92 protein-coding genes (1 of these 92 running past the window's edge) are annotated in these 115,343 nt (G+C 70.3%); 64 read left to right on the top strand and 28 right to left on the bottom strand.

The features are described 5' to 3' along the window. Positions 1–800: the 3' portion of an FAD-dependent oxidoreductase gene (locus ABZ098_RS23010; protein ID WP_356593966.1), read on the top strand. It extends 619 nt beyond the left edge of the window; 800 of the gene's 1,419 nt are visible here — the last part of the coding sequence; the start codon falls outside the window, past its left edge; it ends in the stop codon at positions 798–800. A gap of 119 nt (positions 801–919) precedes the next feature. Continuing rightward, positions 920–1,375 (top strand): hypothetical protein, encoded by a 456-nt coding sequence (locus ABZ098_RS23005; protein WP_356593964.1) that lies wholly within the window; start codon positions 920–922, stop codon positions 1,373–1,375. Between the two features lie 134 nt (positions 1,376–1,509). Here the strand turns inward: ABZ098_RS23005 and ABZ098_RS23000 are convergent, their stop codons facing one another. Together ABZ098_RS23000 and gabT are read right to left on the bottom strand one after the other, a co-directional pair. Beyond that, positions 1,510–2,301, bottom strand: coding sequence for a phosphatase PAP2 family protein (locus tag ABZ098_RS23000; RefSeq protein ID WP_356593963.1), 792 nt, complete (start codon positions 2,299–2,301; stop codon positions 1,510–1,512). Positions 2,302–2,534: 233 nt separating this feature from the next. Next, positions 2,535–3,869 carry a 4-aminobutyrate--2-oxoglutarate transaminase gene (gene gabT, locus ABZ098_RS22995; protein ID WP_356593961.1) on the bottom strand — a complete coding sequence of 445 codons (1,335 nt, stop codon included), beginning with the start codon at positions 3,867–3,869 and terminating at the stop codon, positions 2,535–2,537. A gap of 253 nt (positions 3,870–4,122) precedes the next feature. Between gabT and ABZ098_RS22990 the strand changes: the two genes are divergently transcribed. The 3 genes from ABZ098_RS22990 to ABZ098_RS22980 all read left to right on the top strand — a co-directional run bounded on the left by ABZ098_RS22990 (position 4,123) and on the right by ABZ098_RS22980 (position 9,552). Next, positions 4,123–6,246 carry an ATP-binding protein gene (locus tag ABZ098_RS22990; RefSeq protein ID WP_356593959.1) on the top strand — a complete coding sequence of 708 codons (2,124 nt, stop codon included), beginning with the start codon at positions 4,123–4,125 and terminating at the stop codon, positions 6,244–6,246. A 94-nt stretch (positions 6,247–6,340) separates the two neighbouring features. After that, positions 6,341–7,996: a PucR family transcriptional regulator gene (locus ABZ098_RS22985; protein ID WP_356593957.1), complete on the top strand. Its 1,656-nt coding sequence runs from the start codon at positions 6,341–6,343 to the stop codon at positions 7,994–7,996. 110 nt (positions 7,997–8,106) lie between these two features. Next, positions 8,107–9,552, top strand: coding sequence for an aldehyde dehydrogenase family protein (locus tag ABZ098_RS22980; RefSeq protein ID WP_356593955.1), 1,446 nt, complete (start codon positions 8,107–8,109; stop codon positions 9,550–9,552). A gap of 161 nt (positions 9,553–9,713) precedes the next feature. On the opposite strand, the gene ABZ098_RS22975 is transcribed toward ABZ098_RS22980, so the two are convergent. After that, the gene (locus ABZ098_RS22975) at positions 9,714–12,569 is read right to left on the bottom strand and encodes a glycoside hydrolase family 3 C-terminal domain-containing protein (RefSeq protein ID WP_356593953.1); all 2,856 of its coding nucleotides are present in this window, start codon (positions 12,567–12,569) and stop codon (positions 9,714–9,716) included. A gap of 327 nt (positions 12,570–12,896) precedes the next feature. On the opposite strand from ABZ098_RS22975, the gene ABZ098_RS22970 reads away from it, so the two are divergent. The 8 genes from ABZ098_RS22970 (at position 12,897) to ABZ098_RS22935 (ending at position 24,490) form a co-directional block, all read left to right on the top strand. After that, complete coding sequence (locus ABZ098_RS22970; RefSeq protein ID WP_356593951.1) at positions 12,897–14,576, top strand: extracellular solute-binding protein; 1,680 nt, start codon at positions 12,897–12,899, stop codon at positions 14,574–14,576. Next, a complete protein-coding gene (locus ABZ098_RS22965) occupies positions 14,576–15,628 on the top strand; it encodes an ABC transporter permease subunit (protein WP_356593949.1) in 1,053 nt (350 codons plus the stop codon). Before ABZ098_RS22970 ends, ABZ098_RS22965 begins: the two co-directional genes overlap by 1 nt. Beyond that, complete coding sequence (locus tag ABZ098_RS22960; protein WP_356593947.1) at positions 15,625–16,551, top strand: carbohydrate ABC transporter permease; 927 nt, start codon at positions 15,625–15,627, stop codon at positions 16,549–16,551. The genes ABZ098_RS22965 and ABZ098_RS22960 overlap by 4 nt, the downstream gene beginning before the upstream one ends. A 127-nt stretch (positions 16,552–16,678) precedes the next feature. After that, complete coding sequence (locus tag ABZ098_RS22955; RefSeq protein WP_356593945.1) at positions 16,679–18,889, top strand: 1,4-beta-glucanase; 2,211 nt, start codon at positions 16,679–16,681, stop codon at positions 18,887–18,889. Further along, positions 18,886–20,868: a beta-galactosidase gene (locus ABZ098_RS22950; protein ID WP_356593943.1), complete on the top strand. Its 1,983-nt coding sequence runs from the start codon at positions 18,886–18,888 to the stop codon at positions 20,866–20,868. Before ABZ098_RS22955 ends, ABZ098_RS22950 begins: the two co-directional genes overlap by 4 nt. Continuing rightward, positions 20,865–23,081: a glycoside hydrolase N-terminal domain-containing protein gene (locus tag ABZ098_RS22945; protein ID WP_356593941.1), complete on the top strand. Its 2,217-nt coding sequence runs from the start codon at positions 20,865–20,867 to the stop codon at positions 23,079–23,081. The genes ABZ098_RS22950 and ABZ098_RS22945 overlap by 4 nt, the downstream gene beginning before the upstream one ends. A 39-nt stretch (positions 23,082–23,120) precedes the next feature. Then, a complete protein-coding gene (locus tag ABZ098_RS22940) occupies positions 23,121–23,834 on the top strand; it encodes a hypothetical protein (RefSeq protein ID WP_356593939.1) in 714 nt (237 codons plus the stop codon). Between the two features lie 35 nt (positions 23,835–23,869). Continuing rightward, on the top strand, positions 23,870–24,490 hold the full coding sequence (locus ABZ098_RS22935) for a chorismate mutase (protein WP_356593937.1): 621 nt from the start codon (positions 23,870–23,872) through the stop codon (positions 24,488–24,490). A gap of 185 nt (positions 24,491–24,675) precedes the next feature. On the opposite strand, the gene ABZ098_RS22930 is transcribed toward ABZ098_RS22935, so the two are convergent. Together ABZ098_RS22930 and ABZ098_RS22925 are read right to left on the bottom strand one after the other, a co-directional pair. Further along, positions 24,676–26,724: a TIM-barrel domain-containing protein gene (locus tag ABZ098_RS22930; protein WP_356593935.1), complete on the bottom strand. Its 2,049-nt coding sequence runs from the start codon at positions 26,722–26,724 to the stop codon at positions 24,676–24,678. Between the two features lie 119 nt (positions 26,725–26,843). Further along, positions 26,844–27,857, bottom strand: a complete 1,014-nt coding sequence (locus ABZ098_RS22925; RefSeq protein WP_356593933.1) for a LacI family DNA-binding transcriptional regulator — start codon at positions 27,855–27,857, stop codon at positions 26,844–26,846. A gap of 644 nt (positions 27,858–28,501) precedes the next feature. On the opposite strand from ABZ098_RS22925, the gene ABZ098_RS22920 reads away from it, so the two are divergent. From ABZ098_RS22920 to ABZ098_RS22885, 8 genes are all read left to right on the top strand, one after another. After that, positions 28,502–30,433: an acyl-CoA dehydrogenase family protein gene (locus ABZ098_RS22920; protein ID WP_356593931.1), complete on the top strand. Its 1,932-nt coding sequence runs from the start codon at positions 28,502–28,504 to the stop codon at positions 30,431–30,433. A 75-nt stretch (positions 30,434–30,508) separates the two neighbouring features. Continuing rightward, complete coding sequence (gene dxr, locus ABZ098_RS22915) at positions 30,509–31,765, top strand: 1-deoxy-D-xylulose-5-phosphate reductoisomerase (protein ID WP_356593929.1); 1,257 nt, start codon at positions 30,509–30,511, stop codon at positions 31,763–31,765. Between the two features lie 8 nt (positions 31,766–31,773). Next, the gene (locus ABZ098_RS22910) at positions 31,774–33,066 is read left to right on the top strand and encodes a site-2 protease family protein (protein ID WP_356594398.1); all 1,293 of its coding nucleotides are present in this window, start codon (positions 31,774–31,776) and stop codon (positions 33,064–33,066) included. A gap of 25 nt (positions 33,067–33,091) precedes the next feature. Next, positions 33,092–35,200 carry a recombinase family protein gene (locus ABZ098_RS22905; RefSeq protein WP_356593927.1) on the top strand — a complete coding sequence of 703 codons (2,109 nt, stop codon included), beginning with the start codon at positions 33,092–33,094 and terminating at the stop codon, positions 35,198–35,200. A 170-nt stretch (positions 35,201–35,370) separates the two neighbouring features. After that, the gene (ispG, locus tag ABZ098_RS22900; RefSeq protein WP_356593925.1) at positions 35,371–36,528 is read left to right on the top strand and encodes a flavodoxin-dependent (E)-4-hydroxy-3-methylbut-2-enyl-diphosphate synthase; all 1,158 of its coding nucleotides are present in this window, start codon (positions 35,371–35,373) and stop codon (positions 36,526–36,528) included. Positions 36,529–36,761: 233 nt separating this feature from the next. Further along, on the top strand, positions 36,762–37,610 hold the full coding sequence (locus tag ABZ098_RS22895; protein ID WP_356593923.1) for a GNAT family N-acetyltransferase: 849 nt from the start codon (positions 36,762–36,764) through the stop codon (positions 37,608–37,610). A gap of 25 nt (positions 37,611–37,635) precedes the next feature. Further along, a complete protein-coding gene (locus ABZ098_RS22890) occupies positions 37,636–38,166 on the top strand; it encodes a GNAT family N-acetyltransferase (RefSeq protein WP_356593921.1) in 531 nt (176 codons plus the stop codon). A gap of 74 nt (positions 38,167–38,240) precedes the next feature. Continuing rightward, positions 38,241–39,944, top strand: coding sequence for a proline--tRNA ligase (locus ABZ098_RS22885; protein WP_356593919.1), 1,704 nt, complete (start codon positions 38,241–38,243; stop codon positions 39,942–39,944). A gap of 42 nt (positions 39,945–39,986) precedes the next feature. Here ABZ098_RS22885 and ABZ098_RS22880 read toward each other — a convergent pair whose 3' ends face one another. The 3 genes from ABZ098_RS22880 to ABZ098_RS22870 are packed head-to-tail and all read right to left on the bottom strand — an operon-like array spanning position 39,987 to position 41,915. Continuing rightward, the gene (locus ABZ098_RS22880; RefSeq protein WP_356593917.1) at positions 39,987–40,883 is read right to left on the bottom strand and encodes an aminoglycoside phosphotransferase family protein; all 897 of its coding nucleotides are present in this window, start codon (positions 40,881–40,883) and stop codon (positions 39,987–39,989) included. Between the two features lie 28 nt (positions 40,884–40,911). Then, complete coding sequence (locus tag ABZ098_RS22875; RefSeq protein ID WP_356593915.1) at positions 40,912–41,391, bottom strand: ferritin-like domain-containing protein; 480 nt, start codon at positions 41,389–41,391, stop codon at positions 40,912–40,914. Further along, entirely contained in the window at positions 41,388–41,915 is a 528-nt protein-coding gene (locus ABZ098_RS22870) for a hypothetical protein (protein ID WP_356593913.1), read from the bottom strand. The genes ABZ098_RS22875 and ABZ098_RS22870 overlap by 4 nt, the downstream gene beginning before the upstream one ends. 173 nt (positions 41,916–42,088) lie before the next feature. Here ABZ098_RS22870 and rimP point away from each other — a divergent pair, with 173 nt between their 5' ends. From rimP to ABZ098_RS22825, 9 genes are all read left to right on the top strand, one after another. Further along, on the top strand, positions 42,089–42,586 hold the full coding sequence (rimP, locus tag ABZ098_RS22865) for a ribosome maturation factor RimP (RefSeq protein WP_356593911.1): 498 nt from the start codon (positions 42,089–42,091) through the stop codon (positions 42,584–42,586). Positions 42,587–42,588: 2 nt separating this feature from the next. Next, complete coding sequence (gene nusA, locus ABZ098_RS22860; RefSeq protein WP_356593909.1) at positions 42,589–43,587, top strand: transcription termination factor NusA; 999 nt, start codon at positions 42,589–42,591, stop codon at positions 43,585–43,587. Between the two features lie 90 nt (positions 43,588–43,677). Beyond that, positions 43,678–43,959, top strand: coding sequence for a YlxR family protein (locus tag ABZ098_RS22855; RefSeq protein WP_356593907.1), 282 nt, complete (start codon positions 43,678–43,680; stop codon positions 43,957–43,959). Positions 43,960–44,122: 163 nt separating this feature from the next. After that, entirely contained in the window at positions 44,123–47,272 is a 3,150-nt protein-coding gene (gene infB, locus ABZ098_RS22850; RefSeq protein WP_356593905.1) for a translation initiation factor IF-2, read from the top strand. A 146-nt stretch (positions 47,273–47,418) separates the two neighbouring features. After that, the gene (locus tag ABZ098_RS22845) at positions 47,419–47,712 is read left to right on the top strand and encodes a DUF503 domain-containing protein (RefSeq protein WP_031052658.1); all 294 of its coding nucleotides are present in this window, start codon (positions 47,419–47,421) and stop codon (positions 47,710–47,712) included. A gap of 32 nt (positions 47,713–47,744) precedes the next feature. Continuing rightward, complete coding sequence (gene rbfA / locus ABZ098_RS22840) at positions 47,745–48,197, top strand: 30S ribosome-binding factor RbfA (protein ID WP_356593903.1); 453 nt, start codon at positions 47,745–47,747, stop codon at positions 48,195–48,197. Further along, entirely contained in the window at positions 48,194–49,099 is a 906-nt protein-coding gene (gene truB / locus ABZ098_RS22835; RefSeq protein WP_356593901.1) for a tRNA pseudouridine(55) synthase TruB, read from the top strand. The genes rbfA and truB overlap by 4 nt, the downstream gene beginning before the upstream one ends. A 504-nt stretch (positions 49,100–49,603) precedes the next feature. Next, a complete protein-coding gene (locus tag ABZ098_RS22830; protein WP_356594396.1) occupies positions 49,604–52,954 on the top strand; it encodes a trypsin-like peptidase domain-containing protein in 3,351 nt (1,116 codons plus the stop codon). Positions 52,955–53,099: 145 nt separating this feature from the next. Further along, the gene (locus ABZ098_RS22825) at positions 53,100–54,050 is read left to right on the top strand and encodes a bifunctional riboflavin kinase/FAD synthetase (protein ID WP_356593899.1); all 951 of its coding nucleotides are present in this window, start codon (positions 53,100–53,102) and stop codon (positions 54,048–54,050) included. A 57-nt stretch (positions 54,051–54,107) separates the two neighbouring features. On the opposite strand, the gene ABZ098_RS22820 is transcribed toward ABZ098_RS22825, so the two are convergent. The 4 genes from ABZ098_RS22820 to eccE form a co-directional block, all read right to left on the bottom strand. Beyond that, entirely contained in the window at positions 54,108–57,074 is a 2,967-nt protein-coding gene (locus ABZ098_RS22820; protein ID WP_356593897.1) for an SCO5717 family growth-regulating ATPase, read from the bottom strand. Between the two features lie 310 nt (positions 57,075–57,384). Then, entirely contained in the window at positions 57,385–57,729 is a 345-nt protein-coding gene (locus ABZ098_RS22815) for a DUF397 domain-containing protein (protein WP_356593895.1), read from the bottom strand. Between the two features lie 137 nt (positions 57,730–57,866). Beyond that, a complete protein-coding gene (locus tag ABZ098_RS22810; protein WP_356593893.1) occupies positions 57,867–58,697 on the bottom strand; it encodes a hypothetical protein in 831 nt (276 codons plus the stop codon). Next, positions 58,697–60,037 carry a type VII secretion protein EccE gene (eccE, locus tag ABZ098_RS22805; protein ID WP_356593891.1) on the bottom strand — a complete coding sequence of 447 codons (1,341 nt, stop codon included), beginning with the start codon at positions 60,035–60,037 and terminating at the stop codon, positions 58,697–58,699. Before eccE ends, ABZ098_RS22810 begins: the two co-directional genes overlap by 1 nt. A 195-nt stretch (positions 60,038–60,232) precedes the next feature. On the opposite strand from eccE, the gene eccB reads away from it, so the two are divergent. The 7 genes from eccB to ABZ098_RS22770 all read left to right on the top strand — a co-directional run bounded on the left by eccB (position 60,233) and on the right by ABZ098_RS22770 (position 67,505). Then, positions 60,233–61,798, top strand: coding sequence for a type VII secretion protein EccB (gene eccB, locus ABZ098_RS22800; protein ID WP_356593889.1), 1,566 nt, complete (start codon positions 60,233–60,235; stop codon positions 61,796–61,798). Positions 61,799–62,077: 279 nt separating this feature from the next. Further along, positions 62,078–62,398: a WXG100 family type VII secretion target gene (locus tag ABZ098_RS22795; protein ID WP_007385064.1), complete on the top strand. Its 321-nt coding sequence runs from the start codon at positions 62,078–62,080 to the stop codon at positions 62,396–62,398. 67 nt (positions 62,399–62,465) lie between these two features. Then, the gene (locus tag ABZ098_RS22790) at positions 62,466–62,759 is read left to right on the top strand and encodes a WXG100 family type VII secretion target (RefSeq protein ID WP_007385065.1); all 294 of its coding nucleotides are present in this window, start codon (positions 62,466–62,468) and stop codon (positions 62,757–62,759) included. Between the two features lie 264 nt (positions 62,760–63,023). Beyond that, positions 63,024–64,322, top strand: a complete 1,299-nt coding sequence (mycP, locus tag ABZ098_RS22785) for a type VII secretion-associated serine protease mycosin (RefSeq protein WP_356593886.1) — start codon at positions 63,024–63,026, stop codon at positions 64,320–64,322. A gap of 5 nt (positions 64,323–64,327) precedes the next feature. Next, the gene (locus ABZ098_RS22780) at positions 64,328–64,642 is read left to right on the top strand and encodes a hypothetical protein (RefSeq protein WP_007385067.1); all 315 of its coding nucleotides are present in this window, start codon (positions 64,328–64,330) and stop codon (positions 64,640–64,642) included. Positions 64,643–64,681: 39 nt separating this feature from the next. Next, the gene (locus ABZ098_RS22775) at positions 64,682–66,085 is read left to right on the top strand and encodes a hypothetical protein (RefSeq protein ID WP_356593884.1); all 1,404 of its coding nucleotides are present in this window, start codon (positions 64,682–64,684) and stop codon (positions 66,083–66,085) included. A 94-nt stretch (positions 66,086–66,179) separates the two neighbouring features. Further along, positions 66,180–67,505, top strand: a complete 1,326-nt coding sequence (locus ABZ098_RS22770) for a S8 family serine peptidase (protein ID WP_356593882.1) — start codon at positions 66,180–66,182, stop codon at positions 67,503–67,505. A gap of 119 nt (positions 67,506–67,624) precedes the next feature. Here the strand turns inward: ABZ098_RS22770 and ABZ098_RS22765 are convergent, their stop codons facing one another. Continuing rightward, positions 67,625–68,137 (bottom strand): hypothetical protein, encoded by a 513-nt coding sequence (locus tag ABZ098_RS22765; protein ID WP_356593880.1) that lies wholly within the window; start codon positions 68,135–68,137, stop codon positions 67,625–67,627. Positions 68,138–68,570: 433 nt separating this feature from the next. Here ABZ098_RS22765 and ABZ098_RS22760 point away from each other — a divergent pair, with 433 nt between their 5' ends. The 5 genes from ABZ098_RS22760 (at position 68,571) to ABZ098_RS22740 (ending at position 74,054) form a co-directional block, all read left to right on the top strand. Continuing rightward, positions 68,571–69,272: a hypothetical protein gene (locus ABZ098_RS22760; protein WP_356593878.1), complete on the top strand. Its 702-nt coding sequence runs from the start codon at positions 68,571–68,573 to the stop codon at positions 69,270–69,272. Between the two features lie 320 nt (positions 69,273–69,592). Then, entirely contained in the window at positions 69,593–70,033 is a 441-nt protein-coding gene (locus ABZ098_RS22755; protein ID WP_356593877.1) for a hypothetical protein, read from the top strand. 87 nt (positions 70,034–70,120) lie between these two features. Next, positions 70,121–72,319, top strand: a complete 2,199-nt coding sequence (locus tag ABZ098_RS22750; protein ID WP_356593875.1) for a DUF6571 family protein — start codon at positions 70,121–70,123, stop codon at positions 72,317–72,319. Positions 72,320–72,324: 5 nt separating this feature from the next. After that, complete coding sequence (locus ABZ098_RS22745) at positions 72,325–72,978, top strand: hypothetical protein (protein ID WP_356593873.1); 654 nt, start codon at positions 72,325–72,327, stop codon at positions 72,976–72,978. Between the two features lie 71 nt (positions 72,979–73,049). After that, complete coding sequence (locus ABZ098_RS22740; protein ID WP_356593871.1) at positions 73,050–74,054, top strand: hypothetical protein; 1,005 nt, start codon at positions 73,050–73,052, stop codon at positions 74,052–74,054. A 192-nt stretch (positions 74,055–74,246) separates the two neighbouring features. Here the strand turns inward: ABZ098_RS22740 and ABZ098_RS22735 are convergent, their stop codons facing one another. Further along, complete coding sequence (locus ABZ098_RS22735) at positions 74,247–74,474, bottom strand: hypothetical protein (RefSeq protein ID WP_356593869.1); 228 nt, start codon at positions 74,472–74,474, stop codon at positions 74,247–74,249. A 193-nt stretch (positions 74,475–74,667) separates the two neighbouring features. Here ABZ098_RS22735 and ABZ098_RS22730 point away from each other — a divergent pair, with 193 nt between their 5' ends. Genes ABZ098_RS22730 through ABZ098_RS22720 form a run of 3 tightly spaced genes read left to right on the top strand, consistent with a single transcriptional unit; the run spans position 74,668 to position 77,566 of the window. Continuing rightward, positions 74,668–74,991, top strand: coding sequence for a hypothetical protein (locus ABZ098_RS22730; RefSeq protein WP_356593867.1), 324 nt, complete (start codon positions 74,668–74,670; stop codon positions 74,989–74,991). Continuing rightward, on the top strand, positions 74,988–76,118 hold the full coding sequence (locus ABZ098_RS22725; RefSeq protein ID WP_356593865.1) for a WXG100 family type VII secretion target: 1,131 nt from the start codon (positions 74,988–74,990) through the stop codon (positions 76,116–76,118). The genes ABZ098_RS22730 and ABZ098_RS22725 overlap by 4 nt, the downstream gene beginning before the upstream one ends. Beyond that, on the top strand, positions 76,115–77,566 hold the full coding sequence (locus ABZ098_RS22720) for a hypothetical protein (protein WP_356593863.1): 1,452 nt from the start codon (positions 76,115–76,117) through the stop codon (positions 77,564–77,566). The genes ABZ098_RS22725 and ABZ098_RS22720 overlap by 4 nt, the downstream gene beginning before the upstream one ends. Before the next feature lie 128 nt (positions 77,567–77,694). Here ABZ098_RS22720 and ABZ098_RS22715 read toward each other — a convergent pair whose 3' ends face one another. Together ABZ098_RS22715 and ABZ098_RS22710 are read right to left on the bottom strand one after the other, a co-directional pair. After that, positions 77,695–79,263: a PQQ-binding-like beta-propeller repeat protein gene (locus tag ABZ098_RS22715; RefSeq protein ID WP_356593861.1), complete on the bottom strand. Its 1,569-nt coding sequence runs from the start codon at positions 79,261–79,263 to the stop codon at positions 77,695–77,697. Between the two features lie 170 nt (positions 79,264–79,433). Beyond that, entirely contained in the window at positions 79,434–81,023 is a 1,590-nt protein-coding gene (locus ABZ098_RS22710) for a hypothetical protein (RefSeq protein WP_356593859.1), read from the bottom strand. 538 nt (positions 81,024–81,561) lie between these two features. On the opposite strand from ABZ098_RS22710, the gene ABZ098_RS22705 reads away from it, so the two are divergent. Genes ABZ098_RS22705 through ABZ098_RS22690 form a run of 4 tightly spaced genes read left to right on the top strand, consistent with a single transcriptional unit; the run spans position 81,562 to position 84,265 of the window. Further along, on the top strand, positions 81,562–81,906 hold the full coding sequence (locus ABZ098_RS22705; protein ID WP_356593857.1) for a hypothetical protein: 345 nt from the start codon (positions 81,562–81,564) through the stop codon (positions 81,904–81,906). A gap of 30 nt (positions 81,907–81,936) precedes the next feature. Continuing rightward, a complete protein-coding gene (locus ABZ098_RS22700; protein ID WP_356593855.1) occupies positions 81,937–82,287 on the top strand; it encodes a hypothetical protein in 351 nt (116 codons plus the stop codon). Then, positions 82,284–83,585, top strand: a complete 1,302-nt coding sequence (locus tag ABZ098_RS22695) for a hypothetical protein (RefSeq protein WP_356593853.1) — start codon at positions 82,284–82,286, stop codon at positions 83,583–83,585. The genes ABZ098_RS22700 and ABZ098_RS22695 overlap by 4 nt, the downstream gene beginning before the upstream one ends. After that, positions 83,582–84,265: a hypothetical protein gene (locus ABZ098_RS22690; protein WP_356593851.1), complete on the top strand. Its 684-nt coding sequence runs from the start codon at positions 83,582–83,584 to the stop codon at positions 84,263–84,265. The genes ABZ098_RS22695 and ABZ098_RS22690 overlap by 4 nt, the downstream gene beginning before the upstream one ends. A 42-nt stretch (positions 84,266–84,307) precedes the next feature. Here the strand turns inward: ABZ098_RS22690 and ABZ098_RS22685 are convergent, their stop codons facing one another. The 5 genes from ABZ098_RS22685 to ABZ098_RS22665 all read right to left on the bottom strand — a co-directional run bounded on the left by ABZ098_RS22685 (position 84,308) and on the right by ABZ098_RS22665 (position 90,080). After that, positions 84,308–86,077 carry an AAA family ATPase gene (locus ABZ098_RS22685; RefSeq protein WP_356593849.1) on the bottom strand — a complete coding sequence of 590 codons (1,770 nt, stop codon included), beginning with the start codon at positions 86,075–86,077 and terminating at the stop codon, positions 84,308–84,310. Between the two features lie 105 nt (positions 86,078–86,182). Continuing rightward, complete coding sequence (locus ABZ098_RS22680; RefSeq protein ID WP_356593847.1) at positions 86,183–87,019, bottom strand: nucleic acid/nucleotide deaminase domain-containing protein; 837 nt, start codon at positions 87,017–87,019, stop codon at positions 86,183–86,185. A gap of 13 nt (positions 87,020–87,032) precedes the next feature. Next, positions 87,033–87,605: an SUKH-4 family immunity protein gene (locus ABZ098_RS22675; protein WP_356593846.1), complete on the bottom strand. Its 573-nt coding sequence runs from the start codon at positions 87,603–87,605 to the stop codon at positions 87,033–87,035. A gap of 47 nt (positions 87,606–87,652) precedes the next feature. Further along, positions 87,653–88,282 (bottom strand): SUKH-4 family immunity protein, encoded by a 630-nt coding sequence (locus ABZ098_RS22670; protein ID WP_356593845.1) that lies wholly within the window; start codon positions 88,280–88,282, stop codon positions 87,653–87,655. 79 nt (positions 88,283–88,361) lie between these two features. Then, positions 88,362–90,080 carry a nucleic acid/nucleotide deaminase domain-containing protein gene (locus ABZ098_RS22665; RefSeq protein WP_356593843.1) on the bottom strand — a complete coding sequence of 573 codons (1,719 nt, stop codon included), beginning with the start codon at positions 90,078–90,080 and terminating at the stop codon, positions 88,362–88,364. 196 nt (positions 90,081–90,276) lie between these two features. On the opposite strand from ABZ098_RS22665, the gene ABZ098_RS22660 reads away from it, so the two are divergent. From ABZ098_RS22660 to ABZ098_RS22635, 6 genes are all read left to right on the top strand, one after another. Further along, complete coding sequence (locus ABZ098_RS22660) at positions 90,277–90,999, top strand: DinB family protein (protein WP_356593841.1); 723 nt, start codon at positions 90,277–90,279, stop codon at positions 90,997–90,999. Positions 91,000–91,233: 234 nt separating this feature from the next. Next, positions 91,234–92,010, top strand: a complete 777-nt coding sequence (locus ABZ098_RS22655) for a hypothetical protein (RefSeq protein WP_356593839.1) — start codon at positions 91,234–91,236, stop codon at positions 92,008–92,010. Between the two features lie 111 nt (positions 92,011–92,121). Continuing rightward, the gene (locus tag ABZ098_RS22650; protein ID WP_037708726.1) at positions 92,122–92,409 is read left to right on the top strand and encodes a hypothetical protein; all 288 of its coding nucleotides are present in this window, start codon (positions 92,122–92,124) and stop codon (positions 92,407–92,409) included. A 54-nt stretch (positions 92,410–92,463) separates the two neighbouring features. Next, positions 92,464–93,717 carry a putative T7SS-secreted protein gene (locus ABZ098_RS22645; RefSeq protein WP_356593836.1) on the top strand — a complete coding sequence of 418 codons (1,254 nt, stop codon included), beginning with the start codon at positions 92,464–92,466 and terminating at the stop codon, positions 93,715–93,717. Between the two features lie 5 nt (positions 93,718–93,722). Further along, positions 93,723–94,844 (top strand): hypothetical protein, encoded by a 1,122-nt coding sequence (locus tag ABZ098_RS22640; RefSeq protein ID WP_356593834.1) that lies wholly within the window; start codon positions 93,723–93,725, stop codon positions 94,842–94,844. Between the two features lie 27 nt (positions 94,845–94,871). Continuing rightward, positions 94,872–95,741 carry a hypothetical protein gene (locus tag ABZ098_RS22635; RefSeq protein ID WP_356593832.1) on the top strand — a complete coding sequence of 290 codons (870 nt, stop codon included), beginning with the start codon at positions 94,872–94,874 and terminating at the stop codon, positions 95,739–95,741. A 75-nt stretch (positions 95,742–95,816) separates the two neighbouring features. Here ABZ098_RS22635 and ABZ098_RS22630 read toward each other — a convergent pair whose 3' ends face one another. From ABZ098_RS22630 to eccCa, 5 genes are all read right to left on the bottom strand, one after another. After that, on the bottom strand, positions 95,817–96,434 hold the full coding sequence (locus tag ABZ098_RS22630; protein WP_356593830.1) for a hypothetical protein: 618 nt from the start codon (positions 96,432–96,434) through the stop codon (positions 95,817–95,819). Positions 96,435–96,439: 5 nt separating this feature from the next. After that, on the bottom strand, positions 96,440–97,156 hold the full coding sequence (locus ABZ098_RS22625; protein ID WP_356593828.1) for a hypothetical protein: 717 nt from the start codon (positions 97,154–97,156) through the stop codon (positions 96,440–96,442). Between the two features lie 13 nt (positions 97,157–97,169). Then, positions 97,170–98,468 (bottom strand): hypothetical protein, encoded by a 1,299-nt coding sequence (locus tag ABZ098_RS22620; RefSeq protein WP_356593826.1) that lies wholly within the window; start codon positions 98,466–98,468, stop codon positions 97,170–97,172. Beyond that, positions 98,465–98,776 (bottom strand): hypothetical protein, encoded by a 312-nt coding sequence (locus ABZ098_RS22615; RefSeq protein WP_356593824.1) that lies wholly within the window; start codon positions 98,774–98,776, stop codon positions 98,465–98,467. The genes ABZ098_RS22620 and ABZ098_RS22615 overlap by 4 nt, the downstream gene beginning before the upstream one ends. A gap of 85 nt (positions 98,777–98,861) precedes the next feature. Beyond that, on the bottom strand, positions 98,862–102,809 hold the full coding sequence (gene eccCa / locus ABZ098_RS22610) for a type VII secretion protein EccCa (protein ID WP_356593822.1): 3,948 nt from the start codon (positions 102,807–102,809) through the stop codon (positions 98,862–98,864). Between the two features lie 260 nt (positions 102,810–103,069). On the opposite strand from eccCa, the gene eccD reads away from it, so the two are divergent. The 6 genes from eccD (at position 103,070) to ABZ098_RS22580 (ending at position 110,224) form a co-directional block, all read left to right on the top strand. Continuing rightward, positions 103,070–104,533 (top strand): type VII secretion integral membrane protein EccD, encoded by a 1,464-nt coding sequence (eccD, locus tag ABZ098_RS22605; RefSeq protein ID WP_356593820.1) that lies wholly within the window; start codon positions 103,070–103,072, stop codon positions 104,531–104,533. Positions 104,534–104,791: 258 nt separating this feature from the next. Next, the gene (rpsO, locus tag ABZ098_RS22600) at positions 104,792–105,079 is read left to right on the top strand and encodes a 30S ribosomal protein S15 (protein ID WP_005479656.1); all 288 of its coding nucleotides are present in this window, start codon (positions 104,792–104,794) and stop codon (positions 105,077–105,079) included. Between the two features lie 312 nt (positions 105,080–105,391). Beyond that, complete coding sequence (locus ABZ098_RS22595) at positions 105,392–107,614, top strand: polyribonucleotide nucleotidyltransferase (RefSeq protein ID WP_356593818.1); 2,223 nt, start codon at positions 105,392–105,394, stop codon at positions 107,612–107,614. Further along, positions 107,611–108,990, top strand: coding sequence for a pitrilysin family protein (locus tag ABZ098_RS22590; protein WP_356593816.1), 1,380 nt, complete (start codon positions 107,611–107,613; stop codon positions 108,988–108,990). Before ABZ098_RS22595 ends, ABZ098_RS22590 begins: the two co-directional genes overlap by 4 nt. Before the next feature lie 26 nt (positions 108,991–109,016). Beyond that, on the top strand, positions 109,017–109,769 hold the full coding sequence (gene dapB, locus ABZ098_RS22585; protein ID WP_356593814.1) for a 4-hydroxy-tetrahydrodipicolinate reductase: 753 nt from the start codon (positions 109,017–109,019) through the stop codon (positions 109,767–109,769). Beyond that, on the top strand, positions 109,769–110,224 hold the full coding sequence (locus ABZ098_RS22580; protein ID WP_356593812.1) for a hypothetical protein: 456 nt from the start codon (positions 109,769–109,771) through the stop codon (positions 110,222–110,224). The genes dapB and ABZ098_RS22580 overlap by 1 nt, the downstream gene beginning before the upstream one ends. A gap of 70 nt (positions 110,225–110,294) precedes the next feature. On the opposite strand, the gene ABZ098_RS22575 is transcribed toward ABZ098_RS22580, so the two are convergent. Together ABZ098_RS22575 and ABZ098_RS22570 are read right to left on the bottom strand one after the other, a co-directional pair. Beyond that, on the bottom strand, positions 110,295–110,852 hold the full coding sequence (locus ABZ098_RS22575) for a phage holin family protein (RefSeq protein ID WP_356593810.1): 558 nt from the start codon (positions 110,850–110,852) through the stop codon (positions 110,295–110,297). A gap of 91 nt (positions 110,853–110,943) precedes the next feature. Next, on the bottom strand, positions 110,944–111,183 hold the full coding sequence (locus ABZ098_RS22570; RefSeq protein ID WP_356594394.1) for a hypothetical protein: 240 nt from the start codon (positions 111,181–111,183) through the stop codon (positions 110,944–110,946). A 205-nt stretch (positions 111,184–111,388) separates the two neighbouring features. Here ABZ098_RS22570 and thyX point away from each other — a divergent pair, with 205 nt between their 5' ends. From thyX to ABZ098_RS22555, 3 genes are all read left to right on the top strand, one after another. Continuing rightward, the gene (gene thyX / locus ABZ098_RS22565) at positions 111,389–112,129 is read left to right on the top strand and encodes an FAD-dependent thymidylate synthase (protein ID WP_356593808.1); all 741 of its coding nucleotides are present in this window, start codon (positions 111,389–111,391) and stop codon (positions 112,127–112,129) included. A gap of 211 nt (positions 112,130–112,340) precedes the next feature. After that, positions 112,341–113,240: a 4-hydroxy-tetrahydrodipicolinate synthase gene (dapA, locus tag ABZ098_RS22560; RefSeq protein WP_356593806.1), complete on the top strand. Its 900-nt coding sequence runs from the start codon at positions 112,341–112,343 to the stop codon at positions 113,238–113,240. A gap of 153 nt (positions 113,241–113,393) precedes the next feature. Continuing rightward, a complete protein-coding gene (locus ABZ098_RS22555) occupies positions 113,394–115,079 on the top strand; it encodes a ribonuclease J (protein WP_356593804.1) in 1,686 nt (561 codons plus the stop codon). The last annotated feature ends 264 nt before the right edge of the window (positions 115,080–115,343 follow it).

The raw sequence follows: 115,343 nt of genomic DNA, 5'->3' as shown, positions 1-115,343 counted from the left end.
TGAAGCGGGCGTGCCTGGGACTCGGGGTCCGGATCTACGAGCACACCCCCGCGCTCACCCTCAAGCCGTACGGCGCCGGCATGGCCGTACGCACGCCGTACGGTTCCGTCCGCGCCCGGCGGATCGCGCTCGGCACGAACATCTTCCCGAACCTGGTCAAGCGGGTGCGGGCGTACACCGTGCCGGTCTACGACTACGCGCTGATGACCGAGCCGTTGAGTGGGGAACAGCTCGCGTCGATCGGCTGGAAGAACCGCCAGGGGCTCGGGGACTCGGCGAACCAGTTCCACTACTTCCGGCTGTCCGCCGACAACCGCATCCTGTGGGGCGGTTACGACGCGGTCTACCCGTACGGCGGCCGGGTGCGGGCCGAGTACGACGACCGGCCGGAGACGTATGCCAAGCTCGCCGGGCACTTCTTCACCTGCTTCCCGCAGTTGGAGGGGGTGCGCTTCACGCACGCGTGGGGCGGGGCGATCGACACCTGCTCGCGGTTCTCCGCGTTCTACGGCACCGCCCACCAGGGCAAGGTGGCGTACGCGGCCGGCTACACGGGGCTCGGCGTCGGGGCGACCCGGTTCGGCGCGGACGTGATGCTGGACCTGCTGGCGGGGCAGGACACGGAACGGACGCGGCTCGAGATGGTGCGCAAGAAGCCGCTGCCCTTCCCGCCGGAACCCTTCGCCTGGACCGGCATCGCCCTCACCAAGTGGTCGCTGGCGCGCGCCGACTCGCACGGCGGGCGGCGCAACCTGTGGCTGCGGACCATGGACAAGCTCGGTCTGGGATTCGACAGCTGAACGATCGTAGGTGATCTGATTCACTCCAACGGGTGGTCAGAACCCGCGTAATGCTCGCCGGGAAACCTTCTCTCCCTTGTGACGCGAACAGCGTCGACGAGAGAGAAGGAGGTCTTCTCATGACTGGGGCGAAGACGGCGGTCGAGTGGCTGGCATCCGTCGCACCGGATCCCGAGGCCTGCCGCTGGGAGTGGGAGCGCAACCCCCTCGGGGTGGCGCTGCTTCCGGCGGGCAAGGCCTGGGACGTACTGATCCTGCCGGGCGACCTCGGCTATCCGACGCTCGACGTGCTCACCCGCATCCTCGACCGGCTCGGCCCGGTGCTCGTCGACTTCGGCGACGCGCGGATGGGCTTCTTCGTACCGCCGGGCACCGCGGCCCGCTGGCTCGGCACCGGCATCCGTACGGCCGGCGCCGGCACCTGGATCGTCGTGCCGTACCCGGGCCGGGTGGCCGGGGGAGGGGTGCGCTGGCTGATCCCGCCGGACGGCTCCGGCGTCCTCATCGACCCGGCGCTGCTCGAACTGGCGATGCACGAGGCGGCGGCGGGCCTGGCGACGGAGGACGACGGCTGACCTGACGGTTCCGCCACGCTCTCGTCGGCCGCCCGTGCGGCCGACGCGGACCTGGACGGTTCCTGTACGCAGGGGGAGCACGGCACTGCGGGCGTCCCCCGCCGGCAGCGACGGCGCTCAGTGTGGTCAGGGGGTCAGTGGCGGGTGAGGTGTGCCAGGAAAGACCAGAACGCGAGCAGCAGGACCGTGCACAGGCACCAACTGCCCACCACGTCCAGGGGCCAGTGCCAGCCGCGGCGGACCAGGCCGAAGGAGACGCCGAGGACGAGGAGGGTGTAGCCGACGACGAGCGCGCGGCGCGTCCGGGTGGAACGGAGCCAGGGCAGGACGAGGAGGGTGGCGGCGCCGTACGCGACGGCGGCCGTGGCGGTGTGGCCGGAGGGGTAGTAGCCGGTCCCGGGTGAGACGGGGGTGCCCGGGCGGTCGGTGAGTTCCTTGAGGGGCACGACCAGGGCGGGGACGAGGGCCATCAGGACGGCGGCGGCGGTGGACGGCAGCCACCATCGGTCTGTACCAGTGCGGCGGGCCTGCCAGGCCGCGTAGAGGAGGGCCACGACGAGGACGGGCACCGCGGCCTCGACATTGCCCAGGTCGGCGAGGCCCGCCGAGACGAGGTCCGGGTGGATCAGTGCGCGGCTGATCCGTTCGTCGACACGCAGAAGTGGCCCGTCCTCGACGACCTGCCAGGTGATCAGGGCGAAGAGGAAGGCCGGGATGCCGAGAAGGAGGGTGAGGAAGGCCGGCCGCCCCGGAACAGGGGGGGTGGTTCCGGGGCGGCCGATCAGATCGGTTCGTCGGCCGCCCCGGGGGGTTTGGGGCGGGCGACTGTCCGATCGGTGAGGAGATCCGGAGCCAGAGGCTCCATTTGTGTGCGCGAGGGCACGACCAGGTCGAAGCTGGGGAGGCCCCGGCCTGATGTCGCCCACAGTCCCCTGTGGGCGGGGTGTATCTCTCATCTGGGTAGAACCTACGGCAGGGCGACGGCGTACGACAGGCAGAATCCCATCCTCACAAGCACCTCGCACACCTTCTTCACACCCTCTGCCGCTCGCCACCGCAGCCCCCGAATCCCAAGGGACGTCAGGGCTGTGACGGCTGAGTCGGAAGGTGTGGATCCGCTTGCGACCTGCCGCGTCGTCCCTGTGACGTCAGATGCACGTCAGATGCGGGTGAAGGCCTGCTCGATGATGTCGAGGCCCTCGTTGAGCAGTTCCTCGCCGATGACGAGCGGGGGCAGGAAGCGCAGGACGTTGCCGTAGGTGCCACAGGTCAGGACCAGCAGGCCCTCCTGGTGGCAGGCCTTGGCGAGCGCGGCGGTCGCCTCCGGGTTCGGCTCCTTGGTCGTACGGTCCTTGACGAGCTCGATGGCGATCATGGCGCCGCGGCCCCGGACGTCGCCGATGATGTCGAACTTGTCCTGCATGGCCGTCAGACGGGCCTTCATCGTGGCCTCGATCGCCTTCGCCCGCGCGTTGAGGTCGAGCTCCTTCATGGTCTCGATGGCGCCGAGCGCGCCCGCGCAGGCGACCGGGTTGCCGCCGTACGTGCCGCCGAGGCCGCCCGCGTGCGCCGCGTCCATGATCTCCGCGCGGCCGGTGACAGCGGCCAGCGGAAGGCCGCCGGCGATGCCCTTGGCGGTGGTGATCAGGTCGGGGACGATGCCCTCGTCCTCGCACGCGAACCACTGGCCGGTGCGGCAGAAGCCGGACTGGATCTCGTCGGCGACGAAGACGATGCCGTTGTCCTTGGCGAACCGGCTGATCGCGGGCAGGAAGCCCTTCGCCGGCTCGATGAAGCCGCCCTCGCCGAGGACGGGCTCGATGATGATCGCGGCGACGTTCTCCGGGCCGACCTGCTTGCTGATCTGGTCGATGGCCTGGGCGGCGGCCTCGGGACCGGCGTTCTCGGGGCCGGTGGGCCAGCGGTAGCCGTAGGCGACCGGGACGCGGTAGACCTCGGGGGCGAAGGGTCCGAAGCCGTGCTTGTACGGCATGTTCTTCGCGGTCAGCGCCATGGTGAGGTTGGTGCGGCCGTGGTAGCCGTGGTCGAACACGACGACGGCCTGGCGCTTCGTGTACGCCCGCGCGATCTTCACGGCGTTCTCGACGGCCTCGGCGCCGGAGTTGAACAGGGCGCTCTTCTTCGCGTGGTCACCCGGGGTGAGCTCGGCGAGGGCCTCGGCGACCTCCACGTAGCCCTCGTACGGGGTGACCATGAAACAGGTGTGGGTGAAGTCGGCGAGCTGGGCGGAGGCCCGGCGTACGACGGCCTCGGCGGAGGCGCCGACGGAGGTCACGGCGATGCCCGAACCGAAGTCGATCAGCCGGTTCCCGTCGACGTCCTCGATGATCCCGCCGCCCGCGCGCGCCGTGAAGACGGGCAGCACGGACCCCACGCCCTGCGCGACCGCGGCGACCCGGCGGGCCTGCAGCTCCTGCGACTTGGGTCCGGGGATGGCGGTGACGAGGCGGCGCTCCTGCGGAAGTGCGGTCATGAGGGGCTCCTGGGGGTGTTGCGGGCGGAGATGTCGCGGACTCTGTCCAGTCTTTTCTCGCAGGCTAGGGCGGGGGACGAGGGGTGGGCATGCTCCATGTGGGCGTTGTCGTGGGGACGGGTTGTCCGTGGTGGACATAGCCGGTTTCCGGGACGGTGTGACGGCTCGGCCCCGCAATCGGTGAACTCCCTTTGCGGGCGCGTTAGATTGGCCGCTGACGGTGGACGGAACGGCTGGTCAGGGAGCAGGGGCGATGGACAGCGACGGGACGCAGGACGCGCGGGGTACGCATGCGAATCCTGTGCCGCGGGCACGGGGGGCGATGCCGCCGATGCCGTCCCATGCGCCCGGGGTGCCGCCTCAGCCGCCCGGCTCGGCGTTCCTGAGCTGGCTGCGGACGCCACGCCCCGAGGCCGCGCCCGGTGTCTGGCGCTTCGGCCATCAGGTCCGGCCGGAGAAGGAGCCGGAGCAGATCCCGACGCGGCAACTGCTCAGCGGCGCCGTGATCGGGTTCCTCTGCGGGTGGCTGCTCTGCTCCCTGCTGTACAACGGCTACCTGGGCGGTTTCTGGCTGTGGCCCTGGTTCGTGATGGCTCCGGACTCATGGACGATGGGGCGCGCGGGGTGGCTCAGCTCCCTTTCGTATGTCTATGAAGGGCTCTTCTTCGCGGGGATCTTCATGGTCTTCGGGAAGATCAGTCGCTGGGGCGAGGTCTGGCGCCGATTCGGCCCCCCTGCCTGGCGCCGAGCCGTTCCCGCCCACGAGGTCCCGCCCGCCCCCGAAGAAGACCCCGCCGAGTACCCCGACCTGCGGGCCGCCGGGGCCGTGGACGCCGCGGAGCGGCTTGCTGCCGAGGCCAGGGCCGGGTTGATGCGGGACGTGGACCATGCCCGGATCGCGCGGGCCTGGCAGGGCGTGCGCAGTGGCCGGTTCAGCCTCGCCACGTTCACCGGTGCCGTGCTCCAGGAGGGCGCCGCCGCCTGTGTGCACCCCTCCGGGGAGCGGGACCTGCCCGCGCGGCTCGCCCGGCACGATCTCCTCACGGGCCAGGTACGGCTCGGGACCACCGCCGACGACGCCCGCAACCCGTACGCCTACCGGGGGACCGGGCTCGGGCTCGGACCCGAGCTGCTGGGAACCTCGCTGCTCGCCGTCGGTCCGGCCGGGTCCGGGAAGACCGGGACCGTCGTCAGGCCGATCGCCGAGTCGCTGTGTCTGCACGCGCTCGCCGGGCGGGCCGCCGTCGTGGTGGTCGGTGCCGCGGGCGCGGGGCTCGGACCGGCCGACGCCTACGACGTCGTCGTACAGATCGGGAATCCGGAGTCGGTGTACGACCTCGACCTGTACGGGGGGACGACCGATCCGGACGAAGCCGCCGCCGTGCTCGCCGAGGCGCTCGTCGGGGACCTCGCCGAGCCGCATCAGGGAGGCGACACCCGGCGGTCCACCACTGTGCTCGCCCAGCTCCTCGGGCCGTTCCGGGCGGTCCACGGCCGCTTCCCCTCCGTACCGGAGCTGCGGCAGCTGCTCGACGGCGCGTCCGGGCCGCTGGCCGCGCTGCGGAAGGGCCTGGAGGACTCCGGGCAGGAGTCGCTGCTGCGTGAACTCGACGCGCGGGAGCGGCAGATGGGGCATCCGGGGGACGTGGGGGGCATCCTCGCGGACCGGGTCGCGCTGCTCGACCGGCCCGCTTTCGCCACGTTCTTCCAGAGCGCGGACCTCGACGCGTCCGGGCAGTCGCGGCCGTTCTCGCTGAAGGCCCTCGACCATCCCGTGCGGGTCCGGATCGACCTGCCCCAGCGCGGGCACGCCGACGCCTCCCGGATCCTGGCGCGGCTGGTGCTCGCGCAGTTCACGGCGAGCGTCGCGGTGCGCGAGGACCGGTCGCTGTTCGCCTGTCTGGTCGTCGACGACGCCACCGGGGTCGTCACACCGGAGGCCGTGCGGGGCGTGCAGCGGCTGCGGTCCGGCAACGCCGGTGTCGTGCTGACGCTGCGCACGCTGGACGACGTGCCGCGGCCGCTGCGCGGGCCCCTGCTCGGCGCCATCGGGTGCCGGATGGCGCTGTCCGGGCTCACCCCGTGGGACGGGCAGGACTTCGCCGAGGTGTGGGGCAAGGAGTGGATCGAGGCGCGGGACGTCACCGACCGGCAGATCATCGCCGAGACGCCGGCCGGCAAGGCGCTGCACGCGGTGCGCCGGGTCATCACCGGCAAGGCGCCGACCGCGCGGGCGGTGACCGTACGGCAGGTCGAGCGGGAGCGGTGGTCCGCGTCCGAGCTGGCGCACGCGGTGCCGCCCGGGCACGCGGTGCTGTCGCTGACCACGGTGACGGGTGAGCACGCGCCGCCGCTGCTGGTGGATCTGCGGGCATGACGTGACCTGAGGACCGTACGGTGAGGCAGAATCGTCACGGGTCGTTCATACACCGCGGCCAAAAGATCACACCTCTCCGAAGGTCCCAGGCCTCATGCCCCCCACCCTCGCCTCGCTCGTCCACCACTCCGCGCTCAAGCTGACCGTGCGCGCGGGCGAGGACCGGCTGGACGTGCCCGTCCGCTGGGCGCACGTCAGTGAGCTCGCCGACCCCGTCCCCTACATGGAGGGCGGGGAACTGCTGCTGATCACCGCGCTCAAGCTGGACGCGGAGGATCCGGAGGCGATGCGGCGGTACGTGAAGCGGCTGGCCGGGGCGGGGGTGGTGGGGCTCGGGTTCGCGGTCGGGGTCAACTACGACGAGATTCCCGGCGCCCTGGTCGACGCCGCCCGCGACGAGGGGCTCCCGCTGCTCGAAGTGCCGCGCCGCACCCCCTTCCTCGCCATCAGCAAGGCGGTGTCCGCGGCGATCGCGGCCGACCAGTACCGGTCCGTCACCGCGGGCTTCGCCGCCCAGCGCGAACTGACCAGACAGGCCCTGACCGACGGCCCGGAGGGGCTGCTCGCCGCGCTCGCCTCCCAGGTGAAGGGCTGGGCGGCCCTCTACGACGCCTCGGGCGCCGTCGTCGCCGCGGCGCCGGAGTGGGCCGGCCGCCGGGCCGCGCGCATCACCGCCGACGTGGAACGCCTGCGGGAGCGACCCGCGCCCGCCTCCTCCGTGGTCGGAGGCACCGGCACCCCCGACGACGAGGACCGCGTCGAGCTGCACTCCCTGGGCACCGGGCGGCGCCCGCGGGCCGCGCTGGCGGTGGGGACGGCTGCCGCGCTCGGTACGGCGGAGCGGTACGCGGTGCACTCGGCGATCGCGCTGCTGACGCTCACCACCGAGCGCTCCCGTTCCCTGCACGCGGCGGAGCAGCGGATCGGGGCGGCCGTCCTGCGGATGCTGCTCGCGGGGGAGCCCGAGCACGCGCGCACGGTCGCGGGCGACCTGTACGGGGGGCTCCTGGACGCGCCCTTCCGGCTGGTCGTGGCGGAGACGGTCGCCGTGTCGTCGGTGCGGATCGGCGCCGACGCCCCCGCCCGGGTGCCGTCCGCCGCCGCGCTCGCCGCGGCCGCCGGCGCCGTAGGTGATCCGCTCGGGGCGCTGACCGAGATCGTGGAGTCGGCGGCGGCCCGCTCCGGGGAGAGCGTGCTCGTGGTGCCGGAGGGGGAGCGGCTGGTGGTGCTGGCCGCGGACGGCGGGGCCGCCGTCACCGCCTGCGCGGAGTACGCGGTGGCGTTGGAGGCGGCGCGCACGCGCGAGCAGGCGGGCGCCGGGGACGCGGACGAACTGGTCGTCGGTGTCTCGGCTCCCGCGGGACCGATCGCCGCCGCGGTCGCCTACAAGCAGGCCGAGCAGGCACTCTCGGTGGCCCGGCGGCGGGGCCGGGTGTACGTGGCGCACGAGCAGCTGGCCTCCGGATCGGTGCTGCCGCTGCTCGCGGACGAGGCGGTGCGGGCCTTCGCGGACGGCCTGCTGCGGCCGTTGTGCGAGCACGACGCGACCGGCCGGGGCGACCTGGTCGCCTCGCTGCGGGCCTGGCTCTCCCGGCACGGCCAGTGGGACGCGGCCGCCGCCGACCTGGGCGTCCACCGGCACACCCTGCGGTACCGGATGCGCAGGGTCGAGGAGATCCTGGGCCGCTCCCTGGACGATCCGGACGTACGCATGGAGCTGTGGCTGGCGCTGAAGGCGACGGCGGAGTAGCGGAAGGCGACGGCGGAGTAGCGGTCGTTGGCCGGGCTGGAGTGCCCGGCCGCCCCACTGCTACACCCAGGACAAATTCCCTCGCGAGCTCGCGGCCCTACCGTGGGGGCATGACTTCCACCACCGCCTTCTGGCTCGCCGGCCGCCAGGTCACCGGCGAGGACACCTTCGACGTCACCTCCCCCTGGGACGGCCGGCTGGTCGGCACGGTGAGTGTGCCGAGCGACACGCAGATCGAGGAGGCCGTGGCCGCCGCGTACGCCGTACGGGACGAGTTCGCCGCCACCCCCGCCCACGTCCGCGCCGCCGCCCTCGACCACGTCAGCCGCCGGCTCGTCGAGCGCACCGAGGAGATCGCCCAGCTGATCTCCGCCGAGAACGGCAAGCCGGTCAAGTGGGCCCGGGGCGAGGTCGGCCGGGCCGTCTCCGTGTTCCGGTTCGCCGCGGAGGAGGCCCGCCGGTTCAACGGCGGTGAGGCCCAGCGCCTCGACACCGACCTCGGCGGCCAGGGCCGTCTCGCGCTGACCCGGCGCTTCCCCAAGGGGGTCGTGCTCGGGATCGCGCCCTTCAACTTCCCGCTCAACCTCTGTGCGCACAAGATCGCCCCGGCGATCGCGGCCGGCGCCCCGATCATCCTGAAGCCGGCCCCGGCGACCCCGCTCTCCGGGCTGATCATCGGTGACCTGCTGGCCGAGACCGAGCTGCCCGCCGGCGCGTGGAGCATCCTGCCCGTCCCGAACGACCGGATGCCCGCCCTCGTCCAGGACGAGCGGCTGCCCGTGATCTCCTTCACCGGCTCGGAGAAGGTCGGCTACGCGATCATGGACTCGGTGCCCCGCAAGCACTGCACCCTGGAGCTCGGCGGCAACGGCGCCGCGGTCGTGCTCGGCGACTACGCGAGCGACGAGGACCTCGACTGGGCCGCGAGCCGCATCGCGACCTTCTCCAACTACCAGGGCGGCCAGTCCTGCATCTCGGTGCAGCGGGTGATCGCCGACGCGTCGGTGTACGACCGGCTGCTCCCGCGGATCGTCGCCGCCGTCGAGGCCCAGGTCACCGGCGACCCGGCCGACGCCAAGACCGACGTCGGCCCGCTGGTCAGCGAGGACGCGGCCGTGCGCGTCGAGGCGTGGGTGAAGGAGGCCGTCGAGGCGGGCGCCACCCTGCTCACCGGCGGCGACCGCGACGGCGCCACCTACGCGCCGACCGTCCTCACCGACGTCCCGGCCGACACGACGATCTCCTGCGAGGAGGTCTTCGGACCGGTCCTCACCGTGCAGAAGGTCGACGGCGAGGCCGAGGCCTTCGCCGCCGTCAACGACTCCAAGTACGGCCTCCAGGCGGGCGTGTTCACCCACGACCTCCAGGCCGCCTTCCGCGCCCACCGCGCCCTCGAGGTCGGCGGCGTGGTCGTCGGTGACGTGCCCTCCTACCGTGCCGACCAGATGCCGTACGGCGGCGTCAAGCAGTCCGGTGTGGGCCGCGAGGGCGTGAGGTTCGCGATGGACGACTACACGTACGAGCGCGTGCTGGTGCTGACCGGGCTCGCCCTCTAAGAGAGCCCCTCCAGGGAAACCCTCCGGGGAAGCCCTCTAGTAAATGGGAACCATTTTCATGTAGTGTTGCGGCAGCGACGCTGACCCGCCGCCCCGAAGGGGCCCGGCACCGATGCCTTCCGGTGCCGGGCCCCTTCTTGTGTGTCGGCTTCTCCGGCCCCTCAGCCGGAGAAGCCGACATGCGCGAGCCGCAGCGGGCCGCGCAGCCTGAGGTGCACGTCGTGCACGCCCTCGGCGACGATTCCGGCGCCGAGCGTGGTGTAGTCGTACGGTCCGGAGTCGGACTCCGCCACCTCGATGGAGGCGAGCACCGCGCCGCCGTCCAGGGACAGTTCGACCGCGCCCTCGCCGGACACCGTCACCGTCACCTCGGTGACGCCGTCGCCGAAGTCGCAGTCCCGGTAGACCAGTTCACCGGTACGGCCCTCGGCGGCCGTCACGGCGTCGCCCGCGGTCCTCGTCCGGTCGACGATCTCGACACCGCTGTGCTCGTCGAAGTCCGCGCCTTCCAGGCCCCGTCGGAGCACGGGACGCGGTGCGCCGGGCTCGCCGTCGAGCAGTACGGTCGTCCGCAGCCGGACGTCCTCGCTGGAGGCGCCGGCCAGGAGCTCGTACGGGCCCGGCTCCAGACGCCACCGGCCCCGCGCCACGTCCCAGAACTCGAAGGCGCGCAGCGGTACTTCGAACGACAGCTCCTCCTTGGCCCCCGGCGCGAGCGTCACCCGCCGGTGGGCCAGCAGTTCGCGGCGCGGGCGGGGGAGCGCCGGGTCGATCGCGCGGGTGTAGAGCTGGGCGACCTCGTCGGCGGTGACGTCACCGGTGTTCGTGATCGTGAACGAGACGTGCAGGGTCCCCTCGGTCGCACGGGAGGTGAGGTCGTCGTACGAGAAGGAGGTGTACGACAGCCCGTGGCCGAACGGGAACAGGGGTGTGCCCTCGAAGTACAGATAGGTCTGGCGGCTGCCGATCACGTCGTAGTCGAAGAGGCCGGGCAGGTCGGCGTCGCTCTCGTACCAGGTCTGCGGGAGGCGGCCGGCGGGGGAGACGTCACCGGCCAGGACGCGGGCCAGGGCGGTGCCGGCCGCCTGGCCGCCGTGGGCCGTCCACAGGGCCGCTGCCAGGCGGGACGTGTCGACCGCGTAGGGGTAGGCCGAGACCAGGGCCAGTACGGTCCGGGGGTTCGCGGCGCGCGCCGCGCGCAGCAGGCGCTCCTGGTGGGCGGGGAGCCGCAGGGAGGCGCGGTCCTCGGTCTCACGGCCGTTGATGTGCGGGTCGTTGCCCGCGACGACCAGGACGACGTCCGCCTCGGAGGTGACCCTGGTCACTGCGTCCTCGCCGCGTTCGACGATGATCAGCGTGAAGGTCTCCGGCTCCGCCTCGCGTTCGGTGTTCTCGTCGGCAACCTTCACTCCGTCCGCGGCGACAGTGACGTGGCGGCCCGTACCGATGTGCCTGAGGAGGTGACCGCTGCCGTGCTGCTCCAGGCGGAAGGTCTCCTGCACGACCCAGCCTCCGGGCTGGTCGGCGGAGGCGCGCAGGTAGCCGTCCTCGGCGACGGACACATAGCGGCCGTCGGGGGCGCGCAGTGTGAGGACGCCCTCGTCCCAGTCGATCAGCGCGAACTCGGTGCCGGTCGCGTCGGTCGTCAGCGGGGGCAGGTCCGTGCGGCCCGCGAGGAGCGCCGGGTCCAGGGCGCCCTCGGCGCCGCGCACCTCGTCCTCGGCGGCCTCGGATGCAGGGACGTGCAGAAACGTCCCGACGGAGGTCTGGAGCCGGACCCGGTCCACCCCCTCCGCGAACTCCACCCGCTCGGCGCCGAACCGCTCGTACAGCCCCTCCAGCGGGGTGGAGCGGTGGATGAGCGTGCCGCTGTACCAGTCGAGCTTGCACTCGTCGGCGAGCAGACCGACCACCGCGAGCCGGGTGTCGGCGGCGAGCGGGAGCACGCCGTCGTTCCTGAGCAGCACGATCGCCTGCTCCGCGGCTTCCTGGGCGAGCGCGCGGTGCTCCGGGGTGTCGAAGTCCCGGACGTCGGCGTACGGGTCGTGCTCCGGGTCGAACTCGCCGAGCCGGAAGCGGACCGAGAGCTGCCGGCGGACCGCGGTGTCGATCTCGGCCTCGGTCAACAGGCCCTGGTCGAGGGCCCCTTGGATGCGCGCGATCATCTGCGAGCTGTCCGTGCCGTGGTCGGTGAAGCTGTCGACACCGGCCCTGAGGGAGGCCGCGGTGGCCTCCTCGTGGGTGTCGAAGTAGTGCTCCTGGTCGACCAGGTTGGAGGGCGCGCCCGCGTCCGAGCAGACCAGCAGCTCCTGGTCGGTCCAGGCGCGCAGGTGCTCGCGCAGATACGGCGAGACGTGGTTGGGGCGGCCGTTGACCAGGTTGTACGCCGGCATCACCCCGGCCACCGCGCCCGCCTCGACCGCCTCGCGGAAGGCCCGCAGGTCGTACTCGTGCAGCACGCGCGGACGCACCGAGCTCGACGAGGTGGCCCGGTCCGTCTCGTTGTTGTGGGCCAGCCAGTGCTTGAGCACCGGGGCCGTGCGCCAGTACGTGGGATGGTCGCCGCGCAGCCCTTGGGTGTAGGCGGTGGCGATGGCCGAGGTGAGCTTCGGGTCCTCCGAGTAGCCCTCCTCGTTGCGGCCCCACAGCGGATGGCGGAGCAGATTGACCGTCGGTGCCCAGATGTTGAGGCCGACCCTGTCGTCGCGGGCGCGCATCGCCCGGGCCTCCTTGGACACGGCCTCGCCGATCCGTCGTACGAGCTCGGTGTTCCAGGTCGCGCCGAGGCCGACCGCCTGCGGGAAGACCGTCGCCGGGCCCATCCACGCGACGCCGTGCAGCGCCTCCTGGCCGGTGCGGAACGCGGCGACGCCGAGCCGTTCGACGGGGGGCGCGAACTGGTGCAGGAAGCCGATCTTCTCGTCGAGGGTCAGCCGCGACAGCAGATCGTCGATGCGCTTCGCGAACGGCAGGTGCGGATCGCGAAAAGGCGGAGTGTGCGGCGGGTGTGCGGTCACGTGGGGATCCCCTTGCGATGGATCGGTTCGATGCTTTCGAAGCGCTTCGATGCTCATTCGACACCGGGGTGGGTGTCAAGAGATCAACACCGTCACTTCAAGCGGTGCATAAGAAAAGGTCACCTCCCGTACCGCGGAGGAATCTTGGGATCGACCCTTGTGCACCCCTGGGTGTTCACTTAACCTCACAGCAACATCGAAGCGCTTCGACTACGGATTCCGTCGCAACGGTCGAGGCATCGCTTCAGCTCAGCCAGTTCCACTCAAGACACCGCAGCCGACGGCTCCACCGCCGGGTGTCCTGGTGCGCCATGAAGGGTTGACGCAATGACGCCGAACGCCGCTTCCCCCTCCTCCGGGTCCAGCCGGAGAAGCTTCCTCGCCTCCACCGCGGTCGCCACCGCAGCGGTGGCGGGCGGGATGCCGCTGCTTGCCGCCTGTGGCGGCTCGGACAGCGGGGAGCGCGAAGGGACCACGTCGGGCAAGGCCGCGGACAAGCTGCTGCCGGCATTCGTCGCCAGCACGGTCGCGAACCCGGACCTGCCGTCCAAGAACGGTTCGGCCGCCGGCTACACCGGCAAGGTCGACTTTGCCGCCCTGAAGACCTCGGTCCCGGAGAAGCTCGGCACCGGTGCCCCCTTCAAGGTCATGTCGCCGTTCTGGGGCTCCCCGCCGAAGGCCGGCTGCGCCTACTACACGGCGCTCGACGCCGCCGCGGGCACCAAGATCACCTGGCAGAACCAGGACGGCAACACCTACGGCCAGAAGCTCGGCGCCGTCCTCGCCTCCAGCTCCATACCCGACATGGTGGTCGTCCCGAGCTGGGAACTGGTCGGCAAGATCTCCAACGCCGTCACCGCGAAGTTCATGGACCTCGGCCCCTACCTGGCGGGCGACAAGGTCAAGAAGTACCCGAACCTGGCCGCGATCCCCTCCGACGCGTGGCGCATGGGCATCTTCGGCGGCGCGCTGCGCGGCATCCCGATGCCCGCCGCCACCGCGAACTGGATCGCGCCCCTGTACCGCAAGGACATCTTCGACAAGAAGGGCTACTCGGTCCCCAAGTCGGCCGACGAGTTCATGAGTTGGGCCAAGGAGGCCACCAGCGCCAAGGCCAAGGTGTGGGCCTGCGGTGACATGACCTGGACGGCGTGGAGCTTCTTCGGAGTCCGTGGCTCAGGGCCGATCGGCTGGGACATCGGGGACGACGGCAAGCTGACGTACCGCATCGAGCAGCCCGAGTACCTGGAAGCCCTGGAGTGGGTCCGCAAGCTGTACGACGCGGGTGTGGTCCACCCCGACGACAAGGCGCGCTCGGGCGACCCGGGTCAGCGGTTCACCGCCGGGCAGACCCTGGTCTGGTGCACCAACATCGCCGACTGGTACGGGAAGGTCTCCGAACAGGCCCAGTCCAACCCGGACCTCGTGATCGACGCCATGGACCTCTTCGGCGCGGACGGCGGCGACCCGAAGCTGTACGCCTCCTCGCCCGCCACCATCTGGTCGCTGATCCGCAAGGGCGCCTCGAAGACGACGATCGAGAACGCGCTGGCCGCCGCCAACTTCTCGGCCGCGCCCTACGGCACCAAGGAGCGGATGCTCGTCGACTACGGCGTCGAGGGCACCCACTACACCGTCAAGAACGGCGTCCCGGTCAAGAACGACCTGGGCAACTCCGAGGTGCTCAACGCCTGGGTGATGCTGGCCGCACCGGCCGCCTACTACGCCCACCCCGACTTCCCCGAGGTCGCCCGCAAGCAGGTCGAGTGGCAGCAGCGGATGGGGGCGTTCATGAAGAAGACGTCCACCTTCGGCATGAACATCGTCGAGCCGACCCGCTACGCCAACCTCTCCAGCCAGTTCGAGCAGTACGAGATCGACTACGTGCGCGGCAACAAGAAGCTGTCCGACGTCCAGCAGGCCATCTCCACGTGGAAGTCCTCCGGCGGCGACAAGCTGCGCGACTGGTACAGGCAGCTCATCGACAAGAACGGCAGCGCCAACTGATGTCTCTCACGGCCGGGAGCAGGCCCGACGGGACTCGTCCTCCCGCGGCCGTCGAGGAACCGACGGCCGCGGTCGGCGCAGCGGTGGCGAAGGTGCGGGTGCCGCGCAAGGCGAGCAAGGCCGCCAAGGTCCCCTTCCGGGTCCGGCTGCGCCGCGACCGCGCGCTCATCCTGATGACGCTGCCCGTCATCCTCCTGCTCCTGCTCTTCAACTACGTCCCGCTGCTCGGCAACATCGTCGCCTTCCAGGAATACGACCCGTACGTCTCCAGCAACGGCGTCACCGCGATCTTCCACAGCCCCTGGGTCGGCGTCGAACAGTTCTCGAGGATGATCGACGACCCGCTGTTCTGGGGCGCCGCGAAGAACACCATCGTCCTCTTCGTGCTCCAACTGGTGCTGTTCTTCCCGATCCCCATCGCCCTCGCGCTGCTCATCAACAGCGTGATCCGGCCCCGGGTGCGGGCCGTGGCGCAGGCGATCATGTACCTGCCGCACTTCTTCTCGTGGGTCCTCGTCGTCACCGTCTTCCAGCAGATCTTCGGCGGCGCGGGCATCATCGCCCAGACCCTGGAGGACCACGGCTGGAGCGGCTTCGATCTGATGACCAACGCGGACCTGTTCAAGTACCTGGTCACCGCTCAGGCAGTGTGGAAGGACGCCGGCTGGGGGATCATCGTCTTCCTCGCCGCGCTGGCCGCGGTCAGCACCGACCTGTACGAGGCCGCCGCGATGGACGGCGCCGGGCGCTGGCGGCGCATGTGGCACGTCACGCTGCCCGCACTGCGCCCGGTGATCGCGCTGCTGCTGGTGCTGCGGGTCGGCGACGCGCTCAGCGTCGGCTTCGAGCAGTTCCTCCTCCAGCGGGACGCGGTCGGCGCTGGGGCCAGTGAGGTCCTCGACACCTATGTGTGGAACATGGGTATCCAGAACGGCGACTTCAGCTACGCGGCCGCGGTCGGCCTCGTCAAGGGAGTCATAGGAATCTGCCTCGTGCTGGGTGCGAACAAGTTCGCGCACCTGCTCGGCGAGCAGGGGGTGTACCAGAAGTGAGCCTCAACACGCAGCTCATCCGCAGCCTCAAGGCCCCCGCCAGGCCCGTCTGGGAGGAGCCGCCCAGCAAGGTCGGACTCACCGCGAAGAGCGGCTTCCTTCTCCTGTGCTGCCTCGGGGTGCTCGGCCCGCTGTGGATCGTGATCGTCACCAGCCTGTCCCCGAAGCCGGTGATCGACCGGGTCGGCGGCCTGGTCGTGATCCCCCAGGGCATCACCTTCGTCAACTACACGGAACTGCTCAGCGGCGGCCAGGTCAGCCGGGCCATCATGGTCTCGGTCGGGGTCACGCTCACCGGCACGGTGTTCTCCATGGCGGTGTCCGTGCTGGCGGCCTACGGTCTGTCGCGGCCGGGGAGTCTGGGGCACCGGCTCTTCCTGGTCATCATGATGGCGACGATGTTCTTCGGCGCCGGCCTCATCCCGACCTATCTGCTGGTGCAGTCGCTGGGGCTCACGGACACCTATCTGTCCCTGATCCTGCCGAGCGCGGTCAGCGTCTTCAACATCCTGGTGCTGCGGGCCTTCTTCATGGGGATCTCGCCCGAACTCACCGAGTCCGCGCGGATCGACGGGGCCGGTGACATGCGGATCCTGCTGACCATCATCATGCCGCTGTCCCGGGCGGTCCTCGCCGTGATCTCGCTGTTCTACGCGGTGGGTTACTGGAGTGCCTGGTTCAACGCGTCCATCTATCTGAGCGACCAGGACATGATGCCGTTGCAGAACGTGCTCATTCAGCTGGTGCAGAAGAACACGGCGAACCCCACGGGGTTGCAGCAGGCGGTGCGCACGGGGCAGTTGTCGGCGCTGGGGTTGCAGATGGCCGTGATGGTCCTGGCGTTGATCCCGGTCGCGGTGGCTTCACCGTTCGTGCAGCGGCACTTCAAGAAGGGCATGCTCACGGGCGCGGTGAAGGGCTGACCGTTCGCCATCCCGGAGGGGTGGTTCCGACGGACGGCGGCCGCGGGTTGTTTGTGGCTGGGCGCGCAGTTCCCCGCGCCCCTAGGTGTAGGTATCTCCCCCCTTCTCGATCAGCGAGGTATGTGTCATGCGCGCGTCCGGGGTCAGTCGTCGTGCCGTCCTTGGTGGAGCCGCGGCCGCTGCCGCCTTCACCGTTGTTCCGGCCCCCTTCCAGGGGCGCGCCGAGGCAGCCACCCCCACCCCCTCCTACCGCTGGCGCCAAGTCGCCATCGGCGGTACCGGCTTCGTCACCGGCGTCCTCTTCCACCCCTCCGTCCGCGGGCTCGCCTACGCCCGGACCGACATCGGCGGGGCCTACCGCTGGGACGACCGGAGCGCGCGCTGGACCCCGCTCAACGACGACCTCGGGTGGGACGACTGGAACCTCCTCGGTGTCGAGGCCATGGCCGTCGACCCCGCCCACCCCGACCGCGTCTACCTCGCGCTCGGCACCTACGCCCAGTCCTGGGCCGGAAACGGCGCCGTACTGCGCTCCGAGAACCGCGGTGCCACCTGGAAGCGCACCGACCTCTCCGTGAAGCTCGGCGGGAACGAGGACGGGCGGGGAACCGGGGAGCGGCTGCTGGTCGACCCCCGGGACAGCGACACGCTGTGGCTCGGGACCCGGCACGACGGGCTGCTCAAGTCCACCGACCGGGGCGCCACCTGGGCCACCGCGAGCACCTTCCCGGGCGTGCCCAGCGCCGGCGGCCAGGGCGTCACCCTGCTCGTCGCCGCCGGACGCACGCTGTACGCCGGCTGGGGCGACTCCGACGGCACCACCGCCAACCTGTACCGCACCTCCGACGGCACCACCTGGGAAGCCGTCCCCGGGCAGCCTTCCGGCACGAACGCCAAGGTGCCGATCCGGGCCGCGTACGACTGCCACACCCGCGAGCTGTACGTCACCTACGCCAACGCCCCCGGGCCCAACGGCCAGTCCGACGGCAGCGTGCACAAGCTGGCCACGACGAGCGGCAAGTGGACCGACGTCACGCCCGTGAAGCCCGGCGGGACCACGAGCGACGGCTCCGCCGACACCTTCGCCTACGGCGGGGTCTCCGTCGACGCCCGCCGCCCCGGCACCGTCGTCGTCTCCACCAACAACCGCTGGGCGGCCGTCGACACCCTGTACCGGACCACGAACGGCGGCCGCACCTGGACGTCCCTGAAGGACTCCGCGGTCCTCGACGTCTCCGAGACCCCCTTCCTCACCTTCGGTGCCGACGCGCCCAAGTTCGGCTGGTGGATCCAGGCCGTCGCCGTCGACCCGTACGACTCGAAGCACATCGTCTACGGCACCGGCGCCACCCTCTACGGCACCCGGGACCTCAAGCACTGGGCCCCGCAGATCCGCGGTCTGGAGGAGACCTCCGTACGCCAGCTCATCTCGCCCCCGACCGGGGAGGCGCACCTGCTCAGCGGCCTCGGGGACATCGGGGTGATGTACCACGAGCGGCTGACCGCCTCGCCCTCGCGCGGCATGGCCTCGAACCCCGTGTTCGGGTCGGCGACCGGACTCGCCCAGGCCGCTTCCAGACCGTCGTACGTCGTCCGCACGGGCTTCGGCGACCACGGCAACGGCGCCTTCTCGAACGACGGCGGCAGGACCTGGGCGCCCTTCGCGGCCCAGCCCGCCCAGGCCAAGGACGCGCCGGGGCCGATCGCCACCAACGCGGACGGCAGCGTGCTGCTGTGGACCTTCGTGCACTGGGACGGCACCAAGTACCCGGCCCAGCGCTCCACGGACAACGGCGCGACCTGGTCCGAGGTGGTCACCTGCCCCAAGGGCGCCACCCCGCTCGCCGACCCGGTCGACCCGGCGCGCTTCTACGCGTACGACACCGACACCGGAACCCTGTTCGCCAGCACGGACGGCGGTCTCACCTTCGCGGCGCGCGCGGCCGGACTGCCCTCCGGGGACAGCCAGTTCCAGCTCACCGCGGCTCCGGGGCGCTCCGGCGACCTGTGGCTGAGCACCAAGACGAACGGCCTCCACCGCTCCACCGACGGCGGTGCGACCTTCACCAAGATCACGAGCTGCTGGGCCTCCCACACCCTCGCCTTCGGCAAGTCCGCCGCAGGCGCGGAGTACCCGGCCCTCTACATGGTCGGCTCCACGGACACGATCACCGCCGTGTACCGCTCCGACGACGGCGCGAAGAGCTGGGTGCGCGTCAACGACGACCGGCACCAGTGGGGCTGGATCGGCGCGACCATCGCCGCCGACCCGCGGGTGTACGGCAGGGTCTACATCGCCACCAACGGCCGGGGCATCCAGTACGGGGAGCCGGCATGACACCGGGACTCCAGGACGCCACCCGCGGCCGCATCCTCTACGGCGGCGACTACAACCCCGAGCAGTGGCCCGAGGAGACCTGGCACGACGACGTGCGCCTGATGAAGGCCGCCGGCGTCAACTCCGTCACCCTCGGCGTCTTCTCCTGGGCGAAGCTCGAACCGCGCCCGGGGGAGCGGGACTTCGGCTGGCTGGACCGGCTGATGGACCTCATGCACGACAACGGCATCGGGGTCGTCCTCGCCACCCCGACCTCCTCGCCGCCGCCGTGGATGGGCCACCTCCACCCCGACACCCTGCCCGTCACCGAGGACGGCCGCACCGAGTACTGGGGCGGACGCCAGCACTTCTCGCACTCCAGCGCCACCTACCGCCGTTACGCCGCCGCCATCACCGAGGACCTCGCCGCCCGCTACGGCGGCCACCCGGCCCTCACCATGTGGCACATCAACAACGAGTACTGCACCTACGACTGGAGCGACGAGGCCGCCGCCCGCTTCCGCACCTGGCTCCAGGACCGCTACGGCACCCTCGACGCCCTCAACTCCGCCTGGGGAACCGCCTTCTGGAGCCAGGGCTACGGCGACTGGGCCGAGATCCACACACCCCGCCAGGCCCACTACATGAAGAACCCCACCCAGGTGCTCGACTTCAAGCGGTTCACCTCCGACATGCTCCTGGAGTGCTACCTCGCCGAGCGGGACATCGTGCGCCGGGCGACCCCGGACACCCCGGTGACCAGCAACTTCATGCCGCTGTGGGTCGGGCAGGACGCCTGGCGCTGGGCCGAGGAGGAGGACGTCGTCTCCGTCGACCTCTACCCCGACCCGCGTGACCCGCTGGGGGCCCAACAGGGCGCCCTCGTCCAGGACATGACCCGCTCCCAGGCGCGCGGCCCCTGGATGCTCATGGAGCAGGCCGCGGGGCCGGTCAACTGGCGGGGCGTGAACCACCCCAAACCCCGCGGCCTGAACCGGCTCTGGTCCCTCCAGGCCGTCGCCCGCGGCGCCGACGCCGTCTGCTACTTCCAGTGGCGCCAGTCCCGGCAGGGCGCGGAGAAGTTCCACTCCGGCATGGTCAGCCACGCCGGGGAGGAGGGGCGCACCTACCAGGAGGTCAAGCAGCTCGGCGCCGAACTGGCCGCGCTCTCCGCGCACGTGACGGGCAGTCACACCGCCAACGACATCGCCGTCCTGCACGACTGGCACGCCTGGTGGGCCGGCGCCCAGGACGGCCGGCTGTCCAGCGAGGTCGACTACCCGGACGTGCTCCGGGCCTGGCACCGCGCCCTGTGGGAGGCCCACCTCACCACCGACTTCGCCCACCCCGAGCACGACCTCACCGCCTACAAGATGGTCGTCGTGCCCCAGCTCTACGCCCTCACCGACCCGGCGATCGACAACCTCCTCGGGTACGTCCGCCAGGGCGGCACCCTCGTCTCCGGCTTCCTCACCGGCGTCGCCGACCAGGACGACCGGGTACGCCCCGGCGGCATGGACGCCCGGCTGCGCGAGCTGTTCGGCATCCGCACCCTGCACGAGTGGTGGCCGCTGGACGCGGGGGAGTACGCGGAATGCGACGGCTCACCGGGCGGTTTCCGCGGCACCCTGTGGTCGGAGGAGATCGACGGGACCGAGGACGCCACCACGGAGGCCGTGTACAAGGGCGGTGAACTCGACGGGCTGCCCGCCGTGCTGCGCAGGGACCGCGCCTGGTACCTCTCGACACTTCCCGAGCCGGGCGCCCTGCGCGAGCTCCTCGCCCGGATCGCCACCGGTGCGGGCGCGCGACCGGTCCTCGACGGAGTGCCCGACCAGGTCGAGGCCGTCCGCCGCGGCGACCTGCTGTTCCTCCTCAACCACGGCCGCGAACCGGTGACGGTCGACGTCCCCGGCACCCACCAGGACCTGCTCACGGGGGAGTCCCGCGAGGACCGGGTCACGCTGGGACGCTACGGAGTGGCGGTGCTCAGGCCATGACCGACGGACCCGTCCACGGCACCTGGGAGCCCCGGCCGGCCGCGCGCTGGGAGGACGGCTTCCTCAGCGGCAACGGCCACCACGGCGCTCTCCTGTTCGGCGACCCGGGCGACGAGCGGGTCGTGGTCACCCACCACACCCTGGTCCGCCCCAACGGCGCCGAACACGCCCGCCCGCCGCGCCTGGCCGCGGAACTGCCGGCGCTCCAGGACCGGTTGCTCGCCGGTGAGCTCGACGCCGCCGAGAGCTTCACGGACGGCCGCCCGCTGCAGTGGGTGCAGCCCTTCCACCCCGCCTTCCAGATCCGGCTGCGCCGCCCCCGCGCGGCCACGCCCGGCTACCGCAGGTCCGTCGACTTCACCACCGGTGTCGTGCGCACGGACTGCAAGGAGTGGCGCGGTGAGGTCTTCGTCTCCCGCGCCGACGACGTCATCGTCCAGCACGTCGAGGCGTCGGACCTGGTCGTCTCGCTCGACCACCGGCTCCCGGGCGCCCCCCGCGCCCTGAAGGTCGGCCAGAGCATCGTCCGCGCCGCCGACGGGGCCCTGCTCACCCTCCGCGTCCGCTACCCCGACAGCGACGTCCGCTACACCGGCATCACCCTGGTCGTGCCCACGGGCGGCGCCCGCACCGCGCTCATCGCGCCCGGCGCCCACGTCACCGGCGCCGAGTCGGTCCTGCTGCTGACCCGCGTCGTGCGCCACACCGGGGAACTGGACACGGCACCGCACGTCGAGGCCCTGCGCGCCCTGGTCCCGGAATGCGAACCCGAACCCGAGTCCGCGTCCGACGCGTACGCCCGGCTCCTCGACCGGCACACCTCCCTCCACCGGACCGCCTACGAACGCGTCACCCTCGACCTCGGCGCCGACCCCGCCGAACGCGCGCTGCCGGGTTCGCAACTGCTGAACAAGCCCGACAGCCCGGCGCTCCTGGAACGCCTCTTCGCCGCCGGCCGCTACCACCTGCTCTCCGCCGGCGGCCTCTTCCCACCCCGGCTCACCGGCCTGTGGACCGGCGACTGGGACACCGCGTGGTCGGGGGCGTTCACCAACGACGCCAACGTCAACCTCCAGACCGCCTCGGCGGCGTGCGCGGCCCTCCCCGAAGTCACCGAGGCCCTGGCTGCCCTGGTCCACCGCCAGATACCGGACTGGCAGGACAACGCCCGCGAAATCTTCGGCACCCGGGGCGTCGTGGCCCCGCCGCACTCCGACGGCGAGTCCGGGCTGACGTACCACTTCAACCGCGAGTACCCGCTGCACCTGTGGACCGCGGGCGCCGACTGGCTGCTCAAGCCGCTCGTCGACCACGACGAGACCCGCGGCGAACAGGACCCGCGCACCGCCCGCGCCCTCGCCGAAGTCGCCCTGTTCTACGAGGACTTCCTCACCCGCACGGACGCCGAAGGCCATCTCGTCGTCGTCCCCTCCTACTCGCCCGAGAACCGCCCGGCGAACGCCAGTTGGGGCGCGATCAACGCGGCCATGGACCTCTCGGCCGCCCGGCACGCCCTGCTCACGGCCGCCGCCTACCACCCCGAAAGGGCCGAAGCCTGGCGGGCCCTCGCCGACCGCCTCCCGCCGCACCGGATCAACGCCGACGGAGCCCTCGCCGAATGGGCCTGGCCCGGCCTCGACGACACCTACGACCACCGCCACCTCAGCCACCTCTACGGCGTCTGGCCGCTCGACGAGATCACCCCCTACGACACCCCCGAGCTCGCCGCGGCGGCCCACCGCGCCCTCGAACTCCGCGGCTCCGAGAACGACTCGGCCCACGGACACCTGCACCACGCCCTCGTCGCCGCCCGCCTGCGCGACGGCGAACGGGTCGCACACGCCCTCGGTCAGGTCCTCACCGGTGACTTTTTCCACGACTCGCTGATGAGCGCGCACTACCCGGACCGGAACGTCTACAACGCGGACGCCGCCCACACCCTGCCCGCCGTCCTCGTCGAGATGCTCGTGCAGTCGACACCGGACCGGCTGGTGCTGCTCCCGGCCGTTCCCGCCACCTGCCCCCGAGGTGAACTACGGGGCGTCCGCACCAGGTTCGGGGCCGAACTCGACCTCACCTGGAGCCCCACCGAAGCGACGGCGGTGCTGCGCCCCACCCGCAGCCACCGCGTCGAACTGAGGACTTCCTCCGGCGCCGAGCCCCTCGAACTCGTCGCCGGAGAAGACCACGTCCTCCGTCTGGAGGCGTGGTAACTCCCCCCGCATTTCCCCCCACCCATGGAAAGGGACACCATGGCAAAGAGCACTCTCCGCAAGATCACCACGGCGGTGCTGGCCCCGGCGATGGCCGTCGGCGCCGTCGTCGGCCTCGCCTCCGCCCCCGCGTCCGCAGCCGTCTGGAGCTCCTGCGACCAGTGGGCCAACACCAGCCTGAACGGCTACACCCTCTACAACAACATCTGGGGCTCCGGCGCCGGCAGCCAGTGCATCTGGGCCAACTCCGGCACCAACTGGGGCGTCAACGCCAACCACCCCAACACCGGCGGCATCAAGTCCTACCCCAACTCCAAGAAGGTGATCAACAAGTCGATCACCTCGCTCGGTTCGCTCTCCAGCAACTACAACGTCACGGTCCCCTCGTCCGGCGCGTACAACACGTCGTACGACATCTGGGACACCGACTACGACTACGAGATCATGCTCTGGGTCAACAAGACCGGAGCCGTCGGCCCGCTCGGCAGCTCGCAGGGCAACGTGACGCTCGGCGGCCACACCTGGACCGTCTACAAGGGCACCAACGGCGCCAACCAGGTCTTCTCCTTCGTCCGCACCTCCAACTCCAGCTCCGGCACGGTCAACATCCTGCCGATCCTGAAGTGGATCAAGGACACCAAGGGCTGGTTCGGCAACGAGACCATCGGTGACGTGCAGTTCGGATTCGAGATCACCAGCTCGTCCGGTGGTCTGAACTTCACCACCAACAACCTCACCGTAAGCAGCAGTTGACCTGATCGTGGGGCACCGTCGGGTTTGATGGGGGCATGCGTACCACCACCCCCCTCCGACGGGCCCTGACCACCGTGACCGCGACCGCGGCCGTCGTCCTCACCGCGACGGGTACCGCGGTCGCGGTTCCGGTCTCCGGGACCTCCGCGGCGCCCCACTCCGCCGCCCACTCCCTCTCCGCCCTGCATCCCGTCGTCGCACTCGCCGCCGAACGCCTCGCCACCGCTGACCTGGTCGCCGCGGCCAAGTGGGGCACCGACAGCCCCATCGACGACCCCGCCCGCGAACAGCAGGTCCTCGACAACGTCGCCGCCCAGGCCGAGCAGCTCGGCGCCGACCCGGACGAGATCCGGGTGATCTTCCGCGACCAGATAGAGGCCAACAAGATCGTGCAGCGCGGCCTGTTCCAGCGCTGGACCGACCACCCCGACCAGGCGCCGACGACCAAGCCCGACCTGAGCGTCGTCCGGCAGGAGATCAACCGCGTGACCAGCGCCCTGGTCCAGGCCCTCGCCACCACCACCGACGACCGGGGCACGTTCGCCTGCCGCCCGGAACTCGCGCTGGCCGGCCTCCAGGTCCACCACGAGGACCACCTGGACGCCCTGCACACCCGCGCCCTGGTACGCGCCCTGCGCTCGATCTGCACCAACTGACAGACAGTCAAACGGAGATGCGGCCCCTCTTCCCGTAAGGGGGCCGCATCCCACCAGGGGCGCGGGGAACTGCGCGATCAGCCACAACGCAGCGGCACCTGTCCGTGGGGTGGAGATGCGGCCCCTCTTCCCGCAACGGGACCGCATCCCACCAGGGGCGCGACCAGCCGCACCCGCCGGACGGCCTACCGCGGCACGTCCTGGATCGGCAGCCGCGCCCCGTCCCGCAGGAACAACGGGATCCGGTCCAGCGGGGCGTCCACGATTACCGTCGTGCCGCCCTCGTACGTCTCACCCGTCCACGCGTCCGTCCAGCTCGCGCCCGCCGGAAGATACGTCGTACGAGCCGTCGCCCCCGCAGTGAGAACAGGCGCGACCAACAGATCCGCGCCGAAGAGGTACGCGTCGTCGACCGTCCACGTCGCCTGGTCCTCCGGGAACTCCAGGAACAGCGGCCGCATGGGGGTCAGCCCCTCCTCATGCGCCTCCCGCATCACCCGAAGGACATACGGCTTCAGCCGCTCGCGCAGCCGCAGGTACTTCTCCAGGATCGCGCCGGCCTCCTCGCCGTACGACCACACCTCGTTCGGGCCGCCGGTCATGTCCGGCCCCAGCGGCATGCCCGGGTCGCGGAAGCCGTGCAGCCGCATCAGCGGGGACAGCGCGCCGAACTGGAACCAGCGGACCATCACCTCGCGGTACGCCGGGTCGTCCGGGTCGCCGCCGTGGAAGCCGCCGATGTCGGTGTTCCACCAGGGGATCCCGGACATCGCGGTGTTGAGACCGGCCGCGATCTGCTCGCGCAGGGTCGGGAAGTCGGTGCCGATGTCGCCGGACCACAGGGCGGCGCCGTAGCGCTGACTGCCCGCCCACGCCGAGCGGTTGAGGGTGATGACCTCCTCGCCGGCGGCGCTCAGGCCCTCGTGGAAGGTGCGGGAGTTCTCGGCCGGGTACATGTTGCCGACCTCCAGCCCCGGTCCCGCCCAGTAGCGCAGGTTCTCCTGGAAGCCGGGCTTGAGCTCGGGCTCGCACGCGTCCAGCCAGAAGGCCGTGATGCCGTACGGGGCCAGGTAGTTGTCGCGGACCTTGGACCACATGAACTCACGGGCCTCGGGGTTCGTCGCGTCGTAGAAGGCGACCTGGACGGTCGAGGCGACCCCCTTGTCCGGCCAGTCGGCGTGCGCCATCGGACCGTACTGGGTGCCGATGAACCAGCCGCGCTGCTCCATCAGGGAGTGGTTCTCGCTGAGCGGCGACACCGACGGCCAGACGCTCACCACCAACTTGACGCCCATCTCCTCCAGTTCACGGACCATCGCCGCCGGGTCGGGCCACTCGGCCGGGTCGAACTTCCACTCGCCGAGGTGCGTCCAGTGGAAGAAGTCGCAGACGATCGCCGACAGGGGCAGCCCGCGCCGCTTGTACTCCCGCGCCACGGACAGCAGTTCGTCCTGGGTGCGGTAGCGCAGCTTGCACTGCCAGAAGCCCGCCGCCCACTCCGGCAGCATCGGGGTGCGGCCGGTCACCGCGCTGTAGCGGCGCTGCCCGTCGGCCGGGGTGCCCGCGGTGATCCAGTAGTCGATCTGACGGGCCGAGTCGGCCACCCAGCGGGTGCCGTTGCGGGCGAGCTCCACGCGGCCGATCGCCGGGTTGTTCCACAGCAGGGTGTAGCCGCGGCTGGAGGCGAGGACCGGGATGGCGACCTCGGCGTTGCGCTGGACCAGGTCGAGGACCAGCCCCTTCTGGTCCAGCCTGCCGTGCTGGTGCTGGCCCAGACCGTACAGCTTCTCGTCGTCGTAGGCGGCGAAGCGCTGCTCCAGCCGGTGGTGGCCGTTGCCGACCGCGGTGTACAGGCGCGAGCCGGGCCACCAGAAGTGGGCGCGGGCCTCCGCGAGGAGCTCGGCCGAGTCCTCGGAGCGCAGGAAGCGCAGCTGCCCCTCGGCGTCGACGTGGACGGTCAGCTTCCCCACCGTCAACTGGGCTTCCCCGTCACCTATCTTGACCGTGCTCTCGGTGGCCGGCGGCTCGTCGAGCAGAGCGCCCGGCAGTCCCTCCAGGACCGGCCCGCCGAGCCGGGCCCGTACCCGCACCGCGTCCGGGCCCCACGGCTCGACACGTACGGTCTCCTGGCGCCCGCTCCACTCCAGCGCGCCGTCCCGCTCCCGGAACGTGCCGACGGTGGGGGACGACTGCGCGAGACTGACCTTGGGCTGGATTTCGGCAGGCTGATTCACGAGGAGTGCTCCTGGAGGAATGCAGACAGGGGCGTGCCGCACGGGCAGCACGGAACGCGTGGTGTGTGGTGTCCGGTGTTTCGGGGTGCCCGGGTGGGTGGTGTCCGGTGCGGGCGGCGTCAGGACGCCGAAGGTGCCGGGCCCGTGCTCGCCCGGACCGTCAACTCGGGCTCGATCAGGACGACTTCGTCCTCACCGCGGCCCTCCAGCTTGGCGACCAGCCGCTCCAGGGCGTGCCGGCCCATCTCCTGGGCGGGGATGGCGACCGACGTCAGCCGCACCGAGGCCTGGACGGCGACCTGTTCGGGGCAGATCGCGACCACCGAGACGTCCTCGGGGATGGCCCGGCCCTGCTGGCGCAGCAGTGCGAGCAGCGGCTCGACGGCCTGTTCGTTCTGCACGACGAAGCCCGTGGTGGACGGGCGCTCGTCGAGGATGCGGGCGAGGGTGACGGCCATCGCGTCGTACCCGCCGTCGCACGGCCGGTGCAGCAGCCGTACGCCCAACTCCTGGGCCCGCGTGCGGAGTCCGTCCAGCGTGCGCTCGGCGAACCCGGTGTGCCGTTCGTAGACCGCGGGGGCCTCGCCGATGACAGCGATGTCGCGGTGACCGAGCTTCGCGAGGTGCTCGACGCACAGGGCGCCGGTGGCCCGGAAGTCGAGGTCGACGCAGGTCAGTCCCGAGGTGTCGGCGGGGAGGCCGATGAGCACGGACGGCTGGTCGGTGCCGCGCAGCAACGGCAGCCGCTCGTCGTCGAGTTCGACGTCCATCAGGATCATGGCGTCGGCGAGCCCGCTGCCGGTGACGCGCCGTACGGCGTCGGGGCCCTCCTCGCCGGTGAGCAGCAGGACGTCGTACCCGTGGGTGCGCGCGGTGGTGGCCACCGCGATGGCGATCTCCATCATCACCGGCACGTACATGTCGGTGCGGAGCGGGATCATCAGCGCGATGATGTTCGACCTGCTGCTGGCGAGGGCGCGGGCACCGGCGTTCGGGTGGTAGCCGAGCTCGCGGATGCTCTCCTCGACCCGCTGTCGGGTGCTCGTCGAGATGGACCGCTTGCCACTGAGGACATAGCTCACCGTGCTCGCCGAGACTCCGGCGTGCTGGGCGACCTCGGCGAGGGTGACCATCCAGCTCTCCAAGCTTTGTGAAGCGCTTCGACAGTGCGCAGTACGAACAGGTGCGGGTGGGGGTGGTTCGACAGTAGCTCCCCCGGGAGTGGGTGTCCATAGGTTGTCGAAGCGCTTCGACAAAGACTCCTGGGTGTACGCCGCACGGGGCGGCCCCGACACCGCGGGAACCACTCCGGCCTGCCCCTTCACAGTTTCGACGGGCAGCGGCCCCCTGCCTACCACGACCGGTCGCGGGGGGCCATGGAACGGGGACGCGGGACCCTCGAACCGGAGGCGTCCCGCGAGCGGGCGCCGACGGGTGGGCACCGTACACCCGGGCAAGTGTCGCGCACGGCCGACCGACGGCGAGCCCGGCCACCCGCCCGCCCGCCCCTGTCGGCGGCCCGCGAGTTCGGCAGGGCCGCACGCCTGACTTCGTGAACGACCTCCACGCCGCAACTCCAGCCCGCCGAAGCGACGGGGGAGCTCGACCCGGGGACGTGAGGAGCAGCCCCTGGACACCGTGCCGCATTCCGTCCACATCGGCCGAACGGCCGCGCGAGGGGTGGTGGGCTCGCCCCGGATCAGGTACATACGATCGGGTAGCACCCGTCGGTAACCATACGGCCCCCAAGATCCCGATTCACGACGAGGTGAGCCTGATGTCCGCACCGTCCACCAAGCCCGTCGTCACCGAGCGCGAGGCCCGCGAGGTGGCGGAGGCCGCCCGTGAGCAGGACTGGCGCAAGCCCAGCTTCGCCAAGGAACTGTTCCTCGGCCGGTTCCGGCTCGACCTCATCCACCCCCACCCCATGCCCCCCGAGGAGGACGCCCGGCGCGGCGAGGCGTTCCTGGCCAGGCTCCGCGACTTCTGCGAGACCAAGGTCGACGGAGCCCTCATCGAACGCGAGGCCCGTATCCCCGACGACGTCGTGGCCGGCCTCAAGGAGCTCGGCGCGTTCGGCATGAAGATCGACACCAAGTACGGCGGCCTCGGCCTCACCCAGGTGTACTACAACAAGGCGCTGGCCCTCGTGGGCTCCGCGAGCCCCGCGATCGGTGTGCTGCTCTCCGCCCATCAGTCGATCGGCGTACCCCAGCCGCTGAAACTGTTCGGCACCCCGGAGCAGAAGGAGAAGTTCCTGCCCCGGTGCGCCCGCACCGACATCAGCGCCTTCCTCCTCACCGAACCGGACGTCGGCTCCGACCCCGCCCGCCTCGCCACCACGGCCGTACCCGACGGGGACGACTACGTCCTCGACGGAGTGAAGCTGTGGACCACCAACGGCGTGGTCGCCGACCTCCTCGTCGTCATGGCCCGCGTACCGAAGTCCGAGGGCCACAAGGGCGGCATCACCGCCTTCGTCGTCGAGACCGACTCACCCGGCGTCACCGTCGAGAACCGCAACGCCTTCATGGGCCTGCGCGGCATCGAGAACGGCGTCACCCGCTTCCACCAGGTCCGGGTCCCGGCCGCGAACCTCATCGGCAAGGAGGGCCAGGGGCTCAAGATCGCCCTGACCACCCTCAACACCGGCCGCCTCTCCCTGCCCGCCTCCTGCGTCGCCGCCGGCAAGTGGTGCCTGAAGATCGCCCGCGAGTGGTCCGCGGCCCGCGAACAGTGGGGCAAGCCGATCGCCCACCACGAGGCCGTCGGCTCCAAGATCTCCTTCATCGCGGCGACCACCTTCGCCCTGGAGGCCGTCCTCGACCTGTCCTCCCAGATGGCCGACGAGAACCGCAACGACATCCGCATCGAGGGCGCCCTCGCCAAGCTCTACGCCTCCGAGAAGGCCTGGCTCGTCGCCGACGAACTCGTCCAGATCCGCGGCGGCCGCGGCTTCGAGACCGCCGAGTCCCTACGGGCCCGCGGCGAGAAGGCGGTCCCCGCCGAACAGGTCCTGCGCGACCTGCGCATCAACCGCATCTTCGAGGGCTCGACCGAGATCATGCACCTGCTGATCGCCCGCGAGGCCGTCGACGCCCACCTGTCCGTAGCCGGCGACCTCATCGACCCGGAGAAATCCCTCGGCGACAAGGCGAAGGCCGGCGCGAACGCGGGCGTCTTCTACGCCAAGTGGCTCCCCAAGCTCGTCGCCGGACCAGGACAACTCCCGAACTCCTACGCCGAGTTCAAACGCGAGGTGGACCTCTCGACGCACCTGCGCTACGTCGAACGCACGGCCCGCAAACTCGCCCGCTCCACCTTCTACGCCATGTCCCGCTGGCAGGGCCGCATGGAGACCAAGCAGGGCTTCCTCGGCCGGATCGTCGACATCGGCGCCGAACTCTTCGCGATGAGCGCGGCCTGCGTACGCGCCGAACTCCTGTACACCACCGAGCCCCACGGCCGCGAGGCCTACCAGCTCGCCGACGCCTTCTGCCACCAGTCCCGCCTGCGCGTCGAGGAACTCTTCGGCCGCCTCTGGAACAACACCGACGACCAGGACCGCAAGGTCGTCAAGGGCGTCCTGTCCGGCACCTACGCCTGGCTGGAGGACGGCATCGTCGACCCGTCCGGCGAAGGCGTCTGGATCGCGGACGCCACCCCCGGCCCCTCCGAGAAGGAGAACGTCCACCGCCCCGTCCGCTGACGGAACACGACAGCGCGCCCCCCGAGAGGGGGACGCGCTGTCCTCCTACACCGTCCTTACGGCCACAATGGAGGGATGAGCGACAGTCCAGCCCCTCTCGCCGACCCGCACCTGGTCTACGACCCCGTAGCGGGCGACGGCCCCAAGGACGTGGTGATCCTCGGCTCCACCGGCTCGATCGGCACCCAGGCCATCGACCTCGTGCTGCGCAACCCCGACCGGTTCCGGGTGACCGGCCTCTCCGCCAACGGCGGCCGCGTCGCGCTCCTCGCCGAACAGGCGCACCGGCTCAGGGTGCGGACCGTCGCGGTCGCCCGCGAGGACGTCCTACCGCAGCTCCGCGAAGCGCTCAGCGGCCTCTACGGCGCCGGCGAGCCGCTCCCCGAGATCCTGGCAGGACCTGACGCGGCCACCCAACTCGCCGCCTCCGACGCGCACACCGTCCTCAACGGCATCACCGGCTCCATCGGACTCGCCCCGACCCTCGCCGCCCTGGAGGCGGGCCGCACCCTCGCGCTCGCCAACAAGGAGTCGCTCATCGTGGGCGGCCCGCTCGTCAAGGCCCTCGCCAAGCCCGGGCAGATCATCCCCGTCGACTCCGAGCACGCGGCCCTCTTCCAGTCGCTGGCCTCAGGGACCAGGTCCGACGTCCGCAAGCTGGTCGTGACGGCCTCCGGCGGCCCCTTCCGCGGCCGTACCAAGGAAGAACTCGCGCACGTCACCGTCGAGGACGCCCTCGCCCACCCCACCTGGGCCATGGGCCCGGTCATCACGATCAACTCCGCGACCCTCGTCAACAAGGGACTGGAGGTGATCGAGGCCCACCTCCTCTACGACATTCCCTTCGACCGCATTGAGGTGGTCGTGCATCCCCAGTCGTATGTCCACTCGATGGTTGAGTTCACGGACGGATCTACGATCGCCCAGGCGACGCCCCCCGACATGCGGGGGCCGATCGCCATCGGCCTCGGCTGGCCCGAGCGCGTCCCCGACGCGGCGCCCGCCTTCGACTGGAGCAAGGCGTCGACGTGGGAGTTCTTCCCGCTCGACAACGAGGCGTTCCCGTCGGTGAACCTCGCGCGACACGTGGGTGAGCTCGCGGGCACGGCCCCGGCGGTGTTCAATGCCGCCAACGAGGAGTGCGTCGAGGCCTTCCGGGCCGGCGCACTGCCGTTCAACGGGATCATGGAGACCGTGACCCGGGTGGTGGACGAGCACGGCACCCCGCGCGGGGGAACCTCGCTCACCGTCGCGGACGTCCTCGAAGCGGAGACCTGGGCGCGGACCCGGGCCCGGGAACTGACGGCACAGACGGCGGAGGCCCGTGCATGACGACCCTGATGTTCTTCCTCGGCATAGGGCTCTTCGCCTTCGGCCTCCTGGTGTCGATCGCGTGGCACGAGCTGGGGCACCTGTCCTTCGCCAAGCTCTTCGGCATCCGCGTGCCGCAGTACATGGTCGGCTTCGGCCCGACCGTCTGGTCACGCAGGAAGGGCGAGACGGAGTACGGCATCAAGGCCATCCCCTTCGGCGGCTACATCCGCATGATCGGCATGTTCCCGCCCGGCGACGACGGCCGGATAAGCGCACGCTCCACCTCCCCCTGGCGCGGCATGATCGAGGACGCCCGCTCGGCCGCCTTCGAGGAGCTCCAGCCCGGCGACGAGAAACGCCTCTTCTACACCCGTAAGCCCTGGAAACGCGTCATCGTGATGTTCGCGGGACCCTTCGCGAACCTCATCCTCGCGGTCGCCCTGTTCCTCACGGTGCTCATGGGCTTCGGCATCTCCCAGCAGACCAACACGGTCAGCTCGGTCTCCAAGTGCGTGATCGCCCAGAGCCAGAACCGCGAGAACTGCAAGGCCTCCGACCCCGCCTCCCCGGCCGCGGCCGCAGGGCTCAAGGCGGGCGACAAGATCATCGCGTTCAACGGCGTGAAGACGGACGACTGGAACAAGCTCTCCGACCTCATCCGCGCCAACCCCGACAAGACCGTCCCGATCGTCGTCGAGCGCGACGGCAAGGACGTGACGCTGACGGCGAAGATCGCCAGCAACCAGGTCGCCAAGAAGGACTCCAGCGGCCAGTACGTCCAGGGCGAGTACGTCACCGCCGGCTTCCTCGGCTTCAGCGCCGCCACCGGCATCGTCAAGCAGGACTTCGGCGACTCGGTGGTGTGGATGGGCGACCGCGTCGGCGAGGCCGTCGACTCCCTGGCCGCCCTCCCCGGCAAGATCCCCGCCCTGTGGGACGCGGCCTTCGGCGACGCCCCGCGCGAACCGGACTCCCCGATGGGCGTGGTCGGCGCGGCGCGCGTCGGCGGCGAGATCTTCACCCTGGACATCCCGCCGACCCAGCAGCTGGCCATGGCGTTGATGCTGGTGGCGGGCTTCAACCTCTCCCTGTTCCTCTTCAACATGCTCCCGCTGCTCCCCCTGGACGGCGGCCACATCGCGGGCGCCCTGTGGGAGTCCCTGCGCCGCAACCTGGCAAAGGTCCTCAAGCGCCCGGACCCGGGCCCGTTCGACGTGGCGAAGCTGATGCCGGTCGCTTATGTGGTGGCGGGGATCTTCATCTGCTTCACGATCTTGGTCTTGATCGCGGATGTCGTTAATCCGGTCCGACTCAGCTGAGATTCGGTCATTTTCTGTCACATGGATGTCGCGCCTTTCACTCGTCTACCTCGGACGAGTGAAAGGCGCGGCTTGTAGGTACGACCGAGATGCGGGCTTCGTACGTTTGTTGCTGTTCATGGGTGACCCCAGCGGTGCGCCAACACCCTGGGGTCTGGCCAGTCTCGAAGGGACTGACATGCAGCAAGGTACTGCGCCCTGCGCAGAAGACAACGGCAGGGACTCCAAGTCGATCGCCGTGGCGGCGTACATGCGGGTCTCAACAGCCGAACAGAGAGGCAAGTACGGAATTCCGGCCCAGGCTGACGCCATCGGGGCATATCTGGAGAAGCGGCCGACGTGGCAACTCGTAGGTTCCTGGGAGGATCCTGGCGAATCAGGCTCGACGGATTCCAGGCCTGGGCTCGATGAGCTGCTCATGGAGATCTCCGCCGCTCGGGCAGACGTCGTCGTCGTGCACAGCCTTGACCGTCTGGGACGGACCGAAGCCGCCATCTGGCGTTGCATCTGGCAGATCCAAGATGCCGGGGCAGGGATCGAGTGCTGCAACCAGGTCCTGGGGGAACCCGGTCTCGACAGGTGGCTCACCATCGACCGGCTCGCGCAGACTGTGGAAGCCGACTACCAGCGCATTGTCGCGCGCACGCAGGCGGGTCGGCAGCTCAAAGCAGTCGACGGCGGTTGGCCAGGTGGTCCGGCTCCCTACGGATACAGGATCAGTGGGAAGGGTGTCTTTGGCTCGACTCTCGAAGTCGATCCGGCGGAGGCGGCTGTAGTGAGGCTTCTGGCCGATCTGATCATCGGGAGCAACCGCACTGTCACGGACATCGCCGGGGAATTGAACCGGCGTGGGATTCTCACCCGAAGCGGAAAGCGCTGGACAGCGACGAACCTCCACCGACGGCTGAAGAGCGCAGCCTTTCTCGGAGTGGCTGTCTTTCGCCGGTCCGATCAGCAATGGGGTGGCCACTGCACCAGGCTTGATGACTCCGGGCGGCCCCTGCACGGCGACAGTGTGGCGATCCCGCTGCCTCCGATCCTCTCGGCGGATCAGATCCGTGCCGTTCAGCTAGCACTGGCCGAGTTCGCCCGGCCCCGCAGGGTTCCTCTGGGGGAGTATCCGCTCACCGGGCGCATCCACGGGCCGTGCGGACGGTCTTATGTCGGGTGCTTCCGCAGCGGCGACGGTGTGCGGACGTATCGCTGTTCGGGATGGCAGGCAACTGTCTCCTGCGGCTGTGTCTTTCTGCGTGCTGATCACGTAGAAGAACTGGTGATGCGACATGTCAATGCCCTGCTGGCATCCATGCCACCTCATATCCGGCCGATGCTGTCGGTCTCATCCGAGACGCAGACGCGGCTGATGTTGCATGCCGAGCGGGTGAGGTCCCTGAAGCGGCATGTCGCGCAGTGTGCGGAGGAACTGGACGGATTCCGGCGCCAGGACCAGCACAGTCGTGTCGTTGCTGCTGCACTGCGGCAGCTCGAAGCAGACAAGAGGGCGTTGGAACGAGTCCTCGCCCATGCGCAGGAGTGGCTGACGGAGCTGCGGGACCGAGTCCGCAGGGATGGCCGGCTCGCAGCGGTTCTGGGGGCAGCTGCACCCGACAGCCAGGCTCTGCTGCCTTCGGAACAGCGGCGCCTGATCGAGCAGCTCAAGGTGCGAGTGGACATCGCGGACCCGGCGTTCAGGTACCGCGAGGGGACGAAGTGCTTGACCATCCAGTGGCACGAGCGCACAGAGGCACCCGTACCTCCCGATCCCTCAGACAGCCTGTGGGCTCGCATCGACGCGTTGCTGCGCTCCAGGTATGGGCCTCACCACTTCCGTTCGCCGCTCGACCTGCGAGCTGCCCTCACGGGAATGCTTCATCGTCTGCGCACGGGGATCCTGTGGCGTGATCTTCCGGAACGTTTCGGCGACCCGGCAAAGGTTCGGTGGCGGCAGCGAACCTGGTTGGCCGACGGAGTGTGGGAGGAGATCGTGCAGATCCTTGCTGAGGGAGGAGCGGGCACTCCTGTGCTGAGTCATGGAACCGCGCCGGAACTGTCCATCAGCTTGGGGCTCATCACCGATGCGCAGCCGAGCATCTCGATCGGTGCCTGCGTGGTCAACCCGGTCAGAATCTCCTAGCCACACGGCGTTCGAGGCGGCCCGGCGTGTTCCATGTCGGGCCGCCTTCCATTGGGTGGGTTTGGCCTCGGCGATGTGCTCGTGCCTGCGTCGGTGCCGTAATCTCGAAGCCTGGAGCCCGCCGCTGACGGGACCTGGACCTTGATCCACGACTTGGGGTTGCACAGCAGATGACTGCGATTTCTCTCGGCATGCCGTCCGTTCCGACCAGGGTTGCCGAGCGCCGGAAGAGCCGGCAGATCCAGGTCGGCTCGGTGGCCGTGGGCGGTGACGCCCCGGTCTCGGTCCAGTCCATGACGACGACCCGTACCTCCGACATCGGCGCGACGCTCCAGCAGATCGCCGAGCTGACGGCCTCGGGCTGCCAGATCGTCCGCGTGGCCTGCCCGACCCAGGACGACGCCGACGCCCTCGCGACGATCGCCCGCAAGTCGCAGATCCCGGTGATCGCCGACATCCACTTCCAGCCCAAGTACGTGTTCGCGGCGATCGAGGCGGGCTGCGCGGCCGTACGCGTCAACCCCGGCAACATCAAGCAGTTCGACGACAAGGTCAAGGAGATCGCGAAGGCCGCGCGCGACCACGGCACCCCGATCCGCATCGGCGTGAACGCGGGCTCCCTGGACCGCCGTCTGCTCCAGAAGTACGGCAAGGCGACCCCCGAGGCCCTGGTCGAGAGCGCCCTCTGGGAAGCCTCCCTCTTCGAGGAGCACGACTTCCGGGACATCAAGATCTCGGTCAAGCACAACGACCCGGTCGTCATGATCGAGGCGTACAAGCAGCTCGCCGCCCAGTGCGACTACCCGCTGCACCTCGGCGTCACGGAGGCCGGCCCAGCGTTCCAGGGCACCATCAAGTCGGCCGTCGCCTTCGGAGCCCTCCTCTCCCAGGGCATCGGCGACACCATCCGTGTCTCCCTCTCCGCGCCGCCCGTGGAGGAGGTCAAGGTCGGCAACCAGATCCTGGAGTCCCTGAACCTCAAGCAGCGCGGCCTGGAGATCGTCTCCTGCCCGTCCTGCGGCCGCGCCCAGGTCGACGTCTACAAGCTGGCCGAGGAGGTCACCGCGGGCCTGACCGGCATGGAGGTCCCCCTCCGCGTCGCCGTCATGGGCTGCGTGGTGAACGGCCCCGGCGAGGCCCGCGAGGCCGACCTCGGCGTCGCCTCCGGCAACGGCAAGGGCCAGATCTTCGTCAAGGGCGAGGTCATCAAGACCGTCCCCGAATCCAAGATCGTGGAGACCCTCATCGAGGAGGCCATGAAGCTGGCCGAGCAGATGGAGGCGGAGGGCATCTCCTCGGGCGAGCCGTCCGTGTCGGTCGCGGGCTGACGAGGCTTCGCGGGGTGGGGTCTTCTCAACGCCGGTCCGGGACGTCCAGCCCGTCCGGCGTTTGAGGACGAGGCCCTTCGGGCCGATGGGGGTCTGGGGGGCGCAGCCCCCAGGGACGTCCACCGAAACACACGCCACTTCACAGGTGACCGGCACCCGAACACGGCTCGGCACGGCCCAGCTTCCGCAGGTACAGTGCGGAGATCAGCAGACCCCAGTGTGAGGCCCCGCCCGTGTTGACCCAGACGACCTCCCGGGTCCTCGAACCGAGCGACCTGGACGCCGCGCTCGCCGTCCTGGACCGCGAGCCGGTCGCGAACGCCTTCGTGACGTCGAGGGTCCAGGTCGCCGGCCTCGACCCGTGGCGGCTCGGTGGCGAGATGTGGGGCTGGTACGAGGACGGCATGCTGACGTCCCTCTGCTACGCCGGCGCCAACCTCGTCCCGATCTGCGCGACCCCGCGGGCCGTCCGCGCCTTCGCCGACAGGGCGAGGAGGGCCGGGCGCCGCTGCTCCTCCATCGTCGGCCCCGCCGAACCCACCGCCCAGCTCTGGCGCCTGCTGGAACCGAGCTGGGGCCCGGCCAGGGACGTCCGCGCCCACCAGCCCCTCATGGTCACCGACCGCATGCCCGCCGACATCGCCCCGGATCCGTACGTCCGCCGCATCCGCAAGGACGAGATGGAGACGATCATGCCCGCGTGCGTGGCGATGTTCACGGAAGAGGTCGGCGTCTCCCCGCTGGCCGGTGACGGCGGCCTCCTGTACCAGGCGCGGGTCGCCGAACTGGTCGGCTCCGGCCGCTCCTTCGCCCGCCTCGACGAACACGGCAAGGTCGTCTTCAAGGCGGAGATCGGCGCCGCGACGGACCGGGCCTGCCAGATCCAGGGCGTCTGGGTGGCCCCCGAGTACCGGGGCAGGGGAGTGGCGGCCCCGGGGATGGCCGCGGTGCTGCGCTACGCCCTCGCGGACGTCGCCCCGGTGGTCAGCCTGTACGTCAACGACTTCAACACGGCGGCGAGGAGGACGTACACGAGGGTGGGCTTCCAAGAGGTGGGCGCGTTCATGAGCGTCCTCTTCTGAACGCACCTGCCTGTACGCTCCCCGCATGGACCTCGTCATCGGCCCCCTGGACCTGTCCGCTCACGTGGACGAGGCCCTCGCGGTACAGGCCGTCGCCTTCGGCCTCGGCGCCGACGAGGTGGCGGTCCGCCGTCAGATCGTGCTCCGCCACATGACCTACCCGGGCGCGCGAGCCCTCGGCGCGACGGTCGGCGGCGCCCTCGTGGGGTTCGTGTACGGCATGCCCAACGACCGCACCCACTGGTGGTCCACCGTCGTCGAGCCCTACCTCCGCGCCCAGCACAACGACATCTGGCTCGACGACTCCTTCGTGATCACCGAGCTGCACGTCCACCCGCACCACCAGAACCGCGGCATCGGCCGCACCCTGATCACCACCATCACCGACAGTGCCGCCGAGCCCCGTTCGATCCTCTCCGCGATCGACATCGACAGTCCGGCCCGCGGCCTGTACCACTCCCTCGGCTACCAGGACCTCGCCCGCCAGGTCCTCTTCCCGAGCGCCCCGAAGCCGTACGCCGTGATGGGCGCCCCTCTGCCACTGCGCCGCCGCTGAACCGATTTCCACCGGCACACGCCCCCCGGCTAACCTCCTTGCCATCACCCTTTTCCGGCAGGAGTACGAGAATCATGGCCAACGCACCGGTCCAGCGCATGTCCCAGTTGATGGCGAAGACGCTGCGCGACGACCCGGCGGACGCCGAGGTCCTCAGCCACAAGCTGCTCGTGCGCGCCGGGTACGTCCGCCGTACCGCCGCCGGCATCTGGTCCTGGCTGCCGCTCGGCAAGAAGGTGCTGGCCAACGTCGAGCGGATCGTCCGCGAGGAGATGGACGCGATCGGCGCCCAGGAGGTGCTGCTGCCCGCCATCCTGCCGCGGGAGCCGTACGAGGCGACCGGCCGCTGGGACGAGTACGGCCCCGAGCTGTTCCGGCTCCAGGACCGCAAGGGCGGCGACTACCTCCTCGGCCCGACCCACGAGGAGATCTTCACCCTGCTGGTGAAGGACCAGGCGTCCTCCTACAAGGACCTGCCGGTCATCCTCTACCAGATCCAGCACAAGTACCGTGACGAGGCCCGTCCGCGGGCCGGCATCCTGCGCGGCCGCGAGTTCCTGATGAAGGACTCGTACTCCTTCGACACCGAGGACGAGGGCCTGGCCCAGTCGTACGCCCTGCACCGCCAGGCCTACCAGAAGGTCTTCGAGCGCCTGGGCCTCGACTACCGCATCTGCGCCGCGACCGCCGGTGCGATGGGTGGCTCCAAGTCGGAGGAGTTCCTCGCCCCCGCCGAGGCCGGCGAGGACACCTTCGCCGACTGCCCGAACTGCGACTTCGCGGCCAACACCGAGGCGATCACGTACGAGTTGAAGCCGGTGGACGGTGCCTCCGCCCCGGCCCTCGAGGAGATCCCGACCCCGGACACCCCCACCATCGAGACCCTCGCCGCGCAGCTCGGTGTCGAGGCCTCCGACACCCTCAAGAACCTCCTCGTGAAGGTCGACGGCGAGATCGTGGCCGTCGGCGTCCCCGGCGACCGCGAGGTGGACCTGGGCAAGGTCGAGGCGCACTTCGCGCCCGCCACCGTGGAGCTGGTGACGGCGGAGGACTTCACCGGCCGCCCCGACCTCGTCCGCGGCTACGTCGGTCCCCAGGGCCGCCAGGAGAAGCTGAAGTACATCGCCGACCCGCGCGTGGCCCCCGGCACCGCCTGGATCACCGGCGCCAACAAGGAGCACACGCACGCGAAGAACGTCGTCGCCGGCCGTGACTTCGAGGTCGACGAGTACGTCGACGTCGTGGTCGTCCAGGAGGGCGACCCGTGCCCCAAGTGCGGCACCGGCCTCAAGCTGGACCGCGCCATCGAGATCGGCCACATCTTCCAGCTCGGCCGCAAGTACGCCGACGCCCTCAAGCTCGACGTCCTCGGCCAGAACGGCAAGCCGGTCCGCGTGACCATGGGCTCCTACGGCATCGGCGTCTCCCGCGCGGTCGCCGCCCTCGCCGAGCAGACCGCCGACGACAAGGGCCTGTGCTGGCCCGCCGAGGTCGCCCCGGCCGACGTGCACGTCGTCGCCGCCGGCAAGGCCCTCCAGATCGAACTCGCCCTCGACGTCTCCGAGAAGCTGCGCGCGGCGGGCCTCAGGGTCCTCGTCGACGACCGCGCCGGTGTCTCCCCGGGTGTGAAGTTCACGGACTCCGAGCTGATCGGCGTTCCGAAGATCCTGGTCGCGGGCCGCCGGGCCGCCGAGGGGGTCCTGGAGCTCAAGGACCGCCGCACCGGTGAGCGCGAGGAGCTGACGGTGGACGAGGCGATCGCCCGGCTGTCCGCCTAGGGGAGACCGTCACAGGGTGAGGCGGCGTACGCGAGCGCCGCCTCACAGCCACCCGGCGAACTCCAGCAGCAGCTCGGCGTCCTTCGGGCGCCCCACCCGCAGCGCCCGGACGCCAGATTCCACGGCCCGGAACAGCGTCCAGCCCCGCAGCCGGTCCTGGTCCACCTCCAGCGACTCCGCGAGCCGCTTGATCCGTCGCCGGGTCGTCGCCGCCCCCGACGGCGAGGCGATCAGGTCCTCCACCCGGTCCCGCACCAGCCGCGCGAGATCGAACGCGCACTCGCCGACGACCGGGTCGGGCCCCACGGCCAGCCAGGGGGACCGGTCACCCGCCAGCACCTTGCTCTGCCGGAAGGTGCCGTGCAGCAACCGCTTCTCCGGCGGCGCGGCCAGCAACGACTCCCGCGCGTCGAGAGCCGCGCTCACCAGCCCCGCCACCTCGGCGGACGCACCCCGCATGACCGCGGCCTGTCGCCCGGTCCGCTCGGCCACCGTCTCGAAGACATGGGCGTCGTCTCCGGGAGGCTCCACCCACAGCCGCCGCAGGGTCCCGGCCGCCTCCAGCAACGCCTTCGCCTCCGGCAGCGACCGCACGGAGACATCGGGGTGCAGCCGTTCGAGCAGCAGCACCCCCTCGGTGACGAAGGGCTCCAGCAGTTGCACGGCCCCCCGCCCGTCCCAGTGCGCCAGAGCCGCCCGCTCGCTCTCCGGCCGGGACCGGGGCGGCACCAGCTTGAGCACGGCCGGCGTCCCGTCGGGCCGCCGCACGAGCACGACGAGGCTGCTGCGCCCGCCGGGCACCTGGACCCGCTCCACGGTCAACTCGCGCAGCGCGACGGCCTGTCGGGCGGTCTCGGGCAGCCGGTCCACCCACTCGTCGGCGTCCGGCACGCTCTCGCCGAGCGCCCGCACCAGCCGCTGCGGTGGTTCGAAAGCCATGCGCGAGTCGTTCCCTTCCAGTACCGCGTCAAGCCGTGGCGGCCGCGGAGGAGACCGAGGCCGGGGACGAGGACGACCTGGTGGTCGCCCGCTCGGCGAGCCCAGGGAAGGCTACGCTCTCGCCGCGCCAGCGCACGGCCCGCACCGCGGCCTCCCGCAGCGCCTCGGCGGCCGTGCTCCGCCGCCCGCCCCCGGTTGCCCGCACCACGTCGGCGTACACCCCGGCCACCCGGTCCTCCAGGTCGGCGGCGAGCCGTACCGCCGCGGCCGAGTCCGGCACCGGGAACGGCAGCGCGTACGCCGCCGCCGCGGCCACCGGCGTCCCGCCCAGGCCCCGCACCGCACGCGCCAGGGCGTCCCGGCGGGCCCGGTGGGCGTCGTAGGCGGCCCTGGCCTGCGCGCGCCGGCCCTCGTCGATCCGGCCGCCGACGACGCCGTAGCCGTAGACGGCGGCGTGCTCGGCGGCCAGCGCCTTCTGGAGGGCCTTCAGCTCCTGTTTCCCGCTCATCGGGCACCCTCCGTCAGCAGGTAGGCGTGCGCCGCGCCGGCCGCCGCCACCGAGGCCAGCAGCCGGGCCAGCTCGCCCGGCACCTCCAGCAGGGCCTTGGCCCGCCGGTCGGCGAGCGCCCGCTCGGCGGCGGCGAGCTGGGCGAGGGCGTCCTTCTCGGTCGCGGGCGCGGTGGCCGACGGGGAGGGCGAGGCGCTGCCCGACGCACTGGGGGAGGAGGAGGCCGCGACCGACTCCCCGAACGCCTCCACATGCCGCACGGCCTCCGCCCGCAACGGCCCCACCCGCTCCGCGAGCGTCGGATGGGCGGCCAGGACGGCGTCGTACCGCCCGACGAGCCCCCGGCTGTCCCGAGCGGCCTGCACGCGGACCCGCTCGACGACCGCCGGACTGCCGGCCGTGCCCTCCTCGCCGCTTCCGGTCCCGTCCGAGCACCCCACGAGCAGGGCGCCCCCGGCGACCGAGGCGAGCAGGGATCTTCTCCGCGGCCCCGGCGGGACGCGCGGCGGAGAGGGGTACGGCACGGCAGACGTCCTCAGGAAGCTCGTACGAACACACGGGCGGGAGGTCTGCCCGCCGACGATCACGGTACCCGCGTCCGACGCCACCTGGACGGCAACACCCTCCGCGACCGGATACCCTTTGACCAGACACGCGACCTACCCACAACAGCACACGCGGCCGAGGAGTCACCCGGATGAGCACCACCCAGAGCGAGAGGCTGCGAGAGCTCCTGGAACCGCTCGTCACCTCCCAGGGCCTGGATCTCGAAGAGATCGCCGTGGACTCCGTTGGACGGAAGCGGGTGCTGCGCGTCGTCGTCGACTCGGACACCGGAGCCGACCTGGACCAGATCGCCGATGTGAGCCGCGCGCTCTCGGCGAAGCTCGACGAGACCGACGCGATGGGTGCGGGGGAGTACACCCTCGAGGTCGGCACCCCGGGCGCGGAACGCCTCCTCAAGGAGCACCGGCACTACGAGCGCGCCGTGGACCGGCTGGTGAAGTTCCAGCTCACCGAGGGCGGGGAACTGGTCGCCAGGATCCTCAAGGTCGACGACGAGGGTCTCGACCTGGAAGTGCCCGGTGTGAAGGGCCGCAAGGCCACCGCCCGCAGGCTCGCCTTCTCCGACTTCGACAAGGCGCGCGTGCAGGTCGAGTTCAGCCGCAAGGACAAGAACGAAGAGGAGGCGTAGCCGTGGACATCGACATGAGTGCCCTGCGGGGCTTGGTGCGGGAGAAGGAGATCTCCTTCGACCTGTTGGTCGAGGCGATCGAGTCGGCCCTCCTCATCGCCTACCACCGCACCGAGGGAAGCCACCGCCACGCGCGCGTGAAGCTCGACCGGGACTCCGGGCACGTGGTCGTGTGGGCGAAGGAGGACCCCGAGGACCTCGAAGAGGGCCAGGAGCCCCGGGAGTTCGACGACACCCCGTCCGACTTCGGCCGTATCGCCGCCACCACCGCCAAGCAGGTCATTCTGCAGCGGCTGCGCGACGCCGAGGACGACGCGACGCTCGGCGAGTACGCGGGGCGTGAGGGCGACATCGTCATGGGCGTGGTCCAGCAGGGCCGCGACCCGAAGAACGTGCTCGTGGACATCGGCAAGCTGGAGGCCATCCTGCCGGTGCAGGAGCAGGTCCCCGGCGAGACCTATCCGCACGGCATGCGGCTGCGGTCGTACGTCGTGCGAGTGGCGAGGGGCGTGCGCGGTCCGTCCGTGACGCTGTCCCGTACGCACCCCAATCTGGTGAAGAAGCTCTTCGCCCTGGAGGTGCCGGAGATCGCCGACGGGTCCGTCGAGATCGCCGCGATCGCCCGCGAGGCCGGCCACCGCACCAAGATCGCCGTCCGGTCCACCCGTTCGGGCCTGAACGCCAAGGGTGCCTGCATCGGTCCGATGGGCGGCCGTGTGCGCAATGTCATGGGTGAGCTGAACGGTGAGAAGATCGACATCGTCGACTGGTCGGACGACCCGGCCGAGATGGTGGCGAACGCCCTCTCGCCGGCCCGCGTCTCCAAGGTCGAGGTCGTGGACATGGCGGCCCGCTCCGCGCGGGTGACCGTCCCCGACTACCAGCTTTCCCTCGCCATCGGCAAGGAAGGGCAGAACGCCCGGCTGGCGGCCCGGCTCACCGGCTGGAGGATCGACATCCGGCCGGACACCGAGCAGAGCGCCGACAGGGCCGGGGAATAGATCCAAGCCGTCGGTGGCTTAGATCACGACAACAACCGTTCGATCCCAGCCCCCAAGGGGTGAGGTCGGTACGGGGAGGTAGACTTAAGAGTGTCTGGCCGGACGCACGCCCGTGCATGCCCTGAACGAACCTGTGTGGGATGCAGGCAGCGAGCGGCCAAGACCGATCTGCTGCGCATCGTGGCGATCGAGGACGCATGCGTCCCTGATCCTCGCGGTACGCTGCCCGGCCGGGGTGCGTACATCCACCCCGCCCTGGTCTGTCTCGACCAGGCGGTACGCCGCCGGGCGTTCACGCGGGCGTTGCGCGCCCCGGGAGCGCTCGACACAAAGGCGTTGCGCCAACACGTCGAGCAGACAGACAGTTGCTGAGCAGGCAACACCGTAAGAAGCGTCGCGCGGAGCCCCCGTGCGGCCCAGGTACCCCGCGAGTTGGAAGTAGGTCGAGATTGCGATGAGCACTCGATGAGCACGCGATGAGTACGCCCATGAAGTAGCGACGGTCCGGACGCAACCCGGACCTAAAAGGAGCGAAGTGGCTAAGGTCCGGGTATACGAACTCGCCAAGGAGTTCGGCGTGGAGAGCAAGGTCGTCATGGCCAAGCTCCAAGAACTCGGTGAATTCGTCCGTTCGGCGTCTTCGACCATCGAAGCGCCCGTCGTCCGCAAACTGACGGACGCCCTCCAGCAGGGCAACGGAGGCGGCAAGCCCGCCCCCGCACGCAAGGCTGCCCCGGCCAGGCCGGCAGCCCCCTCCCCGGCGCAGGCTGCCCGTCCGGCCGCCCCGCGCCCGCCGGCCCCCAAGCCGGCCGCCGCCGAGAGGCCCGCGGCTCCCGCCGCCCCGGCCGCTCCCGGCCCCCGTCCGACTCCGGGCCCGAAGCCCGCGCCGCGGCCCGCCCCGGCGTCCCCGGCTCCGACCACGCCCGAGTTCACGGCACCGCCGTCGGCTCCCGCCGCACCGGCCTCCCAGGGGCAGGGCCAGAGCCAGGGTCAGGGCTCCGCCCCGCGTCCCGGCGCTCCGCGTCCGGCCGGCCAGGCACCTCGTCCGGGCGCCCCGCGTCCGGCCGCCGGTCCCGGTCAGGGTGGTGGCCAGTCTCGCGGTGACCGCGGCGACCGTCCCGGCGCTCCGCGTCCGGGCGGCCAGGGCGCACGCCCCGGTGCCCGTCCGGCCGGTCCCCGTCCGGGCAACAACCCGTTCACCTCTGGTGGCTCCACCGGCATGGCGCGCCCCCAGGCGCCCCGTCCGGGCGGCGCCCCGCGTCCCGGCGGTCCTGGTGGCCCCGGTGGCGCTCCCGGCGGCGCCCCGCGTCCGCAGGGTCAGGGCCAGGGCGGTCCCCGTCCCCAGGGCGCGGCGGGCGGTCCCCGTCCGCAGGCTCCGGGCGGCGCCCGTCCCAGCCCGGGCGGCATGCCCCGTCCGCAGGGCGGTCCCCGTCCCGGCGGTGGCCCCGGCGGCGCCCGTCCCAACCCCGGCATGATGCCGCAGCGTCCGGCTGCCGGCCCGCGTCCCGGCGGCGGTGGCCCCGGTGGCCGCGGTCCCGGTGGCGGCGGTCGTCCCGGTGGCGGCGGCGGTCGTCCGGGTGGCGGCGGCTTCGCCGGTCGTCCGGCCGGTCCCGGTGGCGGTGGCGGTTTCGCCGGCCGTCCCGGCGGTCCCGGTGGCGGTGGCGGCGGCTTCGCCGGTCGTCCGGGTGGTCCCGGCGGTGGCGGCGGCGGTCGTCCCGGCTTCGGTGGTCGTCCCGGTGGTCCGGGCGGTCGTGGTGGCACACAGGGCGCCTTCGGTCGTCCCGGCGGTCCCGCGCGTCGCGGTCGCAAGTCGAAGCGGCAGAGGCGCCAGGAGTACGAGGCCATGCAGGCCCCGTCGGTCGGCGGCGTGATGCTGCCTCGCGGCAACGGACAGTCCGTCCGCCTGTCGCGCGGTGCCTCCCTCACCGACTTCGCGGAGAAGATCGGCGCCAACCCGGCGTCGCTCGTCGGCGTGATGATGAACCTCGGCGAGATGGTCACTGCCACGCAGTCCGTCTCCGACGAGACGCTGAAGCTCCTCGCGGACGAGATGAACTTCGCCCTCGAGATCGTCAGCCCCGAGGAGGAGGACCGCGAGCTGCTCGAGTCCTTCGACATCGAGTTCGGCGAGGACGAGGGCGGCGACGAGTTCCTCGTGCCGCGTCCGCCGGTCGTGACCGTCATGGGTCACGTCGACCACGGCAAGACCCGCCTCCTCGACACCATCCGCAAGACGAACGTCGTCGCGGGCGAGGCCGGCGGTATCACGCAGCACATCGGTGCGTACCAGGTCACGACTCAGGTCAACGACGAAGAGCGCAAGATCACCTTCATCGACACCCCGGGTCACGAGGCGTTCACCGCCATGCGTGCCCGTGGTGCCAAGTCGACCGACATCGCGATCCTCGTGGTGGCGGCCAACGACGGTGTGATGCCCCAGACGATCGAGGCGCTGAACCACGCCAAGGCGGCCGACGTGCCGATCGTGGTCGCGGTCAACAAGATCGACGTCGAGGGTGCCGACCCGACCAAGGTGCGCGGTCAGCTCACCGAGTACGGGCTGGTGGCCGAGGAGTACGGCGGCGACACCATGTTCGTCGACATCTCCGCCAAGCAGGGCCTCAACATCGAGAGCCTGCTGGAGGCCGTGGTCCTCACCGCGGACGCCTCGCTCGACCTGCGGGCCAACCCCGAGCAGGACGCGCAGGGTATCGCGATCGAGTCCCGTCTCGACCGTGGCCGCGGTGCCGTCGCGACCGTCCTGGTCCAGCGAGGCACCCTGCGGGTCGGCGACACCATGGTGGTCGGCGACGCGTACGGCCGTGTCCGCGCGATGCTCGACGACAAGGGCGACAACCTGGAAGAGGCGGGTCCGTCGACTCCGGTCCTCGTCCTGGGTCTCACCAACGTCCCGGGCGCCGGCGACAACTTCCTCGTCGTCGACGAGGACCGCACGGCCCGTCAGATCGCCGAGAAGCGCGCCGCTCGTGAGCGGAACGCCAACTTCGCCCGCCGGGGTGTCCGGTTCTCCCTGGAGAACCTGGACGAGGCCCTCAAGGCCGGTCTGGTGCAGGAACTCAACCTCATCATCAAGGGCGACGCGTCCGGTTCGGTGGAGGCTCTCGAGTCCTCCCTGCTCCAGCTCGACGTCGGCGAAGAGGTCGACATCCGGATCCTGCACCGCGGTGTCGGTGCGGTCACGGAGTCGGACGTGGACCTGGCCATGGGCTCGGACGCCATCGTGATCGGCTTCAACGTGCGCGCCGCAGGGCGTGCCGCGCAGATGGCCGAGCGCGAAGGCGTGGACGTCCGCTACTACTCGGTCATCTACCAGGCGATCGAGGAGATCGAGGCGGCCCTCAAGGGCATGCTCAAGCCGGAGTACGAAGAGGTCGAGCTCGGCACGGCGGAGATCCGCGAGGTCTTCAAGTCGTCCAAGCTGGGCAACATCGCCGGTGTCCTGGTCCGGTCGGGCGAGGTCAAGCGCAACACCAAGGCGCGCCTCATCCGCGACGGCAAGGTGGTCGCGGAGAGCCTCACCATCTCCGGTCTGCGCCGCTTCAAGGACGACGTCACCGAGATCCGCGAAGGGTTCGAGGGCGGTATCAACCTCGGCAACTTCAACGACATCAAGGTCGACGACGTCATCGCGACGTACGAGATGCGCGAGAAGCCGCGCGGCTGATCGTCGCAGCACGCGATCGGGGCCGATCGGCGGAGCCGTTCCCTCTGGGAATATCCGTCGATCGGCCCCGGCCGTTGCGTGTACGGTTCCCGTATCGGCGCCGAAGCGGTGCCCGTACCCCGAACCGGCGGGACATCCGGACACACATGTATGTGGGGACTCTGTCCTTCGACCTGCTCCTCGGTGACGTGCACTCGCTGAAGGAGAAACGCTCTCTCGTCCGTCCGATCGTGGCCGAGCTCCAGCGCAAGTACGCGGTGAGCGCGGCGGAGACGGGCAACCAGAACCTCCACCGCAGGGCCGAGATCGGGCTGGCGGTGGTCTCCGGGGACACGGGACACCTCACCGACGTACTGGACCGCTGCGAGCGGCTGGTCGCCGCTCGGCCCGAGGTGGAACTGCTCTCGGTTCGACGCAGGCTCCACAGCGACGAAGACTGAAGCAACGAGTAAGTACTTAAGGAGACGGACCAGTGGCCGACAACGCGCGCGCCAAGAGGCTGGCGGACCTCATCCGAGAGGTGGTGGCCCAGAAGCTGCTGCGCGGGATCAAGGACCCGCGGCTCGGCTCCCACGTCACCATCACGGACACCCGGGTCACGGGTGACCTGCGGGAGGCGACCGTCTTCTACACCGTGTACGGCGGCGAGGAGGAGCGGGCGGCCGCGGCCGCCGGACTGGAGAGCGCCAAGGGCGTGCTCCGCTCCGCGGTCGGGGCGGCGGCGGGCGTGAAGTTCACCCCGACGCTGACCTTCGTCGCGGACGCCCTGCCCGACACCGCCAAGACCATCGACGACCTCCTCGACAAGGCACGCCAGTCCGACGAGAAGGTGCGCGAGGTCTCGGCCGGCGCCAGGTACGCCGGTGACGCCGACCCGTACCGGAAGCCGGGCGACGAGGACGAGACGGACGACGCCGCCGAATGACCGAGAAGAACCGGACGCCCGACGGCCTTGTCATCGTCGACAAGCCGTCGGGCTTCACTTCGCACGACGTGGTCGCCAAGATGCGCGGGATCGCCAGGACCCGCCGCGTCGGACACGCCGGCACCCTCGACCCCATGGCGACGGGCGTGCTGGTCCTCGGCGTCGAGAAGGCGACCAAGCTCCTCGGGCACCTCGCGCTGACCGAGAAGGAGTACCTGGGCACGATCCGGCTCGGCCAGACGACCCTGACCGACGACGCCGAGGGCGAGATCACGGGGTCGGTCGACGCCTCGAAGGTCACCCGCGACGCCGTCGACGCCGGGATCGCCAAGCTGACCGGCGACATCATGCAGGTGCCGTCCAAGGTGAGCGCCATCAAGATCGACGGGGTGCGCTCCTACAAACGGGCGCGGGAGGGCGAGGAGTTCGAGATCCCCGCCCGCCCCGTCACCGTCTCGTCCTTCGCGGTCCACGACGTCCGGGACGCGGTCGCCGAGGACGGTACCCCGGTGCTGGACCTGGTGGTCTCCGTGGTCTGCTCGTCCGGCACCTACATCCGGGCGCTGGCCCGGGACCTGGGCGCCGGCCTGGGCGTGGGCGGCCACCTGACGGCTCTGCGGCGCACGCGCGTGGGCCCGTACAAGCTGGACTCGGCCAGGACCCTCGACCAGCTCCAGCAGGAGCTGACGGTGATGCCGATCGCCGAGGCCGCCGCGGCCGCCTTCCGGCGCTGGGACGTCGACGGCCGCCGGGCCAAGCTCCTGGCCAACGGCGTACGGCTCGACATGCCCGACGAGTACGCGGGCGCCGGTACGGTGGCCGTCTTCGACCCCGAGGGCCACTTCCTGGCGCTGGTCGAGGAACACAAGGGCAAGGCGAAGAGCCTGGCCGTCTTCGGCTGACGCCGGACCGTGGGGGCACCGAGGCCGTCCGCCCGTGGAGCGGCGATCACGGGGTTGTGCCGCCGCTCCACGGTCCCCCCTCGGTTCCCCCACCCCTAGGGTGTATCCGCCGTTCCCCTTCCATTCACCCGCGCGGGCAGGCGCTCGGAGTGAACCGGGGGAGCGGAGGGGGGCGCGTTCGCCACGAGATCTGTCCCGCTGATCACCGCACGCCTACCGTCGAGAACAGGAACGTGCGTACGGCGGGGAGGTTCGGCCATGGCGGCAGGGGGTGACTCCGTCGAGACGGCCCGGCCGACGGGGGAAGAGGGCCGGGAGGCGCGCGGGACCGGTCGGCGGGTCCGGTGGGGCGACCGGACGGCCGCCGAGGAGGACGGGCAGCCGCGGCAGGGGTGCGAGAGGCACCGGTGGGGGCGGCGCGACGACGGTTCCCCGCACGCAGCCGGGCGCCGACGCGAACCCCCGGAGCAGGTGCTGGCCGGGCCCCGGCAGGAACCGGAACTCGTGCGGATCCACGATCTGGCGGGGCGGCTCCGGGGGACCGGCTTCGTCGGCGATCACCACGGCACCGTCGTCACCAGTCACGAGACCGTCGACGGACTGCCCCGGCTCGTCCTGCACGCCGGTGACCGCAGTCGCGTGGTGGCCGCCGACGCCGTGACCCCGCTGCCCGAGCTGGACCTGGCGCTCGTGCGGACCGAGGGACTCGGCGTGGACCCGCTGCCCGTCTCCGTGCGCGACACCGTCGACACCGGCGCCTACGTGCGGCTCCCCGCCGGCTGCTGGCGCGAGGCCCGAGTGCTCGGCGCCGCCTCCGTGACCTACACCGCCACCGACGACTGCCATCTCCTGGCGGATGCCCTGGAGTTGGCCATCGGCACCGCGGGCCGGGACGCGCTGCGGCTGGGCGGCGGGGCCGCCGGAGGGCCCGTCCTCGACGCCGCCACCGGCGCGGTGGTCGCCGTCCTCGGCACCGCCCTGCACAACGGCCGGCGCGACGGCGCCCACGCGGTCCCGCTCCGCCCCGTGCGCACCGGACCCCTCGCCGACCTGCTCGCCGAGAACGCCGCGACGGTCCCGGCGTACGGCGCGGACCTCAACCTCGCCGGTGTGCTGGAGCTGACGGCCACCTCCGTGGGCCAGGACGGCCCGCCGGGCGCGCTCGCCGGTCACGTGGGCCGGGAGGACCCCACGGAGCCGGTTGAACGGGCGGCGGTCACCGGCGAGTTCACCGCGTTCACCGAGGGCCCGCACCCGGTCCTCGGCCTCGTCGGACCGCCCGGCAGCGGCCGTACGACACAACTCGCGGCCCTCGCCGCGCGCCGCCACCGCGGCCCCGCCCCGGCCCCCACGCTCTGGCTGCGCGGCGCCGACCTGGAGGACACCGACACCTCGGTGGCCGACGCGGCCCGCCGCGCGCTCACCAGGGCCGCCCGGATCGTGGCGAGCGCCACGGACACCGTCCCCGCCGACCTGGGCGACACCACCCCCGAGCGGCTGGCCCGGCTGGCCCGCGCCGCCGGCCGCCCCCTGTTCCTCCTCCTCGACGGCCCCGAGGAAATGCCACCGGTCCTCGCGCACCGCCTCGCCGAGTGGACGCAGGGCACGGCGACGTGGCTCGCGGAGACAGGGGCGCGGCTGGTCGTGGCGTGCCGGGCGGAGTACTGGGAAGGAGCGTCCTTCCCGCACGCACTGCTGTACGGCACCTCGGAGGGGCACCTGCCGCCCTGCGTACGGCTCGGCGACCTCACCGACGAGGAGGCCCGCCGCGCCCGCGCCCGGCACGCCCTCCCCGAGGGCACGCTCGCCGACTGCGACGCCCGCCACCCGCTCACCCTCCGCCTCCTCGCCGAGGTCCGCGCCGCCCTCCCGCACGCGCCCCACGCCCCCGTCGACCGCGACCAGGTCTTCGAGGCCTACCTCGACCTCATGTGCCTGCGCGTCGCGGTACGGCTGGCCGGCCCGAGCGGCCTGCGCGGCGCCGCCGTCCGCCGGCTCGCCGCGAAGGTCTCCGGCCAGGTGCACGAGGCCGCCCGCCGCAGCCTGGGCCCCGGCCAGGGCGAACTGGACCGGGAGTCGTTCGAGGCGGTGTTCCCCTGGGGCCCGGCCCCGAAGCGGCTCGGCGGCACCGGTTGGGCCTCCGCCGTCCTCACCGAGGGCCTCCTCGTGCCCGCCGGCAGCGGCTACCGCTTCGCCCACGAGGAGCTCGCCGACTGGATCCAGGGCATGCACCTGGACCTGGACGAGGCCCTGCGCGCCCTGGTCCACCGCCGCCGCACCGGCCCCGCACACCCCCTGCCCGTCCCGCACCACCGCATCGGCCCCGTCGTGCAGGCCCTGCTCCTGGTCGCCCGCCAGCACGGCACACCGCAACTGGCGTACCGGCTGGAGGAGTTGCTGCACGCCCTCGACGCCGACCCGCACTCCTGGTGGGCGGCCCGGCTGCTCACCGAGACCCTGTTGCGGGTGCCCGACGCGACGCCGTACACCGATGTCCTGCGGCAGCTCGCCGACCGGCTCGTGGCCCGGCGCCGCCTGCGGGAACCGGTCCCGGCCGTGTTCGGCCCCGCCTTCTGGACCGCCCTCCGGCTGCCGTCGGGCACCCGTTTCGAGCTGCTCCGCCGTCTCGTCCTCGCCGACGGGCCGCCGCACGAACCCGGGCCGCGGTTCCTGGACGCCGTCGCGGAGCTGCTCGCCGCCGACCCCACCGCCGTACAGCCGCAGCTCACCCGCTGGTTCGACGACGAGCGGCCGCTGCCCGCGACCCCGCACGCCACCGTGGCGAAGGCCGCGCAGGCGCTGCTGCACACGCACCGCACCCGGGCCCTGGACGACCTCGCGGAGGTGCTCGTCGGCTGTGCGCACCGGCGGGCCGACGAACTGCTCGCCGTGCTGGCCGAGGACGAGCCGTCGGCGGTGTGCCGGGCCGTGGACCGGTGGGCGCACGACGAGCGGCCGGCGCGAAGGGTGGCGGCCGTGACGTACGGACTGCGCGCCGCCCCGCACGTGCGCACCGAGGCCGACCGTGAACTCCTGCGCTACGCCGCCCTCACCCTGCTGGCCCGCCCCGAGGACTGCACCCTGCACGGCGGCGCGCTCGCCCTGCTCGTCCGCGATCCCCGCACGCGTGCCCGCCATCTCCCGCAGGCGCTCGGGCACTTCGCGGCCGGCGACCCGCAGTTCCCGCCGAGTGCGCTGGTCCCCGCGCTCGCCACCGACCCCGACGCGGTCCTGGACGCCTTCCGGGAGCGGCTGCGGCGGCCGGGCGCCGGGGCGGCCCTGCGCACGCTCGCCGACGTCACCACGCCCGCCCTGGCCCGCCGGGTGGCAGCGCTGGTGCGGGAGGTGGTGCAGCGGCGCCCGGAGACGGCCGGGGACGTGGCCGCGTACGTCGACCGCCGCCTCGACCAGGGCCCCGCCGCCCGGGCCGTACTGCTCCCCCTGGTGAGCGGACTCCTCGACGGCGGTCCGGAAGGGGTGCGGGCCGCGCTGGCGGCCGTGCTCGCCGGGCCCGGCAGCACCGCCTCCCGCCCGTTGCGCCAGGAACTCCTCGACCTCCTCATGGAGCACGAGCGGGAGCCCGCGGTCCTGGTCGCCCTGCTGCCCGCGGCCGCCGCCCGCGCGGACGCCGACATCCGCGACCTCGTCCACCGCATCGGTCTCCTCCTCGTCCGCACCCCGGACGGCGCGACCCGCTTCGACCACGGCCTCGTCGACCTCGGCCGGCACGTCCCCGGGTTCGCCGCGCTGGTGGCCGGCTGGCTCGCCGAGTGCCCGCGGGAGTGGGCGGCGGTGGTCGGCCCCGGCACCCGGCGGATGATCGAGAACCTGGCGGGAGCACGGATTCCGGCCTGAGCCGGTGATGCGGAGGCTCCGGGCCCGCGTGCGTCGGATCACAGCCCCCATGCCGATGCGGGCGACGGGCCCGCGGCATGGCACCCTTAGACCTGCGCAGGTCTTGAGATTCATCCGGACACGGGTTCGACGAGGAGCGGTCACAGTGCAGCGCTGGCGTGGCTTGGAGGACATCCCCGAGGACTGGGGGCGCAGCGTCGTCACCATCGGTTCCTACGACGGGGTCCACCGCGGGCACCAGCTCATCATCCGGCATGCCGTGGACCGGGCGCGCGAGCTGGGCGTCCCCTCCGTGGTCGTCACCTTCGACCCGCACCCCAGCGAGGTCGTCCGCCCCGGCAGCCACCCGCCGCTGCTCGCCCCGCACCACCGCCGCGCCGAGCTCATGGCCGAACTGGGCGTGGACGCGCTGCTGATCCTCCCCTTCACCACGGAGTTCTCGAAGCTCTCGCCCGCCGAGTTCGTCGTCAAGGTCCTCGTCGACAAGCTGCACGCCAAGGCGGTCGTCGAGGGCCCCAACTTCCGCTTCGGCCACAAGGCCGCGGGCAACGTCGACTTCCTCGTCGAGCAGGGCAAGACGTACGACTTCGAGGTCGAGGTCGTCGACCTGTACGTGACCGGCTCGGCCGGGGGCGGCGAGCCCTTCTCCTCCACCCTGACCCGGCGTCTGGTCGCCGAGGGCGACGTGGAGGGCGCCGGGGAGATCCTGGGGCGGCCGCACCGGGTCGAGGGCGTGGTCGTCCGCGGCGCCCAGCGCGGCCGTGAACTCGGCTTCCCCACCGCCAACGTCGAGACGCTCCCGCACACCGCCATCCCGGCCGACGGCGTGTACGCCGGCTGGCTGCACACGCAGGGCGAGGCGATGCCGGCCGCGATCTCCGTCGGCACCAACCCGCAGTTCGACGGCACCGAGCGCACGGTTGAGGCGTACGCCATCGACCGCGTCGGGCTCGACCTGTACGGGCTGCACGTGGCCGTGGACTTCCTCGCCTATGTGCGCGGGCAGCAGAAGTTCGACTCGCTGGACGCGCTGCTCAAGGCGATGGCCGGGGACGTGCAGCGGTGCCGTGAGCTGATCGAGGGCGCGCAGGCCTGACCGGGACATGAGAAGAGGGCCGGCACCTTCACGGTGCCGGCCCTCTTCGTCGCGGTGCTACTGCTGCGGCGGCTGACCCGCGTTCGGGTCGTACGGCGGCTGCGGGAACCCGGGCTGCGGCTGACCGGGCTGTCCGGTCTGCCACGGCTGGCCGGGCTGGGCGCCGGGGAAGCCCTGGAACGGCGGCTGTGCGGCCGGGGGCTGGCCCGGCTGCTGCTGGCCCGGCATCGGCGGAGCCATCGTCGGCGGCTGGTTGCCGCCGTTTCCGGTCCACAGACCCTGCTCCTGCTGGGCCCGCACGAAGTCCTCGGCCACCATCGCGGCGAGGTCGAAGTACGCCTCCCGGACCTTGGGCCGCATCATGTCGAGGTCGACCTCGGCACCGGCCGCCAGGTGCTCGTCGAACGGCACCACGATGACACCGCGGCAGCGCTGCTCGAAGTGGGTGACGATGTCCTCGACCTTGATCATCTTGCCGGTCTCGCGCACCCCCGAGATCACGGTGATGGACCGCGACACCAGGGACGCGTACCCGTGCGCCGACAGCCAGTCGAGCGTGGTGCTGGCGCTGCTCGCGCCGTCCACCGACGGCGTCGAGATGATGATGAGCTGGTCGGCGAGGTCCAGGACCCCGCGCATGGCGCTGTAGAGCAGACCCGTGCCCGAGTCCGTGAGGATGATCGGGTACTGACGGCCCAGCACGTCGATCGCGCGCCGGTAGTCCTCGTCGTTGAACGTCGTGGACACGGCCGGGTCGACGTCGTTGGCGATGATCTCGAGGCCCGAGGCCGCCTGGGACGTGAACCGGCGGATGTCCATGTACGAGTTGAGGTACGGGATCGCCTGGACCAGGTCACGGATGGTCGCGCCGGTCTCGCGCCGCACCCGTCGGCCGAGCGTGCCGGCGTCCGGGTTGGCGTCGATGGCGAGGATCTTGTCCTGCCGCTCGGTGGCGAGGGTGGAGCCGAGGGCGGTCGTCGTGGTCGTCTTGCCCACGCCGCCCTTGAGGCTGATCACCGCGATCCGGTAGCACGACAGCACCGGGGTGCGGATGAGATCCAGCTTGCGCTGCCTCTCCTGCTCCTCCTTCTTGCCGCCGAGCTTGAACTTCGACCCGCCCGGGATCGGACGGCTGCTCTTGGCCTTCTGCTTCTTGCTGTTGACCAGCCGGTCCGAGGTCAGCTCGACCGCGGCGTTGTAGCCGAGCGGCGCGCCCGCGCCCGCGACCTGCTGCCGCTGGTCGTGCTGGACGGCAGCGGGCCAGGCGGCACCGGTGCGCGGGTCCACGCCCGGCTGGCCGGGGGCACCCCCGTAGGGGTTGGGCTGGGGAGCCTGTGGCGGCTGCTGTCCCGGATGCGCCGGGGGCATGGGCTGACCGGGCTGGCCGGGGGCCTGCTGCTGCGGCTGGGCCGGGGCGGGCGGCTGCGGGTAGCCGTAGCCGCCCGGCGTGGGCTGGGGGGCCGGGGGCTGAGGGAAGCCGTAGCCGCTCTGGGGGTGCTGGGGTGCGGGGGGCTGCGGGAACCCGTAGCCCGCCTGCGGGTTCGGGGGAGCGGGCGGCTGGGGGTAGCCGTAGCCGCCGGGTGTGGGCTGGGGGGCCTGCGGGGCCGGGGGCTGGGGGAAGCCGTAACCGCTCTGCGGGTGCTGGGGCGCGGGCGGCTGCGGGAAGCCGTAACCGCCCTGCGGCGCCGGGCCGTCGGGCTGCGGCGGGTTGGCCGGCCAGCCGCCGGGCGCGGGCTGCGGTGCCTGCGGCGGTGCCGCGGCGGCCGCCGGCTGGGCGGGCGGAGTCGGGGTGCCGGGCTGCGCGGCGGGCGGCTGCGGCTGGCCGCCCGTCGTCCACTCGGGGGCCGAAGGCGGGGCCGTGCCGGAGTCGGCCGAGGCGAACTGGGGCGGGAGCGGCGGGACGGCGCCCTGCGGCGCCGGCGGGGGCCGCCAGCCGTCCTGCTGGGCTTCGGGCTGCTCCGGCGCGGGGGGCTGCGCGGCCTCGGGCTGCTCCGGGGCGGCCGGGGGCTGCTCCGGTGCGGCCGTCTGCGGGGCCGGTGCGGTCGTCTGCGCGTCCGGGGTGGCGGCCTGCGGTTCCGCGCCGGTGTCGGTGGCGGTGTCCGTGTCGTCGGCGGAGGTGCCGGCCGGGGGCTCCGGTTCCGTGGCCTCGGCGGCGGGCGGGGCCTGGGAGGCGTCCGCGCCTTCGTCGTCGGAGCCGGACGCGGATGCCGCCTCGCTCGGGGCGGGGGCGGCCGGCGCGGTCTCACCCGCCTCCGGGGACACCTGCGGAGCCTCACCGGTGGCCGGGGGCTCGGGCGCGGTGGGCGCGTCCGCGGACGGGGCCGCGGGGGGCTGCGGGGCGCTCGTCGTCGTGGCGGCCGCGGACGGGGTTTCTCCACGGCCTTCCGCGTCCGCGTCGGTGCCGCTCTGGACAGCGGGCGGTCCCGGGGGCGCCGGGGTCACGGGAGCGGCGGGCGGCTCGGGCGCGACCGGGGGAGCGGGTGCCGTCGACGCCACGGGGGGCGCGGAGGCCACGGCCGGTGCGGGAGCCACGGGTGCCGGGGGCGCGGGCGGCTGCGGGTAGCCGTAACCGGGCTGGGGGTTCGGCGGCGCGGGCGGCTGCGGGTAGCCGTAACCGCCCTGCGGGTTCGGGGGAGCCGGCGGCTGGGGGTAGCCGTAGCCGGGCTGGGGGTTCGGGGGAGCCGGCGGCTGCGGGGCCGCGGGGTTTCCCGCCCACGGCGGCGGAGGCGGCGGAGTCGCGCCGGCCGGACCCGCGGACGGGTCGAACTGCGGGGCGGGAGCGGGAGCCGACGGTGCCGAACCGGACGTATCGGGGTAACCAGGGTGCTGTGCGGGCGCGGTGGGGGCAGGGGCCGGCGCAGGAGGCGCCGCCTCCGTCTCGGGCGCCGCGCTCTGCGTGTACCAGGCGGGGGCGGCGTAGTCGATGGTGAACTCGCCCGTCATCTCGGTGGCGGACTCCGCGTCGGACTGGTCGTCGCTGGGCGTGGTCCAGCCCGCGCGCAGCCCGTCCCGATCGCTCTGCACAATTCCTCCTGGTTGGTCGAGCACCCTCGTGCCGTGTGGGCACTCATGTGCCGGGCTGGGGGCGACCGTTCCTGTGGTCCGATCCGACTGAAGTCCCCTGGACGCGAACTACCCACCCGTGGGTTCGTACGTCGCACCCGCATCAAGCGTAAACGCCACAGGCGTCGGCGGGGCAGGCCCGTCCGCCGTGCGCTCGCACGCGACGGAGCGGTGCCTGCCTGGATGTCGCCCTTGTGACGGTTGTCTGTCTCCTGAAGCCCGGTGCGGTCGGCTCTGTCCCGTCGGGGCCGGACCGTCGCGCCTGCTCCGCCTACTTCGCCTGCTCCGGCTGCTCCGCGTGCTCGGCGGCGGGTCCGCCGTCGTGCGGGGCGGGCTCCAGGTCGAACTCGCCGTCGCGCGCGCCCAGTACGAAGGCCCGCCACTCCGCCTCCGTGTACCGCAACACGGTGTCCGGGTCCAGGGAGGACCGCATGGCCACCGCGCCCTCGGGGAGGTAGGCGATCTCGACGCGCTCCTCGTGCTCCTCGGTGCCGGGCGCGCTGTGCCACTCGACCCCGGAGATGTCCAGGCCGTACAACTCGTCCCGTTCCCGCTCTTTTCGCGCCTTTACGTCCGGGTCCGGAGTCTTTGCGGCGATGTCGTCCGTGTCGGTCATGGTCGGCGGGCCCTTTCTCATGAGCGAACCTCGTGCAGGAGCACCCTACTTGGCCTGGGGCCCCTCACACGGCGCAACGGTTCGGTCACGAACTCGTGTGGGGGGCCGAGACCTTGGCCGCGCCCTGAGCCCGCCCGTCAGTCCATCCGGCGGGGTGCCCCGAGCAGACCGGTCTCCGCGTCGGTGGGCTGGGTCATCACGTACTGCCGGCTCTTCTGCGTGCACCACAGGGCCACGTTGTCGGCGAGCGACGGCAGGGACGCCGCGTCGCCCTGGGGCAACCGCATGGACTTGCCGACCACTTGGGACTCCTGCGGGGAGATCCGCTGTACGCCGACCACGTCCGCGTTGGCGAGCAGCCGGGGCGCGGTGGGGCCGAGGTAGGGGAGCAGGGTCAGCACCGACTGCCAGGGCGCGGTGGTGAGACGGCTGCGCGGCGGGCGGATGCCGAGGTCGCGGATGATGAGCACGGGGCTGGCCGGGGACGGGCCCTGCGGGGCGATCCGACCCACCTGGTGCACCGTCACGCACTGCTGGCCGCCGCCGGCCGCCTGCGCCATCGGCGCCCACAGCTGCGGACGTGCCGTCTCGACGGCCACGCGCGCGCCGATCGCCGCCGCTCGCAGGGCGATGACCTGGGCCATCCAGGTGCCGCCCACCAGCACCATGTCGAGACGCGTGGGTCGGCACAGGCCCAGCACCGCGGGCTGGTTGTCCTGGTCGATGCCGAGGATCAGACCGTCGTCGCCTACGGGCAGGGACAGCTGCGCCAGGACGTCCGCGTCGACGAGGTGCCGCTCACGCCGGGGACCGAGCAGCCCGAAGGCCTCCCGCAGGCGCCGCTCGGGGCCGATCCGGGCGGGCTCGGGGGAGCGGGGCAGGTGCCCGGGACGCTGTCCGGGGAAGCCCGGGGCGGACGACGATCCGAAGCCTGAGCGGCCGGAGGGACGCATGGTGGGGGCGGACATCAGCGGGTACCTCCCAGCGGCAGGGTGGCCAGAACTCCGGGCAACTGCTCACGGTCGAGCCGTACGAGACCGACCTTGAAGGCGGACGCCGCCCGCTCCAAGTGCTGGGTGGCCTCGCCCAGTTCGTTCTCACCGCGGCCGGTCAGGCGGACGTGTCCCGACAGCGCCAGGACCTTGCCGCGCCGCCTGCTGATGGTGAGCGAGAAGGTGCTCGCGAGCGTGGGCGCGGAGGTCAGCGCGCCGACCAGCCGGGGGAACGCCGGTCCGGCGCCGCCGAACTGCGGCCACTTGGAGATCCAGTACGTGGTGTGCAGCCGGTCGTCGCAGCGCCAGGTACGGGTGGTCTCGGCGGTACGGCGGCCCGAGCGGCTGCCGTCGAGGGCGGCACCGCCGGTGGTGGCCATCGGGTTGACACAGCTCGACGTCGCGATGGCCCCGCAGATGTCCGACTCGCTGAGCACCTTGGCCTGCATGCCGGCCCCCATGAGGCGGCTGGCCAACTGGTCGGCGACCCGCAGCAGCGCCCGCCGGGCCCCCTGCATACCGCCGCCGCGGGCCGCAACGGCCTCCGGGCACAGCTCCGGGTCGAGCTTGAGCGCGACCCAGGTGATGCGCAGACCCGGCGTCATGCTCTGGGCCTGCAACGGCCCGTAGGAACGGACCGCCATGGCCTGCGGGGGCAGGTGCGGGGCGGGGGCGGGCTGGGTGTGCTGGACGATCTGGACCGAGGCGAGGCGGATGTCGTCCACCTCCAGCAGGCCCTGGAGCAGATCGAGGGGGATGTCGCCGGTGCCGTAGGAGGGGCGCAGGGGGGTGTCCGCGGCCTGCACCTGCACCAGCGCGGTGAGGAAGGTGCCGTCGCCGAGCATGCCGATCTCGCGCTGCTCGCGGTCCTGGAAGGCGTAGGTGCGCAGCGCCGGGTCGCACTCGACGGCCGGGGCGAAACCGGGGTCGGTGCCGGGCGGTACGGGCTCGGCGTTGCGCTTGCGGCGGTCGCGGAGCGCGCGGGCGGTGCTGAACCACTCGGGCAGCGGGCGGCCGCGGCGGCGCAGCAGTCCGGCGAGGACCAGGGGCACGGCCAGCACGACGCCGACGGTGAGACCGATGGGGCGCAGCAGCCAGCCGATCAGCAGGACCGCGGCGGCCAGTTCGAAGCCGACGAGCTGCTGGACGCGGATGGGGCCGATGCTGCCGGGACGCCGGGCGAGCGACGGCGAGGCCGGACTCGCGGGCCTGGGGGTCGAGGACGACTGTGCCGCGTCCGGCACCTGCCCCGGCCCCTGGTTCTCCTGGGTACGACGGCTGCCGTTACGGCGCCGGGACCTGGTCGCAGTGCTCATCCCCCGGTACAACCCCTTTGCATTGTCTGGCCGCGACTCGAGCTGGCGGCGGATCACCGTACCCCGTACCGTACGGTGCGATCGTCACACGGCATAGTAGAGGCCCCTGCAGGAGCAAACGCCACGGAGTACCGGGCCGCCCTGGGGAGTTCCGCATTCGGCAACAAAGCGAAAAAACGGGGAGTTGACCCATCGATGGCGACACGTCGGGATGAGCTGAACGCTTACTCCTTCGCGCGCAGGCGCACGGTGGCGGCGTTTCTTCAGCCGTCTCCGCACGGTTCGGAAGAGGCCGCGCCGCGCCCCCTCAAGACGGTCCTGCCGAGTCTCGGTGTGGCGGCGCTGGTGCTCATCGGATTCGGCGCCTGGGGCATGCTCAGCCCGACCGCGCCGAAGGGCTGGGACGCACAGGGCAAGAACATCCTCGTCGGCAGCGAGTCGACGACGCGCTACGTGCTGGTGAAGACCAAGGGCGAGAACAAGCTCAGCCTGCACCCGGTCCTCAACCTGGCGTCCGCCAAGCTGCTGCTGAACGGCGAGAACCCCCAGGTCATCAAGATCAAGGAATCGGTGCTCGACAACAGCAAGTACCCGATGGGCGCCACCGTCGGCATCCCCTTCGCCCCGGACCGGCTGCCGTCCGCGTCGGACGCGGAGACGGCGAAGACCTGGGCGCTGTGCCAGGCCCCCGGCACGGACGGGCAGCCCGTCAGCGCGACCTACGTGCTGGACAAGAGCGACTACAACCACCTGCTGAACAACAGCGGGGAACTGCACCAGAAGCAGGTCCTGTACGTCGAGGGGCCGCCGGACCCGAGCGTCGGCTTCGGCCCGAGGTACATGGTGAGCGCGGACGGGAACGCCTACCTCATCGGCGGCGACCTGTGGAAGCTCGCGGGCGACAACAACACGACACAGGACATCGAGCGTGCCGTTTTCGGTGACGGGGCGGAGCCGCAGAAGGTCAGCGCGGACTTCATCAAGACGCTGAACGTCGTGGGCAATCTCGAGTTCCCCACCCTGGAGGACGCCGGAGACGCGGCACAGGTCGACACTCTCGGTCCCAACCTCGGCAAGGTGGGCATGGTCCTCGAAGCCGAATCCGGTGCCGGGCGCCAGAAGTACATCGTGCTCAAGGACAAGATCCAGCCCGTGTCCGACTTCACGGCACAGCTGTGGCTGCGCAGCACGTGGATCAGCCGGGTCTACGGCGGCACGGACCCGAAGCCGATGAACGTCCAGTTCAACTCCATCCACCCGTCGGACGGCGAGTGGCAGTCGGAGAAGAAGTGGCCCAAGGAACCGGTGACCCAGGCCAACACGCACTGGGAGCAGGGCGGCGACAAGGTCTCGTGCAGCATCTGGCACGGCGGCGAGAAGAACCCGCAGACCGGCGGCCTGCCGCTGATGACCGTGTGGGCCGGCCGGGACTTCCCGAAGGACGTCTCCCAGAGCGGTTCCCGGACATACGTCTCGCCCGGCAGCGGCCTGCTCTTCAAGAGGATCACCGGCACCGACGCCGGCGGCGGCAGCACCTTCCTGGTCACCGACACCGGCCTGCGCTACTCGATCCCCGCCCGCAACGACAGCGAGGTGACGGGCGGCGAGAAGGCCGACACCCAGCAGAACACCAACACCTCCCAGATCAGGCTCGGCTACGGCAAGATCCGCGCGGAGTCGGTTCCGGCGAAGTGGGCGGACCTGCTGGCGGCGGGGCCGGAGCTCAGCAGCGGCAACGCGGAGCAGGCGCAGGGGTCGTAGGACGCGTCCACGGCCTGTTTCAGTGGCTGCTTCACCGGCACCTGCACCGGCACCTTCATCGATTGCTTTACCGGTCGCTTCACTCACTTCACGAACGCACTTGTGAAAGAGGTGAGTTGACTTCATCGCGATCTTGCTACAAGCCCCAACTGATGTTCGCTCTGTCAGCGGATGCGACTAGAGTGGAACCAGACCGGACTGATGCGTCAGCCACCACGCGGTGCCGACGTTTCGAGTGAGGGTCGACTCAGAACTCCTACGTCTCATGGGGGACACAACATGGCTGGACAGCAGTTCACCATGACCGAGGAGGAGATGGTCGCGTTCAGCGGCAAGATCTCCTCGGTCAACTCCTCGATCCAGGGCGAAATCTCCCGCCTGCAGACCGTGATCGACACGATCACGGGCGGCTGGAAGGGCTCGGCGGCCACCGCGTACAACAACCTGCAGTCGCAGGTGAACCAGGATGCCAACAAGATCAACCAGATCTTGAACGACATCAAGGAAGCGATCGACCAGAGCACCAAGGCCTACGCGGCTTCGGAAGAGGAGCAGCGCGCGTCCATCCAGAACATCGCGGCCTCGTCCCCCTTCGGATGATCGGACCCGTGCGCCGCGGCGCACGTCCGTGACCGACCATCCACACATCTGAGGAGACATAGAAGAGATGTCCGGGCAGATTCTTGTAAATTTCGCCACGATCTCCCAGGCCGCGCAGGACGTCCGCAGCACCGCGGGCAAGATCCGTACGCAGCTTGACGAACTGGAGAGCGGCGTCAAGCGCATCTCCGCCAGCTGGGAAGGCTCGGCGCAGGAGTCCTACCGCGCCAAGCAGGCCGAGTGGGACCAGCGTGCCGCCTCCATGCAGCAGACGCTGGAGGCCATCGCCAAGGCCCTCGACAGCGCCGCCCAGAACTACCAGGCGACCGAGTCGAAGAACGCCCAGATCTGGGGCGGCTGACGTGATCGCCTGATGGGGGCGGGTGCGCGACAGCGCGCTCGCCCCCATCGGCGGTTCACGGGGCGTGCGGACGTTTGGGCTCAAAGCCGGGTCATCGGCTCATAGCGGGGTCGCCGACCCAAGCCGGGTCATCGATCCACAGCCGGGCCATTGCCCCGTAGCTGTGTCATCGCCCCATAGCGGGGTCATCGACCCGTAGCCGTGTCATCAGCTCGAACCTGGTCCGTACGCGTCGTACAGAAACAAAACGGGAGGACGTAACAAGTGGGATCCGGGGCATCGCGCGCCGCGCGTCGGAGCGCCGCAGGCACCGCCGCCCTGGCGGTCCTCGCCTGTGGGCTGCCCTTCGCGGGCGCCGCACCGGCAGCCGCCGCGGACCGGGTGCGGACCGTCCTGGCCGACGACGGCGTGCGCTTCCAGATCGACGACACCAGTTGTTCGTTCCCGTCGGACATCATCAAGGGAACACCCTGGTCGTTGCAGCGCGTCGTCCTCGACCAGCTCTGGCAGGACACCAAGGGCAAGGGCGTCAAGGTCGCCGTCATCGACACCGGAGTCGACACCGTCAACGCCCAGCTCAAGGGCGCCGTGGCCAACGGCACGGACTTCCTGCACAAGGGCGGCAACGGCAAGAACGACTCCGAGGTGGGCCACGGCACGAAGGTGGCCGGGATCATCGCCGCCCGCAAGCTCGACGGCACGGGCTTCATCGGCCTCGCTCCGGAAGCGACGATCATCCCGATCCGCCAGAACGACGACAAGGGCAGCGGCAACGTCAACACGATGATCCAGGCGATCATCTGGGCCGCCGACCACGGCGCGAGCATCATCAACATCTCGCAGGACACCGCGTCGAAGATGAACCCGACGGTGGACACCGCGTTCCGGGGAGCCATCAAGTACGCCCAGGACAAGCATGACGTCCTGATCGTCGCGGCGGCCGGCAACGACGGCGCGGACGGCAAGGCCAAGGACACGTACCCGGCCTCGTATCCGGGCGTGCTGGCGGTCGCGGCCTCCGACCGCAACAACGCCCGCGCCCCCTTCTCCCAGTCGGGCTCGTTCGTGGGCGTCGCGGCACCGGGCATCGACATGGTCTCGACGGTCCCGACGGGCGGCAACTGCGTCGACCAGGGCACGAGTTTCGCGGCCCCGTACGTCTCAGGCGTCGCGGCCCTGATCCGCGCCAAGCATCCCGAGTGGAACTACAAGCAGGTCATCACCCAGATAGAGCAGACGGCAGACCGGAGCAAGGCGGGCCGCGACAACTTCGTGGGCTGGGGTGTCATCGACCCGGCGGCCGCGGTCAACGACGACACGACGACTCCCTCTGCCGACGGCCCGAAGCCGGACACGGTCGGTCCCGCCGGCCACTCGGCGAACGTCCAGGCCGCGACACTGGTCCTGGGCGAGAGCGAACAGCAACGGTCGGAACGCTACGCGCTGTACGTCCTGGCGGCCGGCTTCGCCCTTGTCCTTCTGCTGTTCGGGGGCGGACGGGTCCTGAGTGACTGGCGCCGCAAGCAGGGTGTGGGTAACAACGTGGAGTCAACGGGGAGCTGAGCATCATGGCTGAGCAGTACAAGGTCGATCTGAGTGAGATCGAGGGGACGATCACCAAGCTCAACGGCGTCATCAGAGACATGTCGACGTCCAAGTCGAGCTGCATGGGCAACACGTACCTGCCGCAGGGCGCGTTGGGTACGGGCTTCGGTGAGGCGAAGGCGCTGTACGACGCCCACGAAGCGATGAAGGAGCGTCTCTACGAGATCGTCGCGCACCTGGAAGACGTGCTGGACGACTTCGGGAAGAAGACGAAGAGGACGCATGACGCGTTCAGCGACGCTGAGGCGGAGAACTATGCGGCGTTCAACAGGAAGTAACGGGATGTCCTGCTACGTGGATATGAGGGGGCTGTAGACATGGGCGACAAGGACATCGACGACTTCGAGTACGTCGAGACGAATCAGTGCATTTCGGCGAAGCACACCACGCCGTTCGGGCTCAACTACGACATGGACCAGATGAAGGACATGGTCCGTGACGCCGACCCGGCCACGGTGCGGAGGGTCGCGACGGCCTGGGACGCGCTCAGCAAGGACCTGGTCGGGCCGGGCGGGATCAAGGAGAGCCTCGACGCCGCCGTCGAGCACGTTCTCGCCCACTGGGAGGGCCAGAGCGCGGATCTGTTCAGGGCGCGGGCGCAGGTGATCGGCAAGAAGATCACCGACAGCTCCAAGTACGCCTCGCACACCTCGATCTCCCTCCAGGGCGCCGCCGCGAAGCTCGACGAGATCAAGCCCGCGGTCCTGGCGATGGAGAAGCCGGGCAAGGTCTCCAGCGCGCTCGACTACGTCGGCAACATGGGCGACCGCGACGACTCGGGCGCGAACAACGCCCTCAAGAGCGGCGCCGGCTCCCAGGAAGCCCTCGACGGCAACGCGGGCAGCCTGTCCGAGGGACGCGAGGCGCAGCTGCGGATGGCTGTGAAGATGGAGGCGTTGGGGGCGGCTTATAACAGTCGGGCTGCGGAGATGGGGTCGTGGAAGACCAGCAAGGAGAACACCGACGACTATCCCGGTGATCCGGGTGGCGTCGCTCCCGCTCCGGTGATCATGCCCGCAGAGACCGCGACGCGAAGCCCGCAGCGCGTAGCGACGGGCACTGCACGTACTGGCCAGGCTCACACGATCAGCTCGTCCAAGGCCGTAACTCCGCCATCGGGTATTACGGGCGGCGCACACAAGCCGACTGTCTCGCAGCCGCAGGTTGGCACGGCGATTGACGGTGTCTCTGGTGGCCGCACCGGTGCGCCGGTAGTCGGTGGTGGCGGCACAGTCACTGGTGGCTCCGCTGGCGGCGGGGGGATCGGGGGCGGAGGCTTCATCGGTGGCGTTGCTGGTGGCGCGGCGGCTGGAGCAGGTGCCGCTCGCGCCGGCATGGTCGGTCGTGCCGGTGCCGGTGCCGGTGCCGGTGGCATGACAGGCCGCGCCGGTACTGGCGGCGTAGGTGGCGCGGGTGCCTCGAAGGGCGCGGCGGGACGTGTCGGCGGTACGGCTCGTGGTGGCGTTGTCGGTGGCACGCCCAAGTCCGGTGCGGGCGCGGGCAGGGGCACCGCTGGTGGCTCGGGCCTGCACAGCAGCCGCGGCGCGGCAGGAAAGGGAGCCAGCGCTGTTCGTAAGGGCGGCATCGCGGGTGCCCCCGGTTCGCGCACTGGCCGCCGTAAGGAAGATGAGCAGCACGAGGGCGAGCGTCCCGACTACCTGGTCGAAGACGAGGAGACCTGGACCCCGCAGACCAATGCGGCGCCTCGGGTCATTGAGTAGTCGTCGGCGCTCAGACCTCATCGTCACATGACAGGATGCGTGGGCGTGGCTTCCGGGCCACGCCCACGTTCGGTAACGGGAGAGGGATGACGGCATGGCCTTCACGCGAACAGTGCGTGCACTGAGCGCTGCGGCACTGACAGGTGGGCTGATTCTGGCGGCGGCTCCTGCTGCTTCTGCCGACCAGACCAGACGCGATCAGTGGGCGCTGGACACTCTGCAGGCCCAGGCCGTCTGGAAAATCTCCAAGGGGAAGGGCGTAACCGTTGCTGTCATCGATAGCGGCGTAAATGCCGCACACGAGGATCTGAAAGGAAATGTCCTCAAGGGGCATGACTTTCAGGACGGCGACGATGACCCCACTCCCGAGGCCACAGACAGCAGTCCTGAACACGGTACGGCCATGGCTTCGGTAATCGCTGCTCATGGGCATGGCCCGGCGGCCCAGGACGGCGTAATGGGCCTTGCACCAGAAGCGAAGATTCTTCCCATCCGGGACGGTGGCGTCGGCTATGCGGAAGAGATCCGCTATGCCGTGGATCACGGAGCTTCGATCATCAATATGTCGGTTTCCACTACCCAGGAATCGTCCGAAGATCGCGACGCCATCGCCTATGCTCTCCAAAAAAACGTTCTTATCGTTACCGCGTCGGGAAACTCGGGGCGAGGCGATGTCGTGGATTACCCGAAGAAGTACCCTGGTGTCCTGACAGTTGGTGGCGTGGACCGCAATGGAGAGATCTGGAAAGGTTCTGATTACGGACCCGAACTTCTTTTGACTGCGCCGGCTACTCGCATTGTGCATGCAGGGTGGCCCGGAGATAAGCTCAGTATCGGAGACGGAACCTCAGACGCTGCCGCGTTCGTATCAGCTGCTGCTGCTTTGTTGCGATCAAAGTTTCCTGATCTCACGGCAGGGCAGATCGCCAATCGCCTCGTGAAGACCGCAGTCCTTCCCGCATCCGCCGAGGGACTTTCCCTCCCTGATGAGAAGTACGGCTATGGAAGCATCCGTCCGCTTGCTGCGCTGACGGAGGACATCCCCGCAGGTTCGAAGTACGGACCGCTCAAAGCCCCGGCAGCGGGGCCTGAAAGCTCGTCTGCTGCCGCCGGTTCGTCCGACACCGAAGATTCAGCGGCACAAAAAAAGGCAGACCAGAAGCAGATGATCTTCTTCGTTGTCCTTGGTGTCATCGCCCTTGTCGTGGTTGGCCTCATCGTTCTTCTGATCGTGAAGCTGTCTCGGCGCAACAGGAACGGGAATGGTGGGCCCGGCGGCCCGGCCGCGTACCCGCCGTACGGTCAGCAGCCCTTCCCGCCGCAGCAGAATCCGTATCAGCAACCCACCTCGCCGCAGCAGCACAACCCGTACCAGCAGCAGTCCACCCCGCCGTCTGGTCAGTGGCCGCCTCAGCAGTAGGTGTGGGGATCGTTCTCCATAGAAGTGCATTGCGCTTGCGTGGGCGTGGCCTTCGGGTCACGCCCACTTTGCGTAGCCGGCGGCGACTTGTCTGGGCGGGAGGCTGACGCCGCACAGTCTCACAAGCTGCCGAACACCACGCCGCGCCAGACCCAGCCGGACCTGAGGACCGTGTTCCGCAGTGGGTCGACCAGGTCTGAGCTGTCGAAGCGGAAGGTCTCTGTCGCTTCCAGGTCGCCGTCGTCAGCTCGTTGGATGCTCCGGCGCGTGGAGACGGTCCTGCTCGGTCCGCGTGTGTACTGCGACGTGACCTCGAGCCTCGCGGGGTTGCCGACGCGGCCGATCTCCCACGCCTCCTGGAGGGCGCGTAGTTCATGGCGTTCGTGGTCCAGGCGCATGCGGATGCGGATGGCGCGGGACAGCTGCGACTGGACGAAGAAGTGCTGCCAGGTCGGTTCCGCCAGCCGCCACTCGGCGACCAGATCGGCGTCTTCCGGGGTGCCGTCGCGGATGACGTAGGGGAGGTCGGGCCGGTTGAGGCCGAGCAGGGCGGTCCGTAGCGTCTTGGCGGAGGCCGGTACGACACCGTCGGCGGGGCGCTGGGTGCCGGTCAACTTGTCGAAGATTCCCACGAGGTCAACCTACGGGCAACCACAACCACTGGTCGGAAGTAGGTCCGGAACAGCCCTGTGCGGTGGGGAGGTTCTCCGTAGCGGGCGTGAAACATTCGTGCTCAGACCGTGGAAGTGGTGCTGGGATTCCGGTGCGCGTTCGAGTTTGCGATGTTCTTTTGCTTTCTCTTGTGTCACGTGGGCTTACTTCGGCTACTAGACTCCGCACTCCAGCTTTGCTGGCTCCGTCGGTCGCATCGGCGTTGAGGTGTGGTGTTCCCGGGTGGGCGCCGCAACTCCGTCGATTTGTAGGCGAGTTGGAGTTCCGGGCGATCGTTGCTTAAATGATCATGCAAGTTTGCCCGCAAATCCAATATTCACGGGGGTCTTTATGAAGACGCACGTCCTGTCTGCCCGGCATGCCGCCACCGCGTTCGCCTGTGCTGTCGCGCTCGTGTCTCTCACGGCCTGCAACAACGGCAGTGACACCGCGAAGTCCGCAGCCGGTTCCACGCCGTCCAGCGCTGCGAAAGCCAGTCCCGCAGCCGAGCCGAATGGCGTCGAGAAGCTCTCCGTCAAGGAGATCTACAACACCGGCATGAAGACCAATGCCGAATCCGGTTCCTTCCGCGAGAAGATGGAGCGCGCCGGAAACAAGAGTGATCTGCGGCTCTCCGCCACGGAGTGCGTCGGCACCGTCGAACTCCCGGACAAGGGCGCCTTCGAGATCATCCGCAAGGGCAGCGACATCTGGGTCAAGCCCGACTCGACGTTCGCGAAGGGCATGAACTCCGCGCTCGGCGAGAACGCGTTCTCCACCGAGAAGTGGACCCATGGAACGCCGAGCAACGTGCTGATGGCGAAGCTCGCGAGCTGGTGTCACCAGGAGCAGTTCAGCGCGCCCGACACGCTCACCGCCGGCAGCAAGGCGACCAAGGGCAAGGTCACGACGGTGGAAGGCCAGCAGGCGGTGCCGGTCGTACTGGCGGACAAGGGCGAGTCCGTCACCTGGTACGTGGCGACCACCGGCAAGCCGTACTTCATCAAGCAGGTCAGCACCCGCGACGACATGCAGGACCTCACGGACTCGGACTTCGGCGGGGCGGTGGGTGCCAAGGCGCCGTCCGGGGCGGTCGTCGAGGCGCCGAAGGCCTGATCGTCGGCAAGCGGCAAGCGGCAAGCGGCAAGCGGCAAGCGGCAAGCAGTAGACGATGGCGGTGAACGGCTCGGTGGGCAAGCGTCCGCCGAGCCGTTCGCGTGCGCCTTCACACTCGTCCCACAGTGCGGCCGACGGTGGGCTACACGAACGAAGATCCGGTATCTTTCGGCCTGCTGATTGGCATGTTCTCGCCCATGTCGCCGAGCGCGAGGCTCGGCCGGAGTGGGCTCCTCACGTCGTACGGACGCAACGCGATCCGTGGTCGAGCGGGCGAACCGGGCATGTCCACCACTTTCACAACGGGGATGGGACAAGGGATGAGTACTCCCTTCGACACGCCGCAGCACAGCGGCTCCACTCAGACGCGGCTGAACTCCGTGCCCGCGGAAGGCGGCGGAGGGGGCGGCGGGGGAGGCGGCGGTACCAACGTCGACACCCAGCGCCTCGACGAGGCGGCCAACGCGCTCGTCGAGCTGCGCGGTGACACCGAGAACGTCGACAACGGCGCCGACGAGGACTGCCTGAGCGCTTCCCGGGGGCTGAACAAGCACAGTGGCGGGGGCATGGCCGAGGCGGGCTCCTGGGCCACCGCCGGCTCCCTGGTGACGATGGACGTCCGCTGGGGCTCCCAGGTCCTCAACCTCAAGAGTCTGCTCCAGGACATCAGCGACAAGCTCCACACCACCACGGGCCACTACACCCGCACCGAGCAGGAGGAACAGGCCCGGCAGCACTCGATCAGCACGCCCTTCGGGTGAGTTGGGCCGCCCGGGCCGTCGCCGCAGCGTCGCGTCCGGGCGAGCCACCGAGTCGTACCGGAACCCCCTCACAAGGAGCAGTCGCACATGGTGTCCATCCCCTACCTCGACAAGGCCGACCTCGCCCCGCTGGCCGATGCCGCCGCATCCTGGAACGCACTGCCCGCCAAGTACGAGGCGTTGCAACGGGAGTTCGAGCAGCGGGTCATCAACCACCTCAAGGGCCACTGGGAGGGGGACGCGGCCGACGCCGCCTTCACCACCATGGGCAAGGCCCGCACCGAGTACGAGAACGCCGCCACCGAGGCGGAGCGCATAGCCAAACTGCTGCTGGACGCGCACGGCGAATTCGCCGCCTCCCAGAAGCAGTTGCACGCGCTGCTCGACGAGGCCCGCAACGACCACTACAAGGTCTACGACGACGGCCGCGTCGAGGACGTCGACCCGCGGCAGGACAGCCCCACCGCCTCCGCCTCGCCGGGTCTCGCCGAGGAACGCAAGCAGAAGCTGGACTCGCTCGTCTCCCGGCTGACGCGGGTCCTGGAGGTGGCCACCGCCGCTGACGAGGCGGCCAGTTCGGCTCTGGAGCGCGACGCCAACGGCGGCGACAACCAGTCCTTCAACACCAGCGGCTACACCACGCTCGACGCCGTCGAAGCCGACCAGGCCGCCGCGCTGATGAACAAGAAGGGGCGGCTCAGCGACGCGGAGATCACCAAGCTCAACCTGCTTCTCTCCGCCAACAAGAACGACCCCGAGTTCTCACGCGACTTCGCGGTCAAGACCGGTGGCGAGAACATGCTGAGCAAGTACAACGAGCTCATGAGTCCGCCCGCCGGCACCACGCTCTCCAAGGCGCAGTTGGCGCAACTCAAGGAGCTCAAGGCCAACTTGGGCACCACCATCGGTACGGCGACCACGTCGGACGACCACCGCAAGGGCGGACCCGACCCGGAGATCACCAAGTTCCAGAACGACCTCCTCAAGGCCGGCCAGCGCGACTTCAACGCCAACCCCACCGAGTCGGCGTACGGCCTCAGCGGCTACCAGCTCACCAGCAGCCTGATGAGCGAGGGCAAGTGGGACAAGGACTTCCTCCAGGACTACGGCGACGCGCTGATCACCGCGGAGAAGAACGGCGCCAACGCCGGGCAGAACCCGGACGCCTACTGGGGATACCCGCGGACGCTGGGGTCGACCAACATCGGCGCGCTCGACCCGATGACGGGATTCATGGACGCCCTGGGGCACAACCCGGACGCCTCGACCGAGTTCCTCGCCTCCGACGCCACCATCGACGGTGAGAAGGTCGACCACCTGGACTATCTGCTCAAGGACCGGCACTGGCCCGAAGGCCCCGGCTACACGGGCGACCCCGCCAACCCCAGTGGCTACAACAACCTCGGCCACGCCATGGAATCCGCGACCTCGGGCCGTGCCTTCGACGACGACGGTGCTCCCGTGAAGCACACGCCCGAGCGGGCAGCTCTGATGAAGGAGGTTGTCGACACGATCGGAGGCGATCCGGGCCTGGCCAGCGACTCGCCCCGGGACGCGCTGCGCGACAGCCTGGGGAACATGACGGCCGAGTACATGGCGGACGTGCAGGGCGCGATAGCGAGCGAGCAGGGCACGATCAAGCCCTTCGGGGCGGATGCCAACCTGGACATGGGCACCTTGGAGCCGTTCATCGCCACGGTCGGTCGGGACCCCGACGCGTACGTCGCGATCACGGAGGCCTCGCAGGCCAACACCGCGATCTGGATGCAGCAGGTGGCGAAGAGCAATCCGTCCGACCTGAACGCCGCGATGGAGAACGTCACCTATCCGGGGGGCGTCGTGGCCGGAATCCTCAGCGACTCGCGTGACCAGGCCATCTTCGAGGAGCACTCGGCGTCCGACAAGGACTTCAACGACGCCTTGGCGACCGGTGACAAATGGGCAGGACGCGGCCTGGGCATGGCGGTCGGCGCGGCGACGGGTACGGCCGCTCCGATCGTGGGAACGATCGCGGGCTGGGCCGTCGAGGACATCCAGGCGATGGTGGTGGAGCAGGTCCAACAGGACACCACGGACGAGGCCAAGCGGGAAGCGGCCACGAAGTACGCCGAAGGTTGGAACGCGGCGGGCGAATCCAGCGCGTCGTCGGTACGGGAGGCCATCGCGAATTCGGGACTGCAGATGTCGCAGAAAGACCTCGACGTGTTGGCGGGCTCCGTGGAACAGGCCGCGAAGTCCGGGCATACGGCGGGAACCGCCTGGAACTCCTCAGTGAACGGACGATGATCGCTGTGCTGTCACGCTCTTTCCGAAATGCCGGATACCTGGTCGCTCTCGCCGTCACCCTGACGGCCGCGGCAGGTTGCAGCAGCCCGGACACGCCGACGAACGACGTGAGCAAACCGGTGTGCGACGGCAAGCTCGACGGAAACGCCTTCCAAGTTCTTGCCGGCGACAGCGGCGTCACCGAGGAACAGCTCAGGAAGTTCTCTCCCAAGGAGTGGACCGCTGCCGGGTCCTGCACTCTCTACGGGACAGAGCACGCCGTGGAGATCGACTACCTCTGGCACTTCGACACCATCGACAAGCTCGACAGGTACAAGTCCCCCGGCCCTGCCACCGTCAAGACCTTCAGAGTCGGTTCGACCACCGGCTACCTGGAGAGGACCGACGTGCGGGTGGCCAAAGGGAACGTGCACCAGAACCGGGCGTGGCTGGCCCTGCCCTGTGCCGTACCGGGAGAGAAGACGCGCGATCACGCACTGCTCGAGATCGAGGTGAAGGAGCCGCCGCCGGCGCGGACCCTCGACGACTCGCTGACCAAGGCGTTCGTCTCCGCCCTGACCGTCGCCACCAGCTACCTCGGTGACGATGTCTTCAAGTGCTCGGCGTCCCCTTCACCAGCGGCTTCTGGGCCGACCTCCCCGAGTGCTTCGGACGGCTGAGAGACATGGGCTTCGGCCGGATTTTCCGGGGCCTCCGACGTGGGAACCGGGGGCATCGACTGATCGGTTCCATGACGGCACTTGCCGTGCTGGGCTGCGGATACTACGGATTTCAGCTCCAGTATCCGGCCGCCAGGGCCGGACGGGCGTGCAGCGGGATGCTCCCCGTCGGCCCGGTGCTGGATCTCGTGGGCAAGTCGAGACTTTCGGTGTCCGGTCTCGGATTTCACACATCCAGTTGGCGAATCGACGTCTCGGACGATGTGACGGAGCCGGCCGGCCTGGCCACACGCTGCAAGGTGGGCGGCGCCGAGATCGCCATCGAAACCGCGACAGGCGCCCACAACGCATACGGTGCCTATACCTTCCAGCGTGATCCGAACAGCTTCCCCGTCCCTCTGGACGGGGGGTGGCAGGGGTTGATGGTCACGAAAAACGACGCATCCACCGCCTCCGTCCTCCTCAGCTGCAAGAACTGGACGCCTGAAAAAGGCAGCGGAATACTCGTGACGGCCGACTCGCCCTACGACACCGAGGTCACGGCAGCCGTACGGCTCAAGCTGGCCCGCGTGGTCACCGGAACAGCACGGCGCGCGGCGGAGAGGACCGGCTGCGAAACAGACCCCGGGGACGCGAGCGGGCTCACCGCCCCCGAGGCGGACGCCAGGACCGTCTCAGCAGGCGGCGCAACGGGGACCTGCGCAGGGATGACCTCCGTGTCAACAGTGCGCGAGACCGACGTGGAAAAGTCACCGGTGGAAGAGTGCCTGCTCAGCGGCGGTCTGCAACTCACGGCTGCCTACGGCCCCTTCAGCGACGCCTCCTACGCGGTCGTCAATGGCAAGTACGGCGGTCACGACGATCCGTCTGGGGTCGACAGCTCCACGGCTTGGACGTCAGTCACCTGCCAGGGCGCCCTGGGCATCGGCTACTACCACGCCTCGCCGGTCGAGGGCAGTGACCGCAAGTTCACCTCTGACCCGCTCACCCAGCGGGAGCGAGCGGATCTAACGCACTTCGCCGAGCAGTCCGCCGCCCGCCACGGCTGTGGGGCGCCGGCGAAGCTGCCTTCGTGAGCCGGAGGTAGGCGGGAGCGGCTTGAAGCCACCCGGGGTCATGGGGTGTGGGGCCACTGGCGCCAGGTGTCGGGGTGGGTGAAGGCGGGCAGGTGCCGGTTGCCGTCGTCGTCCACGACGGTGTAGAGGCCCGCCTGGCCTTCCTGAGCGAAGAGCAAGAGCGTGGCGTCACGGAAGGTGGTGACTCCAGCGTCACCGGGACGGGCGGTAGTTCGGGTTGTGGCTGAAGGTGACCAGCTGGCCTGCTTCGTAGACCGACTTGCCGCCGACGATGCCGTACGGCGGGACAGCGCCGCCTTCCCCCGCGAACCGCGCCAGCCTCCGCAACGACGTGCACACAACCGTCACTTGACCGCCGTCGACCTCGGCGACCAGGGCACCGGGACGCTGCAGACGGGAGCAGAACACCGTGGCGGGCACGCGCCGTTGATGACTTGGCGATCGAAGCCCGTGCGGTGTCACGGCCCACACCCCGGATCGGAGGGCAGAGGGCCTCCTGGCGGCGAGTTGACGTTGTCCCCCCATCGTGTGCCGGTACGTGACTCTTCGGACGGTGTGCGGTTGCGGAAGTGCACGTCAAAGGTCGTCGAGTGATGGTGTACGGGAGCGGCGCATGCCTGGTGACTTCTCTTTAGATCCGCAGGAAATGGCGAAGCTGGCTGGCGCGTTCGAGACGCGGGCCCATGACCTGGCGAGTGCGGTCGGGGCGTTCGAGCGGGTGACGGGGGCGGAGCAGATCCATGACGGGTTCGGGTTCCTGACGGAGTCCGAAGAGGTCACGTCGGCCTATGTCGACCTGGCCGCGGGGATGGGTGAGGCATTGGGGAATCTGGCTCGGCAATTCGATGCCGTGAGCCAGGCCCTCCGAGACAACGCGAAGAACTCCGAAGCGGCGGACGACGCTCTCGCCGGGCTGTTCAAGGGCGGGAAGAGGTGAGCGGGGAGAGCGTCGCCGAGGAGATCTACGAAGCCGGGATCGAGGTGGTCAATCCCGGTGGTCGTCCCGATGTGCTGCGTGCGGCGGCCAAGGGGTGGCGCACGATGGGGGAGGAGCTGGAGGAGGCGTACGGGGGGCTCGACAGGAGGATGCGGGGCGTTCTCGGTGCGCATTGGCGGGGGGAGTCCGCCGAGGCATTCCGCGAGTACTGGGAGAAGGTCGGGCGAGCGGTCGAGGAGACCGTGCCGCTGTTCGAGCAGGCGGCGAAAGGGCTGGAGGAGGCGGCCGACAACATCGAGGAGATCAATGACGAGATTCATCAGATCTACCTCGAGATCGGCGTCTCGATCGCCGCGTCCGTCGCTCTTTCCTTTGTCACGGTCGGGTTCTCGGCGGCGGCCGGGGCGGCGAACGCGGTGCGTCTGGGGGCGCAGGCTGTGGAGGCGGCCGGGAGGTTGGGGCGGTTGCTGGCGGCTGCCGCCCGGATGTTCCAGACCATGCGTACGTCGGTCAGGGACAGCAAGTGGCTGAGGCTGGGCGTTGAGTTGGGTGTCCAGTGGGCTGCCGGTACCGGCTCCGGTGTCGTGACGAACTTGGCCACCGGCGATGACGCCGACTTCAAGGGCAACGCGGTCAACGGCGTTGTGGGAGCCGTCGGTGGCAGGTTCGTCGCTGGTCGGTTGGCCGCGCAGCTCGGCGGAGGTGCGGTCGCCAACACCGTCGACGGTGTGACGCTGGGCGCGTTCTCCTCCGTCGCCGGTGACGCCGCCAACAACCTGTGGAACGGAGCTCGGTTCGACGGCTCACAGACGGCGCTCGGAGCGGTTGCCGGAGGACTCGCCGGTGGAGCGGGGAGCACAGCCGTTCACCGGGCCACGGACGGGCGGACTCTCTCGGCGGCTCGGAACCTGACGGGTGATGTGGCCACCAACGTTCCCGTCGGCTTCGCTCTCGGTGCGGGCGGCAACCTGTCCAAGCACGGTGACGCGGCGGTCAACGGCGACCCCAACGCGGACGCGAAGGCGGACCGACCCGGCGCGGCCGACGACGCGCGAAGGGGAGCGCTGGGAGACGCCAGAGCGTTGCCGGACCGGCCCGACCCGCGGCGGTACGGAGCGTTCGGATGAGCAGCAAGTGGACCTTGGACAAGGCCGTGAACGACGTCCGTGCCTATCCGCGCTGCGGGAGGTTCGTCACCGCGGCCGTCCCGCTCGCCCTCGTGGCAATGACCGCCACCTGGCTGTTCCTGGGTGCCGCACCGGTGCGCACGGCCGTCCTGTGGTGCTCGCTGTCTCTGCTCGCCGCATCCCTGGTCATCTGGGCGGTCGCGGTGCTGCGCGACGGCGATCGGTCCCGCGGTGAGACCTACGGATGGGCGGTGCGGACGGCCTCGGTGTCGCCGGGAGGATCCGGCGAGGACACCGTGCCGCTGCGGACGAGCGGCACACGCTGGCTGACGATTCGTTACGGCGGTGCTGTGGTCACTTCCTTGACGCTGACGGCACTCTGGGTGACGCTCGCCGCATCGGACGCGCGAGGAACAGGCACGAGTGCCGTGCTGGCCCGGGAGGGCGCGGTGATCGAGCAGCGCCCCATCGTGAAGATCGAGAACCAGGAGGCGGGCAGCAGCCACCGGTCCTCCGCCACGGCCGACTACACCGTCCTCCTTCCCTCGTCGGCCGGTGGGGCCGGCGTGCCCGTGACCTTCCGGGCAGACACCAACCGGCGCCAGGGGATCGGCAGCGAGCTGTACGTGGCGTCCGTACCGGGGCGGCCCGAACTCGGTGCCGTCGGCGACGATCGGCTCGCCGAGGTGGAACGCCAACTCGACGGGCGCGCCGTGGAGTTCGGGAGCGTGTTGGTCATCGGCTCCTTTTGGCTACTGGCGACCCTCGCCGCGACCATGGGCTGGTGTCTGACCGACAGCATCCGGCGCCCCGCCCGCACGGTCACCCCTGACTGGCGCACTCTACGAGTCACCGTCACCGGCGCCGAACAGCACACCGAAGCGCCCTTGCCCGGAAGCCCCGAGGCAGCCGACGAGAAGAAGCGCAAGGAGAACACCCGCCGGTTGCAGTGCCTGGTGCTGGAGTGCCGTGGCAGAAAGATCCCTTTCCACTCCCAGATGGGAATCGAAGCAGCCGGAGAAGTTCTGTTCGGCGTGCAGGGCCAGCTGCTGTGGCATCCCCGTCAGCGCCGAGGCCGTGACGTCCTCGCCGAGTTGGTGGGCGACGACGGCTGGCAGTTGCCGGGCAAGGTCCCGGTCCGGGTGGCCGAGCAGGTCGTGGCGGAAGAACTCACCGAGCCCGCACGACCGGACCCCGAACGGCGGGTCCGGTTGCTGGATCCCGGAGCGGGCTGGCTGGTGACCGCGTCCTTGCCGGCAGTCGCGGGGTTCGCGGTGGCGTTCGGCTGCCTCGCCACCCTGCTGCTTGTCCCGGACAACGGTGCCTGGAGGTGGTGGACCGCCGCGGCAGGCGTGCTCGCTCCGGGTGTCGGCTTCACTCTGCAGGCGATGGCGAGGATGGGCCCCGAGGCGGCGACTCAGACTCAGCAGCTGCAAGGTCGCCGGTGACGCGTGTGGCTACAGCAGGCACTGTGAAGAGCGCCCTGGTGGTGCCGCAGTGTCCACGGACCCGACGGAAGGCTCCCTTCGTCAGGAATCGGCGGAGGGAGCCTTCGTGCGGGGCGGCAGCCCCCGCCTCAGTCGGTGGTAGGGAGGGCCACCAGGGTGTACGGGGTGTCCCCGTAGATGACGGACGGGTTCGCCTCGGAGACGTAGAGCCGGTTGTCGTGCCAGTAGGGCCTGGCGAAGATGGACATGCCCTTGTGGACGTCGGCCGGGTACTCGACGACGGTCTTGACGGCACCGTCCTTCGCGCCCAGCTCCACCAGCTCGGACCCCTCGTCGTTGTCGTTGTTCTCCCTGTAGGCCAGGATCCGGTCGCTTCCGGCCGCGGGCAGCGGATAGAAGGCCCTGAACTCGACCGCCTCCGTCTTCCACAACTGCTTGCCGCTGTCGAGGTCGTAGGCGGCCAGCAGTTCCTTGCTCTTCTCGCCGGTCGCACCGATCACGAACGTGTCGCCGAAGACACCCGCCTCCGACCAGGGGCCGCCCCGCGAGTCGTCGGTCCTGACGTACTCGGCCGGTGTCGCGGGGGAGAACTGGCTGCGGACCTTCCCCGTCTCGTCGTCGAGGGAGAACAGGGCGTCCCCGTCGTCACCGTGCCTGATCAGGACGACCGGGGAGGTCGAGATGACGTCACCGCCGTCGAGCTCGCCGAAACTGTCCTTCGGAACCTTGTGGTGGTAGGTCCAGCGGGCCTGCCCGGTGGCCGGGTCGATCAGTGAGACCTCGTCCCAGTTCCGGCCCCAGTCGGGGGCGTCGAAGTCGTTGACCTGGCAGCCGCGGACCCGGATCAGCGCCTTGCCGCCGGTGAACTCGCCGCTGGGGCAGTCCTCCGTCGCGAACTTCTTCGGATCCCAGGCCTTCGTACCGTCGGCCGCCTTCAGGGCCAGCGTCACCTTCGCTGCGTTGATGACCACGACATCACCGGCCCGCGCGACCGACACCTGGTCCTTCGACGTCGTGTCACCGGGCTTGAGGTCCTTGTCCCAGAGCTGCTCGCCGGTGCGGAGGTCGTAGGCCACCACGTGATCGCAGGCCTTCCCCTCGCCGTAGGCGACGATCCCGATGTCGCCGGAGGAGTTCTCGGGTGCGACGCACGCCTCGTTGCTGTCGCCGGGCAGCGCCGTGGCCCAGAGCTGCTTGCCGGTGTCGAGGTCGTACGCCTTCACACCGTTGGACAGGGTCTGGACCACCGCCTTGTCGGTGAACCAGGTGCCCCGGGTGTTCGCCGGGGGTGCCGCGCCGGGCTCGTCGGCGTTCTGGTCGGTGGCCTCCACGCTCCACAGCACGTTGTTGCTCGGCGACCCGATGAACATGTACCAGGCCCCGAACCCGGCCCCGCTCAGCACGAGCACGGCCATGACGAGCAGCACGATCATCCCGACCGGCTTCTTGCGCGTGCTCCCCGGCTGCGGCGCGCCGACAGGACCGACGGGGCCGGGATACCCGTACGGCTGCTGCTGCGGCTGCAACGGCTGCTGCTGCGGGTAGCCGTAGCCCTGCGCGGGTCCGGGGGGAGGTGCCTGCGGGGGCCCGTACCCGGGCGGGGCCGGCGGAGGGGCCTGCTGCGGAGACCCGTACCCGTACCCATAGCCGTACTGCTGCGGTGGGGGACCCTGCGGCGGGGCTCCCTGCGGTGGCACCGGAGGCTGTTGCGGGTGGCCGTATCCCGGCGGGGGCACGGGCGGAGGAGGCTGTCCTCCCTGCGCACCGCCGTAAGCACCCCCGTACGCACCCCCGTACGAATCCCTGTACGCCCCGCCCTGCGCGCCCCCGTGCGCCCCGTCGGATCCCTGCGTGCCGTCTGTGCTCATCAGCTGTGGCTCCTCACATAACTCGCCCAGGCGGCCTGGAACTGGTTCTCTCCCATGCCCGTGGCGTCGCGCAACTGCTGGTCGAGCTGTTTGGGATCGCGGTAGTGGTCGGCGACGAACCGGAGCGCCGCGGAGGCTCCGCTCTTCTCGGCGATGAACCGGATGGCCAGGTAACTGACCGTGTAGTTCGTGCTCACCTCGCCCCCGCTCCCGGCCGACGTGGGCAGCGTGCCGCTGAACTTCTTGCCGGTGACGTCGTTGCGGACGCTCCACGCGCCGAGCTCGGTGTCGAAGCGGAACGCCACGAAGTCGGCGAAGCCCTCCACCACCCACCAGCGGGCGTTGGTCTCGGTGACGAAGGTGCCGGTGGCCTCCAGCGGCTGGACGATGGCGTGGGCGAACTCGTGGTGGGAGATCTCCTGCACGAGCTTGGGCCAGTACGTCGCGTTGGTGAAACGGCTGCCGGACGTGTCCATCTTGACCCGGGCGCCGCCGTATTCGAGGTCCTTCCGGTCCCCGCCGAAACCGGCGTCGAAGGTGGGCATCGCCACGCTCTGGCCGGCCTCCCAGTCGACGTACGGCGAGCCGTACAGGGATGAGTAGGTCTTGCGGTTCGGTTCGAGGACCGTGACGAATCCCGTCGGCGTCTCGGTGTCCTCGGGACCGTTCGCCTTCCACAGCTCGATGTCGTCGGCCGCCGCCTTCTCGATGTACGGCGCGTAGCGGTCCGTGTCGGCGGCGTGCTTCTTGTCCGAGATCGTGAGCGTGTGGGCCTTCTTGACGACGTGCATGTCCTCGTAGAGGTCCCAGGGAGCCGGGTAGAACACATAGCCCTTGGAGCCGTAGGCGCCTGGCGAGGGGCCCACCTTGGTGATCCGCGGCTCGGCGTCCTTCGACTCCCGCTTGATGATCCACCGGTACCACTCGGACACCGGCCGGACGTCCACGTCCTGGATCTTGTGGACGAAGGCGACGTCGAGGGCGACCGTGGCGCCGTCGCCGTACTCGTCCGTGGTCGATCCGGTCGTCTTGAGGACGGAGTACTCGGCCTGGGTGAAGGGGATCTTGCGCAGGTTCTCGAAGAGGTTCTTCTGCGTGTCCTTGGCCTCGCCCGCGAAGGGCGCGAGATACGTGTCCTCGTCACCGCTCCGCAGCGCCTGGCTACGGCCGTCGAGCAGCTCCTCGATGTCGTCCGGGCTGAGCAGTTGCTCGCCCTGCGCATCGCCGCCCGCGGTGGGCAACGCGCCGCCGCCGAGAGCCTGGTAGACGGCGAGACCGGCTGTTCCGAGCACGGCGAGCACGGCCAGGACGACGACACCGATGACGGCCTTCTTCAGGCCGCTCCCGGCACCATCGCCGCCCTTGCCATCGCCGCCCCTGCCACCACCCCCGGCTCCGCCTCCGCCGGGAGGCTGCTGTTGCGGATACGGCGCGTGGGGTGCCGTGGGCCAACCCGGCGCCGTGGCGGGCGGTTGCGGGGGATAGCCGTAGGGACCCGGCGCGGCCTGGGGCGGATAGCCGTGGGGACCCGGCGCGGCCTGCGGTGGATAACCGTAGGGACCCGGCGCGGCCTGGGGCGGATAAGGCACGCCACCCGGCTGCGACTGGGGCTGCTGCGGCGGCTGTTGCGGCTGTTGCGGAGACGGTGGCTGCGGAGGCGGTGCCCAGCCTCCCTGTCCCTGCGGATACGCGCCGCCCGGCCCTCCGGCCGGCGGAGGGTACGACATGAACTCCCACTCCCCGTGAGTCTCGATGATGCGTGGGAGCCCACAGCGAAATGGAACATGGCGCTCAAGTGATCAAAAGCTCCCCCGAAATGCTCATGACACCCTACAAGGCCGTCGGTTTCCGACTGGTGCCCCTGCTCGCCGTCTGCCTCATCCGGGCGGAAAAAGATGGTGATCCATACGGAAAAGACCGACGGGGGAGCTGTGGGCCGGTTGGGGTGATGGTGTGAACGACCGTGAGGGAACCATGGCCTCCGCGGGTACAACAGCGCCGTTACGGTCACAGAACAGACGTGTGGACGCGACAGTCGGCGGCCCTCCGTCTGGCCGAATCCTTACCAGGGATCGCTAGGGTGCGGGCCCTCTGCCGTCGTCACCCGGAGGTTCTCCCGCGATGCACATGGCCGGTGTTCCGCTCGCGGCCCCGCCCGGCGGCGTCGCCAACCCGGTCACCCTCGGGTGGATCGGCGTCGGCGTGGCCGCACTGGTGCTCGTGAACCTCCTCATGGCCTTCGGCTCCCGGCGTCGGCGCAGGCAGGTCCCGCCCGGGCAGCTCCGCGAAGAGCTGCGTGGGGAGATCCGCGACGGCGCCCCGAACGTGCGCGGGCACATCCGGGTCAATCCCGCCCGCTATCCCGGGATCTCGGCCGGAGAGGCCGAGACCATCGCCGGGGAAGAGGGATTCACCCGGCAGACCCACGGCACCAAGGGAATGTGGCTTTTCCTGCGCCGGGTCTCCGACTGACGCGCAGGACCGGAACACGGGGGAAGGAACATGGCCGATTTCAGGGTCAGTCTCGACGAACTGCGCAAGCTGAAGAAGAAGCTCGAGGACAGCCAGGCCCAACTCGACGAGGCGATGCGCCGGATGAAGGACACCGGGCCGAAGGACCTCGGCAAGCGTGTGCTCGACAAGGCATGCGAGGACTTCGAGGACGGCTGGGAGTTCGGGCTCGGCAAGACGCAGGAACGCATCAAGGTCCTCAACGACGCGCTTCCCGCCATCATCAGGGCCTACGAGCAGACCGAGCAGGAGATCCAGGGGGCGTTCCGGCACACCGGTGCCCAAGCCGGAGCCTCCGCCGGCGCCCATGCCAACGCCCATGCCGGCGGGGTGGCGAAGTGAGCGACGACTGGAGCGGCCTCGGCTGGAACCCCACCCCCGGCCACCCCCACCTGGCGACCAACCTCTCCACCAATCTGCTGCACACCGCCGAAACCCTGCAAACCACCTACGAGTTGCTGGACTCCCTCTCCAAGGAGAGCGCCTGGTGGTCCGGAGAGGCGGCGAAGGCGTTCACCGAGAAGGTGACGGACCTCCCCGACTACCTCAAGCGCGCCCACGACTCCCTCAGGGCCGCGGGCGGCGAGATCGCCAAGTGGAGCGACACCCTGCACGACCTGAAGGTCAGGGCCGGCCACTACGAGGCGGACGCCGAGGAGGCGCGCGGGAACGCCGACCGGGCAGAGCGGGACTACGAGACCGCCCGCTCCGACCCGGATCTGCGGCTGGCCGGGCAGATGTTCACCGACAGGGCTCAACTGGCCGAGGCCCAGGCCCGGTTGGACAACGCCAACAGTCGGCTGGAGAACGCGGGCAAGACCCTGGACGGCGCTCGCGGCCGCCTCCAGGACCTGATCGACGACGCCAAAAGGCTGGAGAGCCGGCACGGCGAACGAGCCCAGGAGCACGCCGACGCGATCCGCACGTACGCGAGCGAGTACGCCCCCGAGGGCGGAGCCTGGGAGAAGTTCAAGGACTGGTGGAACGAGCACGGCGGTGACCTGCTGACCGTCGCCGCCACGGTGGTCGGCATCGCCGCGATCTTCTGCCCCGTCCTCGCGCCCATCGCCATCGGCCTCAGCCTGGCCGCGGCGGCCCAGCACACCTACCAGTACGTCCGGAGCGGCAAGGACATGTGGCCGCCGACGTCGAAGAACCTCAGCGAGTGGGCCACTCTCGGCGGTGACCTGCTCGGCGCCGTGCCGGGTGTGGGCCCGGCCATCGACGGTACGAAGGCGGCGATCGAGGGAGGCAGGACCGCCTTCGAGGCGGCACGGGGCGCCGAGACGCTCGCCCGCACCGGCGCGACCGTCTCGCGGGCGGTGAAAGACGGCGGCGAGGCCTTCAACTGGGCGGCGAAGGCCGCGGATCCGTCCAACCCGCTCATCGCCAGGCCCGTCGAATGGGCCGCCGCGAAGCTCGGCTCCTCGTCCGCCGCCGGCGCGATGGCCGCGGACGTCACACAGGCCGTGGCGACCGGAGCCCTCGCCCTGCCCACCGCCATCACCCTCGACCCCGATTACACCGACAGGTGGGCGACACCCGCAACGAACGCGACCGTCGCGGGCGACGGCGTCATGGCGGGCGGACTCGCCGTCGAACCCCTCCAGAAGATCTTCGCCGTGGCCAGGGCCCTGTGACGGCCCGGCCGTCGGAGACCGCAGGCACCGGTCTGCCGCTGCCGCTCTGGTACACGCTGCCGGAGGGCTTCCGACCGGTCGAGCTCTCCGCCGATCCCGAAGAGCGCCTGGAAGCCCACTACACCGCGCTCGCCGAGCTCTGCCCCGACGCGACGACCGGGCAACTGGTCGCGAGCGCCCTCGGTTTCGAGGCCGCACTGGGCAGACTGGTCGCGGACGGCCTGGTCCACTTCAGCTCCTTCGTGCTGCGCACGGACGACGACCTGCTCCTCACGGGGATCTGCCAGATCTCCGTGACCGACCGCCCCGCCGGGGACCCCCACCTCTACCCGCACAGCGCGTTGCGCGCCCACCCGGACCAGCCGGGCACACACAAGGGGGTCGTCCCGCTGCCGGCCGGACTCGCCGCGGTCGTGGTGGCGGACCAGGCCGTCACGGTCCCCGGGGCGCTGTTCGGCGTCGAGGGGGAGAGCACCTCGGCCGTCCGCACCGCCACGTTCCACCTCGCCTTCCCACGGGTCCCGCAGGCGGTGGTGGTCTCCCTGTCCACCGAGGTCTTCGAGGCGGAGGAGGAGTTCCTGGAACTGGCCACGCTGGTGGCCGCCGGGATCTCCTTCACGGCCCCGAGGCCGGACCCGCTCCCGAAGGCCGCCCCCGTCGCGGCGAGCCCTTTCGGATAGGGCGTCCCTGAGGCCTCAGCTCACCCGCAATTCCCAGAGCTCTCAAAGCTCCCAGAGCGCGTCCAGCCGCAGCCGTACGGCACACAGCCCCTCGGTGTCCCCGATGACCAGCAGGCCCTCGGGGGTCAGCGCGAGGGCGTCGCAGTCGCGCAGCCAGGGCAGCACGCGAACCCTGCCGGAGAACACGTGCCACAGATGCAGTTCGCCGTCGCTCCAGGCCACGGCGAGCACCGCACCGGCGGAGGTGTCGGCGGCGGCGAGCGCGGTGACCCGGTACCGGCGCTGCTGCACCGGTACCGGCATCGGCTCGGCCGAGGTCTCCCACAGCCGCACCGAGCCGTCCGCCCCGGCGCTGAAGGTGAGCGTCAGACCGTCGGCGGTGTCGACGCAGGTGACGGCCGTGACCGGCTGTTCGTGCACTCGGCAGGAGCGCGGGACGTCCTGGTACTCGCCCAGGGACCACACGTGCACCGTGCCGCCCCGGTCGCCGACGACCACGTACGGGATCCGGGTGCCGCCGCTGCCGAGCGCGGTGACCAGTGAGTCCTCCCCGGCGAGCGCGGCCGAACCGTGGTGCTCGGCGATGCGCTCCAGGGCGAAGGCGGTGGTCGGGTCGTCCTCCGGCGCCCACGGCAGCAGCGCGTCGGCCCGGTCGTCGAGCAGCAGCGTCGAGCGGGCGTCGCGCGGGGCGACGGAGGCGGGCCGCACGAAGGCCGCGCCGGAGGCGGGGTGCACGCCGGTCTGGGCGCCCGTGTCCACGTCGTACGTCCTGAGCCGCCCTCTCACGTCGGCCGCCAGGAGTCCGCGCCCGGCACCCGGCAGAAGCGCCAGCGCGGTCACCGGGAGGTCGGGTCGCGCCCACACGGCGGACCACCAGTGCCGGTGGGCGAGGGGACGCAGGAACTCGGTCAGGGACGGGTCGGTGTCCACGGCTGCGGCATGCAGCACGGCGGCGCGGCCGGTGCTGTCGTCGTCCTGGGCCGTCAGCTTGGACGCGGCACGCTGCCACACCCGGCGTAACTGCCCAGGTACGGGGATTCGTTCGTCGGCGAGGACGGCGGTGAGGGCGGGCACCGAGCCGTGCACCAGGAATCCCGGATCACACAACAGGCCGCGCACGGCGGCTCCTTGGTCGTCGGCACACAGCGCGGCGTCGAGGATGTGCCGGAGGACCGAGGTGGGTGCCAGGGCCCAGTCCGGTCGGTCGTCGACGGTGTGCGGGACCGTCGCGACGAGGTCCGCGAACGACTGCCGGTCGGTGTCGGGGCGTGCGGTGGCGCCGCCGCCCACGTCGATGATCTCGGCGGCTTCCGCGGGCAGCAGACCGGATTCGCCGACCTCCACGACCGCGCGCACATGGGGGAGGGACAGCAGGGGCTCCAGCAGCTCGGCGACCAGGGTCGCCGGTGCCGCCGCGGGCAGATCCACGGGGCCCGCCCCGGCCCGGTGCAGATCCGGGACGAGCAGCAGGACGGGTCGCTCGTCCCGGCTCATCCGGTCCAGCAGCCGTGCCGGGGCGAGCGGGCCGTAGCCGAGCTGGCGCCCCGCCGCCCACGCGAAGGACTCGGCTGTCAGCCCCTCGGCCAGGACAGTGGCGTGGACGGTGGTCGCGGGGTGGCCGGCCGACCCGGCCAGGAACCAGGCGAGCAGCCGGCTCTTGCCGCTGCCCGCGGGACCGCGCACCAGACACAGTCGGCGCCCGGCCCCGCCGGCGTCGCCCGCCCAGTCGAGCAACTGCCGCCCGGCGGCCCGCTCCTGGTCGTCCAGTGGCGGCCAGGAGGCGATGTCCGGTGTGGTCGTACCGGCGGTCATGGCGTACTGCTTCCCCTCATCGGTTGTGCTCCCGCGTCCTGCGACGGCTCCACGACGGCTGCTCCACGACGGCTGCTGCTCGACGGCTCCACGACGGCTGCTGCTCTACGACTGCTGTTGCTCGGCGGCCTCGCTCAGCAGCCGGATGCCCTCGGCACGGGACTCGGCCGTCTCGCCGTAGGGGAAGTTGTGTGTCAGCTGGGCGTCGGGGAAGACCTGTCCGAGCCACAGCGAGCAGTAGTGCCCCGGCATGAAGCACGCCTCCAACTCGGTGTGGATCCGCAGCACTTGCTCGGGCTCGACACCCGCGGCCCGCAGCCGGGACCAGAGTCGCTCCTCCGGGTGGACACCGATTCCGCCGGCCTGCGTGACGATCTGCTTCTCGCCCTGGCCGTCGACGATCTCGAACGCGGTGAACCACTCCGCGCTCGCCGTGTCCCGGATGTCGTCGAGGACGAGCGGCCACCAGTTCTCGCGTCCCGCGAAGGCCTGCGGATCGCGGGTCCGCAGCCGCTGCCCCAGCTGCGCGAACACGGCGGCGGCCTCCTGCGGCTCCTGAGTTCCGAGGATCTCGGAGAGGGCCCGGTCCAGCAGCACGAGCGACTCGGCGAACGCCTCTGGGCTGGAGTTGACGAACCTCGACTCTTCTGCCCAGTCGAGGAGTACGGCCCGTACGACACCCTCGGGGTCCGCGCAGATCTCGAAGCCGCTGTCCGAGCCGAGCCGCGCCCAGTCCCGGCAGGACTCCGCCATGATCTGCCGACCCACTGCCTCGGCGTACTCCCCCAGTTGTACGGCATCGTCGGGAGCGGTGACGAAGTACGGCCCGACCTGGAGGGGAACCACGACCTCCGCCAGCCGGCGCACGCTCGCGGGCGCGTCGAGGACGTCACCGGTCGCCTCCTGCCGGAAGTGCCGGACGCCGTTGTCGGGGACAGTCATGGAGGGCTCCGCCTTATCGTGCTTCGGGGAATTCGACGTACTCCAGGATGTCGTGCCAGCGCGATCGGGTCACCGCCAGGGCCTCCGGATCGATCTCCCGCATCCGCTCGGTCAGCCGGCGGGCCGCTCCCTCGGGGTCGAGGGTCTCCTGTTCCGACGCGAAGTCGTAGTTCGGGCGTTCCTCCTCCAGCAGGTGGAGAAAGTGCGCGAAGGAGTTGAGGTCCTTGTTCAGCGGACGGCTGTCGGACGTGTCACCCGGCAGGCACTGGACGACCCCGGTGACCCCGTCCAGGGCGATGTCGTCGTAGGGGACCGAGCCGAGCAGGAGCCAACTCTCGGCGCCCTCGGGCAGATTGGTCCACCGCTCGCGGAGGTCGGGGTAGCAGGCGCCGAGCGTCCTGGTCTGTTCCGGACTCCCGTCCACGAGGTCGAACCAGGGATTGGGGCGGGACGGAAGGCCGACATCGCGCAGGAACCGTGCACTCGGCCCGTGCTGAACGTTCGCCACCACGGCCTCGGGAAACGTGATGAGTTCATCCGGACCGAACTCGGTCTCCAGGGCTTCCCGGTCGATGGGGGGTGTCATCCGGTGATCTGCCTGTCTCGTGCCTCGGGGTGGCCGACGGACTCGGTCTAGCCGATGGACTCGTACACGTTCGAGAGAACGACATCCCACGCGGGCATGCGCGGGGCGTTCTCGGACTCCCAGTCGAACTCCTCCGACCAGGCGGGCTCCACACCCTCGAACGGAAGTGGATCGGCGCGGATCATCCGCTCCCGCAGCGACACCGCGACGCCCTCCGAATCGGGGATCTCGTCCGACACGGTGAAGTCGTAGTTGGGACGTTCGAGCTCCAGCAGATAGGTGAAGTAGACGAATGAGTCGAGGCTCTGGTTGATCGGGTAGGTACCCGGCTCGCCGTCCGGCAGGCAGTGCACCGTCCCGGACACGGGGTCCAGGACCACGACGTCCTCGAAGATCTCCCCGATGACGAGCCAGTTCTCCCAGCCTTCCGGCATGTCCTTGTAGTCGGAGAAGTAGCGGAGTTCCGCGCAACGGCGAAACCTGTTGGGGGTCTCCCCCTCGAAGAGGGCTCCGTCGATCACGAAGAAGGAACTCCGGTCGTCCGGAAGGCCGACTCCGGTCAGAACCGAGCGGGCCGACTCGTGAAGTTCCGCGGGCAGCTTTCCCGCTTCCAGCGTCACAAGCCGCTCGGGGGGGAAGACCGACTCCATCATCGCGCGGTCGACAAGCTGGGGCATTTTCTGTCCTGTCGGTTATTTCACCATCACTGCTGCTGGGCAGGGCATTTTATCGGGAGCTGCCACCCCGGGTCAATTTCTACTTCTTTTTCGGATTGATACCGGCGAGGTATCGCTCCATTTCGTCGTTGCCTTTTTGTTTTGATTCCGCCGTGTGGCCGTACTCCACGGTGTGCGAAACCTTCACGCCATCCGGCAGGTGCTCCGATATCCAGGCACTGCAGTCCTTGGCGCCAGGGCCTGTAGTGCATGGCTCACGCTCCGTGTAGAGCTCTGTCATTCCTTTCTCGGTGCCGTTGTTGAGGAATGGGATACCGACCTGACGTTCCGAGTGGGAGGAGGGCCACTTGCTGCGGCCGACGAGTATGAACTCGTTTTCCGCACCCGGCTCGCCGTACCGCGCCGCAGCGTAGTTCCGACTCGAGAACTTTCCTTTTCGTGTCTGGCCGTAATCCTTGTTCGCATCACGTGCCATACGTGTGGCCTGCGACAGATCGGTGCTTCCGAAGGCGACCTGCTCCGACGACTTCCTCTTCCGGTCCGCCGCGTCGGGAAGCCGGTAGTCGGCCGCGACCCGCCGCCCCACGTTGTCGTCGCTCTGGAGATTCAGCGGGGTGAGACGCTCCCGGTCCTTGTCGGTCAGATCCTGGTGGCCCGAGGAGGTGAGCCGGGTGACCTTCCCCTGGTCGTCCACGTGGTAGACGTGTTGCTTGCTGATGCCCTGGAGCTTGGTCGCGACGTCGTCGTCGTTGTCCCGGTGGTTCTTGGCCATCTTGCGCAGGCCGTCGGTCATGCTCTCGCCGAGATGGTCGGCGGAGCGCTTGACGCCCCGGCCGATGCCCTCCACGACCTCGTCCAGCATGGGGTCGAGAGCGCTGGTGAGCGGGTCCTTGCCGCGGGCGCGGCCGTGCGAGGACTTCGCGCGGGACAGCTTGCCGCCCGCACCGTCACGGATCTTGTCGCCGGCGCCCTTGAGCTTGCCGCCGGCCCGCTCGTAGGCCTCGGGGTCCATGCTGAACTGGCCGCCGCCCGCGCCCGCGCCCGACCCGGAGCCGCCGGAGCCTGTGCCGCCGTCCGCACCGGCCAGTTGCATCGACCCGCCCACGCCGCCGTCGGCGCTGGCCAGCTGCATGCCCCCGCCCGACTTGAGGCTGTCGACGCCCTCGTCCAGGCCTTCCCGGCCCGCCTTCGCGGTCTGGCCGAGGTCGACGCCGTTCTGCGTCCCCAGGGCGTTTCCGCCCAACTGCACCACCAGGTCACCGGCCATCGCGCCGAGGGCCTGGAATATCGGTCCCGTCGCGACCTCGATGATCCGCGAGGCGATCTCCTCGCACACCTCCTGGAAGATGCGTTTCACCGCGATCCGGGTGGCCTGCGTACCAGCGATGCCGCCCAGTGTCGACAGGCCCAGAGTGACCGGGGCGGCCGCGATGGCGGCCACTATCTCGGCGGCGAGGATGCCGAGTTGGGCGATCGCCGCGATCTTTGCGCCCTCGATCAGTACGGCGACGGCGTCCAGCGCGGTCCCCGCCACTCGTCCTGCCTCGGCGAGGTTGGTCAGATGGGTGCCTTTGACGAGGTCCCAGTGCTTCTCCAGAGCCTGGATCGCCAGGCCCTCGTTCGTCCCGATCAGATCCGTGATCGCCTGGTGCGCGTCCGCCGCACCGTCATCGATGCTGTCGGCGAACTCCCGCATGGCCTGGGCCATGTCGCGGTAGTCGTCCTCGTCGACGTTGGGCCAGCTGATGCCTATCAGGTCCAGGGCCGCATCCAGCTCGCTCGGCAGGACTACACCCACAAGGACCCCCGCTCGAAAGTTAGTTGGGAAAACGTAACTTTGAACGACTCGGGGGAACAAGTTGACCGGGAGTCACATGACTTGATCTGTGGCCCAGTTGGCGCAGACCTTTCCGAACGGAACCTGTGGGCGCGGAATTCCGTCGCTCCCGTACGGGCGAGCCGTTAGCCTCCGCGGGAGGTGAGGGGAGCCCGGCATGGAGACTGCGCGCGTACGGACCGACCGACTCGGTGTACTGCTGGACCAGTTCGACTGCGTCAGGGAGCGGGCGCAGGTACGGCTGGAGGGGCTCGGCGACGAGGAGTACCTCTGGGAGCCGGTGCCCGGCTGCTGGTCGATCCGGCGCCGGAGCGAGGCGGTGACGCCCCGGGCGTACGGTCCCGGCGAGTGGGTGCTCGACAAGGGCGCCCCGGACATCCCGGCCGGTGAATACGCCGAGGTGGCCCGGCAGGCAGCCGACGGCATGAGCGTCGACAAGATCGCCGAGGACTGGAGCGTGAGCGTCGCACGGGTCGAGGAGGTCCTCGCCCACACCGGCCCGGTGGAACCCGACATCACGCCGGTCACGACCATCGCATGGCGACTCGGACACCTCCACTCCTGCTTCGCCGGCGAGTGGGAGTGGACCTTCGGTGAACGCCGCACGGATCCCCATGAGTTGGTCGACTTCACTCCCTCGGCGGCCCTGGCCCAGCAACGCTTCTGGTCCCTGCTCGACCGCTGGCGCGAAGCGGTGGGCGGGGTCACCGAGGAACAGCTCGACACGATCGGCTTCTCCCAGTACCCGTACGGCTCCGCCCCCGACGAGCCGTACATCTCCGTGCTGTGGGGCTCCAACCTGGAACTCATCCACCACATGGCGGAGATCGCGCTGCTGCGGGACCTGTGGCAGGCCAGGGCCGACCGGACGCCGTCGTAGCGTCCGGGAGTTGACCCTGGACGCCTGGCCGCCCGCCCGGGCCACCGCCCCACCGCCTCCCGGAGTCGATGCCGAAGCCCTCCACGGAGCAACTCTCAGGGGGAGGTCCTGTGAACGTCCGGTGGGTGAGTCGTCGGCGAACCGGCCGACACAGGCCCCGCCCCGCGACACGGCCGACCGAGCTTTGAGATTCTGGCGCTCGTCATCGTCAACGGCATCGACAGTTGGGCGGCCATGAATCACAGCAGCCAGGAATGGTCCTCGCGGGGGCAGCAGCCGGGGCCACCGCAGACACCGGGACAGTACGGTCAGGCCCCCACCCCGGCGTCGTATCCGAGCCCCGCGTCCGAGACCAGGATCGAGATCGACAGCAAGCGGCTGCGCGCGTACGCCCGGACCAAGGCGGGGGAACAGACGCTCACCGTGCGTTCGGCGGGCGAGGAGACGAAAGGCACCCCGCTCGCGTACGTCCACGTACCTCAGGACGGCCCGGACGGTGGGCGTCGGGCGCGACCGCCGTTCACCGTGAGCGGCCTGAACTCCGAGCCCCTCTGCTCGGTCCGTTCCAGCGGGCCGGGTGCGTACGAGGTGTACGGCGGGGACGGCGCGTTGATCGGCCGCATCACGCGTCAGGACGGACGGGCGCTGCCCTGGCCGCGCCGCCCGCGCTGGACCGTGCAGGCGGTGACCGGCGCCGGGCCTCTCACCGCGAAGCGCGGAACCCCGGCCGGGTGGGCGCTGTTCACCCTCTTCTCCCCGGTCTACCTCGTCATCTGGGCGCTTGGGGCGCTCCAGGGGCTGGTGCCGCTGTTGTTCGGCGACAAGGACGAGGCGAAGAAGGAGTCGGCCTGGGACCTCGGCCTTCCGAGCCGCGCGCTGTGGCGTGCCTCGGGCGATTCCGAGGTTGTCGTCGACTACCGGGGCGGCGGCATCTTCCACTTCGCGCCATCGCGGCTGGACCCCCGACTGACGTACGCGCAGTCCGTGCTGCACGTGTGGGACGGCGTGTGAACCGCGGTCCTCACATGTTGGCGACCGCGAACATCCTCAGCTGTCCCCGAGGTTGACCCTCCGATAATCTGTGCGCCGGCGACTGGATCACGACAACGGGGAGACACGGGGATGGCGGACTTCCAGATCGATGTCGATCGCATGAAGACCCTGATCAACCGGCTGGACCAGGTGGACGACCGCATGCGCGGCGCCCAGGAGCGGCTCAACAAGGTCGGTCCCAAGGGTCTGGGCACGGACGGTCTCGACAACGCCTGCGACGACTTCCAGGACGACTGGGGCGACGGCATCAAGCGGATCGCCGACGGTGCCAAGCAGCTCCACGAGGGGCTGAAGAAGACGCTCGAGTCGTACGAGTCGACCGACCGGGAGCTGCAGAAGGGCTTCAGCCAGAAGTAGTTCCGGCCACCGCCGGTACGACAACTCGCACACGCACACAACGGGGAGAAGACGATGGGGATGTTCGACGATCCCAACTGGCCCGGACTGACGTTCAACCCGGCCAAGGGCGACCTGCACACGATCGAGTCGCTGGCGTACGACGTGAAGACGGTCGGCGACGAGCTCGACGAGATGCGCGAGATGCTCGTCGGCATCGGCAAGACGGACGGCATCTGGGACGGCGAGGCCGCCAAGAAGTTCCAGGAGAAGATCGGCGAACTGCCCAAGTACCTCCAGCAGGGCCACGAGTCGATGAACGCCTGCTCCCGGGCGCTCAGGGGCTGGCACGACGAGCTGGAGACCATGCAGCGCCAGGCCAAGAACCTGGAGGAGCGCGCGGTCGAGGCCCGCAAGCGGCTCGACCAGAAGAACGCCGACGTCGACCGGGTCAACGTCAAGATCGAGGGCGCGATGTTCCAGCAGCTCACCGAGCAGCAGGCCAAGGCCCTCTCCGAGGAGGCCGACTCCGCCTCGCGCGCGGCCCAGGACGCCGCGACCGACCTCAAGCTCCTCATCGAGAACGGCGAGGCGCTGCGCAAGTACTGGGAAGAACAGGCCGCGAAGGCCGAGAAGGCCATCCGCGAGGCCGCGAACAACCGGCCGCCGGACATCAGCGTCTGGGACAAGATCACGGACGGTCTGAAGGGTGCCTGGGACGGCTTCAAGAACTTCCTGATCGACAACGCCGACCTGTTCTCCACCATTTCCAGCGCACTGGCCGCGGCCGCGATCGTCGTCAACGTCATCCCGGTCGGCGGCCAGGTCGCCTCCGCGATCCTGGGCGCGGGCGCCATCGCCTTCTCCGGCGCCGCCATGGCCGGTCACTGGATGGGCGGAGCCTCGCCGTTCAAGATCGGCATGGACGCGTTCGGCATGCTTCCCGGCATCGGCGCGGCCAAGGGCCTGTTCACCGGCATCAAGGCGGGAGCGAAGGGCGCCAAGCTCGCCGCCGGCCTCACCCAGGGCGGCAAGGGTCTGATGCAGGGCATCAAGAACGGTGTCATGTCGACGCAGATCAACAAGCGGATCCTGGGCCCGCTCGGCAAGGCCCTGCCCGAATCGGAGGTCTGGAAGATCTCGCTCCCCACGAAGGCGGGCAGCGCCCTCTTCGGCACCGGGAAGCTCATCTTTGGCGGCGACGACGGTGGCAGCCAGCCCGCGGTGTCGACGCACCCGACCCCGGCGAACCCGAGCCAGCCTTCGCCGGTCCGGACGATGCCGTACCCCGCCACGGGTGACAAGTTCCTCCAGACCCTGGCGGCCTGAGCGCGATGACCGAAGTCACCACTGTCACGGCAGATCCCGAGGGCCGGCGCGGCGACCTCCACGTCGGCTGGGTCATGCCCCCGTTCTTCCACGAGCTTCCCGTGGACGCCGAGGACGTCGACGAGGCCGGCGAACGCCTCGGCGAACTGGTCAGGACGATCCTCGCGGAGGGCAGCGAGGAAGACCAGATCGCGATGTTCGCCCTCTACTTCCAGATCACCGCCCAACTGGCGGAAGCGGGGGCCGAGTACGCCGGCTTCTGCCTCATGGACATGGACGGGCGCCGGAGCACCGCCACCGTCGCGGTCTACCGCATGTCGCTGACGAAGATCGCGGCCGGCGAGGCGCTGTCGGAGGCCTACTCCGCGCTGCGCCGGGCCTATCCCGACGACGACGTCCAGATCAGCACCCTGCCCTCGGGCAAGGGGGACAGCCAGGCCGTCGTACGGATCGGCGCCGCGCCGTTCACGATCACCGCCGAGGCGTCCCCGACCGGCGAACCGCTGGAAGTGCCCCGCGGCCAGATCCAGGTCTACATCCCCCTGCCCAACGACGCCGACATGCTGGTGTTCGAGCTCTCCACGCCCTCCATGGAGGACTGGGACCTCTACTCCGAACTGTTCGCGACGATCGTCCGGACGCTGGACTGGGCCACCGAGGAGGAGGCCGAGATGGCCGCCGCCCTCTCCCAGGCCCAGCCGGTCCCGGACGTGGCGCCCGACCCGGCCGTGGTCCAGGAGCTCTACGCCCACTCCAGCCGGATCCTGGACGCCCTCGGCGTACGGGGTCGGATGGACGAGGGCAACGCGGTGTCCGCGGTCACCTGCGTCGACTGCTGGTCCAAGGGCCTCAGGTCGGTGTGCACGGCACGCCACCACTGGCAGATCGACGGTGTCGAGGACGTGGAGCTGGCCGTCGCCGTCGGGCGGCTCGAAGAGACCTTCCAAGGGCAGGGCTGGCTCAAGGTGTCGGGAACACCGGGCCAGAGCGTGTCCCTGGCCGCGGACGGTGGGTCGGGGCACCGCGTCAACGTCACGCTGATCGCCGGCCGCCAACGGCTCGTCGTGGAGGTGATCGCTCCTTGCACACGGATCGTGCGGGGGCCGGTCGACTCCGCCTTCGGATAGAGGCCGACCCTAGGAGGCGGCCGCATCATGGACGACAACCCCAGTGATCTCCTGCCGATCGGCGCGCACGCACTGTCCGCGGACCCGCGACTCGCCGACGCCGTACGGCAGGCGGGAAACACCTACGGATACGACTACTTCGACGACGGAGCGGTCAGAAAGACCCTCGCCGAACACGAGGCCGCCCTACGACGGCTCGGGCGCGGAGGACTCGTCTGGGCCGGCTCCCTGGGGACCGCCGTCGGGATCGTCTGGCTGATATGGGCCGCGGCCGGCAAGCCGGACAACATGGCGGTGGCGGTAGCACCCCCGGCGGCTCTCCTGGTCCTGGCGCTGGCCGCCTTCGTCCAGGTCAACCTCCAGGGCAGGCGCAAGCTCCGCCATCCCTTCCTGGAGGGATACCGGCACGTCCTCGCGGCGGCGCTGGCGCACGGCGCCCCCGTGACCTACGTGCCCGCCTGGCTGACCGGCCGAGGCGGCGCGGCACTGGACGTGGCCCCGCTGCCGACCTACACCACACCGGCCGGGGGCCCGTCCACCGGCGCAGGAGCAACGCGTGTGGCCCCGCCGCCCAAGCCGGCCGAGGTCGAGGAGTACGAGCGGATCGCCGACCACGGCGGCTGGCACGACGAGGCGGGCTGGATCCTCGTCGTCGCGGGAGCCGTCGGCGTGGGCTACGCCGTGGTCAAGGACATGCCCGCGGCGTACGCGTCGGTACTGCTCATCGCCCTCGGCATCTGGACCTGGCTGGCCGGACACCGCCTCGGCAGACGGCAGAGGGAACTGTCCGGCGAGGCCCTCCGTTACCTCGACGCGTTGACCAGCGCCCAGGCAGCCGGAGCACCTGTGCACGAACTCTCCCCACCGCTCCGCAAGCTCCTGGACGCACGGCTGTGACAGCCGCCAGGTACACGGCGGTGGCGGCACCCTCCCCGGGCGCCGCCACCGCCGTACGCACAACCGCTCAGCCCCTCAACCGACCCGCGCCCCCGCCGCCCTGGCCCGCTCCCGGGCCTCGGGGCTGACACCGCGTCTGCGGGCCGACGTCCGGTCGTCCACCGCCGTGCGCTGGGCCACCCCGAACAGCCGGCGCGGGCCCGGTACGGCGACCACGCCGAGGAAACGGGGGTCGCCCGCGAACCAGACCCGGTCGACCTCGCCGGCCTTCACCTTCCGGACCCAGAAGGTGTATCCGCTGCCCAGGAAGCTGCCGTAGCCGAGGGAGACGGTGTTGTCCGGGCGTTCGGGGTCCGTGAAGGAGAACCGGGTGGTGCCGTTCTTCGCGGTCGACGCGGCTCCGGGTACCGACTGCCACGGGTAGACCTTCAGGATCCGGCGCAGCGACCGGATGCCCAGGACCCGTGCCGTGCTGAGCATGGCCAGGTAGATCAGCACGAACAGGGCCGGGAAGAGGACCCAGAGCGTCCACACGGGCGTCAGCAGCACCGCGTACAGCCAGGCCACGAAGGCCCCGAGCGACAGCACGAAGGCACTGAGCCGGAACGCGGCCGTACGGCGCCAGGCCCGCCGGGTGGCCGGGTCCTCGTAGGCCGTCTTCGTCAGGGGAACGTCCACTGCGTCTGTCTCCATCGGGATCAGCCGAAGACCGCGCGCACGGACGCCTCGACCTCGGACTCGGGAATCTGCGCCTTGAACTCCTCGGGGAGCGGATTGTCGAAGCTCACCATCTCCGCCATGGCACGGTGGATGTCACGGTAGTGCTCGCGGGCGTCGACGGCGGTCGTCGTCAGCGTGAGGATCGCGAGGTTCCGCCCGTCCGGGAAGGGCAGGTACGCGGTCGCCTCGTACAGGGACCGCTGCCGGGCATCGGCTTCCGCCGGAAGTTCCACCAACGCCTCGGTGAACGCGCCCGGCCCGCAGGGCAGGTCCGCGACGGCGACCGGCAGGGCATTCTCCCGGGCGGTCGCCGCCTGGGCCGCCGCCAGCTTCGGCGGGGTCCACGGGATCTCGCGCCGGGCGAGCACGACGACCGACTCCAGCATGGTGCCGTCGTCCCCCTCGTGCGCGCCGATGGCGAAGCTCACCACGCCTTCCCGCCGCATCTGCGAGGTCAGGGCCCGGGCCTCGGCGAGCTGCTCCAGGAAGCCGGACCGCTGCTCCTGAGGGACCAGCTCCAGGAGGGAGTCGACCGCCTCGACGACCCTCGCGCCCTCGGGGGACTCCGGATCGGCGAACAGGTTGCGGAAGGGGACCTCCACATAGCCGGGTGCGAGCGCGAACCACAGGTCGCAGCCGCGCTCCATGGCCGACTCGTCGATGGCGTACTCGAACTCGTCCGTGTCGTCGGTCATGAGTTCCACTCCTTCAGTGCGTCGCGCCGAACAGGATCTTCAGCGTCTTCAGGGCGGTGGCACCATGGCCGGCCCCGTCGAAGCTGCCGGCCCGGACACCGTCCGCCCCGGTCGCCGCGTTCTCCGCGGCGGGGTTCTTGATCTCGTCCCACAGGTTCTTGGCCACGCCGTACGTCCCGGTGAGCGCTCCCGCGCCGGAGACCGAGACGTCGATGATCTTCGCCGCCGAGGACGGGTCGGCGGCGCCCTTCACCAGCCAGGTGGTCAAGGGGTTCTCGGCGGCGTGGATGCGCTGCGCGGCCAGCCAGGTCTTGCCGCCCGCGCTGCTCAGCCGCTCGCCCAGGGTGAGCGCCTCCGCTCCGGCGCTCGCCGAGCGCGCGGCCCCGTTGACCCCGCGTGCGACGGCACCGACGCCCGGCACCATGCCGAGGCTGTCGCCGACCACGCCCACCGCGTTGCTCCAGAAGTCCGCGTCGAACTCCCCCTTGGTGAAGCCGTCCTTGAGCGACGCCCGCACCACCGGGTTCGACAACCGGCTGATCAGCGTCGCCGCGCTCGCCGCAGCCGCGACCAGCAGCAGGATCGGGCCGACCGGCACGGCGAAGAAGAGCGCCGCGAGGCCCGCGATGGCCGCGATCGTGCCGAGGATGTCGGTGAGGTTGTCGCCGACCCAGTCCATGGCCTTCTCGAACCAGTTCGGCTCCTCGGGGGCCAGCTTGTCCGTGGAGTCCCGCAGCACCCGCGCCTTGCCGCGGGCCTCGGTGCCGTGCTCCTCCTGGAGCTCCTGGGCCTTCCTGATGACGTCGTTGTAGGCGGTCCTGGCGTTGGTCACCGCCTCGCGTGCCTTGGTGAGCTCTTCGGTCGCCCGGTCCAGCCGCGCCTGCGCGTTCTTCAGCTCGGCGTCGTCCGTGAACGTCTTGCCCGCCAGCTTGAGATCGGGGTTCGCGGAAGCGGTCTTCTCCTGGCTCTCCGCGGTGTCGATCTTCCCCTTCGCGTCCTTGGCGTCGCCGTCGAGAGCCCGCGCCCGCTGCTGGTAGCCGTCGAGCGCCTTCTGCCAGTCGGCCAGCGCGGTGGCCGCCCTGGTGATGGAGGAGTGGGCGTTCTTCAGGTTCGTCGGCAGCGCCCCGTCGAGCTGCTCACGGAAGGCGACCGCCGCGTCTCCCTCCCAGTCGCCGCCCGAGCGCAGGTTCTCGATCATCTTGTGGGCGTCGGAGATGGTCTGCGCCGACTTCTGGAGCCGAGACGTCAGTTCCGACACGACCGACACGCTGCCCGGTGCCGGGTCGAATCCCAGAGACGGATAGGAGCTCACTTGCCGCCTCCCTGTGCCGCCGCCTTGCGGAAGCCCTCTTCGAGGGCGTGGTCGACCTCGTCGTAGTTGGCCTTGCTCTGACCCACGCTGTCCGCGAACTTCCCGGTCAGCTCGGCGATCTGCTCGGAGCCGTACTTCCAGTGCTCGTGGAACTCGGCGCAGGCGTCATCCAGCTCCTTGGTGCCGATGCCCTCCGCCGACACGTCCTGCATCCACTTGCGGACGTTGTCGAGTTCCGCCTTCGCGTCCTCCAACGTCTTTCTGAAACGCCCCAGTTCGGCGGTGTCGGTCTTGAAGTAGTCCGTCACAGCTTCTCTCCCCGTTCGACAGGTTTCTTCACAACGACAAAGAGGGGCGGACCGCAGCCACGGCCCGCCCCCCCCACGAGCAGGCTCAGCTCTCCGGCAGGTATCCCGTCTGGACGAGCTGACCGCTCGACCGGCGGGAGATGAACTGGCCACGGCCCTGCGGCTGCGGAGTGGCCTTGATGTTGTTGAACACCGGGCCCTCCGACGGGTCGCCCGACAGCACGATGCCCTGCGCGCCCAGCTCCTTGATCCGGGTGAGGACCGGCTCGAAGGAGGAACGCGAGGCACCCGAGGTGGAGCGGGCCAGGATGATCCGCAGACCCAGGTCACGCGCGAACGGCAGGTACTCCAGGAGCACCGACATCGGGTTGCCCATCGACGTGGCGACGAGGTCGTAGTCGTCGATGAAGATGAACGCGTCGGGCTCGCTGTACCAGGAGCGGTTGCGCAACTGGTCCGGCGTCACGTCCGGGCCGGGCATGCGGCGGCTCATCGAGCCGGCCAGCGACTCCATGACCTCCTGGAGCTGCGGACCCGAGGCGCAGTACTTGTACATGTGGCTCTCGGGCACCTGTCCGAGCAGCGCGCGCCGGAAGTCCGAGACCACGAACAGCGCCTTGTTCGGGGCGTACCGCTCCGAGATCTGCTTGGCCATGAACCGCAGCAGCGAGGACTTGCCGGACTCGCTCTCGCCGTAGATGACGAACAGCGGGTCGGTCTCGAAGTCCACGAAGACCGGCGAGAGGGTGAGCTCGTCGACGCCGATCGCGACACCGCGGCTGCCGAAGTCGCCGCCGCCGGGCAGCTCGGACGCGTGCAGCATCGTCGGGAGCATCCGCACCTTCGGGGCCACCGGGCCCTGCCAGGCGCTGTTGACGCTCTGCACGAGGTGCGCCATGCCGTCGGCGAGGTCCTCCACCTGCGTCGAGCCGTCGATACGGGGCGTCGCGGCCAGGTAGTCCAGCTTCTCCGGGGACAGACCGCGACCCGGCTTGCCCATCGGCACGTTCTCGGCGCGCTTGCGGTCGAACTCCGACTCCATCGCGTCACCGAGCCGCAGTTCGAGCCGGCTGAGGATCTGGTCGCGCAGCGCGGGCCGCATCTCGGTGTAGCGGGTGGCGGTGATGATCAGGTGGACACCGAAGCCGAGACCACGGGTCGCGATGTCCGCGATGACCGGGTCGAGCATCTCGTAGTCGTTCTTGAACGTCGCCCAGCCGTCGATGATGAGGAAGACGTCACCCCACTGCTGGTCGGGGTAGTGCCCCTGCGCCCGGCGGCTGCGGAAGGTGCCCATGGAGTCGATGCTCTTGGAGCGGAAGAACTCCTCACGGGCGTTGAGGATGCCGTGCACCTCCGCGACCGTACGGCGGACCTTCTCCTGGTCCAGACGGGAGGCGGCGCCGCCCACATGGGCGAGGTTCTCCAGCGCGAGCATGCCGCCGCCGCCGAAGTCGAGGGCGTAGAACTGCACTTCGGCAGGCGTGTGCGTGAGCGCGAACGACGTGATCATCGTGCGCACGAGCGTCGACTTGCCGGACTGCGGACCACCCACGATCAGCGCGTGGCCGGCGGAGCCCGACAGGTCCGCGTACATCACGTCACGGCGCTGCTCGAAGGGCTTGTCGACCAGACCGACCGGCACGATCAGCTTGCTCTGCGCGTGGTAGCCCTCGGCGTGCAGACCGCGCTCCGGGCTGATGTTGAGGGCCGGCAGCACCTGGTCGAGGCTGAACGGCTCGTCCAGCGGCGGCAGCCACACCTGGTGCGCGGGCGGACCCTGACCGTCCAGGCGGCTGACGATGACGTCGAGGACGGTGTCGGCGAGCGCGTCGTCGATCTGGTTGCTGCGGGTGTCCGGCTCCGGCTCGGCGAGGATGCGCACCGGCACCGGCGCCGCGGTGAACAGCACGGGGGAGCGGTCGATCCGCCCGCCGCCCTGCACCATCGGCCCGTTCGGCCGGTAGGTGCCCGACACGTACGCGGCCTTGAACTGCACCATCGTCTCGGTGTCGTACTTGAGGATGCCCGCGCCGGGGACGTTCGGCAGGTGGTACGCGTCGGGCACACCGATCGCCGTACGGGACTCGGCCGCCGAGAAGGTGCGCAGACCGATGCGGTACGACAGGAAGGTGTCCAGACCGCGCAGCTTGCCCTCTTCCAGTCGCTGGGAGGCGAGCAGCATGTGCACACCCAGCGAACGGCCGATGCGGCCGATCTGGATGAACATCTCGATGAAGTCCGGCTTGGCGGCGAGGAGTTCGCTGAACTCGTCGATGATCAGGATGAGCGAGGGCAGCGGGTCGAGGGCGGCACCGGCGGCGCGGGCCTTCTCGTAGTCGGTGATGTTGGCGTAGTTGCCGGCCGTCCGCAGGAGCTCCTGCCGGCGGGTCAGCTCACCGGTGATGGAGTCGCGCATGCGGTCGACGAGGGTGAGCTCGTCGGCCAGGTTGGTGATGACCGCGGAGACGTGCGGCATGGAGCCCATGCCGGTGAAGGTCGCACCGCCCTTGAAGTCCGCGAGGACGAAGTTGAGCGTCTCGGAGGAGTGCGTGACCGCGAGGCCCAGCACCAGCGTGCGCAGCAGCTCCGACTTTCCGGAACCGGTGGCGCCGACGCACAGGCCGTGCGGGCCCATCCCCTCCTGCGAGGCCTCCTTGATGTCCAGCATGACCGGCTCGCCGTTCTCGCCGAGACCGATCGGCACCCGCAGCCGCTCGTGCAGCGTGCGCGGCCGCCAGGTGCGCGAGACGTCCACGCTCGCCGCGTCACCGATCTGCATGAGGTCGGTGAAGTCCAGGTTCGCCAGCAGCGGTTCGTCCGCGTCGGCGGCACCGAGCCTGAGCGGCGCGAGCTGACGGGCCAGCGACTCGGCCTGCGCCTGTGACAGCACGTCGGGGACACCGGTGAAGACACCCGTGCCCGCCTCCAGCTCCATCGCCTCGGGCCACACCCGCACCGACAGCGAGCCACGCGCCTCGTCGAGTTCACCGGGCACCACCTCGAGGATGGTCACGCCCTGGAGGCCCTCCGCCGAGGCGAGCACCGAGTCCGCGGGCACACCGCCGCCGTCCAGGACGACGACCACGTGCGGCTGGTCCAGGACCGGCGAGCCGTCCCGGCTCCAGCGGGGGCGCCCCTCGAGCTGGTGGGCGATCATCTCCTCCAGCTCACCGAGGTCGAAGCAGAGCAGGCGCCGGCTGCCGGCGCCGTCGGACTCCTTGTGCTGCATGTGCGGCAGCCACTTGGTCCACTCCCAGTCCACCGCCGCGCCCGGCGAGGCCACGACCGCGATCACCACGTCCTCGGGCGAGTGCAGCGAGGCCAGTTGACCGACGATCGACCGGGTCTGGCCGTAGACCGTCTCGGCGTCGCCGGAGATCGTCACGTGGTAGAAGGAGCGCAGCCCGATCGCCAGCGGGAGTTCGCCCAGGGTGCCGTAGCTCGCGATGAACTGCTGCATCGCGTGGGCGGTCAGCGGCTCCAGCTCGTCCACCGGCGCGGTGTCGGGCGCGACCAGCGGAGTCGCGAGCTGCTGCGGGCCCAGGCCGATGCGCACCTGCGCGAAGTCCGGGTCGGTGGAACGGCGTTCCCACAGCCGCGAGCCCTCGGCGACCAGCGCCCAGAGCTGCTCGGGCGCCGGGTGCAGGTAGTACTGGGCGTCCCGCTGCTTGTGCACCGTGCGCCGCACCTCGCGACGCTTCTGCGCCAGGTACTTGAGGTAGTCGCGGCGGGCCTCGGCCATCTGACCGGAGGGGCCCTTGCGGGACCGCACGATCTGGGCGACGACCATGGCGACCGTGGACGCCAGCATCAGGCCGCCCATGACCTTCATGAAGCCGCCGCTGCCGGAGCTGTTCGGCATGAAGAAGAACGCCGCCGACGAACCCATGCCCAGCATGGGCAGCAGGTTCATCAGCAGGCTGTCGTCCTCGGTGCGCGGGAGTTCGGGAGGGGACTCGAGCTTGACCTCCTCACTCGGCACCTCCGGCGGGTAAACCCGCGGCGGGCGCTTGACGATGACAACGCTCACCGATCCACCAGTCCTTCACGCAATCGCAATGTCGAACCGCCCCCGTCGTGACGGCCCCCGTACGTCTCTCGACTCATGGGGCTCAGCCCACTCATGAGTCGGGCGTTGATCCTACTGTTCTGCGGTGCCGTTGAGCCGGGAGGGGATGAGGAGATGCGGCAAGGGGACGGTAGGGTGACGCTCCAAACGAAGCGCGGAGCGGGTTTCGCCCTGGCAAACCGCGACGAATCACCGAGTACTGGACTAGGGGGAACCGTCAGGTGAGTACGGTTTCAGCAACCGGATTCTGCCGGGTCACGGTGGCGGCACCGAACAGCCGGATCGATGTGGCACTCCCCGAGGACGTGCCGCTCTCTGACGTCTACCCGGAGATCCTGCGGCTGTCGGGACAGACTCCCGAGGAGGCCGCGCCCACCGGGTACAACCTCGTACGCAGGGACGGTTCCGTTCTCGACGACGGCCGCTCGCTCGCCGAACAGCAGATACGCGATGGCGAATTGCTGCTGCTGCGGCCGTTCGCGGACTCGCTGCCGCCCGCCGTCTTCGACGACGTCGTCGACGCCGTGGCCGCCGCCGTCGAGGCCGACCGGCGCAGCTGGAACGACGGCATGATGCGCGTCGTCGGCCTGACCGCCGGCGCGCTGCTGCTGACCATGATGGCGCTGGCGCTGTGGTTCTCCGAGCCGCTGCGCCACGACATGCACGGTCTGCCCGGCGTCATCGCCGGCGCCACCGGAATCGTCCTCGTCGCGCTCGCCTCGGTACGCGCCCGCGTCTACGACGACCACCACGCGGCGGTCGCCCTCGGACTCGCCTCGCTGCCGCACCTGATGGTCGGCGGCTCCGGCATCATGGGCCTCGACGCGGGCGAGGGCCCCGGACGGCTGAACCTCCTCGTCGGCTTCGCGGCCGTCCTCGTCGCCGCTGTCCTGCTCGTCCTGATGCTGCCGCAGAGCGACGCGCCCTTCATCGCCGCCGCGTTCGGCGCCGGCATCGGCGTCCTCGCCACCTTCGCCGCCGTCGTCTTCGAGGCCGAGCCGCGCGAGGCCGCCGCCGTCACCGCCGTCGTCATGATCGCCGTCATCGGCTTCCTGCCCGGCTGGTCCGCCCGCTTCTCCCGGCTGCCCATCGGCTTCCGCTCGCCCGACCAGATCGCCAAGCGCGGCCGCTCCGAGGACCAGCAGGAGCAGGAGCCGGTCGACTACCAGCTCATCACCGACCAGGCCCGCCGCGGCCACGAGCTGCTGCTCGGCCTCGTCGGCGGCTGCGCGGTCACCGGCGTCGCCTCCGCCGGTGTGGTGCTCGGCTTCTCCAGCAGCGGCTGGGCCCAGCTGCTCTCCCTGGCGGCTGGCCTCGCCATGCTGATGCGCGCCCGGCTCTTCCTGTACACGTCCCAGGTCGTGACCCTGATGGTCTCGGGCGTCATCACCGTCAGCCTGCTGGTCCTCGGCCTCGCCCTGAACCCGCCGGCCGACATCATCAAGGACCTCGTCTACGACCACAACAGCGCCCCGCTCGACATCCGCACCGTCTGGCTGTCGGCCGCGGTGGCCCTGGGTGCCACGCTCCTCGTGGCCATCGCCCTGATCGTGCCCCGCAAGGGCGTCACCCCGTTCTGGGGCCGGATGCTCGACCTGAGCGAGGGCGCGGTGCTCCTCTCCCTGGTCCCGCTCTGCCTCGCGGTCCTCGACCTGTACGCGGCGGCCCGCGGCATGACCAGTTGACGTTCCGGTCCGGACACCTCACGGCGGCTGTCACCCGAACGGGTGGCAGCCGCCGCGTCATGTGGACGAGGTGGGCGTGGACCGGATCACTACCGCCGGGCTGATACGCTGGTCGACGGCCGTTTGTGTACGCACCCCCGGAGCTCACCGCTCTGGAGGCCGCGCCCAGCGGATCCCCGCCTCCCGAGTAACGGAAGCTCCCCTGAGAAGTGGACCAGGGGCACTCGGTGGCTACCCAAGAGACTACGAGGAGTACGCGTGTCGCTCGACGCCGCTACGAAGAAGCAGATCATCACCGAGTTCGGTACCAAGGAGGGCGACACCGGCTCCCCCGAGGTCCAGGTCGCGATGCTCTCGCGCCGTATCTCGGACCTGACCGAGCACCTCAAGACCCACAAGCACGACCACCACTCCCGTCGTGGTCTGCTGATCCTGGTCGGTCAGCGCCGTCGCCTTCTCCAGTACCTGGCGAAGAAGGACATCCAGCGCTTCCGTGCGCTGGTCGACCGCCTCGGCATCCGCCGCGGTGCGGCGGGCGCCAAGTAGGACGCCGTGAGGGGAGCGGTTCCCGAAACGATCGGGGGCCGCTCCCTTTGCCGTACGTGCGCACCGTACGTACGGAAACGTGCGCGGTGTCACACCCGCTTTGTAGTGTGGTAGCACAACGCAGTGAAACAAGGAGAAGTGCACCTCGCCGCCGCCGGTCCTCGGTAGTGGCCCCCGGGCCTTGCGAACCCGGGTGCTTCGATCGAAGACCGGCCCGCACCAGACGGAGCGCTTCTCCGCGCACGTCCCCCCGCCACACGGGCGGATCGGGACAAAAGACGAACGCAGACGAAAAGTAACGGAGAGCACCTAGTGGAGAACGAGACCCACTACGCCGAGGCCGTCATCGACAACGGCTCCTTCGGCACCCGCACCATCCGCTTCGAGACGGGCCGCCTCGCCAAGCAGGCCGCCGGCTCCGCCGTGGCGTACCTGGACGACGACACCATGGTGCTGTCGGCCACCACCGCCTCCAAGAACCCCAAGGACCAGCTCGACTTCTTCCCCCTGACGGTGGACGTCGAGGAGCGGATGTACGCCGCCGGCAAGATCCCCGGCAGCTTCTTCCGCCGCGAGGGCCGCCCCTCCGAGGACGCCATCCTCACCTGCCGGCTGATCGACCGCCCGCTGCGCCCCTCCTTCAAGAAGGGCCTGCGCAACGAGATCCAGGTCGTCGCCACCATCATGGCGCTCAACCCCGACCACCTGTACGACGTCGTGGCGATCAACGCCGCCTCCGCGTCCACCCAGCTGGCCGGCCTGCCCTTCTCCGGCCCGATCGGCGGCGTCCGCGTCGCGCTGATCAACGGCCAGTGGGTCGCCTTCCCGACGCACTCCGAGCTCGAGGACGCCGTCTTCGACATGGTCGTCGCGGGCCGCACCCTGGAGGACGGCGACGTCGCGATCATGATGGTCGAGGCCGAGGCCACCGAGAAGACCATCCAGCTCGTCAAGGGCGGCGCCGAGGCCCCGACCGAGGAGGTCGTCGCCGCCGGTCTGGAAGCCGCGAAGCCCTTCATCAAGGTCCTCTGCAAGGCCCAGGCCGACCTCGCCTCCAAGGCCGCCAAGCCCACCGGCGAGTTCCCGATCTTCCTCGACTACCAGGACGACGTCCTGGAGGCGCTGACCGCCGCCGTCAAGCCGGAGCTCGCCTCCGCGCTGACCATCGCGGGCAAGCAGGAGCGCGAGGCCGAGCTCGACCGCGTCAAGGGTCTGGCCGCCGAGAAGCTGCTCCCGGAGTTCGAGGGCCGCGAGAAGGAGATCTCCGCCGCGTACCGCTCCCTGACCAAGCAGCTCGTCCGCGAGCGCGTGATCAAGGAGAAGAAGCGCATCGACGGCCGTGGCGTCACGGACATCCGTACGCTCGCCGCCGAGGTCGAGGCCATCCCGCGCGTGCACGGCTCCGCGGTGTTCGAGCGTGGCGAGACCCAGATCCTGGGCGTCACCACCCTCAACATGCTCCGCATGGAGCAGCAGCTGGACACCCTCTCCCCGGTGACCCGCAAGCGCTACATGCACAACTACAACTTCCCGCCGTACTCCACCGGCGAGACCGGCCGCGTCGGCTCCCCGAAGCGCCGCGAGATCGGCCACGGCGCCCTCGCCGAGCGCGCCCTCGTCCCGGTCCTGCCGACCCGCGAGGAGTTCCCCTACGCGATCCGCCAGGTCTCCGAGGCGCTGAGCTCCAACGGCTCGACGTCCATGGGCTCGGTCTGCGCCTCCACCATGTCGCTGCTGAACGCCGGTGTGCCGCTGAAGGCCCCCGTCGCCGGTATCGCCATGGGCCTGATCTCCCAGGACATCGACGGCGAGACGCACTACGTCACCCTCACCGACATCCTCGGTGCGGAGGACGCCTTCGGCGACATGGACTTCAAGGTCGCCGGCACCAAGGAGTTCGTCACCGCCCTCCAGCTCGACACCAAGCTGGACGGCATCCCCGCCTCCGTCCTGGCCGCCGCCCTCAAGCAGGCCCGTGACGCCCGCCTCCACATCCTCGACGTGATGATGGAAGCGATCGACACGCCGGACGAGATGTCCCCGAACGCCCCGCGGATCATCACCGTCAAGATCCCCGTGGACAAGATCGGCGAGGTCATCGGCCCCAAGGGCAAGATGATCAACCAGATCCAGGAGGACACCGGCGCCGACATCACGATCGAGGACGACGGCACCATCTACATCGGTGCGGTCGACGGCCCCTCCGCCGAGGCGGCCCGCACCACGATCAACTCGATCGCCAACCCGACCATGCCGGAGGTCGGCGAGCGCTACCTGGGTACGGTCGTCAAGACCACCACCTTCGGCGCGTTCGTGTCGCTGCTCCCGGGCAAGGACGGTCTGCTGCACATCTCGCAGATCCGCAAGCTGGCCGGTGGCAAGCGCGTAGAGAACGTCGAGGACGTGCTCGGCGTGGGCGCCAAGGTCCAGGTCGAGATCGCCGAGATCGACTCCCGCGGCAAGCTCTCCCTGATCCCCGTGATCGAGGGCGAAGAAGGCTCCTCGGACGAGAAGAAGGACGACGCCGACCAGTGACGTCCCGTAGCTCCAAGGCGACGGCCCGCACCTCTTCGGAGGCGCGGGCCGTCGCCCGTACCCAAACCCTCATCAAGGGCGAGAACGGCATCGGCACCGTCCGCAAGACCACCCTCCCGGGCGGCCTGCGCATCGTCACCGAGACCCTCCCCTCGGTCCGCTCCGCGACCTTCGGCATCTGGGCGCACGTCGGCTCCCGCGACGAGACCCCCTCGCTGAACGGCGCCACGCACTACCTGGAGCACCTCCTCTTCAAGGGCACCGCCAAGCGCAGCGCGCTGGACATCTCCTCCGCCCTCGACGCGGTCGGCGGCGAGATGAACGCGTTCACGGCGAAGGAGTACACGTGCTACTACGCGCGCGTGCTCGACGCCGACCTGCCGCTCGCCATCGACGTGGTCTGCGACATGCTCACGGGCTCCCTCATCCGCGAAGAGGACGTCAACGTCGAACGCGGCGCGATCCTCGAGGAGATCGCGATGACCGAGGACGACCCGGGCGACTGCGTGCACGACCTGTTCGCGCAGACCATGTTCGGCGACAACCCCCTCGGCCGCCCTGTCCTCGGCACGGTCGACACCGTCAACGCCCTGACCGCCGACCGCATCCGCCGCTTCTACAAGAAGCACTACGACCCGACGCATCTCGTCGTCGCGGCCGCGGGCAACGTCGACCACGACAAGGTCGTACGGCAGGTCCGCACCGCCTTCGAGAAGGCCGGCGCCCTCAAGAACCTCGACGCCACGCCCATCGCCCCGCGCGACGGCAGGCGCGCCCTGCGCACCGCGGGCCGCGTCGAGCTGCTCGGCCGCAAAACCGAGCAGGCCCACGTCGTCCTCGGCATGCCCGGCCTCGCCCGCACGGACGAGCGCCGCTGGGCCCTCGGCGTGCTCAACACCGCGCTCGGCGGCGGCATGTCGTCCCGTCTCTTCCAGGAGGTCAGGGAGAAGCGCGGGCTGGCGTACAGCGTCTACTCGTACACCTCCGGCTTCGCCGACTGCGGCCTGTTCGGCGTGTACGCCGGCTGCCGGCCCTCGCAGGTCCACGACGTACTGAAGATCTGCCGCGACGAACTCGACCAGGTCGCCGAGCACGGTCTGACGGACGACGAGATCGGCCGCGCCATCGGTCAGCTGAAGGGCTCCACGGTCCTGGGCCTGGAGGACACCGGCGCGCTGATGAACCGCATCGGCAAGAGCGAGCTGTGCTGGGGCGAGCAGATGTCCGTCGACGACATGCTCACCCGCATAGCGTCGGTCACCCCGGACGACGTCCGCGAGGTCGCCCGCGAGATCCTGGGACGGCGCCCGTCGCTGTCGGTCATCGGCCCGCTGAAGGACAAGCAGGCGGCCCGACTGCACGAAGCGGTCGCGTAAGCCCTCCCCCCGAAGGAAGCAAGAAGATGAGCAAGCTGCGCGTGGCGGTCCTCGGTGCCAAGGGCCGGATCGGTTCCGAGGCGGTCAAGGCCGTCGAGGCCGCCGAGGACATGGAACTGGTCGCCGCTCTCGGCCGGGGCGACAAGCTGGAGAGTCTCGCCGGGACGGGCGCCCAGGTCGCCGTCGAACTGACCACACCCGCCTCGGTGATGGAGAACCTGGAGTACTGCGTCGGCCACGGCATCCACGCGGTCGTAGGCACCACCGGCTGGACCGACGAGCGCCTCGCGCAGCTGAACGGCTGGCTCGCCCAGTCCCCGGAGACGGGCGTGCTCATCGCGCCCAACTTCTCCATCGGGGCCGTCCTGACCATGAAGTTCGCCCAGATCGCCGCGCCCTATTTCGAGTCCGTCGAGGTCGTCGAGCTGCACCACCCCAAGAAGGTCGACGCCCCGTCCGGCACCGCCACCCGCACGGCCCAGCTCATCGCCGAGGCCCGGCGCGCGGCGGGCACGGCCCCGGCGCCGGACGCCACGGAGACGGCCCTGGACGGGGCGCGCGGCGCGAACGTCGACGGGATCCCCGTCCACGCCGTCCGCCTGCGCGGTCTCCTCGCCCACCAGGAGGTCCTGCTCGGCGGCGAGGGCGAGACGCTGACCATCCGCCACGACTCCCTCCACCACAGCAGCTTCATGCCGGGCATCCTGCTCGGCGCCCGCCGAGTGGTCACGACCCCGGGCCTGACCTTCGGCCTGGAGAACTTCCTGGACCTGGGCTGATGCGCGCCAAGCTGTCCTACGTCCTCACGGCCGCCGTCCTGGTCTTCTACTTCGTCCTGGTCGGCAGCCGCGGCGTCATGCTGATCCAGTCCGGCACCCTCGTCACCGTCACGTTCGGCGTCGCGGTGCTGATCCTGCCGGTGATCGGCGTGTGGTTCCTGTGGAAGAACACCCAGTTCGTCCGCAGGGCCAACGCCCTGGCAGCCGAGCTCGACGCCGAGGGCGGCCTGCCCGTCGACGAGCTCAAGCGCACGCCCGGGGGACGGATCGACCGTGACTCGGCGGACGAGGTCTTCGCCCGGCGCAAGGCCGAGACGGAGGCGGCCCCCGACGACTGGCGCAGTTGGTTCCGGCTCGCCGTGGCCTACCACGACGCCCGCGACACCCCGCGTGCCCGCAAGGCCATGCAGCGCGCGATAGCACTGCACGACGGCAAGGCCGTCCAGCAGCTCTGAGGTCCCGACACGTCGAAGGGGGCCGGTCCTGATGCGGACCGGCCCCCTTCTTCGTCTGTTTCTGCCGGGGTCAGCCCCGCGCGTGCTCCGCCGCCCAGGCCTCCACCGCGTCCGCGGCCCGGTCGAACGCCTGGCCGCGCGCGAGGAAGTCCGCGTTGTGCGTGGTGAGCAGCGGCGGCAGGTCCTCGGGCCCGCGACCCTGCCGTACGAGGGTCAGGGCCTGGCCCTGGACCGTGCGCGGCAGTCCGAGCCAGCGCACCGGCTGCTGTGCCGTCCGCACGGCGACGACCTGTTCCCAGGACACCGTACGAGTGAACAGGAAGCCCACCCGACGCACCCCGCGGGCGCTCACCCACACCCCCATGCGCAACAGCCGCAGCGCACCGACGATGACGAGCAACGCGATCCCCAGCACCACGGCGGCCTCGGTCGGCGAGTCGGTCAGCGCGATGATCACCGCGGCGAACAGCACGTACGAGGCGAGCAACAGGAGAATCGCCGCCACACCCACCCGCCACGGACCGGGGCGGTAGGGGCGCCGCCAGCGGTCACGGTTCTCGAACGGCAACGGGGCGTCGTCGTCCGTAGCCTCGAACACGCGGTCGGCCGTCAGGAAGGGCAGGGGCACGGCGGGTCCTCACTCGATCCATGCGGTGGGCTGTGCCCGGTGAGGCTATCCGCCGTTGTCCCCGCGAGCCACTCCTGGGGGCCCGGTTGAGTCAGTGTCCTTGGGACGCCTGCGACTGCTGTGTCTGCGAGGGCGCCTGATCCTGTGACAGCGCCGGCATCCCGAGGACGAGGGACCCCACCAGCCCGGCGACGATGGTGAGTCCCGTCAGCCAGCGCCCGGCCATCTCACCGGCGGACGCCCGCTCACGGGGCGGAGGAGTGACATTGCTGCGGAACCTGTCGGCTTCGGCGACAAAGGCGAACGGTACGGGTTCGCGCCGACGCAACAGCATGGGGGTACTTCTCCCTTCAGGGATGGAACTTCAGGGACGGAACCTCAGGGATCGAACGATCGCTGCTGTCTGTACAGACGAGCGGTTCCCGCAAAAGGTGCCCGGTTTCGCCGACTTAACTCGGTCACGCCACTGAAAGTCCCGTTTGGCGGCACGTAGAGTGGCGTCGCCACCGAACGAGCTGGGAAGGACCCCCCGAACCGTGACCCCCACCCCCGACGACGATTTCAAGATCGAGCTGCGCGACGACGTCACCGTCGAACTGGTCAAGCACAGCGCGGCCGACTCCGACGTGCTGTTCGCCGCCCGGGTGTCGACCGTCGGAGAGCAGTCCCTGGACGAGCTGAACAAGGACCCGGAGCGCTCCAAGGGCCTGATCAATTACCTCATGCGGGACCGGCACGGCAGCCCCTTCGAGCACAACTCGATGACCTTCTTCATCAGCGCCCCGATCCTCGTCTTCCGCGAGTTCATGCGGCACCGCGTGGGCTGGTCGTACAACGAGGAGTCCGGCCGCTACCGGGAGCTCCAGCCCGTCTTCTACGTCCCCGGCGCCGACCGCAAGCTCGTCCAGCAGGGCCGCCCGGGCAAGTACGTCTTCGTCGAGGGCACCCCGGAGCAGCACGAGTCCGTCGCGCACGCCATGGAGGAGTCGTACCGCCAGGCGTACCGGTCCTACCAGGAGATGCTCGCGCAGGGCGTCGCCCGCGAGGTCGCCCGTTCGGTCCTGCCCGTCGGCCTGTTCTCGTCGATGTACGCCACCTGCAACGCCCGTTCGCTCATGCACTTCCTCGGTCTGCGCACCCAGCACGAGCAGGCGAAGGTGCCGTCCTTCCCGCAGCGGGAGATCGAGATGGTCGGCGAGAAGATGGAGGCGGAGTGGGCGAAGCTCATGCCGCTCACCTACGCCGCCTTCAACGCGAACGGCCGTGTGGCGCCGTAACGGACGCCTGTTTACCCGCAGGGCACAGATGTGCGGGTCCACCTCGCGAAGTGTCCGTATTGCGGCATTTAGAGAAGTTCATCTAGCCTGATCAAACGGACCCGGCACTGCTTGAACCCCCGAGCAGGCAGTGCCGGGCTCCGCATTTGTCCGGACTTTTGCCGTCCCCCTAGGGCAGACCCCGCCCTGCGCAACGAGTAGCGTGTTACCCATGGCTCCGACCTCCACTCCGCAGACCCCCTTCGGGCGGGTCCTCACCGCCATGGTCACGCCCTTCACGGCGGACGGCGCACTCGACCTCGACGGCGCACAGCGGCTCGCCACCCACCTGGTGGACGCAGGCAACGACGGCCTGATCATCAACGGCACCACGGGCGAGTCCCCCACCACCAGTGACGCGGAGAAATCGGACCTGGTACGAGCCGTACTGGAGGCGGTCGGAGACCGCGCCCACGTCGTCGCGGGCGTCGGCACCAACGACACCCACCACAGCATCGAGCTGGCCCGGACCGCCGAGAAGACCGGCGCGCACGGCCTGCTGATCGTGACGCCGTACTACAACAAGCCCCCGCAGGAGGGCCTGTACCGGCACTTCAAGGCCGTCGCCGACGCCGCCGAGCTGCCCGTCATGCTCTACGACATCCCCGGCCGCAGCGGCGTCCCGATCAGCACCGAGACGCTGGTCCGGCTCGCCGAGCACCCGCGGATCGTCGCCAACAAGGACGCCAAGGGCGACCTCGGGCGCGCGAGCTGGGCCATCGCCCGCTCGGGCCTGGCCTGGTACTCCGGCGACGACATGCTGAACCTCCCGCTGCTCTCCGTGGGCGCGGTCGGTTTCGTCTCGGTCGTCGGCCATGTGGTCACCCCGGACCTGCGCGCCCTGGTCGAGGCGTTCGTCTCGGGTGACGTACAGAAGGCCACCGAGATCCACCAGAAGCTGCTCCCCGTCTACACGGGCATGTTCCGCACCCAGGGCGTGATGACGACCAAGGCGGCGCTCAGCCTCCGGGGACTCCCCGCCGGGCCCCTGCGCGCCCCCATGGTCGAGCTCTCGCCCGAAGAGATCGAGCAGCTCAAGCTCGATCTCGCCGCCGGCGGGGTACAGCTCTAGCACCAGACTTCGCGCGCCCGGCGCGCAACCGGACTCAACAACTGAATAGGCGGGCCACCGGTGCCCGCACCACAAATACAACTGCTACACGCACGAACGTCACGCGCGCCACGTGCCCCACCGGTACGTGGCGCGCGTGGTGAGGAGAGTCTTTTGAGTCATCCGCATCCTGAACTGGCCCCGCCCCCGCCGCTTCCCGAAGGCGGCCTGCGAGTCACCCCACTCGGCGGTCTCGGCGAGATCGGCCGAAACATGACGGTCTTCGAATACGGCGGCCGTCTGCTGATCGTCGACTGCGGAGTGCTGTTCCCGGAGGAGGAGCAACCCGGAATCGACCTGATCCTGCCGGACTTCTCGTCCGTCAGGGACCGCCTCGACGACATCGAGGGCATCGTCCTCACCCATGGCCACGAGGACCACATCGGCGGCGTCCCCTTCCTCCTTCGCGAGAAGCCGGACATCCCGCTGATCGGCTCCAAGCTGACCCTCGCGCTCATCGAGGCCAAGCTCCAGGAGCACCGCATCCGCCCGTACACCCTTGAGGTGGCCGAAGGGCACCGCGAGCGGATCGGCCCCTTCGACTGCGAGTTCGTCGCGGTCAACCACTCCATCCCGGACGCCCTGGCGGTCGCCATCCGGACGCCCGCCGGCATGGTGGTCCACACGGGCGACTTCAAGATGGACCAGCTCCCGCTGGACGGACGCCTCACGGACCTGCACGCCTTCGCGCGGCTGAGCGAGGAAGGTATCGACCTTCTCCTCTCCGACTCGACGAACGCCGAGGTCCCGGGCTTCGTCCCGCCGGAGAAGGACATCTCGAACGTCCTGCGGCAGGTCTTCGCGGGCGCCCGCAAGCGGATCATCGTGGCGAGCTTCGCCAGCCACATCCACCGCATCCAGCAGATCCTGGACGCGGCCCACGAGTACGGCCGCCGGGTCGCCTTCGTCGGCCGCTCGATGGTCCGCAACATGGGCATCGCGCGCGACCTCGGCTATCTGAAGGTCCCCCCGGGCCTGGTGGTCGACGTCAAGACGCTCGACGACCTCCCGGACCACGAGGTGGTCCTGGTCTGCACGGGCTCGCAGGGCGAACCGATGGCCGCCCTGTCCCGCATGGCCAACCGCGACCACCAGATCCGGATCGTCAATGGCGACACGGTCATCCTCGCCTCCTCGCTGATCCCGGGTAACGAGAACGCGGTCTACCGCGTGATCAACGGCCTGACCCGCTGGGGCGCCAACGTCGTCCACAAGGGCAACGCCAAGGTGCACGTCTCGGGCCACGCCTCGGCGGGCGAGCTCCTGTACTTCTACAACATCTGCCGCCCGAAGAACCTGATGCCGGTCCACGGCGAATGGCGCCACCTGCGCGCCAACGCCGAGCTGGGCGCCCTGACCGGCGTCCCGCACGACCGCATCGTCATCGCCGAGGACGGCGTGGTCGTCGACCTCGTCGAGGGCAAGGCGAAGATCGCGGGCAAGGTCCAGGCGGGGTACGTCTACGTCGACGGCCTCTCGGTCGGCGATGTCGGCGAGCCGGCCCTCAAGGACCGCAAGATCCTCGGCGACGAGGGCATCATCTCGGTCTTCCTGGTCGTCGACTCGTCCACCGGCAAGATCACGGGCGGTCCGCACATCCAGGCACGCGGCTCCGGCATCGAGGACTCGGCCTTCGCCGACGTGATCCCGAGGATCACCGAGGTGCTCGAGCGCTCGGCCCAGGACGGCGTGGTCGAACCCCACCAGCTCCAGCAACTGGTGCGGCGGACCCTCGGCAAGTGGGTCTCCGACACGTATCGCCGCAGGCCGATGATCCTCCCTGTGGTGGTGGAGGTCTGACGGACCGTCGGACACTCGTCCGAGCGAACTGGGAGCGGGGCGCCTCGATTTGCATCGAGGCGCCCCGCTCCAGTACGTTTACGGCTCCGCCCGAGGGGGAACCCGGCAGCTTCGTGCTCCGGAGCCAGCCTCCAGAGGGCGGGAATTCCGACTCAGAACATCTGATAAAGTCGGAGCCGCCGGAAAGGGAAACGCGGAAGCGGGAACCTGGAAAGCACCGAGGAAATCGGAACCGGAAACGGTCTGATAGAGTCGGAAACGCAA

The organism is Streptomyces sp. NPDC006335, from assembly GCF_040612795.1.
GTDB lineage: Bacteria > Actinomycetota > Actinomycetes > Streptomycetales > Streptomycetaceae > Streptomyces.
Note: the sequence above shows the minus strand (reverse complement) of the source record. Positions and strands in the feature narration are given on the sequence as shown.

What these genes read in the sequence shown, in the direction of transcription:
- ABZ098_RS22625 (WP_356593828.1), bottom strand. Translation starts at nt 97,156, where the DNA reads ATGACCGACGACACGGACGAGTTCGAGTACGCCATCGACGAGTCGGCC.
- ABZ098_RS22950 (WP_356593943.1), top strand. Translation starts at nt 18,886, where the DNA reads ATGACACCGGGACTCCAGGACGCCACCCGCGGCCGCATCCTCTACGGC.
- gabT (WP_356593961.1), bottom strand. Translation starts at nt 3,869, where the DNA reads ATGACCGCACTTCCGCAGGAGCGCCGCCTCGTCACCGCCATCCCCGGA.
- ABZ098_RS22910 (WP_356594398.1), top strand. Translation starts at nt 31,774, where the DNA reads ATGTTCTTCCTCGGCATAGGGCTCTTCGCCTTCGGCCTCCTGGTGTCG.
- ABZ098_RS22770 (WP_356593882.1), top strand. Translation starts at nt 66,180, where the DNA reads ATGGCCTTCACGCGAACAGTGCGTGCACTGAGCGCTGCGGCACTGACA.
- ABZ098_RS22775 (WP_356593884.1), top strand. Translation starts at nt 64,682, where the DNA reads ATGGGCGACAAGGACATCGACGACTTCGAGTACGTCGAGACGAATCAG.
- dxr (WP_356593929.1), top strand. Translation starts at nt 30,509, where the DNA reads ATGAGCGACAGTCCAGCCCCTCTCGCCGACCCGCACCTGGTCTACGAC.
- ABZ098_RS22720 (WP_356593863.1), top strand. Translation starts at nt 76,115, where the DNA reads ATGAGCAGCAAGTGGACCTTGGACAAGGCCGTGAACGACGTCCGTGCC.
- ABZ098_RS22845 (WP_031052658.1), top strand. Translation starts at nt 47,419, where the DNA reads ATGTATGTGGGGACTCTGTCCTTCGACCTGCTCCTCGGTGACGTGCAC.
- ABZ098_RS22680 (WP_356593847.1), bottom strand. Translation starts at nt 87,019, where the DNA reads ATGACTGTCCCCGACAACGGCGTCCGGCACTTCCGGCAGGAGGCGACC.
- truB (WP_356593901.1), top strand. Translation starts at nt 48,194, where the DNA reads ATGACCGAGAAGAACCGGACGCCCGACGGCCTTGTCATCGTCGACAAG.
- ABZ098_RS22645 (WP_356593836.1), top strand. Translation starts at nt 92,464, where the DNA reads ATGGGGATGTTCGACGATCCCAACTGGCCCGGACTGACGTTCAACCCG.
- ABZ098_RS22685 (WP_356593849.1), bottom strand. Translation starts at nt 86,077, where the DNA reads ATGACCGCCGGTACGACCACACCGGACATCGCCTCCTGGCCGCCACTG.
- eccB (WP_356593889.1), top strand. Translation starts at nt 60,233, where the DNA reads ATGGCGACACGTCGGGATGAGCTGAACGCTTACTCCTTCGCGCGCAGG.
- ABZ098_RS22630 (WP_356593830.1), bottom strand. Translation starts at nt 96,434, where the DNA reads ATGGAGACAGACGCAGTGGACGTTCCCCTGACGAAGACGGCCTACGAG.
- ABZ098_RS22815 (WP_356593895.1), bottom strand. Translation starts at nt 57,729, where the DNA reads ATGACCGACACGGACGACATCGCCGCAAAGACTCCGGACCCGGACGTA.
- ABZ098_RS22705 (WP_356593857.1), top strand. Translation starts at nt 81,562, where the DNA reads ATGGCCGGTGTTCCGCTCGCGGCCCCGCCCGGCGGCGTCGCCAACCCG.
- ABZ098_RS22945 (WP_356593941.1), top strand. Translation starts at nt 20,865, where the DNA reads ATGACCGACGGACCCGTCCACGGCACCTGGGAGCCCCGGCCGGCCGCG.
- ABZ098_RS22920 (WP_356593931.1), top strand. Translation starts at nt 28,502, where the DNA reads ATGTCCGCACCGTCCACCAAGCCCGTCGTCACCGAGCGCGAGGCCCGC.
- ABZ098_RS22955 (WP_356593945.1), top strand. Translation starts at nt 16,679, where the DNA reads ATGCGCGCGTCCGGGGTCAGTCGTCGTGCCGTCCTTGGTGGAGCCGCG.
- ABZ098_RS22660 (WP_356593841.1), top strand. Translation starts at nt 90,277, where the DNA reads ATGGAGACTGCGCGCGTACGGACCGACCGACTCGGTGTACTGCTGGAC.
- ABZ098_RS22795 (WP_007385064.1), top strand. Translation starts at nt 62,078, where the DNA reads ATGGCTGGACAGCAGTTCACCATGACCGAGGAGGAGATGGTCGCGTTC.
- ABZ098_RS22970 (WP_356593951.1), top strand. Translation starts at nt 12,897, where the DNA reads ATGACGCCGAACGCCGCTTCCCCCTCCTCCGGGTCCAGCCGGAGAAGC.
- ABZ098_RS22750 (WP_356593875.1), top strand. Translation starts at nt 70,121, where the DNA reads ATGGTGTCCATCCCCTACCTCGACAAGGCCGACCTCGCCCCGCTGGCC.
- ABZ098_RS22730 (WP_356593867.1), top strand. Translation starts at nt 74,668, where the DNA reads ATGCCTGGTGACTTCTCTTTAGATCCGCAGGAAATGGCGAAGCTGGCT.
- ABZ098_RS23005 (WP_356593964.1), top strand. Translation starts at nt 920, where the DNA reads ATGACTGGGGCGAAGACGGCGGTCGAGTGGCTGGCATCCGTCGCACCG.
- ABZ098_RS22790 (WP_007385065.1), top strand. Translation starts at nt 62,466, where the DNA reads ATGTCCGGGCAGATTCTTGTAAATTTCGCCACGATCTCCCAGGCCGCG.
- ABZ098_RS22780 (WP_007385067.1), top strand. Translation starts at nt 64,328, where the DNA reads ATGGCTGAGCAGTACAAGGTCGATCTGAGTGAGATCGAGGGGACGATC.
- eccE (WP_356593891.1), bottom strand. Translation starts at nt 60,037, where the DNA reads ATGAGCACTGCGACCAGGTCCCGGCGCCGTAACGGCAGCCGTCGTACC.
- ABZ098_RS22580 (WP_356593812.1), top strand. Translation starts at nt 109,769, where the DNA reads ATGCGCGCCAAGCTGTCCTACGTCCTCACGGCCGCCGTCCTGGTCTTC.
- ABZ098_RS22755 (WP_356593877.1), top strand. Translation starts at nt 69,593, where the DNA reads ATGAGTACTCCCTTCGACACGCCGCAGCACAGCGGCTCCACTCAGACG.
- ABZ098_RS22650 (WP_037708726.1), top strand. Translation starts at nt 92,122, where the DNA reads ATGGCGGACTTCCAGATCGATGTCGATCGCATGAAGACCCTGATCAAC.
- ABZ098_RS22670 (WP_356593845.1), bottom strand. Translation starts at nt 88,282, where the DNA reads ATGCCCCAGCTTGTCGACCGCGCGATGATGGAGTCGGTCTTCCCCCCC.
- ABZ098_RS22905 (WP_356593927.1), top strand. Translation starts at nt 33,092, where the DNA reads ATGTCGCGCCTTTCACTCGTCTACCTCGGACGAGTGAAAGGCGCGGCT.
- ABZ098_RS22980 (WP_356593955.1), top strand. Translation starts at nt 8,107, where the DNA reads ATGACTTCCACCACCGCCTTCTGGCTCGCCGGCCGCCAGGTCACCGGC.
- ABZ098_RS22655 (WP_356593839.1), top strand. Translation starts at nt 91,234, where the DNA reads ATGAATCACAGCAGCCAGGAATGGTCCTCGCGGGGGCAGCAGCCGGGG.
- rimP (WP_356593911.1), top strand. Translation starts at nt 42,089, where the DNA reads ATGAGCACCACCCAGAGCGAGAGGCTGCGAGAGCTCCTGGAACCGCTC.
- ABZ098_RS22935 (WP_356593937.1), top strand. Translation starts at nt 23,870, where the DNA reads ATGCGTACCACCACCCCCCTCCGACGGGCCCTGACCACCGTGACCGCG.
- ABZ098_RS22810 (WP_356593893.1), bottom strand. Translation starts at nt 58,697, where the DNA reads ATGTCCGCCCCCACCATGCGTCCCTCCGGCCGCTCAGGCTTCGGATCG.
- ABZ098_RS22990 (WP_356593959.1), top strand. Translation starts at nt 4,123, where the DNA reads ATGGACAGCGACGGGACGCAGGACGCGCGGGGTACGCATGCGAATCCT.
- ABZ098_RS22700 (WP_356593855.1), top strand. Translation starts at nt 81,937, where the DNA reads ATGGCCGATTTCAGGGTCAGTCTCGACGAACTGCGCAAGCTGAAGAAG.
- ABZ098_RS22640 (WP_356593834.1), top strand. Translation starts at nt 93,723, where the DNA reads ATGACCGAAGTCACCACTGTCACGGCAGATCCCGAGGGCCGGCGCGGC.
- ABZ098_RS22925 (WP_356593933.1), bottom strand. Translation starts at nt 27,857, where the DNA reads ATGGTCACCCTCGCCGAGGTCGCCCAGCACGCCGGAGTCTCGGCGAGC.
- ABZ098_RS22890 (WP_356593921.1), top strand. Translation starts at nt 37,636, where the DNA reads ATGGACCTCGTCATCGGCCCCCTGGACCTGTCCGCTCACGTGGACGAG.
- ABZ098_RS22675 (WP_356593846.1), bottom strand. Translation starts at nt 87,605, where the DNA reads ATGACACCCCCCATCGACCGGGAAGCCCTGGAGACCGAGTTCGGTCCG.
- ABZ098_RS22985 (WP_356593957.1), top strand. Translation starts at nt 6,341, where the DNA reads ATGCCCCCCACCCTCGCCTCGCTCGTCCACCACTCCGCGCTCAAGCTG.
- dapA (WP_356593806.1), top strand. Translation starts at nt 112,341, where the DNA reads ATGGCTCCGACCTCCACTCCGCAGACCCCCTTCGGGCGGGTCCTCACC.
- ABZ098_RS22940 (WP_356593939.1), top strand. Translation starts at nt 23,121, where the DNA reads ATGGCAAAGAGCACTCTCCGCAAGATCACCACGGCGGTGCTGGCCCCG.
- ABZ098_RS22635 (WP_356593832.1), top strand. Translation starts at nt 94,872, where the DNA reads ATGGACGACAACCCCAGTGATCTCCTGCCGATCGGCGCGCACGCACTG.
- ispG (WP_356593925.1), top strand. Translation starts at nt 35,371, where the DNA reads ATGACTGCGATTTCTCTCGGCATGCCGTCCGTTCCGACCAGGGTTGCC.
- ABZ098_RS22875 (WP_356593915.1), bottom strand. Translation starts at nt 41,391, where the DNA reads ATGAGCGGGAAACAGGAGCTGAAGGCCCTCCAGAAGGCGCTGGCCGCC.
- ABZ098_RS22880 (WP_356593917.1), bottom strand. Translation starts at nt 40,883, where the DNA reads ATGGCTTTCGAACCACCGCAGCGGCTGGTGCGGGCGCTCGGCGAGAGC.
- ABZ098_RS22740 (WP_356593871.1), top strand. Translation starts at nt 73,050, where the DNA reads ATGACGGCACTTGCCGTGCTGGGCTGCGGATACTACGGATTTCAGCTC.
- dapB (WP_356593814.1), top strand. Translation starts at nt 109,017, where the DNA reads ATGAGCAAGCTGCGCGTGGCGGTCCTCGGTGCCAAGGGCCGGATCGGT.
- ABZ098_RS22965 (WP_356593949.1), top strand. Translation starts at nt 14,576, where the DNA reads ATGTCTCTCACGGCCGGGAGCAGGCCCGACGGGACTCGTCCTCCCGCG.
- ABZ098_RS22885 (WP_356593919.1), top strand. Translation starts at nt 38,241, where the DNA reads ATGGCCAACGCACCGGTCCAGCGCATGTCCCAGTTGATGGCGAAGACG.